Below are 98575 nucleotides of genomic sequence, written 5' to 3'. Positions count from 1 at the left end.
TCGCCCCCCCCCCCCGCGTGCGGGGGGCCTGGTCGCCCGCGGGGGTGGCGGGTGGGTTACCCCCCCCCCCCCCCCCCCCCCGCTGCCGCGTAAGCACCCCCGTCCGCTGCCGCGTAAGCACCCCTCGCCAGCGGAGTCATCGCCCGCCACCGACTGTCCTCAGTGGACTGTCGGTCAGTTTGTCAGCGCGGCGAGGACAGTGCTCAGGACGGCCACCGCGCCCGCCTTGTCCAGTGGCTCGTTTCCATTGCCGCACTTGGGAGACTGCACACACGAGGGGCAGCCCGCCGGGCACTCGCACGCGGCGATGGCGCGCCGGGTGGCGTTGAGCCAGGGCACCAGGGCCGCGTGGCCACGGTCGGCGAAACCCGCGCCACCCGGATGGCCGTCGTGGACGAAAACGGTGGGGCGGCCCGTGTCCGGGTGCAGCGCCGTCGAGACGCCGCCGATGTCCCAGCGGTCGCACGTGGCGAACAGCGGCAGCAGCCCGATGGCCGCGTGCTCGGCGGCGTGCAGTGCACCAGGCACCGCCGCCGGATGCAGTCCCGCCTGGCCGGAACCCATACCGGTCAACAGATTCTCGCTGACCGTGTACCAGACCGCGCGGGTGCGCAGCGTGTGCTCGGGCAGGTCGAGCGGAATCTGGTCCAGCACCTCACCCGAGGGCAGGCGGCGCAGGTAGCCGACGACCTGCGAGGTCACGGCGACCTCGCCGAGACACACGGTCACCTCGCCCCCGCGCGCCTGGTGCACCTGGCGGTCGATCGTGCCCAACACCGCGATGTCGACCACCTCGCGCGGCGAGGTCGACCAGTCCGGGTTCTCCGCGTGCACCAGCGCCAGCCCGGAGTCCAGGTCGAGCTCGTCCACCACATAGGACGTGCCCTGGTGCAGGTACACCGCGCCGCTGTGCACTGTCGCGCAGGCGCTTCCCGGGTTGACCGTGCCCAGCATGCGGCCGGAGTCGGCCTCCACCACCGCGATCTGGTCGCCGCCCGAGCCGCGAATGTCGACGTCGAAGTGCGGGCGTTGGTGGGAGGTCCAGTACCACCCGGCGGGGCGTTTGCGGAGCACCCCCTCGGCGACCAGGTCGTCCAACACGGCACGGGCGCCGTCGCCGAAGGCGGGCAGGCAGGCCGGGGTCAGCGGCAGCTCGGCGGCGGCGCACGCGAGCTGCGGCGCCAGCACGTACGGGTTGCCAGGGTCGGTGACGGTGGCCTCGATGGGCTTGTCCAGCACCGCCGACGGATGGTGCACCAGATAGGTGTCGAGCGGGTCGTCGCGGGCGACGAAGACCACCAGGGAGCCGTCGCCCGCGCGCCCCGCGCGCCCGGCCTGTTGCCAGAACGACGCCAAAGTTCCCGGGTACCCGGCCACCACGACCGCGTCGAGCCCGGCGATGTCGACGCCGAGTTCCAGCGCGTTGGTGCTGGCCACGCCGAGCAGCTCGCCGCTGGCCAGCGCGTTCTCCAGCGCGCGCCGCTCCTCGGGCAGGAAGCCCGCGCGGTAGGCGGCGACCCGGTCGGCCAGCCCACTGTCTACTTCGGACAGGACGCGGCGGGCGCCGAGCGCGGTCAGCTCAGCGCCGCGCCGGGAGCGGACGAACGCGAGCGTGCGCGCGCCCTCGATGACCAGGTCCGCGAGGATGCGCGCGGTCTCCGCGCCAGCCGAGCGGCGGACCGGCGCGCCGTTCTCGCCTGCCACGTCGTCGAGCAGCGGCGGCTCCCACAGGGCCACCGTGCGCGCCCCGCGCGGCGAGCAGTCCTCGGTGACCGCCGCACAGTCCACTCCAGACAGTCGGGTGGCCGAGGCGGCCGGGTCGGACACCGTCGCGGAGGCGAGTACGAACACCGGGTCGGCGCCGTACTTGCGGGCGACGCGGCGCAGTCGGCGCAGCAGCAGCGCCACGTGCGACCCGAACACGCCCCGGTAGGCGTGGCACTCGTCGACCACGACGTAGCGGAGGTTGCGGAAGAACGTGGCCCAGCGGCCGTGGGTGGGCAGCACGCCGCGGTGGAGCATGTCCGGGTTGGTGAACACCCACCGGGCGTACGCGCGCACCCAGTCGCGCTCGGCCATCGGGGTGTCGCCGTCGTAGCTCGCGGCCCGCAGCTCGGGCAGGTCGAGCGCGCGGACGGCGCGGAGTTGGTCGGCGCCCAGCGCCTTGGTGGGGGACAGGTAGAGCGAGGTGGCACGCGGGTCGTCGGTGAGCGCGGAGATCACCGGCAACTGGTAGGCGAGCGACTTGCCGGACGCGGTGCCGGTGGCGATCACCACACTGCGGCCTGCGTGCGCGTGCTCGGCCGCCGCGACCTGGTGAGCCCACGGCGACTCGACGCCGCCCCGGCCAAACGCGGCCCGCACCGGCTTGTCCGCCCACGACGGCCAGGCCGCCACCGTCGCCGCGCGCTCGGGGAGTTCTTCGACGTGGGTGAGCGGATTCTCGCCAGCGGGAACCCCCGCCAGTACCCGCTTGAGCAGCAGGCCGCCCCGCTCCACCGCCGCGTCCGCACCCACCCGTCGAGCTTCGCACACACCGCCGACGTTGTTGCCCACCAGGCGGATCCGACCCGCCACCCGTAGTCACGTTCCGCCATATCGGCTCACGGACAGTGCGGGGTGTGGGACGGCTCGCGTCCGTGATCCGCGTTACCAATAGACTCCGCCCGCATCCCACTGCTTGTGGTGGTGCCACACGCGGAGTCAGGGGTCGATACACGCCGCCGGTAATGGCGGGATGTCGGCCCCGAAACAGGCAGATCATCAGGAGGACGGATGTCCGGGCAGTTCCTCGCGGCAGATCTGACGCTCACCGGCGGCGATCGCGGTGTAGTCGTCGTGGTCGCCGTGATCGCCCTCGCCGCTCTTGCCGTCGGCTATGTCCTGCTCAAGGAGGTTCTGGCCGCGGGCCAGGGCACCGCCAAGATGCAGGAAATCGCCAAGGCGGTCCAAGAGGGTGCGGCGGCGTATCTCAAGCGGCAGCGAAACACGCTGCTGGTCTTCGGCAGCGCGGTATTCCTGTTGCTGTTCCTGCTACCCGCCGACAGCGCGGGGGAACGCATAGGCCGGTCGCTGTTCTTCTTGGTCGGTGCCGTCTTCTCGTTCACCATCGGCTACCTCGGCATGTGGCTGGCGACGCAGGCGAACCTGCGGGTCGCCGCCGCGGCCAATGAGGACGGCGGCCGGGAGAAGGCGACCAGGATCGCGTTCCGCACCGGTGGTGCGGTCGGCATGGCCACCGTGGGCCTCGGCCTCTTCGGTGCCGCGATTGTCGTGCTCGTCTACACCGGCACGGCTCCGAAGGTGTTGGAGGGCTTCGGCTTCGGCGCCGCGCTCATCGCGATGTTCATGCGCGTCGGCGGCGGCATCTTCACCAAGGCGGCCGACGTCGGCGCCGACCTGGTCGGCAAGGTCGAGAAGGGCATCCCCGAGGACGACCCCCGCAATGCCGCCACCATCGCCGACAACGTCGGCGACAACGTGGGTGACTGCGCGGGCATGGCGGCCGACCTGTTCGAGTCCTACGCGGTGACCCTGGTGGCCGCGCTGATCCTGGGCAGCACCGCGTTCGGTGTGCACGGCCTGCTCTTCCCGCTGATCGTCCCCGCGCTCGGCGTGATCACCGCGATGCTGGGCGTCTACATCACCAAGGCTCGCGCGGGCGAGAGCGGCCTGGCCGCCATCAACCGCTCGTTCTACATCTCGGCGCTGTTCTCCGCGGTCCTGTGCACGGCGGCGGCGTTCATCTACCTGCCGGGCTCGTTCTCGGAGCTGACCGGCTCGTCGGTGTCCAACATCTCGGGCAGCCCGGCGGTCATCGCGGCTGTCGCGGTGATCATCGGCATCGTGCTGGCCGGCGTGATCCTGTGGCTGACCGGCTACTACACCGGCACCGACTACAAGCCGGTCAAGGAGGTCGGCAAGACCTCGCTGACCGGCGCGGCGACCGTGATCCTGTCCGGTATCTCGGTGGGTTTCGAGTCGGCCGTCTACACCGCGCTGGTCATCGGCGCGGCCGTCTACGGTGCGTTCCTGCTGTCGGGTTCGGTGCTGGTCGCGCTGTTCGCGATCGCGCTGGCGGGCTGCGGTCTGCTCACCACCGTCGGCGTGATCGTCGCGATGGACACGTTCGGTCCGGTGTCCGACAACGCCCAGGGCATCGCGGAGATGTCGGGCGACGTGACCGCTGAGGGCGCGCAGATCCTCACCGAGTTGGACGCGGTCGGCAACACCACCAAGGCGATCACCAAGGGCATCGCGATCGCGACGGCCGTGCTCGCCGCGACAGCGTTGTTCGGCTCCTACACCGACGCGATCGGCAAGGCCCTGCAGGGCGTGGTCGAAGGCGCGCAGGACCAGATCGAGTCGCCCGGCGCCGCGTTCGAGTACGTCGTCTACAGCCCGAACGTGCTGGTCGGCATCCTGATCGGGGCCGCGGTCGTCTTCATGTTCTCCGGCCTCGCGGTCAACGCCGTGACCCGGGCGGCAGGCGCGATCGTGTTCGAGGTCCGCCGCCAGTTCCGGGAGATCCCCGGCATCATGGAGGGCACCGCCAAGCCGGAATACGGCAAGGTCGTCGACATCTGCACCCGTGACTCGCTGCGCGAGCTGGCCACGCCTGGTCTGCTCGCCGTGCTCGCCCCGATCGCGGTCGGCTTCGGCCTCGGCGTCGGCCCGCTGGCGGGTTACCTGGCCGGTGCTATCGCCACCGGCACGCTGATGGCGGTGTTCCTGGCCAACTCCGGTGGTGCCTGGGACAACGCCAAGAAGCTGGTCGAGGACGGCCACCACGGTGGCAAGGGCTCCGACGCCCACGCCGCCACGGTCATCGGCGACACCGTCGGCGACCCGTTCAAGGACACCGCCGGTCCCGCGATCAACCCGCTGATCAAGGTGATGAACCTGGTCTCGCTGCTGATCGCGCCCGCCATCGTCACGTTCTCGATCGGCGCGGACGCTTCGACCGGCCTGCGGGTCTCCATCGCGCTCGCGGCCGTCGTGCTCATCGTCACCGCGGTCGTGGTGTCCAAGCGGCGCGGTACCGCGATCGCCGACACCCCGGCGGAGACGCCGGCCAACGCCTGACAATCGGCGTGACCAACGACCGAGGCCGGTCCCCTTCGCGGGGGCCGGCCTCGGCCGTGTCCCCGCCCTGCGATGGACTCTCGACCGTGCGAATATCGCCAGGTAGCTACGTCCAAGGAGCGTTTCCCATGGTTCGTCGTCTTGCCGTCGTCGTCGCGGTGCTCTCGCTCGGCCTGGTCGGGTGCAGCGGTTCGAACGACTCCGGCGGCAGCAGGACCTCCGGCACCACCACCACCACCACGGCGGCAGCGGGCGGCGGCGACGCGGTCGCCTGGGCGGAGCAGGTCTGCGCGGTGGTCGCGCCCGAGTCGGCGGCGCTGAGCGCGGGCCCGGACATCGATCCGAGCGACCCGGCGAAGGCCAAGACGAACATGGTGGCCTACCTCGACACGCTGGTCTCCGCGCTCGACCGGATGATCGGCGGCGTGCGGGCGGCAGGCGCGCCTCCGGTGCCCGACGGCCAGGCCGCGGCCGACACGGCGATCAAGGCGCTCGACGGCGCCAGGACCACCGTCGGCACCGCGAAGACGAACTTCGAGAAGGCCGACGCGTCCACCGTGGCCGGTCTCCAGACCGGCTTGCTGCAGGTCAGCCAGGACCTCGGGAAGCTCGGCGACCTGGATGACCCGACCAAGGGCCTGCGCGGCAACCAGGAGCTGAACCGCGCGTTCGAGCAGGCGCCGAGCTGCAAGAAGCTCAGCGGTTCGACGCCGACGTCCTGAGCGGCCGATCGACTTCACCCGACCGGGTGATTTGGCGGCCGCGGTGCCAGTCCCGGTGCCCTGGGCGATTGAACCGGGCCTGCCGATCTTTACCGAGATCGAACTCTTGTTCTAACCTGTGGTCCGTGGTCGCGCAGTTGTCGTTCTACTCCGCCGAGGCGGCGCACCCTCGGGTCGCCGATCTCGCGGGGCTGCTGTGCGGGCACGGTCACACGGTCGTCTTCGCCAAGGCCACGGCCCGGCTCTCGATGGTCGTCGCGGCATCGTGGCGGGCGAAAGCACTGGTCAAGGCGTGCGCCGACCGCGGGGTGGCGGCGCAGGTGTGGCCGGGCGAGGACGGTGAGCCGCCGCAGCTCCGCACGGCGTTCCGGGCCGACCTGGCGCCCTTGGCGGCCCAGTGGACGCGCGGCCGGGCCAAGGTGGTCCCGGACTGTTTCGTGCCGGACGGCGCCGCGCTGCGGATGTGGGTGCTGGCGGCGGGCCGCTGGGTCGAGGGCAGCTACCTGCTTGCCCTCGACGCCGAGGCGCCTGAGACGCACGAGCCGCTGCTGGACGCGCTGGCCCGGACCGGTATCCCGGCGGCGAAGCACGTCGGCAAGGACGACGGACCAGGTCTGCGGGTCAGCGGCAGGCGCAGACTGGCGCGACTGTTGGAGCTGGTCGGACCACCCGCCTGCGCGGGCTGCGCCGAGTACTGGCCCGCGGTTTCTCGGATGCGCGTCGTGTCCTGATCGTGCTAGAGGTGGTAGAGGTCCATACTCTCGGTCGGCCGATCTTCCAGCCGCTAGAGCGACCTGGAATAGGGCATTTCCCGCGCAGCGTGCACACTGACTGGCTGACGCGGGCTTTGGTACGGACAGGTTCACAGAGAGCGGGACAGCGTGGCCGGATCGGCAGGGACGAAGAGAAGCGGCGGTGCGGACGGGACCGAGCCTCGTCGGCTGGTGATCGTCGAGTCACCCGCGAAGGCGCGCAAGATCGCGTCCTACCTTGGCCGCAACTTCGTCGTCGAGTCCTCCCGCGGCCACATCCGCGACCTGCCGCGCAAGGCCGCGGAGGTGCCGGAGCGCTACAAGGGCGAGTCCTGGTCCAACCTCGGCGTCAACGTCGACAACGGCTTCGAGCCCATCTACATCGTGACCCCCGACAAGAAGTCGACCGTCTCCGAGCTCAAGGGCCTGCTCAAGGACGTCGACGAGCTCTACCTGGCCACAGACGGCGACCGCGAGGGCGAAGCCATCGCCTGGCACCTGCTGGAGGCGCTCAAGCCCAAGGTGCCGGTCCGCCGCATGGTGTTCCACGAGATCACCGAGCCCGCCATCCTCGCCGCCGCGCAGAACACCCGCGAGCTGGACCGCGACCTGGTCGACGCCCAGGAGACCCGCCGCATCCTCGACCGGCTCTACGGCTACGAGGTCAGCCCGGTGCTGTGGAAGAAGGTCATGCCGCGGCTCTCGGCCGGCCGCGTGCAGTCCGTGGCGACCCGGATCGTGGTGCAGCGCGAGCGCGAGCGGATGGCGTTCGTGGCGGTGTCGTACTGGGACATCTCCGCGACGATGGAGATCAACACAGGCGCGGACCGGTCTGACAATGTGGCCGAGCCGTCGAAGTTCGGCGCTCGGCTGCTGTCGGTCGACGGCACCCGGCTGGCCACCGGCCGCGACTTCGGCCAGGACGGAAACCTGAAGGCGGGCACCGAGGTGCTGCTGCTGGAGGAGACCGAGGCGCGCAGGCTCACCGAGAGCCTCGCGGGCGCGGCGCTGACCGTGTCGAGCGTCGAGGAGAAGCCCTACACCCGCAAGCCGTACGCGCCGTTCATGACCTCGACGCTGCAGCAGGAGGCGGGCCGCAAGCTGCGGTTCTCCTCCGAGCGCACCATGCGCACCGCGCAGCGGCTGTACGAGAACGGCTACATCACCTACATGCGTACCGACTCCACGACCCTGTCGGAGACGGCGATCACGGCGGCGCGGGCGCAGGCCACCGACCTCTACGGCGCGCAGTACGTCTCGCCGCAGCCGCGGCAGTACACCCGCAAGGTCAAGAACGCCCAGGAGGCGCACGAGGCCATCCGGCCTGCCGGTGAGGTGTTCCGCACACCTGGCCAGGTGGCGAGCGAGTTGGAGACCGACGAGTTCCGGCTCTACGAGTTGGTCTGGCAGCGCACCATCGCCTCGCAGATGGCCGACGTGCGCGGTACCACGATGACCGTGCGCATCACGGGCGCGGCGTCGAGCGGCGAGGAGTGCGTGTTCACCTCGTCCGGCCGCACGATCACCTTCGCGGGCTTCCTGCGGGCCTACGTCGAGGCGGTCGACTCCGAGGTGGGCGGCGAGGCCGACGACGCGGAGCGCAGGCTGCCGCTGCTGGTCAAAGGCCAGCCGGTCACCGCGACCGAGTTGGCCGCGGACGGGCACAGCACCAGCCCGCCGCCGCGCTACTCCGAGCCCAGCCTGATCAAGGCGCTGGAGGAGTTGGGCATCGGCCGCCCGTCTACCTACACCTCGATCATCAACACCATCCAGGACCGCGGCTACGTGTGGAAGAAGGGGTCCGCGCTGGTCCCGTCCTGGATCGCGTTCTCCGTGATCGGGCTGCTGGAGCAGCACTTCGGGCGGCTGGTCGACTACGACTTCACCGCCGCGATGGAGGACGAGCTCGACGGGATCGCCGCGGGCACCCAGCAGCGCACCGACTGGCTCTCCGGTTTCTACTTCGGCGGCGCGGTCGGCCCCGAGGGCTCGGTGGGCCGCTCCGGCGGACTCAAGAAGCTGGTCGGCTCCGGGGTCGAGCACATCGACGCCAAGGTGGTGAACTCCATCCCGGTGTTCACCGACGACGAGGGCCGCCCCGTCGTGGTCCGCGTCGGCCGCTACGGGCCCTACCTGGAGCGCGAGGTCGACGCGGTCGCCCAGCGCGCGAACCTGCCGGAGGACCTGCCGCCGGACGAGCTGACCCGCGAGGTCGCCGAGAAGCTGTTCGCCACCCCGATGGAGGGGCGCACGCTCGGCACCGACCCGGTCACCGGGCACGAGATCGTGGCCAAGGAGGGCCGCTTCGGCCCGTACGTCACCGAGGTGCTGCCCGAGGTCGAGGAGGCGCCGGCGGTCGAGGGCGCGAAGAAGACCAGGAGCAAGGTTCCGGCGAAGCCCAAGCCGCGCACCGGTTCGCTGTTCAAGTCGATGTCACTGGACACGGTGACCCTCGATGACGCGCTCAAGCTGCTGTCGCTGCCCCGGGTTGTCGGCGCCGACCCGACCAGCGGCGAGGAGATCACCGCGCAGAACGGCCGCTACGGGCCGTACCTGAAGAAGGGCACCGACTCCCGCTCGCTGACCAGCGAGGACCAGCTCTTCGAGATCCAGCTCGACGAGGCGCTCAAGATCTACGCCGAGCCGAAGAAGCGCGGCAGGCAGGCCGCCGCGTCGGCGCCGCCGCTGCGCGAGCTGGGCAACGACCCGGTGTCCGGCAAGCCGATGGTGATCAAGGACGGCCGGTTCGGGCCGTACGTGACCGACGGCGAGACGAACGGATCGCTGCGCAAGGCCGACAACGTCGAGACGCTCACCGACGAGCGCGCCGCCGAACTGCTGGCCGAGAAGCGGGCCAAGGGGCCCGCCCCCAAGCGCGCTGCGCCCGTCCGGCGCAAGGCACCGGCGAAGAAGACACCCGCGAAGTCGAAGTCGTAACCGGATTGGCGGTAACCCTGCTGGTGGAGGTCCGCTAAGGGGGCGACACGGAGCGCGACGAGGACTAGCCTGGATGGGGAACCCGCACGAAGGGGGACCCCCAGATGGCTGAGCGCATCGGACGGGATGGCACCTTGGACCCGGAACCGGGTCCGTTGCTCCCGGACCCCTTGGCGGGCCTGGTCACCGGTGAACGGTTCGAGCCGCGCGAGACGTCGGTCCGCCTGACCGTCCCCGATCGCCCGGCCGACATCGTCGTCGCCCGCACCGACGAGCCGCGGCCCGCGCGGCCCGCCGCCCGGCCGCGCCGCGCGACTCCGATGCCCACCGGGATGATCCACTACCCGCCGCGGATCGGCTGGCCTGGTCCGGCGGCGTCGCGCCGGTCTCGCGGCGCCCCCCGGACGCGCGGCTCGGGCCTGAATCTCACCGTGACGCTCTCGGCCCTCATCGTGTTCCTGGTGATCGCGTACTTCATCGTGAGCAGCTTCGTCGCCATGCTCAACGGCTTCGCCGGTTAGCTCACCCAACGTCACCCGACGGTGTTCTCCGATTGTGGATAGCCTGACCGAGTCCGGCGGTTGCGCCGATCCGGTGGTCGGCGCGGGCGCTTGGTCGCACGGCGTTACCGAACCGCGGATGCGTTGTCGGCCACCCGGGACACCCGGCCGAACCTGCTCCCCGGCTACGCTGGTGGTGGCACGCGGTGTGGAGATGGGGTGGCGGGCATCAGCGGGGGCCTGAACGACAAGGTCGAGACCGGGGCGATGGCGACCGGCCCGGATGCGTCCATGGCGCACCGAGCGCGCAGTGTGCTGGCGATCCGACCGTTCCGCAGGCTGTGGGGGGTCACCTACCTGTGCAGTGTTGGTGACTGGCTGTCACTGCTCGCGCTCACCGGGCTCGCGGCCACCCTCACCGAGGACTACAAGGCGCAGAGCTTCGCCTTCGCGGGCGTCGTGCTCACCCAGTTGCTGCCCGGCCTGCTGTTCGCCCCGCTCGGCGGGTTGTTCGCCGACCGGTTCGACCGGCGCAAGGTCATGGTGCTCGCCGACATCGCGCGCTGCGGGCTGTTCCTCTCCATCGCCATCGTCGGCTCGCCGCTGTGGCTGTTCGTCGGCAACTTCCTGATCGGCTGCTGCGCGCTGCTGTGGATTCCCTCGAAGGACGCCGCGGTACCCAACCTGCTGCGCAGGCCCGACCAGGTGGAGACGGCCAACCAGCTCGGCATGGTGATGACCTACGGCATCGCCGTGATCAGCGGCGCGGGCCTCTACGCGCTCATCACCGGCATCAGCACCAACCTCAACCTGCAGCCCGACCCGGACGGCATCGGCATCGCCAAGATCATCCTGATGATCAACGGCCTGCTCTACCTGACCAGCGCGATCATCGTCGCCACCCGTATCCCGGAGTTGTCCCGCCGGGTCGTGAGCGAACCCAAGGCGGACGACAAACCCGCCAAGGCCGGCCTGGTCGCCATGATCAAGGACGCGGGCCGGTTCGTCCGCTCCACCCCGCTGGTGCGCGGCCTGCTGATCGGCATGATCGGCGCCTTCGCCGCCGCGGGCGCCCTCGTCGGCTCCGCCCAGCTCTACGCGAACAGCCTGCGCGGCGGCGAGTCCGCCTTCGGCCTGCTGTTCGTGGCGCTGTTCATCGGCCTGGCCACCGGCATGGCGGGCTCACCCAAGCTGGCCCGGCGTCTGCCGCACAACCGGCTGTTCGGCATCGCGATCGTCGCCGCGGGCCTGGTGCAGCTGCTCGTGGCGCTCTCCCCGCACCTGGCGGTCTCGCTGATCTCGGTCGCCATGCTCGGCGCGTGCGCGGGGGCGGCCTTCCTCACCGGCGTCACGATCATCGGCACCCAGGTCGAGGACGCCATCCGCGGCCGGATCAACGCGATCTACCAGTCCCTGATGAAGATCATCCTGGCGGCCGCGATGGCCGCGACGCCGGTGTTGGTCGGCCTGGTGCGACCGCACGACATCACCCTGTTCGGCAGGCAGATGGTGGTCGACGGCACCCGTCCGGTGCTGCTGGGCGCTGGCCTGATCGCCGCCGTCGTCGGCGTCATCGCCTATCGGCAGATGGACGACCGGCGCTCCGAGACGATCATGGCCGACCTGCTCGCCGCGATCCGCCGCAAGCCGCGCCGCGCCACCGGCCTGCTGATCGCGATCGAGGGCGACCTGCATCTCGACACCTCCACCCAGGCCCACCTGCTTGCCGACTGGCTGCGCAAGCCCGGCAAGAAGGAGGTCCTGCTCGCCACCGATCCGGCCCTGGACGACGGCCGCCTGCGCGCGGTGCTGGCAGGCGCGCACCTCTCCAGCCCGCGTGCGCACGCCCTTGTCGCCGCCGCGGTCCGCGCCGACCTGGTGGAACGCGAGATCCAGCCCGCCCTCGACCGGGGCGCGCTGGTGGTGATGGAGCGGTTCGTCGACAGCCCGCTCGCGCACCTGTCCGTCGCCGCTGGCCTCGACCCGGCCGAACTCGAAGGACTCGCCGACTGGGCCACCTCGCGGCTGCGCCCGGACGTCACCGTGCTGCTCGACCGCGACCCGGGCACCCTGCGTCCGGGCTCGGGCAGCAGCGAGCATCATTGGCACGTGCAGAGCGTGTTGGCCGACATGGCCGCCGCCGACCCCGACCGCTACGTGGTGGTCGACGGCGACGGCACCGCCGAAGACGTCGCCGAGCGGGTCCGGCTGGCCGTGCACACCACCCTGGCCGGGCGCAAACTGGCCGAACTCGTCCCCGGTGAGGGGCTGGCCTCGGTCGAGGCGGGCTGATGGGCGGGGTCTGGTCACAGCTCGTCGGCCAGCCCGAGGCCGTGGACACGCTCAGTACCGCGGCCATCGCCGCCGCCGGGCTGGTCGACGGCACCGGGACCGCGGCGGGCATGACGCACGCCTGGCTGTTCACCGGCCCGCCCGGCTCGGGCCGCTCGGTCGCCGCCCGCGCGTTCGCCGCCGCGCTGCAGTGCACCGCGGGCCAGGACGTGCCCGGCTGCGGGCAGTGTCAGGGCTGCCACACCAGCATGTCCGGCACGCACGCCGACGTGCGGCTCGTGGTTCCCGAGGGGCTGTCCATCTCGGTCGCGGAGATGCGCGCCCTGGTGCAGACCTCCGCGCGCAGGCCGACCGGCGGACGGTGGCAGGTCGTGATCATCACCGACGCCGACCGGCTCACCGAGGGCGCGGCGAACGCGCTGCTCAAGGTCGTCGAGGAGCCGCCCGCGCGCACCGTGTTCCTGCTCTGCGCACCCTCGGACCACCCGGACGACGTCTCGGTCACCATCCGCTCGCGCTGCCGGGCGATCGCGCTGCGCACGCCGTCGGCCCCGTCGATCGCCGAGGTGCTGCGGCTGCGCGACGGCATCGACGCCGACACCGCGGCGTGGGCGGCGTCGGTGTGCGGCGGGCACGTGGGCCGCGCCCGGCGCCTGGCCACCGACCCCGCCGCCCGCGATCGGCGCGCCAGGGTGCTGCGCATCCCGCTGCACCTGCGCAGGCTGTCCGACGTCTTCGACTGCGCGGACGACCTGGTCAAGGCCGCGGAGGCCGACGCGAGCGAGGTCAGCGGCACCCGCGACGAGGTGGAGAAGGACGCCCTCAAGATGGCCATGGGCCACGGCGGCACCGGCAAGGGCGCCGCGGCCGCGTCGAGGGGCAGCGCGGGGGCGATCAAGGAGTTGGAGCGCAGGCAGAAGTCCCGCGCCACCCGCACCCAGCGGGACACGCTGGATCTGGCGCTGGTCGACCTCGCGGGCTACTACCGCGATGTGCTGGTGGTCAGCGCGGGTTCGCCCGCCACGCTCAACCACCCGGACTACGCCGAGGGCACGCGTCAGGCGGCGTCGTCCTGGACGCCCGATTCGACGCTGCGCAGGCTGGAGGCCGTCCTCGCCTGCCGCGAGGCGCTGGAGCTGAACGTGAAGCCGCGGATCGCGGTCGAGGCCATGGTCACCGCCCTGTTCTTCGGCTGACGAGCGTGGACCCCGTCCGACTTGCGCCGGACGGGGTCCACTACCTCCTCGATCACTTCTGCGGTGTGATCTTTCCCTGTGGAGTTCGTGGCCTGCGCGCGGGCAGGGCGGCCACCAGGACGACGCCGACCAGCAGCAGCGCCGTGCCGGTCCAGAAGATCGGCACCGCCCGGTAGGCCGCGGTCGTGTAGGCCAGCGGCGGGGCCTTGCCCTGCGGCGCGGGCGCGGGCGGCGTCTCGGGCTGCTGCGCCGCGGTGCCGCAGACGACACCGCCCGCGGGTGCGAACGCCCGGGCCACCTGCTCGCCCAGCGAGACCTGCGCCAGCGCGGAGGGCAGGTTCGGCAGGCCCAGCGCGTCGGTCGGCAGGACCTGGAGGTCGAGCATCCGCGCCGTCGCACCGAGCTGGAAGCCCGTGAACGGCTGGGTCGACTCCTCGCTCTTCTGGTTCAGGCCCGCGACCGACAGCCGCAGCACACCCAGGTCGAGCTTCCGCAGGCCCTTGGCAAGCCCGTCCTGCAGGCCCTGGCCGTTGCCCAGCAGGCCGCCGATGATCGGCAGCTTGTCGATGCCGGGCAGCGCGCCGACGCCCGGCAGCGGGATGCCGATCGGGATGTCCAACTTCGGGTTCGCCGCGTCGAGCTTGCCCAGGCTCTTGCCGCCCTGGACGATCTCCAGCACCGGCGCGGTGTATGTCACCGTCGAGGTCGCCTTGTCGCCGGTCGAGGTCACCCGCAGGGTCGGCTGGCTGACCACGTTGATCGACACCTCGAACGGCGTCCCCGCGAGCAGCTTCACCGCGGCCACCTGCAGCGTCGAGGTGGACTGGACGGCCTTGTTGGCCGAGCCGGGGATGTCGACGAGCTGGACCACGGAGCGGGCGGACAGCGTGTTCGGCAGGCTCAGCAGCGAGCCCTTGCCGTCGGTGCTCGTGCTGCCCTGCCCGCTCAGCACACCGCCCAGGGTGCTGAGCGGGCCGGTCAGCCCCTTGATGCCGTTGATCACGGCCTGGTCGCCGCCCGCGTCGAGGTTGGGCGCGTCGAAGACGCCCGCGAGGTCGGTCACGCCCGGCAGCGTCGGGATGGCGTTGAGCGCGGACAGGCTCGCCAGCTCGGTGGACGCGTCCGCGATGGTCCCCACACACGGTCCGAGCGTGCCGCTCCACTGCGCCTGCACCCGGCCGTTGAGCGCCCCGGCCCTCACCAGCGTGTCCAGCGGCGACGACGGCGGGTTGAACCCCCCACTGCGCGGCTGCGTATTGCTCGGCGGCGCCGTCTGCGCCAACGCCCCCGGCGTCTGCGGAGCCGCCCCCTGCAACGCGAAACCCCCCGGCGACGCCTGCGCGATGGCCTTCTCGAAACTCAGGTACGCCTCGGAGTTCGCCTGCGCGCTCGCCAGCCCGAAGCCCATCTCCACCGCCGCCTGCTTGGGCAGCTTGTCCTCGGCGCCGGGAATGATCGACCGCGTCGGCGCCGAGTTCGGCAGCAGCCGGACCACCGCGAGCCCCGTGCCCGCGTCGCCGATCGCCCGACCCAGCGGCTGCGGCCCGATCGGCGCGGACGGCGGCGGGCCGCTCGGACTGGCGGGCGGCGGAACCGGCGTCGTCGGCACCTGTGCCGCCGCCGGGGCCGCGGTCAGGGCGAGCACCGCGGCCGTCACCGGCAACGCCAGCACAACGGGCAGACGTCGGGGCATCGTCTGGGTCCTCCTAGGGCAAGAACGGACGCCGGTCAGGGCAACCGGTGACATGAATTTAACGATGGTGGTCCGTGCGGGTGACGGGCGGGCACCCGGTATGCTGTCCGAGGTCACGCCGCCTTAGCTCAGTCGGCCAGAGCAATTCACTCGTAATGAATAGGTCAAGGGTTCGATTCCCTTAGGCGGCTCACGGATCGGGCCTGTCCACTGTGGAGTGGACAGGCCCGATTTTCGTTGGTGGCAGCTACTTGTCGCAGCCGATGCCGTCTCCGTCGCGGTCCAGATGTTTGCCGTAGCCGGGTTCGCCGCGGCGGATGGGGGCGGCGCCCGCGGCCTTCGCGGCGGTGCAGTTCTTGTAGTACACGGACGGCTCGGGTTCGGGCTCCGGCTGTTCAGTAGGCGGGTCGATCGTGGGGACCGGCACGGGCAGTGGCGCGGGCGGTGCCGGGATCGCGTCGGCGCCCGCGCAGGGTGCGCCCCAGAGGCCGAGTCCGGCCGACTTGGCGGCGGCCTGGGCGTCGGTGAGGGCGGCTGAGGCGCCGTCGAGGGGTTTGGCCATGCCGCGGCTGACGGCGAGGACGGCGAAGTCCGTGCCGTCGTAGAGGAGTACGGACGACGCGCCCGCCAGTTCCACTTCGGTGCCCACCAAGGTCTTCTTGGCGAAGTCGACGGCCGCCGCCTGCCAACAGTCGCCCGCGGGGGCGAGGCCCGCGACGACTACCTGTTTGCCCGCGGCGGTCAGCACGGTTCGGGCGTCGATGATCTCGGCGACCATGGTCTTCGGTGGCGTGGTCGTGGTGGTTGTCCGCTCAGTGGTGACGGTCGGGACGGCGGCCAGCGGCGCGGCTGTGGTGGTCTTCGACTTCTCCTCCCCGAAGAGGCCGCCGAGCAGGCCGAGGCCGACGAACACCGCGAGCACCATGACGGTGATCCGTTGCCAGCGCGGCGCGGACCGCCAGCGTTGCGGCAGGCTGGGCTGAGGTGTCGTCATCGGCACATCCCCTGATCGGAAAGTTGCAGTCGGGGAGTGCATCGACCTGGTGAATACCGTGCGTTACTTGACCATTCAGGTTGTCACCCGATCAGCCCACTGTCAGCCGCGCCGGGCGGACCACGCGGTCGCCAGGACGAAGCCGCTCGCCGCGATCGCGCCCACCGCCGCGCTGCCCAGCGCGTAGCCGATCGACGGTTCCCGGGTGGTCAGCACCGTCAGCAACAGCCACACGCCCGCGCCGAACAGGGCACCCAGCGGCAGTGCCGTGAACGGCGCGGACGGGCGGCGGTGGCCGCGGCGCAGGGTGCGCATGGTCGACTCCACCGACGCCAACGCGAACAAGCTGATCAACAGGCTGCCCGCGCCCATCACGCTGGCAATCGGGTTCTGGACGGACACCAGGGTGAACTGCTGCGGCTGACCGTCGTCGATCTGAACCTCGGCGGTGGTCGCGCCGCCCACCAGCCAGCGCCAGAACGCCCACGGTTTCGCGGTGGCCTGGAACGTCCCGTCGGGGTTGGCGACGACGTCCTCGATACGGACGTCGCCCAGCGGAACGCCAGCCGAACTCATCCGAAACGACACGACCATCGGCTCGGCGGACGCGGCGGTGCCGTTGATCACGATCGGCAGGCTCAGGTCGACGTTGACCGGCGCCGACACCGAGGTGCCGTTGACCGTGAAGGTCTGGTTCGCGTGCGGCAGCGTCGCGGGCGCGAGGAACGGCAAGATGGCCAGCACGATCAGCGCCACCCCCGCCACCAGGCCCGGCCACAGCGGCGACGGCCCGGTGCGCAGCAGCTCGCTCGCCGGGCGCAGCGCGTGGCCGCGTAGGTCGCCTGCGTCGATCGAGCGGGTGTGTTCCAGAACTGTGCCGCGCACGGGCGGGGTGATGATCGTCGGCGCGTCCGGCTGCCGGTTGACCTGCTGCGCGATCGAGCCCAGCACGCGCGGCGCGAGGTGGACCGGCGCGCCGGAGCGCTCCAGCCAGCCCGGTCCGAACACGACGGTCGCGGCGGCGCTGAGGTCGACCGCGAACGCCTCGGCGTCGCGGTAGCGGTGCAGCGGGTCGCGGGCGAGGCTGCGCATGACCACGGTGGCCAGCGGCTCGGGCACCCGCGGCAGCGGCTGCGGATCGTTGAAGATGCGCTGGCGCATCATGCTGACGGCGCCGCGGGTGCGGTCGTAGGGCAGGTCGCCGCAGAGCAGTTCGTAGAGGACGGTGCCCGCGGCGTAGATGTCGGCGGCCGGGGTCAGCGCGTTGCCCATGGCCTGCTCGGGCGCGATGTAGGCGGGCGTGCCGAGCACCTCGCCCGCGTGCGTCATCATCGTCGCGCCCTCGCTGACCACCTGCGCGATGCCGAAGTCGGCCACCTTCATCACCCCCGCCGAGGTGAACAGCAGGTTCTTCGGCTTGACGTCGAGGTGCAGCACCCCGGCCGCGTGCGCGGCGTGCAGCCCGCCCAGCATGGCCAGCGTGATCGCGCACGACTGCTCGCCGGTGAGGCCCGCGCCGTGGAAGCGGCTGTAGACCGTGCCGCCGTCGAGTTTCTCCATCACCAGCAGGTTGTCGCGGCCGGTCTGCACGTAGTCGTAGACCGGGACGATGTGCGGATGGTCGAGGCTGGCCAGCACCCGGGCCTCGCGGTCGAAGCGCGCGTTGACCTCCGGGTCGCCGATCAGCTCGCCGGGGAGCTGCTTGATCGCCACCTGCCTGCCGAGCGAGCGGTGCAGGCCCTCGAACACCACACCCATGCCGCCGGAGCCGATCTTGTTCCCGACGGAGTACTGCGGTAGTGCGGCCGCGAGCGCCGCGGGCGCGGTCATCCAGGCCACCGCTGGGTGTTCTGCTGGGTGCTCTGGTCGATGTACTGCGTCGTCATGCCCACGGTCGGGCCGTCCACCGGGTCGTGCTGGGCGGGCGGGGCCTCGGGCGCGGGATGCGGGGTGAGGAAGCCGAGCACCATCGCGATCACCGCGGCGCCCAGCACGATCGGGATCTCCACCACCGGCTCCGGCGGCACCAGCCGCAGCACGGACAGCGTCACCACGGCGACCAGCCCGGTGCCGATGCCCGCCGGGAGGAACCGCAGGGCGCGGCGGAACCGGTTGGGGGACAAACGGTTCCGCGCCAGGGCGACCAGCGCGGTCACCCAGGTGAGCGCGGTCAGGCCGAACATCGCGATGCCGAAGACGCCGTAGACCGACCAGATCGAGCCACGCACGTCGGCCACCGTGCTGACGCCGCCGAGCACCGCGCGGTCGTCGTCGAGGAGTTCGACCGAGGTGGGCAGCAGGCCGATCGCCTGGCCCTGCAGGTCGCGCACGTCGAGCGGGAAGGTCCGGGTGGTGCGTCCGCGCGCGGGCACCTCGAAGGGCAGGGTGGTGTCGTAGGCGAAGAACGTGAGCGCCAGCGCGACCCCGGACACGCGCACCAGGCGGACCTGCTGCGGCTTCGAGCCGTTGTTCACCGCCGTGATCGACAACTCGGCGGGCTTGCCCGGATCGAGCGCGACGGTACGGCCGGTGATGTCCTGACCGTCGAGCGTGACGGTCACTCTGAGGGGGTCGTCGGCCTCCTGCGCGGCGGCGGGCGAGGCACCGAACACCAATGCGACCGTCACGAAGGCAACCGCGGCGGCGATAAGACGTCCCATGGGAAAACCCCCGGTTGAACGGGCCCGATTGAGCCGGAATGCTACAGCGGGCCGGTGCCTGCCGGAGCGTTCCATCGGACGAGAGAAGTGGCTGTGCGCACTGTAAGACGCATTGTGAGCATCGTCGTTGCGGGCTTCGCCGTAATGCTCGTGCTGGTACCTGTGACGCCCGCCGCCGCCCAGGTGCCGATGGCGGTCTCGGTCTCGCCGACCAGTGGCCCGGCGGGCGGCACGTTCACGCTCAACTGGACCGTCTACGTGAGCACCGGCTGCGAGGTGATCACCTTCAGTTGGCCGCCCGGCCCGATTCCCTCGGCGTTCCCGCCCAAACCGCCGCGCCGGGGCGCGGCCAGCGGGTCGGTCACCGTGAGCGTGCCCAACGGCACCAAAGAAGGCACGTACCCGATCTCCGCGACCTGCTCCACCGCGAAGGCGGGCACCCGGTTCACCGTCAAGGGAACGGTGCCGCCGACCACCACCACGACAACCCCGCCGCCGGTCACCACCACGACGACGCGCCCGCCCACCATCACGACCAGGCCGCCAGTCACGACCACCACCACCCGGCCTCCGGTGACCACCACGACAACCACAACCACCACAACGACAACGACCACCGACACGCCACCGTCCACAACGGACACCCCGACCACTGCGACCACCAGCGCGCCTGAGTCCGACGGCGACCTCGACTTCGACCGCGACAGCATCCAGCCCGGCGACTCCGTGTCTGCCAAAGGCAAGGGTTGCGATCCTGGGAGCATGGTCCTGCTCACCTCCGGCGGCGAGAAGGTCGGCGCGAGCGTGGCCGACAGCAGGGGCGAGTTCACCGCGCGGATCGAGTTCAGCCGGGTGGAGCCCGGGCGCCACCTCGTCACCGCCGAGTGCGGCATCCTGCTGACCGGCGCGGTGGATCAGCTCGTGACCAGCTCGACCGGTGGCAGCTCCAGCACGCTCGTCGTGCTCGTGTTCTTCGTGTTGGCCGGGGCCGCGCTGATCCGGTTCACCTAGACCGCAGGGCCTCGAACACCGGCGCCCACCGCGCCGGGTCGGGGGCGTGGGCGGCCGTCAAGGTCATCCGGTAGGCGACGTCGCCGTAGCGCCGGGTGATCTCGTCGGCCACCCGCGCGGGGTCGCCGACGACGGCGAACGCGGTCAGCACGTCGTCGTCGATCAGCCCGGCCATCTCGTCCCACCTGCCCCGCTTGGACAGCGCGTTCAGCTCGTCCTGCAGCTCGCCCCAGCCGTGCAGGTCGAGCACGGCGCGGTAGGCGGGGGTCGAGCCGTAGAAGGCGATCTGCTTGCGCACGGCAGCCACCGACTCCTCGACCTCCGCGTCGGACGCGCCGGTGGCGACGAACGACGGACCGCTGATCTCGAAGCCCGCCAACGGTTTCCCGGCCTTCGCCCGACCTCGCTCCAGCGCGGGCAGGGTGACCTCCCGCAGGTAGCGCTCGGTGCAGAAGCTGTGGCACAGCAGTCCGTCGGCGACCTCGCCCGCCACCTCGGTCATCCGCTCGCCGACGGCGGCGAGGTAGACCTTGGGGTTGCCGTGCGGGTTCGGCCCCGGGTTGAAGAACGGCGTCAGCAGGGTGTGGGTGTAGAACTCGCCGGTGAAGCCGAGCCGCTCGCCGGTCTCGAACGCGTGCCAGATCGCGCGCACGGCGAGCACGAACTCCCGCATCCGCGCCGCCGGGCTCGACCACGGCATGCCGAACCGCTTGGTGATGTGCGGCCTGATCTGCGACCCGAGCCCGAGCACGAACCGGCCGCCGGAGAGCAACTGCAGGTCGTTGGCCTGCACCGCCACCGTCATCGGGTTGCGCGCGAAGGCCACGGCGATGCCGGTGACCAGCTCGATCCGCTCGGTCATCGGGGCGGCGACGGCCAGCGCGAGGAACGGGTCGTGCTGGGTCTCGGCGACCCACGCGCCGTCGTAGCCCGCCCGCTCGGCCGCCGCGATGGCGGCTGCCGCCTGGGCCACGGTCACGGCGTACCCGCCGGAGTCCAGCTTCATCGTGCGGACATTACTGTGGCCCGGTGCCGATGTTCTCGTTCGAAGGCAAGCACCCGAAGATCCACCCGCAGGCGTGGATCGCGCCGACGGCGACGCTGATCGGCGACGTGACGGTCGAGGCGCACGCGTCGGTCTGGTACGGCGTGGTCATCCGGGCCGACTTCGGCCCGGTGGTGATCCGCGAGGGCGCCAACGTGCAGGACAACTCCGTGGTCCACGTCAGCGAGCGGGGCTGCGTGATCGGGCCGGGCGCCACCGTCGGCCATCTCTGCGTGATCCACGACTGCACGATCGGCGCGCACGCGCTCGTCGGCAACGGCGCCACCATCCAGGACGACGCGGTCATCGGCGAGCGGGCGCTGATCGCGGCGGGCGCGGTCGTCGGCCCGGGCGTCGAGATCCCGGCGGAGGTGGTGGCCATGGGGGTGCCCGCCAAGCGGCAGGAGCCGTTGATCGGCACGTCGAAGACCTGGGTCGACCACAACGCGGCGATCTACCGGGAACTGGCCCGCAGGCATGCCGAGGGCATCGAGGAACTGTGAGGCGCGGGCCCCGGCACCGGCCGGGACCCGCGCCCCTCTTACTCAGCAGGCACCGAGGTCACGCCAGTAGGCGTACGGTCCGCTGCCCGGCGCCTGCGCCCGGTTGTACCAGGTCGACTCCCAGCGGCGGCCGCTGTAGGACACCCGGTCGCCGGGGTAGTAGAGGACCGACGCGTTCCAGGCGGGCACGCCGGTGCAGTTGCCCGGCGGCGGCGGGGTGGTGCCGCCCCCGGTGACCTGGTTGATCCAGGTCTTGTACGCCGGGACGTTCATGTAGATCGCGGGCGCCTGGCCGCAGGTGGCCTGACCCTGCCCCGCGCGGCTGGTGGCGCCGGTCAGCTCCCAGCGGCCGCCGACCGACCGGACGGCCGGACCGCCGGAGTCGCCGTAGCAGGCGCCGGTGCCCTGCCGGTCGCCCAGACAGAGTTCCTTGGACGGGTCGAAGCCGTCGGTGCAGCCCGAGCTGAGCACCTTGACGTCGATCTGCTGCAGGTTGGTCGGCGCGCCGCCGCAGCCGCGGGTCGGGCAGGTCTGGCCCCAGCCGATGAGCCGGGTGGCGGTGCCGGTGGCGCCAGCGTCGGCCGCGATCGCGATCGGCGTCTGCTGCACCGGCTGCGCCAGCTTGACCAGCGCGATGTCGCGTCCGCCCGGGTCGGTGTTGTTCTGGGAGGCGATGCCGACCAGGGTGCCGCCGGAGTTCCAGGTCGTGGTGCCGATTCGGGCCCTGGACAGGCTGCCCACGCAGTGCTTGGCCGTGACGACCCACTGCGGGGTGATGAGCGAGCCGCCGCAGGCGTGGCCTGCGGAGGTCTGCAGGGACACCATGAACGAGTAGGTCTCGGTGGCGTTGCCGCCGCCGATGATCAGGGGCGCGACGGTGCCGCCGTCCGAGGGCGGCGGGGGAGCGGCAGACGCCGAGGGAGTGCCGATGGCCAATGCCACGGCGGCGAGCCCGATGCCCGCGCCGATGGCGAACTTCTTGAACCGCATGGGATTCCTTCCCGACTCACCGGGCCTGGCCCGGCCGGATGCGGCCGTCCGGGCCAGGCACCGGCGGATCGTGTGCAGGGGATGAAGTTGTCCGAACTGGGTGCGCGCTCCCATGCCTCGCGTACCGGTTTTTCCGTACCGGTTCCAGGAATATTGCGGCCAACGGCTAGCCGAGACTCATCCGAAAGGGGTATCAAGTCCCCTTATGGCTGAACTCGAACTGCGCCACTTGCGCGCGATCTGCGCCATCGCCGAGGAAGGCAGCGTGTCCAAGGCGGCGATCCGGCTGGGCGTCACGCAGCCCGCGCTCACCGCGCAGCTCCGGTCGATCGAGCGGCTCATCGGGGGCGAGCTGTTCCAGCGCTCGCCGCACGGCAGCGTGCCGACCGAGTTGGGCCGCACCGTGGTGCGATCCGCGCGGGTCGTGCTGGAGGACATGGCCGCCCTGCTCGCGACCGCCCGCACCCAAGGGCGCGAACCGGGGGACGCGCCGCTGGTGCTCGCGGCGACCTACATGCTGTTCACCACCGCGCTGATCGCCGAATTCAAAGCCTGGGTGCGCTGTTCCGAACTCCGCACGGAGATCGACTCCTCGGGCCCGGCGCTGCTCGACCTGATCGTCGCGAAGCGGGCCGACCTGGCGGTGTTCGAGCGGTTCGAGGGCATGGAGCACCGCACGCTGCACGACGTCGAGGTCCGCACCATCGTCGAGGAGCCGCAGTTCGTCGCCATCAGTTCGGCGAACCCGCTGGCCGAGCAGGAGGAGATCGACCTCGCCGACCTGGCGGACCTGGACTGGGTCGTGCCGCCGCCCGACCAGGACACCATGCGGCTGCGGTTTCGCAAGACGTGCGAGGCGGTCGGGTTCACCCCACGCATCACCCACCACGTCACCGAGGGCCGGACCGCGATGGCGCTCGCCGCGGCGGGCGCGGTCTGCCTTGCACAGCCCGCGTCGGTCAGTGGGGACGGGTTCGTCATCAGGCCGCTGCGCGGGTCCGCGCTGACCCTGCCGGTGGTGCTGGTCGTCCGGCTCGACGGGCCGCTGGGCGCGCGCAAGCACGAGGTGTTCGCGTGTGTCGCGCACGCCTACCGGTCGATTGTCGACCGCAACCCGACCTACGCCAAGTGGTGGGCGCAGCACCCCGAGGCGCATGTTGACGTCGACGCCGCGCTTGCCCTGCCCCGCCCGAGCAGGCCCACCTAGCCGCGGTTGGGCCGCAGTGTCCAGACCACGGTCATCTCGGCGGTGGTGACGCCGTCGCCGTTGCGGATCGTGCAGGCCACGGCGAACTCCGGGCGGGTGCCCGCGTCGAGTTCGGCGACCACGTCGGCGGCGGGCCGGGTGAGCACCGCCTCGGCTGTCAGCGGGCCCTTGGCCAGCTTCTTGTAGCGGATCTCCGAGCTGACCACCAGCGGCGTCGCGCGCTCCATCTGCTGGGCGAACGACGCCAGGCCGACGGCGCCGGACGCGGTCTCGGCCAGCCCGAACATGACCGCGGCGTGCGGCCCGCCGACGTGGTTGCGCTGGTGCTCCAGGTCGGGCAGCGCGCACACCACGCGGTCGGCCGCGACCTCGGTGAACTCCACGCCCGCCGTGCTCACCCAGGGGACGGTCTGCTTCATCGCGTCCGCGACCCAGCCGTAGTCGATGCTCATGCGCGCCACATTACTCATCGGTAACTTGAGTTGGCCAGCTGTTGGCCGCGCCGATGCCGGGTTGGGTCTGACGCGACGCCGGTCACACCAGAATTCGGTTGCCGATGCCAACAAAAAAGTGCATGCTTGTATCGACCATCTAATTGGATGATGCAAGCAACGTAAGGAGCCGTCGTGGCCGCGCACCAGACCGATGCCTCGGCAGTCGACCTCACCGAGCGGGACCTCACCGAGCGGGACCTCACCGAGCGGGACATCGCCAACGGGCAGCGGCTCGCGGGCGTGCTCTTCGCCTTCGGCAAACAGCAGGCGACGGTCGCGGCCCGGTTGAGCAAGGGCGGGGTCGACCGGTCCTCGATTGTGCTGCTCAAGGCGCTCGCCGCGCTCGGCCCGAGCCGCTCCAGCGTGCTCGCCGAAGCGGTCCACTCCGACCCGTCGACGGTGAGCCGTCAGGTGGCCGGTCTGGTCAAGGACGGGCTCATCGAGCGCCGCGCCGACCCGGGCGACGGCCGCGCCAGCCTGCTCGCCGTCACCGACGACGGGCTGGCCCGCCTCCAGGCGCAGCGCGCCCGCTTCGCGCTGTCGCTCGCCAGGATGGTCAGCCACTGGGACCCCGCCGACATCGACCGGTTCGTCGAGCTGTTCGAGCGCTTCCTGGCCGACCACGAGAACTACCTACCGACGCTGATCATCGAATGCGCCAATCAGGCGCGTTCCGAAGGGGGAAAGTGATGTCCGCTCCGGTTTCGGAGGCCCCACCGGGGCAGCTGAGCCACCGGCAGATCCTCACGGTCATGTCCGGCCTGATGCTCGGCATGCTGCTCGCCGCGCTGGACCAGACGATCATGGCCTCGGCCATGAAGACCATCGCCGACCAGCTCAACGGCCAGACCATCCAGGCGTGGGCGACCACCGCCTACCTCATCACCGCGACGATCTCCACCCCGCTCTACGGCAAGCTGTCGGACATCTTCGGCCGCAAGCCGATGTACCTGACCGCGATCACGTTCTTCCTGCTCGGCTCCGTGCTGTCGGGCCTCGCGAACTCGATGTACGAACTGGCCGCGTACCGCGCGGTGCAGGGTCTCGGCGCGGGCGGCCTGATGTCGCTGGCGCTGGCGATCATCGCCGACATGGTGCCGCCGCGGGAGCGCAGCAAGTACCAGGGCTACTTCATGGCCGTCTGGGGACTGTCCAGTGTGGCCGGTCCGGTCGTCGGCGGGTTCTTCGCAGGCCTGGACGAATTCGCGGGCATCGAGGGCTGGCGTTGGGTGTTCCTGCTCAACCTGCCGATCGCGCTGGTCGCGCTCGTGGTTGTCGCGCGCTACCTGAACGTCCCGCACCGCCGGATCCCGCAGAAGGTCGACTACTGGGGCGCCATCGCGCTCACCGTCGGCCTGGTGCCGCTGCTGATCATCGCCGAGCAGGGCCGCACCTGGGGCTGGGACTCCGCCCGCGCGATCGCGATGTACGCGATCGGCGCCGTCGGCCTGGCCGCGTTCCTCTCGATCGAGCGACGGATGGGCGACGCGGCGCTGCTGCCGCTGCGGCTGTTCCGCAGGCCCGTGTTCGCGCTGGCCAACTTCGTCAACTTCATCATGGGGATCGGCATGTTCGGCATGCTGATGTCGCTGCCGCTGTACTTGCAGATCGTCAAGGGCGCCTCGCCGACCGAGTCCGGCCTGATGACGCTGCCGCTCACCTTCGGCATCCTGGCCGCGGCCATCGGCAGCGGGCAGTTGATCTCCCGGACCGGCCGCTACCGGATCTACCCGATCATCGGCCTCGGCGCGATCTCGGCGTCGCTGTTCCTGTTCGCGCAGGTCGGCGTCGACACCCCGCTGTGGGCGACGATGCTGGTCATGGTGCTCGCGGGCATCGGCTTGGGGCTGTGCATGCAGACCCTGATCCTGGCGATCCAGAACGACGTGCCGGTAAAGGACATGGGTGTGGCGACCTCGTCGGCCACCTTCTTCCGGTCCATCGGCGGCACCGTCGGCACGGCGGTGTTCCTGTCCATCCTGTTCACCGTCGTCGGCGACCGGATCACCGACGCGTTCGGGTCGGTCCGCACCGACCCGGCGTTCCTCGCCGCGCTCCAGCAGAACCCGCAGTTCGCGGGCAGCCTGCAGGGTGGCGGCGGGATCGACCTGAACAACACCGCGTTCCTCAACGAGATCGACCCGGTGCTGGCCCGGCCGATCCTGACCGGCTTCTCCAGCTCGCTCGACACGGTGTTCCTGGTCGGCGGGTTCGTGGTGCTGGTCGCGTTCGCGTTGATCTGGTTCCTCAAGGAGTCGCCGCTGTCGGACAAGTCCGGCATCGAGCGCGCCGCCGACGAGGAGGCGGCCGCGGCCGCCGGGCACGCCCCGGCGCCCGTCTCGATCTGACCGCGGACGAACGGCCCCGGTGCGGGGCCGTTCGTCAGGTCTGGACGACGAGCGAGGCGGTGTAGCCCGCGGTCGTGTCGCCTGTGACAGCCGCGAGCTGGCTGTCGTGCCCGTCCCGGAAGACGTTGTCGGACTCCAGTGAGGTCCGGGCCAGGTTGCGCACGCTCTGGGCGTAGCCGTCGGTCGCATAGACCCGGGTGCAGACGTCCTGGGGAAGCGCGAGCTGTGAGGTGACGATCGGGTCGCCCGCCTTCGTGGCCTCGGCCAGGCTCGGGTAGACCTCGAAGTGGATGTGCGGCCAGCGGCCCGCGTACGCCGCCGGGAAGATGCTGGTGAACCTGACCTTGCCCTGCGCGTCGGTCTCCTGGACACCGCGCAGGTAGTTCTCGTTCGCGAGGCCCCGCCCGTACATCGAGTAGCTCCCGTCGATGTCGCAGTGCCACAGGTAGACCGCCGCCCCGGGGAGCACGGCGCAGCCCTTGGCGGCGTCGACCACGGTCAGCTCGATCGCCAGCGGGAGGCCCTTGGCGGTGGTCGTCGAGGAACCGAAGCTGGACCGGATGTCGCCGCGGACGATCCCGCTCTCGGTCAGCACGTTCGGGCCGTTGGTCCCGTCGGCCGGATACGGGCCCGCCGTCTCCTCGGGGATGGCCTCCGCGCACGCGACGCCGGTACCGGTCGGCTGGGTCTGGGTCGTGGTCTGGGTCTGGGTCTCGGTCGGGTTGCCCGCGCAGCCCGCGAGGGCCAGGCCCGCGCCGCCCAGCAGCGTCAGCAGGCGGCGGCGGCCCAGCGTGGCGAGGTCGAAGGCGAGGCCCCGGTCGTGGTCTGCGATCTCGGTCATGACCCCAGGGTCGCGCCCGCCGGTCTGGATCGGCTGAGAATCCGCTGTGCGCTCGCTGTGAACGCGGACGGTCAGTGGGGGAGACCGCCCGCGGTCTTGAGGCGCTCGTAGGACCGCATGATCTCGGCCTCGGCCTCGGTGCGGCCGACCCAGCTCGCGCCCTCGACGCTCTTGCCCGGCTCCAGGTCCTTGTAGACCTCGAAGAAGTGCTGGATCTCCAGCCGGTGGAACTCGGCGAGGTGGTGGATGTCGCGCAGGTGCTCGGTGCGCGGGTCGTGCGCGGGCACGCAGAGCACCTTGTCGTCGCCACCCTTCTCGTCGGTCATCCTGAACATGCCGATCGCGCGGGCGTGGATCAGGCAGCCGGGGAACGTCGGCTCCTGCACCAGGACCAGCGCGTCCAGCGGGTCGCCGTCCTCACCGAGGGTGTTGTCCACGAAGCCGTAGTCGGCCGGGTACTGCGTGGCGGTGAACAGGGTCCGGTCGAGCTTGATCCGGCCGGTCTCGTGGTCCATCTCGTACTTGTTGCGATTCCCCTTGGGGATCTCGATCGTGACGTCGAACTCCACGCGGTCCTCGCTCGTCTCGGCTGTCCTCGTTACGCCACTAGTGTGGACCACGGCATCCCGGTGGCCTGCACCGATCCGGTCCGGCCCAGGTGTGACGTTCGACCGTGGTCAGGGGAGGAAGACGCATGCCCGAGCAACGCCAGTCCGGCGGCCCGCAGCCCGGCGAGTCCTCCGCGCACCCCGCTGACCAGCACGAAAGCCCCGCGCCCGGGTTCGACAGCGGACCGGCGTGGCCCGCCGACGAAGACGCCCTGTGGCCCTCCCTGGACGACGACGACGTTCCGGCCGCCGCCGACGAGACGGTGGAGGCGCCGACGCCGAGCGCGTTACGTGACGAGACCCACGTGGTTCCCGAGGTCGAAGCGACCACCCGAGTGAGTGAATCTGACTCCCCGCACACGGTCGACTGGCCCGCGTCCGACACCCCCGTCGAGGGCGGGGCCGAGTCGGGTGACACCGCTGAGGTGCCGGTCCCGGACGGGGGAACAACGGTTCCCCGCCTCCCGATCCGAACCCCCGGCAGTTCCACGCGGTCCCGCGCCGAAGCCACCCGCGTCTTCCGGCCCACGCCCGATCAACCCCGCCGCGACGAGAAGACCCAGATCATCCCGGTCGGAGCGCTGTCCCGGGAACCCATTCCCGGCCGGCCCGCCCCGGATTCCAGTGGCACACGATCCGAGCCCCCCGGTGAGCCGGACTCGTCGGGTCCGGGTGGTGAGTCTGGGTCGGGGCTGTTCGGCGGCGGTGAGCAGGAGGCGGGTCGGCGGGAGCCGGGGATTCCTGGCCACTCGGTGCCTCCCCGTCCGGGTGGTGAACCAGGGGCAGGTCGATCAGGGTTGCCCCCCAGTCCGGGTGCCGGGCCGGGGCGCCCGAGGCCCGTTGTCGGTGAGCGCGGGTCGGACCGGCACGAGCCGGGTGTGCCCGGGCGGCCGGGACCGCCGTCCGGTCTCAGCGGTGAGGCGGGGGCGGGTCGCCCGGGGGCGCCGAGGTCTGGTGCGGGTCGGCCTGGCCCGGTTTGGCCTGGTGAGCGGCCGTTCGTCCGGGCCCGTGAGTCGGGTCTGCCGGTTCCCGGTGCCGGTCGGCCGCCCGACCTGCCCACCCGCGCCGTTGACCCGAGTCGGAACCGGCCAGCCCAGCCGGCAGGCGACGAGCCGCCGCGGGCTATGCCGGTTCGGGTTGGCACTGAACCAGAGAACACGACAGAGGTTCCCGCCAAGCGCGGGCGCCGAGTCCTGATCCTCGCCGTCGCCATAGTCGGTGTGTTGGCGGTGGTGGCGGGGGTGATCTTCGCCGTGCCCGGGTTGGCCAACCGACTCGGTCTGGTCGCGGAGCCCGAGGTCGCCATCGCGCCCCCGCCCCCGCTCGTCCAGTTCTCGGCCACGCTGCGGGCCCCTGGCGCCGACATCCCGGCGCCCACGGCCGCGGGACTGCGCGGCGCGCTCGCGGGCCCGGCCGCCGATCCCGCGCTGGGCACCCTCACCGGCACCGTGATCGATCCGGCGTCCGGCGAGATCCTCTACGCCCAGAACGCGGCCACCCCGCTCGTCCCCGCGTCCACCGCCAAGCTGCTCACCTCGGCCGCCGCGCTGCTCGCCCTGCCGTTGGCCGAACAGTTGACCACCCGCGTCGTCGCGGGGGACAAGCCGGGCACGGTGATCATCGTCGGCGGCGGCGACCCGACGCTGTCCTCCCTCGCCGCGGACAAGGACTCCGTCTACCCCGGCGCGGCGCACCTCGACGACCTGGTCGCGCAGGTCAAGGCGACCGGCCCGGTCGACACCGTGCTGCTCGACCTCGACCGCTACACGGGCGACAGCCTCGCGCAGGGCTGGGACAACCGCGACGTCGCGGGCGGGTTCATCGCGCCGATCGTGCCCGCCATGCTCGACGGCGGCCGCGCGGACCCGACCAAGGCGGTGTCCCCGCGCTCGGCGAACCCGGCCCGCGGCCTCGCCGAGGAGTTCGCCAAGCGGATCGGGGCGGCCGTGCCCGCGAAGGCCACGGTCACCGCGCCGCAGGGTGCCAAGGTGCTCGGCGAGGTCAAGTCCGCGCCCATCGTGGAGCTGGTCGACACCGTGCTCCAGCGCTCCGACAACGTGCTCGCCGAGGCCCTCGCCCGCGAGGTCGCGAAGGCCACCGGGGCCGAGGCGTCGTTCACCGGGGCCACCAAGGCAATCGCGGACACGTTGCGCACCAACGGATTCACCGTGTCCACGCTCGCGCTGAGCGACGGCAGTGGACTGTCCACGGCGAACCAGGTCACCGCCGCACTGCTGGCCGACGTGCTCAAGGTGGCGGCGGCGCCGGACGGCTCCGACCCGCGCACCGCCAAGCTGCGGCCACTGCTCGGCGGCCTGCCCGTCGCGGGTGGCAGCGGCACCCTGGCCGAGCGCTACCAAGGCCCCGGCGCCGCGGGCGGCAAGGGCTGGGTGCGGGCCAAGACCGGCACCCTGTCCACCGTCAACGCGCTCGCGGGCGTCGTCCTCGACAAGGACGGCAGGGTGCTGGTGTTCGCGATGATGACCAACGGCTCGCAGCCGGGCGCGGCTCAGCCCGCCCTCGACGTGCTGGCGGCGACGTTGCGCCAATGCGGCTGCCGGTGAGGCGGGCCGCGCTCCGGTAGCGTCGCCAGTGTGAACGCGGCGACCAGTGCGGACCTGACCGAGTCGGCAGGCGGGGGTTCGCCGGTCGACTGGGGCCTCGCGATCTCGACCGCGCAGCGGCTGGTGCGGCCCGGTCCCGTGGTCCCGCGCGAGGAGGCCGACCGCACCGTCGGCCAGTTGCGCGAGGTCACCGCGGTGGCCGAGGGCCACGTCCGCGAGCTGACCGGCCTCGGCGCCGGACTGCCCCTGCGCGGCGGTGACGTGGTCGACCGCGCGGCCTGGGTCGAGGCGGCCGTGCACAGCATCGCGGCGCTCACCGACGGCGCACTCCCACCGCGCCCCGGCAAGGTCGTCGGCAGCGTCCTCGCGGGCAGCGCGGGCGTCCAGGCAGGCATGGTGCTGGCCTACCTCGGCAGCCGCGTGCTCGGCCAGTACGACCCGTTCGGCGCCCCCGACGGCGCGGGCAGGCTGCTGCTCGTCGCGCCCAACATCGTGGCCGCGCAGCAGGCCCTGGACGTGCCGCCGGACGACTTCGCCATGTGGGTGTGCCTGCACGAGTGCACCCACCGGCTGCAGTTCACCGCCGTGCCGTGGCTGCGCGAGTACTTCCACGGCCAGGTCGCGGCGTTCATCGCCGGACTGGACGACAGTGCCAACACCGCGGTGAGCAGGCTGCCCGACCTGCTCAAAGCCGCCCGCGCGCGGCCCGACCCGACGGCGTCCAGCGGTCCGATGGGCATGATGGAGCTGCTCCAGTCGCCCGGTCAGCGCGAGGTGTTCGACCGGCTCATCGCGCTGTCCACGCTGTTGGAAGGTCACGCGGACCACGTGATGGACGCGGTCGGCCCGATCGTGGTGCCGAGTGTGGCGACCATCCGGCAGCGGTTCACCGTGCGGCGGCGCGGCGGCGGCCTGCTCGACCGCGTGCTGCGCACCCTGTTCGGTGTCGACGCGAAGATGAAGCAGTACGCGGTCGGCGCCAAGTTCACCGGCCACGTGGTCGACGCGGTGGGCATGGCCGGGTTCAACCGCGTGTGGGACTCGCCGGAGACGCTGCCGCTGCGGGCCGAGCTGACCGACCCCGACGCCTGGCTGCGGCGCGTAGCCAGGCCGTGAGCGGGCTGGCGAGCGAACCAGTGGCACAGGGCGTCCGTGAGCGGCGGCCCGGCGCCTGCGAGGGGTCGTCGTGAGCGCCAAGCCGCACCCGGCGGTCGCCGAGGTCCGGGTGGCGGTCCGCAGGCTGCTCGCGTCGGCAGGCGACCCGGACCGGGTGGCCGTCGCGGTGTCCGGCGGGGCCGATTCCCTCGCGCTGGCCGCCGCGACCCGGCATGTCGGCGACCGCGCCGGGCCGCGGGTTGCCGGACTGATCGTCGACCACGGCCTGCAGGCGGGCTCGGCAGCCGTCGCCGCCCGGGCCGCCGACCAGCTCGCCGAACTCGGCCTTGACGACGTGCGGGTGCTCACCGTGGTCGTGACTGGCGCAGGCGGCCCGGAGGCCGCCGCCCGCCGGGCTCGCTACGCCGCACTGCGCGAGGCCGCCGCGGGCGCGCTCGTCCTGCTCGGCCACACCCGCGACGACCAGGCCGAGACAGTGCTGCTCGGCCTGGGCCGCGGCTCCGGTCCGCGCTCCATCGCGGGCATGCGCGCACTGGACCCGCCGTGGGCGCGTCCCCTGCTCGACGTGCCGCGCGCCACCACGGCGGCCGCCTGCGCCGCGCTGGGGCTGACGCCCTGGGAGGACCCGCACAACCGCGACCCCCGCTTCGCCCGCGTCCGGCTCCGGCACGAGGTGCTGCCGCTGCTCGAAGACGTCCTGCGGGGCGGTGTCGCCCCGGCGCTTGCCCGCACCGCCGCCCAGCTCCGCGACGACCTCGCCGCGCTCGACCAACTCGCCGCCGAGCTGATCGTCCGCGCCCGCGCGGGCGCCGACCTGTGCGTGACCGAACTCACCGCCGCGCCCCCCGCGCTGCGCAGGCGCGCGCTGCGGACCTGGCTCACCGAGGCGGGCGCACCCGAGCTGACCGACGCCCACCTGCGCGCGGCGGACGCCCTCGTCGGCGACTGGCGCGGTCAGGGCGGCGTGGCCCTGCCGGGCGGCTTGGTGGCTCGCCGCGCGCATGGCAGGCTGACCTGCGACCGGGCTGAATGTTGAGAGGGGAACCGTGTACGACGGCGACATCGCCTCCGTGTTGATCACCCAGCAGCAGATCGACGAGAAGATCACGGAGCTGGCCAAGCAGGTCGCGCACGACTACCCGCAGGGCGACACCGACCTGGTGCTCGTCGGGGTGCTCAAGGGCGCGGTCATGTTCATGACGGACTTCGCCCGAGCGCTGTCCGTCCCCGTGCAGATGGAGTTCATGGCCGTCAGCTCCTACGGCTCGGCGACGTCGTCCTCCGGCGTCGTGCGGATCCTCAAGGACCTCGACCGCGACATCGCGGGCCGCGACGTGCTCATCATCGAGGACATCATCGACTCCGGGCTCACCCTGTCGTGGCTGCTCAAGAACCTCGCCTCGCGCAACCCGAAGACCCTTGAGGTGTGCACGCTGCTGCGCAAGCCGGACGCGATCAAGGTCGAGGTGCCGGTGCGGTACATCGGCTTCGACATCCCCAACGAGTTCGTGGTCGGCTACGGCCTCGACTTCGCCGAGCGCTACCGCGACCTGCCCTACATCGGCACCCTCGACCCCAAGGTCTACGCCTCGTGACACCGGAGTTCCTGTCGCCGCTGGCGCTGGATCTCCTCTGGGAGTCGCTCGACCTCGGCGAACTCCCGTACCCGCTCGAAGTCCGCTCGCACGGCGAGACCGCCGACGAACGCGCCGACCTGCGCGACCAGGTCTTCAGCGACCTCCGCGCCCAGGGCACGGCCGACGACCCGCGCTGGGCGGACTGGCTGTCCCTGCTCGCCCGGGCCGACCGCAGCGTCGACTCGGTGTTCCTGCCGCGCGCCGACGGCCCCGCCGTGCGCGCGCTCGCGGTCGGCACCGACTCCGCCGCCCTGCTCGCCACCCAGGACGAGAGCGGCCTCTGGTTGCGCCCGCTGCCCGTCGGCGCGCTCGTGTCCGCCATCGTCGACCTGCTCCCGCCCGCCGCGCGGGGCACGGAGACCTCGCTCACCACGCCCGTCGACCCGGCCGCCGCCAGCTCGGTCCGCGACCGCATCGACCTCGACCGCCGCGCGCTTGTCCGGCTGTTCGACCAGCCCAGACTCCGCGTGGGCCAGTTCGCCGCCAACACCCGCGACCGGCTCGGCGGCCGCCGCCGATCCACCGCCATGTCCTGGTTCGACACCGAGTCCGGCCGCTACCTCACCTACGCCAAAGGCGGCTGGGCCACCATCGCCCCCGCCGACACGGCCACCCTCCGCCACCGCCTCGGCGAACTGCTCGCGTCGATCACCTGATTCCCCCGATAGAGCTAATCGGGGTGCGATAACCTCGATTCGAGGTCACGTGCCGCGACCGGGGCGGTGCGGCCGGTCACGGGGGAGTAGTCGTGCACGATGCTGGGGGAATGGGCTCGATCGGCAGCGCCATCGGCGCCTTCGCGGGCGCGGCCGCCAGCGGCGCGGTGTCGATCAACCCGGACGAAGCGCAGGTCGCGCTCGCCGAGATCGGCAACGTCAAACACGAGATCCAGGACCTGCTCGCAAGTGCGAGTGTGGACGGCGTCGAGGTCTCGCTCGGCGCGAATCCGGTCGGCGAGGCGATGGCGCGCAAGTCGATGGACCGCTTCAGCGGTCAAGGCGACTCGTTCCTCGCGGTGCTCGACCAACTGTTCACCCAGACAGAGCGGGCCGAGCAGGCGCTCAGGCAGGCGATCGCGAACTACCAGGACACCGACTACGGCAACGCCACCAGGTATCGGGGGTAGGTGCACGTGCCCAGATGGGTTCGAGGGGCCGTGCTGTTCGCGTCGGCGGGTCTTGTCGGCGCGGCGGGTGCCGGATGCGGTCAGCAAGTGGCGGGTCAACCCTCTTCGGCAGCCACAACCCACTCTGCGTCGAGCACGGCGCCGACGACCGCGCCAAGTTCCAGCCAGACGACTTCCGGCACACGGGAGTGGAGCGGCCCGCAGATGTGTGACCTCGTCACCGCGGCGGAGGCGCAGCAACTGGGTGGTAGCCCGGCTGGCAGGGCCTCGTTCAGCACCGCTACCGCGGATCCGCAATGTAGCTGGAGCAAGGACACGGTGCTGATCCTCGACTACGGCAAGGGATTCCAGTCGAAGAACGCCAAGACGGGGGCTGGTATCACGCTGACCCCGATGTCGGTCGCGGGTCTCAGCGCGGTCCAGTCGCTGAAGAAGAGTTCGATCACGCTCTGTCAGGTGATAGTCGATATCAGCGACAGCTCGACCATGTCGTTCGCCGTGTCGGTGCACGACTCTGGTGAAGGCAAGTACGAGCCGTGTGATGTTGCCACGCGGTTGGCGAACATCGTGATTCCGAAGATCAAGGGCTGAAGGGGAGACGTGGCACCGAACGGGGATCAGCGGTACCGCACCCAGGAATACGCGGGCGACCAGGCCGTCGACGTGCAGCGGGGCCAGCGGAACATGCCGCAGGAGGACCGGTCCACGCACGCCGAGATCGAGCGGCACATCGCCCACGGGCAGGTGGCGGCGCTCGCGCCGCAGGTGGCGATGGGCAGCGACCGGGTCATCAACGACCGGCCGAACTGGGACAGCTTCACCAGCACTGTCTTGTACACCCAGGCCACCGAGGCCAACAGCCCGACGACGGCGGACGCGCTCGGGCGCGGGTTCAACGAGGGCGGCAACCGGCTCGCCGAGGCGGCCAACCGGCTCTTCGATACCGTCACCAGGCTCGAATCGGCGTGGCAGGGCGAGGCCGCCGACGCGGCGCGGGGTGCGCTGGCCCCGCTCGCCACGTCGACCGGCAACGCGGGTGTCACCGCGCAGTACATGGGCGCGGCCATGTCACAGCAGGCCGCCGCCGCGACCGAGGTCAAGCGGCTGCCGCCGCCGCAGGAGTTCGACGCCGGGACCGAACTGACCAGAGCCCTGGCCAATCCGAACCCGATCGCCGGGCTCGCCGACATGGCGGCCAAGTCGGCGGAAGCCAAGGCGGTCAAGCAGGAGCAGGTCGCCTACCTCGCCACCTACACCGGCACGCTGGCCGCGATCGACGCGTCCACCCCGAGCTTCGTGCCGCCCCCGCCAGGCATCACCGGAGACGACGGCGACGGCGGGTTCCGGGACAGCGGCGGAGTCGACTACCGAGGCGGCGGCCACGACTTGGTCCCGCGCGGCGGTCCCGGCGTCACCGACCCGGCGGGCCTGCGGCCCGGCGGGCCGACCGGGCCCGGTACCGGGTCGGTTTCCCCGGTGGGCGGCGGCTCGACCGGGGTGGCAGGGTTCGTGCCCGGCTCGACACCCACACCTGGCGGGTTCACCCCGCCCGGCGGTGGACTCGGCGGCGGCGGCACCCCGTCCGGCCCAGGCGCGGGTATGCCGGGCTTTGGCGGCCTCCCCGGGACGGGCGGCATCCCGGCAGGAGGTCGCGGTGGCTCAGCGTCCGGGGGACGCGGTGGCGTAGGCGGGTTCGATGGTCGAGGCGGCGTCGGGACCGGAGGTCCCGGCGGTGCCGACAGCGGACGAGGTGGCCCGGGCTCCCGCGCGGGTGTCGGCGGCGGCATGGGACCGGGCGACGATGGACTCGGGCGCGGCAGGCAGGGCGCGGGCGCCGGTGCAGGCGGCCGTGGCGGCATGGGCGCGGGCGGCGGCATGGGCGGCGGCGCGCCGGGCGAGGAGGATCTCGAACACCAGCGGCCCGCGTACCTGATCGAACCCGACCCGGAGGACACCTTCGGCACCGACCAGATCACCGCGCCCCCCGTGATCGGCGGGTGACGGTGCCCGACGCGGATGCCCTGAGCCCGCTCGCCATGGACTTCCTGTGGGAAGCGCTCGACGCGGGTGAGCTTCCGTACCCGTTCGAAACCCGTTCGCACGGCGCCACCATGGCCGAGCGCGCCTTGCTGCGCACGCGGGCGCACGACGAACTCCGCGCCAAGGGCCTGCTCGGCCGGACCGGCAGGGTCGAGCCGGACATCGAGAACCGGCTCCTGCCGCTCGCCCGGCCGGACATCGCCATCGACTCGGTCTTCCTGCCGGAACTCGGCGCCGAACCGGTCGCCGTGCTCGCCGCGCTGTCCGGCAGCACGGCGGTCGTCGCGGTCCAGACCGGCGCCGGGCTGCGGCTGACGCCGGTCCGTCCCGGCGCTCTCGTCGCCGAGGTGGTGGCCCTGCTGCCGCTCGCGCCGCGCGGTACCGAGCCGTCCATCTCGCTGCCTGCCGAGGACTTCGCCGCCGCGCCGCGCCAAGCAGGCAGGGTGACACACGGCAACCCGTCGAGCGGACGTCAGCCCGACGCCGTCGGCCGGTCCACGACAGGCGAGACCAGGCAGGCGTTGGCCCGACTTGTCGCGACGCCGAATGTCCGTGGTGGTCAACTTGCTGTCACCGGGCGCGACCGGATGGGGGTGCGCAAGCGCGGGCCTGTGCTGTCGTGGTTCGACAAGCCCACCGGCCGCTACCTGACCACGATGCGCCGGGGCCGCGACGGCCGCGACTGGGTCACCGTCGCCCCGGCCGACGCGACGACCTTCCGCCACCGCGTGGCCGAGCTCGTTGCCGAGGTCACGCCACGCTGACCGCCGGGAACCCAACCCGGCGGGTCGGCGTTGACATCGATGGGCACCCGGCCCGGCACTTCGGTCGGTGGGTGCCTAAGCGGGCGGTACGCTGGTGAGACCGGCGTGCCCGTCCGGTCGGGTAATGGGTCGTCATTGCCCTCGCACGCAAGTCAGGGAGGGGCGAGGCCGACCGTCGGCCGTAAGTGAATGGACCGCAAGCGCCTGCTTCGCAACCCGCTGGTATGGATCTTGGCGGTGTTGCTGCTCTATTTCGCCTTCAGCATGCTGTTCGACGACACCCGTGGCTACACGTCTGTGTCCACGTCGAGGGCCGTCGCGCAGATCCAAGCAGGCAACGTCAAGGTTGCCGAACTCGGCGACAAGGAACAGCAGCTCAAGCTGACCCTTACCGCCCCGATCGAGCAGGACGGGCAGCAGGTCACCCAGATCCTCGCCCAGTACCCCGCCGGGGCCACCTCGCAGATCTACGACTCCCTGATCGGCAAGACCGGGACCGAGTTCAAGACCACGGTCAGCCAGGACTCGTTCCTGACCCAGATCCTGATCTTCCTCATCCCGCTCGGCCTGCTCCTGCTGCTGCTCATGTGGATGATGAACAACGTCCAGGGCGGCGGCAACCGGGTTCTCAACTTCGGCAAGTCCAAGGCCAAGCAGTTGCCCAAGGACATGCCGAAGACCACGTTCTCCGATGTTGCGGGCGCGGACGAAGCGGTCGAAGAGCTCTACGAGATCAAGGACTTCCTGGAGAGCCCCGCCCGCTACCAGGCGCTCGGCGCCAAGATCCCCAAGGGCGTGCTGCTCTACGGGCCGCCGGGAACCGGCAAGACGCTGCTCGCCAGGGCGGTCGCCGGTGAGGCAGGCGTGCCGTTCTACTCGATCTCCGGTTCCGACTTCGTCGAGATGTTCGTCGGCGTCGGCGCCTCCCGGGTGCGCGACCTGTTCGAGCAGGCCAAGCAGAACTCGCCCTGCATCATCTTCGTCGACGAGATCGACGCGGTCGGCCGCCAGCGCGGCGCGGGCCTCGGCGGCGGCCACGACGAGCGGGAACAGACCCTCAACCAGCTCCTGGTCGAGATGGACGGCTTCGACGCCCGTGGCGGGATCATCCTCATCGCGGCGACCAACCGCCCGGACATCCTCGACCCGGCGCTGCTGCGGCCGGGCCGGTTCGACCGGCAGATCCCGGTGTCCGTGCCCGACCTGATGGGCCGCAAGAAGATCCTGGAAGTGCACTCCAAGGGCAAGCCGATGGCCGCGGACGCGGACCTGCTCAGCCTGGCCAAGCGCACCGTGGGCATGTCCGGCGCCGACCTGGCGAACGTGCTCAACGAGGCGGCGCTGCTCACCGCCCGGCAGAACGGCTCGCTGATCGACGGCGCCGCTCTGGAGGAGTCGGTCGACCGTGTCATCGGCGGCCCGGCGCGGCGGAGCCGGATCATCTCCGACAAGGAGAAGAAGATCACGGCCTACCACGAGGGCGGGCACGCGCTCGCCGCGTGGGCCATGCCCGACCTGGAGCCGGTCTACAAGCTGACCATCCTGCCGCGCGGTCGTACCGGCGGCCACGCGCTGGTCGTCCCCGAGGACGACAAGCAGCTCATGACCCGCTCGGAGATGATCGCCCGGCTGGTGTTCGCGCTCGGCGGCCGCTCCGCGGAGGAGTTGGTCTTCCACGAGCCGACCACGGGCGCGTCGAGTGACATCGAGCAGGCCACCAAGATCGCCAAGGCGATGGTCACCGAGTACGGCATGAGTGCCCGGCTCGGCGCGGTGAAGTACGGCCAGGACCAGGGCGACCCGTTCCTGGGCCGGTCCATGGGCCACGCGCCGGACTACTCGCTGGAGGTCGCGCACGAGATCGACGAGGAGGTGCGCAAGCTCATCGAGGCCGCGCACACCGAGGCGTGGGACGTGCTCAACACCTACCGCGACGTGCTCGACGAGCTGGTGGTGGAGCTGCTCGAAAAGGAGACGCTGACCCGCAAGGACCTGGAGCGGATCTTCTCCAACGTGGAGAAGCGGCCCCGGATCACCGCGTTCAACGACTTCGGCGAGCGCACCCCGTCCGACAAGCCGCCGATCAAGACCCCGCGCGAACTCGCGAAGGAACGCGGCGAGCCGTGGCCCGAGGATGAGCGCAAGCCGGAGCCCACGCCGGTCGGCGCCATCCCGGGTGCAGGCGAGCTGCCCGGCGGTCCGCCGCGGTCGAACCCGGAACTGCCCGGCAACGGCGCGGGTCCCAACGGCGTCCCGCCTTCCTACGCCCAGCCCGGCCCGTACGGCTCGCAGCCCCCGCCCTACGGCCAGCCGCCGCAGCCGACCGGCAGGCACGCCGGTCCGCCGCACTACGGCGCGCCGCCTGGGTGGACCCCGGCCACGACCCCGTCCGGCTCCCCGAACCAGGGTGGCCCGCATCAGTCGTGGCAGCCGTCCTGGGGCGAGCGGCAGAACGAGGCCAACCAGCACGGCGACCGCAAGAGCGGCCGGGATCAGGATTCCGACGGGCGTCCCAACGGTTCCTGACGGCACGCGAGTCCCGACGGTGGCCGCCGAGTTCGGTTCGGCGGCCACCGTCGTGACATGCGCGCGGCGGCGTCCTACTCTCAGCGGGCTCCGCGCCGATCTCGGAGGTGCCGATGACCAGTAAAGACACCGGGAACGGGGCCGTTGGCCTGGTCCCCGGTTTCGACCAGCAGCGGGCCGAGCGCGCGGTGCGTGAACTCCTGCTCGCCTGCGGTGAGGACCCGGACCGCGACGGCCTGCGGGAGACCCCGGCCCGTGTGGCGCGTGCGTACGCCGAGCTGTTCGCGGGGTTGTTCACCGAGCCGGACGCCGTTCTGGACAAGACCTTCGACGAGAGCCACGACGAACTCGTCCTGGTCACCGACATCCCGATGTACTCGACCTGCGTGCCGGGGAAGCAGACCGTGGACGCGGTCGACGGCCGGAAGCGGGCCGCCGATGTGCGGGTCGGCGACCGGCTGTGGACCCTGGTCGAGGGCACCGTCGAGCCGACCTCCGTGGTCAGGATCAGCTCGCGCGACACCAGGCAACTGGTCGAAGTCGTGACCGCGGGCGGCTCGTTCGTCGTCACCCCGGACCATCCGCTGGCCACATCGGAAGGCTGGCGGGAAGCGAAGGACGTCGCCGGATCGGTTGTCGAGTGGACGCACGTGCGGAAGGCGCGCCGCGCGCCGAAGGTGGCGACTCGGGCCCTGGTGCCCGCCGCCGCGGACGCCTGGACCCTCCGGCACGGGTTCGCCCAGGACGCGCATCGCACGGACCTGGTCGAGTCGGAGTGGGTGCAGGTCGAGTCGGTGCGCACCATTGAGGCGACCAGCACCGTCTACAGCTTCACCTGTGATCCACATCCGACTTTTCTGATCGCCGGACATTTGACGCACAACTGCGAACACCATTTAGTGGCATTTCATGGTGTCGCCCACGTGGGTTATATTCCGAATGAGCAGGGCCGGGTGACCGGGCTGTCCAAACTGGCCAGGCTGGTCGACCTCTACGCCCGCCGCCCGCAGGTCCAGGAGCGGCTGACCTCGCAGATCGCCGACGCGATGATGCGCAAGCTGGAGCCGCGCGGCGCCATCGTGGTCATCGAGGCCGAGCACCTCTGCATGGCTATGCGCGGCATTCGCAAGCCCGGCGCGCGCACCACGACGTCCGCGTTGCGCGGCATTCTCAAGAGTTCGCCGTCGTCGCGGGCGGAGGCAATTCAACTGATCAACGGGCGCAGCCGGTGAGTGTGCCCGATCCCGGCCGGTGCGCGGTCATGGGTGTGCTCAACGTGACGCCGGACTCGTTTTCCGACGGTGGCCGCTATCTGCACGCCGACGACGCCATCGCGCACGGCGTGGCCATGTGGACCCGCGGCGCCGACCTGGTCGACGTCGGCGGCGAGTCCACACGGCCGGGCGCGGAGCGGGTCGACGCGGCCACGGAGTCCGCCCGGATCATCCCGGTCATCACCGAACTGACGGCGGCCGGTGTCGCGGTCAGCGTCGACACCACGCGCGCGGCGGTCGCGGCGGCCGCCGTGGCCGCGGGTGCCCGCGTGATCAACGACGTGTCCGGCGGCCTGGCCGACCCGGACATGGCGCGGGTCGCGGTCGACACCGGGGTGCCGTGGATCCTGATGCACTGGCGCGGGCACAGCCGCGGCATGGACTCCCTGGCCGAGTACGCCGACGTGGTGTCCGAGGTCCGCGACGAGCTGCTGGCCCGGGCCGACGCCGCGCTGGCCGTCGGGGTCGCGGAGAGCGCTGTCGTGCTCGACCCAGGTCTCGGGTTCGCGAAGAACGCCGAGCACAACTGGGCTCTGCTGCGTCGCCTGGACGTCTTGCTCGACCTCGGTTTCCCGGTGCTGGTCGGCGCGTCCCGCAAGCGTTTCCTCGGCAGCCTGCTGGCCGCGCCGGACGGCAGCCCCCGGCCGCCGGACGGCCGCGAGGAGGCCACCGCCGCCATCACGGCGCTGGTGGCGACCGCGGGTGCCTGGGGTGTCCGGGTGCACGACGTCGACCGATCACTGGACGCGGTGGCTGTCGCCGCCGCGATGACGGGAGTCCGCCGATGACCGACCGGATCACGTTGACCGGGCTGCGCGTGCGCGGAAACCACGGTGTGTTCGACCACGAGAAGCGCGACGGCCAGGAGTTCGTCATCGACATCACGCTGTGGATCGATCTGCACCACGCCGCCGCCACCGACGACCTGCGGCACACCGTGCACTACGGCGAACTGGCCGAGCGCGCGGCGAAGGTCGTCGCGGGCCCGCCGCGCGACCTGGTCGAGTCGGTCGCCGCGGAGATCGCCGACGGCGAGATGGCCGACGAGCGGGTGCACGCCGTCGAGGTGACGGTGCACAAGCCGAGCGCGCCGATCCCGCTGGCCTTCGCCGATGTCGCGGTCACCGTCCGCCGCTCGCGCCGGACGCGGGGGAGCCGGTGACCCGGGCGGTGCTGTCCATCGGCTCGAACCTCGGCGACCGGCAGGCCAATCTGCGCGTCGCCGTCGACGGGTTCGCCGACGTCCTGGTCGCGGTGTCGCCGGTCTACGAGACAGCCGCCTGGGGCGTCACCGACCAACCCGACTTCCTCAACGCGGTGCTGGTTGTCCGCGACGACCACACCGACGAGTGGGGCTGGCTGCGCCGCGGCCAGGAGTTGGAGGACCGCGCGGGCCGGGTGCGCGCCGTGCGCTGGGGCCCGCGGACGCTCGACGTGGACGTGGTCACCGTCGACGGCGTCCGCAGCGACCACCCCGACCTCGTACTGCCCCATCCGGGCACCCATGAGCGCGCCACCGTGCTGGTGCCGTGGCTCGACGTGGAGCCCGACGCCGAGGTACCCGGTCGGGGCCGGGTACGCGATCTATTATCCACAGTGGACACAACGGGGGTGCGCAGGTGCGCCGACCTGAACCTGCGGGGGGCGCGGTGAGGTTCACCAAGGCGCGCGACCTGGTGCCCGCGGGCGCGGTCACCGCGGTTGCCGTGTACCTGGGTATCCGGCTGCTCTACGGCGAACTCCCGCCGCTGCCGACCTTGGCGGGCAGCACGCTGCTCGTGCTCGCTGTGGTGGAGTTCGCGTTCGGCCACGCCCTGCGCGGTCGCATCCGGCGTACCTCGCCCGGCAAGCCCGTCCAGCCGTTGACCGCCGCCCGCGCGCTCGCGCTCGCCAAGGCGTCGTCACTGCTCGGCGTGATCATGCTCGGCGCCTGGCTCGCCGTGCTGGCTTACGTCCTGCCGGAGAGCACCCAGGTCGAGGCGGCCAAAGCGGACGTTCCCAGCGCGGTGATCGGGGCCGTGAGCGCGGCGCTGCTGATCGGTGCCGCACTCTGGCTGGAGTCGAGCTGCAAGACCCCGGACGACCCCGCTGACCAGCACCGCGACGGAGCGCGGCGGACCAGGTGACCGCCGTTTGGTCTCGCGGAGATAACGGACCGGTACGGTAGTGCGCATGACGGGCCGGACCGACTCCTCCGCGGAGCAGGACGCGAGTTCACGTGGTGGGCGCATCCTGCTCGTCGCTGCCCTGGTGCTGGCCCTCGGTTCGACCGCCGTCCTCGTGCTGAGCGACTCGGTGCGGTGGATGCGGCTCGGGATCGTCGCGGCGCTGTGGGCGGCGCTCGCGGGCGCGTTCCTGGCCGCGCGATACCGCCGCCAGATCGCCGACCGCGCCGAGGAAGCCGTCGAGCTGCAGCAGGTCTACGAGCTGGAGTTGGAACGCGAGGTCGCGGCCCGCCGCGAGTACGAGCTGGAAGTCGAGGCCGAGGCCAAACGCAAGGCCGAGGAGCAGGCCCGCGACGACCTCGCCGAACTGCGCGACGAACTGCGGGCCATGCGGGAGAACCTGGAACTGCTGCTCGGCGGCGAGGTGCTGGTCGAGCGGTTCGCGCTGCACGCCGAGGCCACCCGGATGCGTGGTGGCCTGGCCGAGGATCGCGCGGTCGGGCAGCGGGCGAACGGCCAGGTCCGCCGGATCGCCGCCGCCATCCCCGGCGAGGCGGACACGGAGCTGATCGAGCGGGTCCGCGCCGAGCAGGCGCAGGCCGCCCGCGCGAGCCAGCGCCGCGACTTCACCCCGCACCCCGCGGAGATGTCCGACCGGTGGTTCGCGGGCACCCCGAACGCGGAGCGCATCGACCCGGACTGGACCCCGTCCTGGGAGACCGGTGAGCAGCCGCTGACCGCCGGCCCGCGACCCGCTCGGCCCGCGGATGCCGCAGGCCGCCCGGCGGGCAGGCCCGATTCGACGGGTTCGCAGCCCGTGCTGGGCGCCGCCGCCCGCTCCCGTCGCCCGGACCACAACGGGTCCCAGCGCCTCGACCGCGTCACCACGGAACACAGCCAGTCGATGCCCGCCGCCCAGCGTCGGGCCGCTGAACCGGGCAGGCGGGTGGAGTCGAGCCAGAGCATGCCCGCACCCGAGCGCCCGGCGGCCCGGGTCCCCGCGCGAGCGGCGGATCGGCCCGAGTCGAGCAGGGGGATGGCGGCACCACAGCGTGGCGTGCCTGGTCGCGTCGATCAGCCTGAGTCGAGCGTTGCGATGGCGGCGCCACAGCGTGGGGTGCCTGGTCGTGATCGGCCTGAATCTAGTGTGGGGATGGCGGCGCCACAGCGTGGGCCTGGTCGGGGTGACCCGCCTGAGTCGGGTGTGGGGATGGCGGCGCCGGAGCGGCGGGTGGCCGAGCCGGGCCAGCGGCTGCCTGAGCGGGCGGTGGATCGGGGGATGCCACCCGAGCGGCGGGTCGCGGCCGAAACGAGCCAGCGCATGGCCGTTCCGCCTCGGTCCGGCGTGCCTGCCGCGCGGGTCGACCGCGCGGCGCATCCGCAGCGCGGCGGTGCGGAGTCGACCCAGGGGGTGCCGCACCCGCTGTCCCGGCGCAGCGAACAGACCGCTGTCCACGCCCCGGTGAGCCGTGCGGACCAGGCCGAACGGACCGCGACCCAGCTCACCCCGGTCGACCGCCCCGCGCCACAGGTCGCCGAACCCACGGGCAGGCAGCTCCCGCAGCGCACCCCGCTGCCGCAGCGCGGCGAGCAGCAGGCCAGGCCGCTGCCCGCCCGCCGCCCGGTCGAGGAGGACCCGATCGCCGATGGCGGCCGGCGCCACGCGCCGACGGGCACCTTTCCGGCGGCGGCCGCCGCCGCGTTCCAGGGCAGGCGCGCCGCCGAGGCGTCCGTGGCCGCCCCGGAGATCAAGAGCAGGCGGGACGTCGCCGCCGAGGAATCCACCCGCTACGGCGTGACGCCCGCCCAGCCCGAGCCCACCGGCCGCCGCGCCGCCCCGGAGTCGCAGGGTCGTCGTGCGGTGGTGGAGGCACCACAGCCGTCTGGGGCCTATCCAGATCCGCAGGGTCGTCGCGCTGTCGCGGAGCCTGGTCAGGTGTCTGGGGTCTACCCGGACCAGCAGGGCCGTCGTGCGGTTGCGGAGCCGGAGGCTTATCCGTACCCGCCGGGTCGTCGCGCGGTGGTGGAGCCGCAGGTTTCGGGGACCTATCCAGTCGAACCCCGTCGTTCGGAGCAGGTGCGGGACTCGGTGGCCTACCGATCTGATGCGGTCGGCAGGCGCGGGGATTCCGGCGCCTACCACTCGGCCGCCGCGTCCTTCCCCGACACGGCAGGGCATCGGCATGCCGAGCCGGAGTCGACCGGGCGCCGGGCGGCGCCCGAGACCGGCGGGCGGCGGGCCAAGCCGGACGAGGACGACGGGGGTGGGCGCAGGCGCCGGGCCGAGGGCGCGCCGTCCTGGCACGACGCGATGGCCGAGGAACCCGCGGGCTCGCACACCGCGGGCAAGTCCGTGTCCGAGTTGCTCGCGGCGCACGGCGGAGCGGCCACGCCTCCGCGGCGCAGGCGTCGTCGGGAAGAGGACTGAAGGTCGGCGTTCCGCACCCATTGACGCAAGATCGCCGTAAGATCACATTCTGTGTCTGAACGGGACTTGCGGCGGCATCCGCCGCGTCGGCTGACGGTTCTGCTGCCCGTCGTCGCGCTCGTGGTGCTCGCCGGGTGCGGCCTCACGCTGCTGGCGGTCAGCACCGCCAGGGTGGGTCTGGTGGCCGAGCTCGTCGGTGTGGGTGGGGCGTTGTTGCCGGTCGGGCCGGTGGTGGCGGCGTTTCTGTGGATGGACCGCTGGGAACCCGAACCGGCGCGGCTGCTCTGGCTGGCGTTCGGCTGGGGCGCGTGTGTCGCCACGATCACCGCGCTGCTGATCAACAACACCGCCGAGGCCGTCGGCGACCTGCTGCTCGGCAAGGGCAACGGCGACAAGATCAGCGCGATGGTGTCGGCGCCGCTGTTCGAAGAGGCCGCCAAGGGCGCGTTCGTGCTGGGCATCTACCTGTTCCTGCGGCACGAGTTCGACGGCGTGGTCGACGGCATCGTCTACGCGGGGTTCGTCGCGGCGGGCTTCGCCTTCACCGAGAACATCTACTACTTCGGCCGCGCGTTCGACGAGTTCGGCTTCGGCGACAGCACCTCGCCGGGCGTGGTGGCCGCGTTCATCCTGCGCGGGGTGCTGGCCCCGTTCACCCACCCGCTGTTCACCGTGATGATCGGCATCGGGATCGGGGTGGCGGCCCGCTCCACCTCCAGCCGGACGCGCCTGCTCGCGCCCGTGTTGGGCTACCTCACCGCCGTCGTCCTGCACGCGCTGTGGAACGGCGCGGCGACGCTGGGCAGCGCGACGACCTTCCTCAGCGTGTACTTCCTGGTCATGGTTCCGCTGTTCGCCGCCGTCGTGCTGTTCATCCACCGGCACCGCAAGCGCGAGCAGTCGATCGTGGCCACCGCGCTGCCCGCGATGGTGACGGCCAACTGGATCGTCGTCTCGGAGGTCGACCTGCTGGCGAGCCTGTCCGGCAGGCGCACGTGGCGCAAACAGGTCCGCGCGGCGGCTGGTCGGCCCGCGGCGCGCGCGGTCGGCGAGTACCAGGCCGCGGTCAGCGAACTCGCGTTCCTGTGGCACTCGATGGAGCGCGGCACTGCGGGGCCCGACGCGGCCGCGCAGGAGGTCAAGCTCATCGAGCTGGTCCAGGTCACGCGGGCCAACGCGGTGCGGGCCGCCGAAGCCGAGCCCGCGCGGTGAAGCTGGTCACCCGAACGCCACCCCGCGGTAGCCGGAGAGCTACTCTCGCGCCGTCGTCCGGTACCCGCACCGTCGCGGGACTGGAACGAGGTTAGGGAGCCGTCCGCTATGCGCTCGAACGGGTTTACGTCGTGACCCGGCCCGCTCGGCTGGCCATCGGGGTCGTGTCGGCCGGTCGCGTGGGGGCCGTTCTGGGTGCCGCCCTCGCTCGCGCCGGACACACCGTCATCGGCGCGGCCGCGGTCTCCCGGGCCTCCCTCGCGCGCGCCGAGGTGCTGCTGCCCGGCGTCGCGATCCGTCCGCCCGACGAGGTCGCCGCCCTGGCCGACCTGGTGCTGCTGGCCCTGCCCGACGACGCGCTGCCGGGCATGGTCCGCGGGCTCGCCGCCGCTGGCGCGCTGCGGCCCGGCCAGATCGTCGTGCACACCTCCGGCGCACACGGCGTCGACGTGCTCGCCCCCGCCGCCGAACTCGACGCGCTCGCCCTCGCGCTGCACCCCGTGATGACCTTCACCGGCCGCGCCGAGGACCTGGAGCGGGTGGCCGCGTGCTCGTTCGGGGTCACCGCGGCCGATGGCGAGGAGGCGGCCTGGAGCGTCGCGGAGGCGTTGGTCGTCGAGATGGGCGCGGAGCCCGTCCGGGTGCCGGAGGCGTCGCGCCCGCTCTACCACACCGCCCTCGCGCACGGGGCGAACCACCTGGTCACCCTGGTCGGCGAGGCCGCGTCGCTGCTGGCCGCCGCCGGGGTCGGCTCGCCGGAGCGGCTGCTCGGTCCGCTGCTGTCCGCCGCGCTGGACAACGCGCTGCGCCACGGCGACCGCGCGCTCACCGGCCCGGTCGCCCGCGGCGACGCGGGCACGGTCCGCAAGCACGTCGCGGTGCTCGCCGAGCACGCGCCGGACATGCTGCCCGCGTACCGCGCTCTCGCGGCTCGCACCGCGTACCGGGCCCGCGAGTGTGGGCTGTTGCGCGCCGACCTGGTCGCGGACGTCGCGGCTGCCATCGACAGCGGGGAGGAGAACCGGTGACCCGCTTCACCGCAGGGACCCTGAACGTCCACAGTGGACCAGACGAGTTGGCCAGGGTCACCCGCGCGCTGCGCTCGACCGGCCGCAAGATCGCCTTCGTACCCACCATGGGCGCGCTGCACGACGGCCACCGCGAGCTGCTCGCCCGTGCCCGCCGCATCCCGAACACGGTGCTGGTGGCCTCGATCTTCGTCAACCCGCTGCAGTTCGCTCCCGGCGAGGATTTCGAGCGCTACCCGCGGCCGCTGGCCGCCGATCTGGCGGTCTGCGAACAAGAGCGGGTCGAGTTGGTGTTCACCCCGCCGCGCGAGGCGCTGTATCCGCCGGGCGCGCAGGTGACCGTCCACCCCGGACCGATCGGCGACGAGTTGGAGGGCGCGTCGCGGGCCGGGCACTTCGCGGGCGTGCTCACCGTGGTGGCCAAGCTGTTCAACATCGTCCGCCCCGACTTCGCGCTGTTCGGCGAGAAGGATTTCCAGCAGCTCGTGCTGATCAAGAAGATGGCGCGCGACCTGGACATGGAGGTGCACGTCGTCGGCGTGCCGACCGTGCGCGAGTCCGACGGGCTGGCCCTGTCCTCGCGCAACGCCTACCTCGACCCGGACCAGCGCGTCGCCGCCGTCACGCTGTCGGCGGCGCTGGCCGCGGGGGCGCACGTCAGCGCGCAGGGCGGGCAGGCGGTGCTCGACACGGCGCGCGCGGTCCTCGACGCCACGCCCGAGCTGAAGGTCGACTACCTGGCGCTGCGTGACCTCGACCTCGGCCCCGCGCCCGAACGCGGCGACGCCCGGCTCCTGGTGGCCGCCAAGCTCGGCGCCACCCGCCTGATCGACAACGTCCCGGTGCTGCTCGGCACACCGGACCTGGCCCAGCACCTCTAGAGAAAGCCCCCCGATGCTGCGCACGATGCTGAAATCCAAGATCCACCGCGCCACGGTCACCCAGGCCGACCTGAACTACGTCGGCTCCGTGACGGTCGACCCGGTCCTGCTGGCGGCCGCCGACCTGCTGCCCGGTGAGCAGGTCGCGATCGTCGACGTCACCAACGGCGCCCGCCTGGAGACCTACGTCATCGAGGGCGAGCCTGGCAGCGGCGTCATCGGCATCAACGGTGCCGCCGCCCACCTGGTGCACCCCGGCGACCTGGTCATCCTGATCTCCTACGGCCTGATGGACGCCGCCGAGGCCGCCGCGCACCAGCCGAAGATCGTCTTTGTGGACGCCGACAACCGGATCGCGCACACGGGCGCCGACGCCGCGCACGCCCCGGCGGACTCCGGCCTGCGCAGCGGAGCCGTCACCGAGCCGCCCGGGGAGACGGTCGACGCGGCCCGGCTCGACGCCCTGCTCGCGCACGAGAGCTGAGCCCGGCGTGCTGCTCACCATCGATGTCGGCAACACCAACATCGCGCTCGGACTGCACACCGGCGATGGTGAGCTGGTGCGCGACTGGCGGATGCGCACCGACGCCCGGATCACCGCCGACGAGTTGGCGCTGACCATGCGCGGCTTGCTGGCCGGGCACGTGGACGAGGTCACCGGCGTCTCGGCGCTGTCCACCGTTCCCGCCGTGCTGCGCGAGCTGAGGGTGATGCTCGGCCGCTACTACGCCGACGTGCCGCGGGTGATCGTGGAGCCGGGCATCCGCACCGGGGTGCCGCTGCTGGTCGACAATCCCAAGGAGGTGGGCGCCGACCGGGTGATCAACACGCTGGCGGCGCACCACCTGTTCAGCACCGCGTGCGTGGTGGTCGACTTCGGCACGTCCACCAACATCGACGTCATCTCCGCCAAGGGCGAGTTCCTCGGCGGCGTGTTCATGCCCGGCATCGAGATCTCGGTCGACGCGCTGGCCGCCCGCGCCGCCGCGCTGCGCAAGGTCGAGATGGTGCGGCCGCGGTCGGTGATCGGCAAGAACACCGTGGAGTGTCTGCAGTCCGGCATCATGTTCGGCTTCGCCGGCCAGGTCGACGGCCTGGTCTCGCGGATCACCCGCGAGCTGGCGCGCACCGGGCACCCGGGCCCGGTCACCGTGATCGCGACCGGCGGCCTCGCGCCCCTGGTCGTCGACGAGGCCGAGTCGATCGGCCACCACCGCCCCGACCTGACCCTGCTGGGCCTGCGGCTGGTGTTCGAGCGCAACACCCGTTAGCGGCGCACCGCCCGCACGGCCATGGTGAGCAGCGGCCGGTCGAACGTGCCCGCCACCGTCTCGGGCCGCGAGTACAGGTAGTCGCGCACGCGGGTGTCCAACTCCTTGCGCTCGACCTCGGGGAGCACCGCCACCTGCGAGTGCGTGCCGATCGTGGCCAGCAGCGACTCGACCGTGCGCCGCTGGACGTGCGGCACCTCGATCTCCTCGTAGGGCAGCAGCAGCTCGTGCTCGGGTAGCTGCCTGCCGTCCGTCGACGCGGCCATCATGCTGTTCGCGGCCACCTTGACCAGCCCGGCCACCCAGGGCACCCGGTCGTCGTCGCGGTTCCACAGTGCGCCGAACACGCCGCCAGGGCGCAGCACGCGGGTGATCTCGGCCAGCGCCCCGGGGGTGGCGAACCAGTGGAACGCCTGCCCGGCGACCACGGCGTCCACCGAGGCGTCGGCGAGCGGGATGTGGTCGGCGGTGCCGTTGAGCGCGGGCACGTCCGGGTAGCGCCGGGTCAACTCCGCCAGCATCGCGGCGTCCGGCTCGACCGCGGCGACCTCCAGGCCGAGCGCCAGCAGGCCGCCGGTGAGCTTCCCGGTGCCCGCGCCGAGGTCGAGCACCCGCGTCCGGTCGCCCACGATCCACTCGATCGCCGCCGCCGGATAGTCCGGCCGGTGCTCGGCGTAGGCCGTCGCATTCGCGCCGAAAGAACTCGCCCGTCGAGCGAACATGTCCACCTCGTCCATGAATGAACCGTATCCCTGCCGGTGTGCGATACCGGTTGGCCCCTGGCCTGGACTTCTCCGTACCCTGCACGCGTGAACGAAGCGCCTCCAGACTCCCCGACCGCGGACGACTTGTCCGAGCAGATGCGGATCCGGCGGGACAAGCGGGAGCGGCTGCTGGCCGCGGGTGTCGACCCTTACCCGGTCGAACTTCCGCGCACGCATACGCTCGCCGAGGTTAGGCAATCCTATTCCGATCTGCCGGTGGACTCCGCGACCGGAGACAACGTCGGGGTGACCGGTCGGGTGATGTTCCTGCGCAACACCGGGAAGCTCTGCTTCGCGACGCTGCGCGAAGGCGACGGAACCGAACTGCAGGCGATGCTGAGTCTCAACAGCCTCGGCGCGGAGTCGCTTTCCGCCTGGAAGTCCGATGTCGATCTTGGCGATCACGTATTCGTCGCGGGCGAAGTCATCACCTCCCGCCGCGGCGAGTTGTCGGTTCTTGCCAATGATTGGCGGTTGGCCGCCAAGTCGCTGCGTCCGCTGCCCGTGGCGCACAAGGCGCTCAGCGAGGAAACGCGCATTCGGCAGCGCTATGTCGATCTGATCCTGCGCCCGCAGGCCGGCGAGACGGTGCGCAAGCGCGCGGGTGTCGTGCGTTCCCTGCGGGAGAGTTTTCACCGCCGCGGATACATCGAGGTCGAGACCCCGATGTTGCAGACCCTGCATGGCGGCGCCGCGGCGCGCCCGTTCGTGACGCACTCGAACGCCATGGACATGGATCTGTTCCTGCGCATCGCGCCGGAGCTGTATCTCAAGCGGTGTGTGGTCGGCGGCCTGGAGAAGGTCTTCGAGATCAACCGCAACTTCCGCAACGAGGGCAGCGATTCCTCGCATTCGCCGGAGTTCGCGATGCTGGAGTACTACGAGGCATACGCCACCTACGACTCCATGGCCGCGCTCACCCGCGGACTCGTCCAGGAGGCGGCGGACGCCGCATTCGGCTCCCAGGTCGTCACGCTGCAGGACGGCACCGAGTACGACCTGTCCGGCGAGTGGACCGCGCTGACCATGTACGGGTCGCTGTCGGACGCCCTTGGCGCCGAAATCACCCCGCAGACCCCGGTCGACCTGCTGCGCAAGCACGCCGAGGCGCTCGACCTGGCTGTGGACCCCAAGTTCGGGCACGGCAAGCTGGTCGAGGAACTGTGGGAGCACCTGGTGGGCGACCACCTGCACGCGCCGACATTCGTCCGGGATTTCCCGATCGAGACCTCCCCGCTCACCCGCCAGCACCGCGACGACCCCGGCCTGGCCGAAAAGTGGGATCTCTACGTCCGCGGATTCGAGCTGGCCACCGGATACTCCGAACTGGTCGATCCGGTGGTGGAACGGCAGCGGTTGGCGGATCAGGCCCGACTCGGCGCCGCGGGTGACGACGAGGCCATGGTTGTCGATGACGACTTTCTGCGTGCGCTAGAGTACGGAATGCCACCGAGTGGCGGCGTGGGAATGGGCATCGATCGCCTGTTGATGGCGCTCACCGGTCTCGGCATCCGGGAGACGATCCTCTTCCCGCTGGTCCGCCCGGAATGACGCGCCACCGATCGGGGTACTAACGCAATCCGCTTGATTTGCGCTAACCTCCCCCCAGGAGTATTTCTACCAGTGGCCGAGATGCTCATTGAGCCGGCACATTCAAGCCTGAGGAGGCCCATATGGCGCAGAAGGTCACGGTTTCGCTGGTCGACGACCTCGATGGTTCAACGGCCGAGGAGACCGTCGAGTTCGGTCTGGACGGCGCCGCCTACCAGATCGATCTGTCGTCGGACAATGCGGAGCGGCTGCGCGACGCACTCGCCGACTTCGTCGACCACGCCCGCCGTTCCGGTGGACGCAAGCGTGCCGCGGTGAAGGTAACCGCGGGCCGCGCTCCGCGTACCGCATCCGCCGACCGCGAGCAGAACCAGGCAATTCGCGAGTGGGCCCGCAAGCAGGGCATGAAGGTGTCCGACCGGGGTCGAATCCCGTCCGAGGTTCTGGACGCTTACAACGAGCAGGCCTGACGCTGTCGCAAAGGGGCTGCCGACCCTCCGGGCGGCAGCCCCTTGCGGATTCACGCGGTATTTGTTAGCTGCGTCACCCGGTCGGCGCGGGGTGCGGGTAATCCGCCGTACTTTGTCCGCCGGGCGCAATTGGTATCGACCATTGCCCGCAATCAGTCCTTGCGGCTGAGCCGCGGACAGGTCGCGCACGGGCCCTGGCCGTTCTCCAGCAGGTAGTGGAAGCAGCAGCTCTCCCGCCTGCGCGTCCACCGGGTCGGTCCGGTCTCGTCGGTCACCGGCCGCAGGGTCGACCCTGACGTGAACGGCGCGGAGGTGAACGGCGCCCCGCCCGCGCCGAGGACCAGCGCGGCGTCGAGGACGCCCGCTCCCTCGTCGCCGCCGTAGCGACCCGCGAGCCACAGCGCGTTGTCCAGCACGTCGGTCGCGGCGGCCCACAGCATGTGCTTGCCCAGGCGCACCTGCGGGGCGTACACGGCGATGAACCGGGCGGCGTGCGCGGTGAACCGGCCGCGCAGCACGGCGGCGAGCGCCTGCTCGTCGGCGACGACGGTGGCCGACCGGGTGCCCGCGGCCGGGTCGCTGGGCAGGCAGGCGAACCTGGGGGAGAGCACCGCGATGGCGGCCGGGTGCGGGCGCGGCTCGGCCGTTCGGAACGCGAGGTCGGCAGGCCGCAGCGACGGCACCCGGCGCTCATGGTGGAACAGCAGCCCCGCGACGTAGCCGGGGATCGTCAGATACCAGGTCATCAGGTAGCTGGCGGTCGTCTGATCGGGTGAATCTGCGTACTTGTCGCGCAGCCAGCCCGCGAGGCCCGCGCGCCAGTGGGCGATGGCGCCCGGAGTCCCGAGGACGTCGGCGCAGGTGGCCCAGCGGCCGGCCGCCGCGGGCAGACCGAACCGCAGTTCCGCGCGGGTCTGCAAGGAATTCACCCGGTCGAGCGAAGCCGCCAGATACGCCTGGCCGTCGCGGGCCTCTGTTGCGAGGCTGTACCCGGCGGTCATCGCCACGCTGCGTCGGTATCGGACGGGCGCACGCTGCTCCACATGGGTGGCCCCTCCTTCCCCGGCAGTATTAGTGAGGCTTGCCTTACCTTACCTTCAGGCGCTGACACGCGCCTGTCGGCTCAGGGAGTGGGAAGAGCACGAACGCGACTGGCGGCGTCGTGTTCGCGCTGAGCGGACAACCAACCCATTGCGGAATCCGACCCGGTCACCGCACGTTGGTAGGACGAAGGGACCGTCGGGAAAGCAAGCGGTACCGGGTTCGGTCGGAAGTGGCACTGAGAGCCGCGGCCGGGCCTACTACAGTGGTCCCACGGTGCTGAATCCACTAGAAGGAAGTGGAGAAGGGCCGCCGGCGCAGCAGTCAGGGAGTGCGAATGTTCGAGAGGTTCACCGACCGCGCGAGGCGGGTGGTCGTCCTGGCCCAAGAAGAGGCCAGGATGCTCAACCACAACTACATCGGCACCGAGCACATCCTCCTGGGCTTGATCCACGAGGGTGAGGGTGTCGCCGCAAAGGCGCTTGAGTCGTTGGGGATCGCCCTGGAAGGCGTGCGGCAGCAGGTCGAGGAGATCATCGGCCAGGGCCAGCACGCCCCGAGCGGGCACATCCCCTTCACCCCGAGGGCGAAGAAGGTCCTGGAGCTGTCACTGCGCGAGGCGCTGCAGCTCGGCCACAACTACATCGGCACGGAGCACATCCTGCTCGGCCTGATCCGTGAGGGCGAGGGCGTCGCCGCCCAGGTGCTGGTCAAGCTCGGCGCCGACCTCAACCGGGTCCGCCAGCAGGTGCTGCAGCTCCTGTCCGGTTACCAGGGCGGCAAGGAGTCGACCGAGACCGGCGGGCGCGGCGAGGGCACGCCGTCGTCGTCGCTGGTGCTCGACCAGTTCGGCCGCAACCTGACCTCGTCGGCCCGCGAGGGCAAGCTCGACCCGGTCATCGGCCGCTCCAAGGAGATCGAGCGGGTCATGCAGGTGCTGTCGCGGCGCACCAAGAACAACCCGGTGCTCATCGGCGAGCCCGGCGTCGGCAAGACCGCCGTGGTCGAGGGGCTGGCCCAGATGGTCGTCAAGGGCGAGGTGCCCGAGACGCTCAAGGACAAGCAGCTCTACACCCTCGACCTCGGTTCGCTGGTCGCCGGTTCGCGCTACCGCGGCGACTTCGAGGAGCGCCTCAAGAAGGTGCTCAAGGAGATCAAGACCCGCGGCGACATCATCCTGTTCATCGACGAGATCCACACCCTCGTCGGCGCGGGTGCCGCTGAGGGCGCGATCGACGCCGCGTCGATCCTCAAGCCGATGCTGGCCCGCGGTGAGCTGCAGACGATCGGCGCCACCACCCTCGACGAGTACCGCAAGTACGTCGAGAAGGACCCGGCCCTGGAGCGCCGCTTCCAGCCGATCCAGGTGGGCGAGCCGTCGCTGGAGCACACCATCGAGATCCTCAAGGGCCTGCGCGACCGCTACGAGGCGCACCACCGCGTCACCATCACCGACGCCGCGCTGGTCGCCGCCGCCACCCTGGCCGACCGGTACATCAACGACCGGTTCCTGCCGGACAAGGCGATCGACCTCATCGACGAGGCGGGCGCGCGGATGCGCATCCGCCGGATGACCGCGCCGCCGGACCTGCGCGAGTTCGACGAGAAGATCGCCGACGTGCGCCGGGAGAAGGAGTCGGCGATAGACGCCCAGGACTTCGAGCGGGCCGCGAAGCTGCGCGACACCGAGAAGCAGCTCCTCGGGCAGAAGTCCGAGCGGGAGAAGCAGTGGAAGGACGGCGACCTCGACGTCGTCGCCGAGGTGGACGACGAGCAGATCGCGGAGGTGCTGGCCAACTGGACCGGCATCCCGGTGTTCAAGCTCACCGAGGAGGAGACCACCCGGCTGCTCCGCATGGAAGACGAGGTGCACAAGCGGATCATCGGCCAGGAGGACGCCGTCCGGGCTGTCTCCCAGGCGATCCGCCGCACCCGGGCGGGTCTGAAGGACCCGAAGCGCCCGTCCGGCTCGTTCATCTTCGCCGGCCCGTCCGGTGTCGGCAAGACCGAGCTGTCCAAGGCGCTGGCGAACTTCCTGTTCGGCGACGACGACGCGCTCATCCAGATCGACATGGGCGAGTTCCACGACCGCTACACCGCCTCGCGGCTCTTCGGTGCGCCCCCGGGCTACGTCGGCTACGAGGAGGGCGGCCAGCTCACCGAGAAGGTGCGGCGCAAGCCGTTCTCGGTGGTGCTGTTCGACGAGATCGAGAAGGCGCACCAGGAGGTCTACAACACCCTCCTGCAGGTGCTGGAGGACGGCCGCCTGACCGACGGTCAGGGCCGCACGGTGGACTTCAAGAACACCGTGATCATCTTCACCTCCAACCTGGGCACCCAGGACATCTCGAAGGCGGTCGGCCTCGGCTTCACCAGCGGCAACGACCAGGGCTCGAACTACGAGCGGATGAAGAACAAGGTCAACGACGAGCTCAAGAAGCACTTCCGGCCGGAGTTCCTCAACCGTATCGACGACATCATCGTGTTCCACCAGCTCACCAGGGACCAGATCATCATGATGGTCGACCTGATGATCACCCGGGTGGAGAAGCAGCTCAAGAACAAGGACATGGCCTTGGAGCTGACCGACAAGGCCAAGGCGCTGCTCGCGCTGCGCGGCTTCGACCCGGTGCTGGGCGCGCGGCCGCTGCGGCGCACGATCCAGCGCGAGATCGAGGACCAGCTCTCGGAGAAGATCCTGTTCGGGGAGATCAAGCCCGGCCAGATCATCATCACCGACGTCGACGAGTGGGACGGCGAGGAGTCGACCGCGGACAAGGCGAAGTTCACCTTCCGCGGCGAGCCCAAGCCGACCAAGGTGCCCGACGTGCCGCCGGTCGAACTGACCGCCTCCGGTGGCAGCTCCGACCCGGGCGAGAGCCCGGAGGCTGTCGGCGAGTGACCTGACGCGACGACCGACGGCGGCGGCCCTTCTCCGGAAGGCCGCCGCCGTCGTGTGTGGGCCAGCGGGTCAGGTCAGGAAGTGGCTGGGGGCACCGGAGTACGACACGTGCAGTGCGTCGCGGGCTCGGGTGCACGCGACAAACAGCAGGCAGCGCTCCCGTTGGGTGTCCTGCTCGTATGCTGTCGGGTCTTCGGCGCGCGGTGTGATCGCCGCCGTCGCCGGGACCGAGCCCGCGTCGATGCCCGCGACGGCGACACAGCGGAACTCCATGCCTTTCATCCCGTGCATGGTGCCGACCTGCACCGCGTCCGCGTTCGAGCGCGTGGCGTTGGCGATCGCGGCGGCGTCGAGGGCCGCGCGGATGTCCTTGACCCGCGTGCTGGTCCGGGCGGTGACGCCGATGGCGTGCGCTTCGACGCCCGCGGCTAGCCAGGTGCGCACCTGCTCGACGATCGCGGCCAGTTCGGTCGCCCAGTCCGGGAACCCGCGGATCACCGGTCTGCCACCGTGCATCGGAGAGCGGTATCCGTCGAGCGCGTCGGCGGTGTCATCGAGTCCCTCAGCGGGTTTGCCGCCCAGCATCCGCACTGACCACGCGAGGATCTCCTGGGTGGTGCGGTAGCTGACGGTCAGCCTGCTGCTGCGGCCCCGCACCTCGATGCCCAGGGCGGCGAGGGACACCCGGTTGTCGTAGATCCGCTGGTGTGGGTCGCTGACGACGAACAGGTCGTCGGGACCGCTCGCGACGGCGCGGCGCAGGAGCCGCCACTGCGCCGGGTGTAGGTCTTGGCCCTCGTCGACCAGGACGTGTCGGTACCGGGCGCGGGCGCCCTCGGCAAGGATGTCGGCGGCGTCGTTCGCGACCTGAAGGTGGGTGCGCTGCCCCGATTGCCGCAGGTTGTCGAGCACCGCGGAGATCGCGGTCCACGCCTGCCCCCGGGTCACGGCGTTGATCGGGCGGCCCCGGCCCTTGCGTTCGCAGGCCAGGTAGGCGTCGCGGTCGGGCAGCGCCTGCGCGAGGATCACCTGCTCCCACTCGCGCTGGAGGAACGACGGGGTGAGGGTGCCGCCGACCGATGCGCTCGCCGACTGCCAGAGCCCCGTGTACCGGCTGGCGGCGACGATCTCGGGGTTGGTCCCGGTGGCGGTGCTGACCACTTGGTAGGCCAGCCGGTCCACGTTGACGACCTCGATGCGGGCGCGGACCGCGTCGTCGGCGACCAGCACCCGGAGTTGGTCGGCCAAGGCGTCGGCGAGGTTGCGGGTGAACGTGGTGAGCAGGATGCCGGCGCCCGTGCCCACCGGCAGGCGTTGGGCGAGGAACGCCGCCCGGTGCAGCGCGGCGACGGTCTTGCCGGTGCCCGCGCCGCCGCTGACCAGCACCGGTCCGCGATGCGACGCCCGATACGCGACGCGGCGTTGGCGCGGGTGCAGGAACGTCCGCCACGCGGCGAACGGGTGGGCGAGGATCTCGGCGAGTTCGTCCGGTCCAGACACCGTGGCGTACCGGTCCGGGGTGCGCTCGATCGCGGTAGCCAGGTCGTCCGGGTCGATCTCGGCCGGGGCTTCGGCGTCGGCAAGGTAGGCGCTGATCTCCTGCCAGGCTTCCTCGGGAGTCATCCCCATGGCCAGCGCGAGCAGCGCGTTGTACTGCGGTTCGGGCAGTAGTGTGGCCAGCGCGGTGAGGTGGTTCTCGGCGGTGAGCAGCCGGACCAGCGGCAGGACTTCGCGATCGATTCCGAGTCGAATCAGGTCGGTGTCGTTGACCGCGTCGAACAGTCGGGTCTCGGTCGCGTCCGCGACCTGCCTTAGGGCCGGTCCGAAGCTGTCCAGCGCGTCTTGGTCCCGGACCTCCAGCACGCCGATCGCCATGTTCACCGAGAATTTCCTGCTCACCGCGTAGGCATTGGCCTTGTCGTGCGGCAGCACCGTCACCAGCAGATAGTCTTCGCCGTTGCCCTGGGCGAGAACGACGCCGCGCCAGAATTCGGTGATGCGGATGGTGCGGATGCGCGAGTCTTTGGGGTTGCGCAGCTTCTCCAGGTGCAGGCCGGCATGGGTGTGTTCGGCGAACTTGCCGAGCGCGTCGAGCACCGCCTTCTGCACGGATTTTTCAAGTTTCGTGTAACCAGGCAGGAAGTCTTTGGCGATAGACAGCCGTGGCACCGCGCTGGTCCTCCCCGCTGTGTCGGCGACTGGCGAGCTCACCCATGGTATTCAAGTAGTCGAGTGCGTGTGACGAAACGAGGGGAATGGTGTTGACCAGCGTCGTCGGTGCGGACAGGGACCCGGACACGAATGTGGGTGCGGGTGTCGAGGACGTGGTGGTGCCCGCGCAGGGCCAGCTTGTCACGGTTCGCAACCGCCAGTGGATCACCTCGGAGGTCGTGCGGAGCGAGATCGCCAGCAGTGACCCGGGGGTTCTCACCGCGCTGCCCACCCACCTCGTGCGCCTGATGAGCATCGAGGACGACGCCCGGGACGAGGAGCTGCGGGTGGTGTGGGAGCTGGAGATCGGTGCCGTCGTGCACGAGTCGACCGTCCTGCCCGGCCCGGACTACGGCTTCGACGAGCCCGCCGAGCTCGACGCGTTCCTCGATGCCGTGCGGTGGGGGGCGATCGCCTCGGCGGACACCAGCGCGTTGCAGGCGCCGTTCCGCTCGGGCATCCAGATCGAGGACTACCAGCTCGACCCGGTGGTGCGGGCGTTGTCCATGCCACGCACGAACCTGCTGATCGCCGACGACGTCGGGATGGGCAAGACCATCGAGGCCGGTTTGGTCATGCAGGAACTCGCGCTGCGCCACCGCGCCAGGACGATGCTGATTGTCTGCCCGGCCGGGCTCACCTTGCAGTGGCGCGACGAGATGCGCGACAAGTTCGGTCTGGAGTTCCGCATTGTCGACGCCGATCTGTTGCGCCAGTTGCGCCGCTCACGTGGCCCGCACACCAACCCGTGGAGCCATTACCCCCGGCTGATCGTCAGTGTCGACTGGCTCAAGCGTGACCGGCCGCTGCGCCTGCTGCGGGAGCTGCTGCCCGTGGCCCCGACGTATCCGCGAAAGTTCGATCTGCTCGTGGTGGACGAGGTGCACACGTGCGCGCCGTCCGGTCGGGGCCGCTACGCGGTCGATTCGCGGCGCACCACGGCGATCCGCACGTTGGCGCCGCACTGCGAGCACCGGCTGTTCCTGTCCGCCACCCCGCACAACGGCTACCTGGAGTCGTTCACCGCGCTGCTGGAGCTCCTCGACGACCAGCGGTTCGCGCGCGGGGTGAAGCCGACCGAGGACCAGCTCAAGCGCGCCATGGTGCGCAGGCTCAAGAGCGAGCTGCCGCCCCGCTGGGACGGCACGCCGTACTTCGGCACCCGCGAACTGTCCTATTTGGAGGTTGAGCATTCCGACGACGAGCGCCGCGCGCACGACCTGCTGCGCTCCTACGCCAAGAGCCGCCGGGACACAGCGGGTGGGTCCGGCGGGCGGGCGGCGGCCGACTTCGTCACGACGCTGCTCAAGCGCCGGTTGTTCTCCTCGCCCAAGGCGTTCGCCGAGACCGTAGACGTGCACCTGGCCACCATGTCGAACAAGCCCACGGCGAAGTCCACGCCCGCCGCGCTGCCGGTGTTGATCGAGCGGGTGGACGAGGCTGCCGAGGAGGACGACGCCGATGGTGTCCACTACCGGCAAGCCGAGAGCGACGCGCTGAGTGTGGCGCGCGGGCACGCCGAACCGCTGTCCGCGCACGAGAAGGCGACCCTGGAGAAGCTGCGCGACTGGGCGCGCGGCGCGCAGGATCGCCCGGATCGCAAGTTCGCCGCGCTGCTGGCCCACCTGGCGCCGATCATCGCCCCGGACGGCGAGTCCGACGAGCGGATCATCGTGTTCACCGAGTACCGCGACACCCATCGGTGGCTGCACGAGCGGCTGCTGGTCGCGGGCTACCCGCCTGAGCGGATCGCCCTGCTCTACGGCGGGCAGGACCGCGACGAGCGGGAGCGGATCAAGAACGTTTTCACCGAGCACCCGTCGCTCGACCCGGTGCGCATTCTGCTCGCCACCGACGCCGCCAGCGAGGGCATCAACCTGCAGCGGCACTGCCACCGGGTGCTGCACTGGGAGATCCCGTGGAACCCGAACCGGTTGGAGCAGCGCAACGGCCGGGTCGATCGGCACGGCCAGCCCGCGCCGGTCGTCGAGGTGCACCATTTCGTGCCATCGGGTTGGCAGGACGTGAGTTTCGCCGAGGGGTCGCTGGAGGACGAACTGTCCTTTTTGGAGGTCGCGGTCCGCAAGGTGCACCAGATCCGGGAAGACCTGGGCAGCGCGGGCGAGGTTGTCGCGGCGCAGATCGAGCAGAAGATGACCGGCGAACGCACCGACTGGCAGACCGCCGACGTGGAGATCGCCCAGCGCGGCAAGCGGGCGCGACTCAAGGTCGACCGCGACCTGGCCAGGGATCTGCAGAAGCTCACCGACGAACTCGCGGGCAGCCGGGCCAAGCTGAACCTGCACCCGCACACGGTGTGCAGGGTCGTGGCGACGGCGCTGAAGCTGGCCCACCGCCAGGAGTTGCGCGCGGCGGCACCCCCGGCCGGGTTCACCGGCGAGGTCTACCGGCTGCCGCAGTTGCCCGGCGCGTGGGCGTCGGCGCGCAACGACGGCCTGCACCACCCGGTCACCGGGGTGGAGCGGCCGGTGAGTTTCGACCAGGAGGCCGTCGGCGACCGCACCGATGTGGTGTTGCTGCACCTCGGGCACCGGCTGGTGCAGATGTGCATGCGGCTGTTGCGCGCCGAGTTGTGGGCGCAGTCCCGAGTCCAGGGTGGGGCCACGGTGGCGAAGCTGCGCCGGATCACCGCCCGCGTGGTGCCCGGCGACGAGCTGCGGGTGCCCGCCGTCATCGCGCACGGCCGGGTGGTCGTCACCGGCGCGGACGGCACCCGCCTGCACGAGGAGATCGTGTCGGCGGGCGGGTTGATCGAGGCGGGTCGGTTTTCCGCGCTGCGCAAGGTGGACGACGTCACCGCGCTGCTGAGCGCCGCGTCGGATGCGCCGGCGGCGGCGATGCGAGAGAAGCTGACCGAGCTGTGGCCCGCGCTGTCCGGCCCGCTGGCCAGGTCGCTCAACACCCGTGCCGATCAGCGGTTGCGGTCGATGCGGGCGCTGCTGCGGGATCGCTGCGAGGAGGAGATCACGGCAGTCACCAAGGTCTTGGCCGAGTTGGAGAGCTCGATTGTGACCGCGTTGGGTGAGGTGGACCGCTGGCGGCAGCCGAGTCTGTTCGAGATCGATGAGGGGGAGCGCAGCCAGTTGCGCACCGACCATGACGCGCTGCGGGCCCGGTTGACCGCGATTCCGCAGCAGCGCGACGACGAGATCCGCGCGCTGCGCAACCGCTACGCCGATCCGACCACCCGCTGGTTCCCGGTCGCGGTCACCCTGTTGGTCCCCGCCGCCATCGCCCGGCAGGCCGAGCGGGACCTCGCGCAGCGCGGAGGCGCCCGATGACCGCGCCCACCAATGCCCGGACCGCCAAGTCCCACAACAAGAACAAGGGCCCTTTCGCAGGCAAGCCCAAGCCGCCGAGCGTGCCCGAGCAGCACGCCGAGTGGCTGGCCCTGCTCGCCGCGACCGGCCCGTTCCTGACGCTGCCCGTGTTGACCGAGGTGTTCCCGACCGGTCTGGAGACCGTCGCGCAGCCGATGCGCGAGCGGATTCGGCAGGCGTGGGGCGAGTTCGACGCGGACCCGGCGACCCTGGCGACGGCCTGGCAGGACTTGGTGCTGGGTGAGCTGCTCCGCTACTCGCCCGCGATCCTGCACGACACGGGGAAGACGAGCCTCACATTCGGTGCGCTTCGGCCGGACCAGGTCGCGTTCGGCCCCGACCCCGACGGCAGCCGGGCGATCCGCCTGCACCTCTACCGCCGCCCGCCGGGTACCCGGCTCTCCGGGCTGGCCGAGGACGCCGCCAGGGTGTGCCGCGACAGCGCGGTTCCGTTGGCGTTGTTGACCGATGGCCGGTTCTGGGTGCTGGTGCACGCGGTGCGCGGCGGCCCGACCAGTGTCGCGGAGTTCGACGCCGACCTGTGGCAGGAGGAGCCGATCCTGCTGCGTGCCTTCGCCACCCTGCTCGGTTCGACCAGGGTGTTGCGCGCGCCGAAGCGGGTTGACGGCACGGTCACCGACAGTCTCGCGGCGTTGTTCGCGCGCACGGCCGACGCCCAGTCGGAGATCACCACCACGCTCGGTGGCCAGGTGCGCCAGGCCGTGGAGCTGTTCGTGGCCGAACTGGCGCGGCTCGACCGGGAGTCCGGCGGCGCGGTCCTGGGCGGGGTCAGCGACCGCGACCTGTACCGGGGTTCGCTGACCACGTTGATGCGCCTGGTGTTCCTGCTCTACGCCGAGCAGCGCGAGTTGCTGCCCATCAAGGACCCGGTGTACGCCGACGGCTACGCCGTGACCACGTTGTACCGGCAACTCGCCGAGGCCCGCGATCTTTTCGGCGACGAGTTGGGCGATCGGCGCAGCGCCGCGTGGCCGCGCCTGCTCGCCACGTTCGCCGCCGTGCACGGTGGTTGCGAGCACCCGGATCTGCGTATCCCGGCGCACGGCGGCTCGCTGTTCGATCCGAAGGCGCACCCGTGGCTCGCGCGCGCGGCGGTGACCGACCGGGTGGTGCACGAGATCCTGGACGCGCTGCTGTTGTTGCGGCACCGGACGAAGGCCGCCGAGCGGCTGAGCTACACGGGTCTCGATGTCGAGCAGATCGGGCACGTGTACGAGGGCCTGCTGGAGTTCTCCTGCCTGCGGGTCACCGAGCCGTACCTGGGGTTGGGCGGCAAGCTGGAGCCGGAGCTTTCCCTTGCCCAGTGCGAAGAACAGGCCACCCAGGCCGACGACAAGTGGCGCGCGTGGCTCAAGTCCGAATGCGACCTGACGGTGAAGCAGGTGGACAAGGCGCTCGCCGCCCGCCCCACCCCGGCGCAGTCGGCGGCGCTGCATGCCGCCTGCGACAACGACAGTGCGCTGGCCGACCGGGTTCGCCCGTTCTGGGGCCTGCTGCGCGCGGACCTGCGCAAGCAGCCCACGGTGTACCCGGCGGGTTCGGTGTTGTTCACCCAGGTCGGCGACCGCCGGTCGACCGGTACCCACTACACGCCGCGCCTGTTGGCGATGGAGGTTGTCGAACACACCCTGGCGCCGTTGGTCTACCTCCGCGAAGCGCCTGGCGTGTTCCGGCTCCGCACGGCGGCGGAGTTGTTGTCCCTCAAGGTCTGCGACCCGACGATGGGTTCCGGCGCGTTCCTGGTCGCGGCCTGCCGGTACCTGGCGGACCGGTTGGTGCAGGCGTGGGAGCGCGACGGCACACCGGATGACGTGGTGGGCACGGTCGAGGACGTGAAGTTGGCCGCCCTGCGCAAGATCGCCGCCCGATGCATCTACGGTGTCGATCGGGACGACATGGCGGTGGACCTGGCGAAGCTGTCGATGTGGCTGGTCACCCTGGCCAGGAACAAGCCGTTCGGCTTCCTGGATCACGCCCTACGCTGCGGCGATTCCCTGATCGGCGTCCTCACCGAACGCCAGGTCGAGATGTTCCACCTCAACCCGGACGAAGGCGGCCGGGACTCGGCGATCCGCACGGCGGGCCACATCGGCGATTTCCTCGGCCCGGCCTTGGCGGAGGCAACCGAACTGCGCCAACGGATCGAGGCCAGCACCGCCGACGACCTGACCCAGATCAACGACAAGACGGCGTTGTTGGACCGCGCGGACCAGGCGACCGCCCGGCTGCGGCTGATCGCCGATGGCGTGGTCGCCGCCGCGTTGAGCACGGCCGGTCAGGGCGAGGACCGCTACCGGGACAGGTTGAGCGGCATCGCCGAGGAGGCAGGCTTCTACGCCCGCCCGAACCCGGACCCGGGCGTTGAAGAACACCTCAAGGAGAACATCGGAAAGTGGCTGACCGGCCACCGATCCCAAGCGGTGCGCCCATTCCACTGGCCTCTGGAGTTCCCCGAGGTCATGCGGGACAACGGTTTCGACGCCGTAGTAGGCAACCCACCCTTCATCGGCGGCCAGCGGCTCACCGGCTCCATCGGCCAGGACGTGCGCGAGTACCTGGTGGACCGGCTCGCGAACGGCAAGCGCGGCAGCGCCGACCTGTGCTCCTACTTCCTGCTGCGCGACCTGGAAATCGCCCGACACGGCCGGGTCGGCATCATCGCCACCAACACCATCGCTCAGGGCGACACCCGCGAGATCGGCCTCGACCAGGCGGTGGGCATCGGATGGCGGATCTACCGAGCGGTGAAATCCCAGCCCTGGCCAGGGACGGCGTCGCTGGAGGTTTCCCTGCTCTGGGTCGGGCACCCGCATGACGACGAACCGTTCCATTTGGACGGCAGACAGGTCCAAGGCATCACCCCATCCCTGGACCAGCAGTCCCGAGTCTCTGGCAACCCCCACCGCCTGGCCCGAAACAGCGGCAAGTCATTTCAGGGCAGCATCGTGCTCGGGAGCGGTTTCGTACTTGAACCAGCGCAGGCGCGTGATCTCATCGATCGCGATCCGCGCAACCGGGAGGTGCTGTTCCCCTACCTCAACGGCGAAGACCTGAACTCCCAGCATGACGGATCGCCCACCCGATGGGTGATCAACTTCCACGACTGGACCGAACCGCGAGCCGCCGAGTACCCCGATTGCTTCGCGATCGTGGAGCGGGATGTGAAGCCAATCCGGGCACAGAACAGTCGCAAGGTTCGGCGTGAACGATGGTGGCAGTTCGCCGAGCGCGCTACTGGCCTTTACAAGGCCATTGCCGGGCTTGAGCGGGTGTTGGTGATCGCGTTGGTCAGCAAGACTGGTTTGCCCGTGTGGGTGCCTACCGGGCAGGTCTTCTCGCATGCGCTTGGTGTGTTCGCGACGGAGCGGGATGGGTATTTGAGTTTGTTGTCGAGCAGTGTGCATTTCACGTGGTGGACCACCAAGGGGGAGTCGACCCTGCGGACCGATGCTCGGTATACGCCGTCTGATGGGTTTGAGACGTTTCCGCAGCCGGAACTGACGGAGTGGATGGATCGGGTGGGGGAGGAGCTGCATACGTTTCGGCGGGGGGTGATGCTGGGGCAGGAGTTGGGGTTGACGAAGCTCTACAACCTGGTGCACGACGAGACACAGAGCGGGGAGGATGTGCGGCGGTTGCGGGAGATTCACACCGAGGTGGACAACTCGGTGGCCGCCGCCTACGGGTGGACTGATCTCGATCTCGGGCACGGGTTCCACGACACCCGGCAGGGGCGGCGGTTCACCATCGAGCCGGGGGTGCGGACCGAGATCCTGGACCGGTTGCTGGAACTGAATTTCGAGCGTTACGACCAGGAAGTGCGCGATGGTCTGCACACCAAGGGCAGGCGCAAGGTCGTTTCGGCCGCCGACGGGGAACTGTTGCTCGACGGCGGGTTGTTCAAGCCGGACGGCGCGCTGTTCTAAGGCCCGGACGCCGAGTCGCCCTGGGGTGGGCGACTCGGCGGTGGGTGCAGGTGTGGATCAGTGGCCTGCGGTCAGCTCGCGCAGCAGCGCTGTCATGCCGGTGCCGGACACCTGGAGGGTGGCGGCGTCGGGGTTCTTGCTGTCGCGCAGGGCGAATCGGTCGCGGTCGAGCCGAGCCGCCTCCACACAGTCGCCGCCGCCCGTGCCGCCACTCCCAGAGAAGCTGCTCTTGCGCCAGGCCACGCTGTCCTCAGCCGTCATCGAATGCTCCTCTCGGTGGGGATCATTCGTAAGTCTTACCAGTGCTCCTGATCAGGGCCAGCGAGTCGGCGGGCGAGTATGCCCGGCCGGTGAGGATGCCCCAGCGCTCCAGACACATCCCGACTTCGATGCGGTCCTCGATGTAGACCGCGCCACCTGGGCCTTCCGTGTATCCGACCTCCGGGATCGGCTCCGGCAGGGTCAGAATCGAGTACGACCCGTCGACCGCCGGGCTTGCGCCCGTTGCCTTCGGCAAGACCTGGATAGTGGTGTGTTCGGCCTCGGCGGCGTCGACCAGCCTGCTGAGTTGGCCACGCATCACGGCCGGGGTGCCGATGGGGCGTTCCAGCACCGTCTCGTCGAGGATCACGTGATAGCGCAACGGGTCCGGGCGGGTGAGCACCCGCTGCCGGGCGGCGCGGGCCAGTACTCGCCGCTCGATCACCTCGTACGCCATGCCGGGGTTCGCGCCGGTGATCAGGGCTCGGGTGTAGTCGGCGGTTTGCAGCAGGCCGGGGACGACCATGGTTTCCAGTTGGCGGCGGGCGAGTAGGGCCGCTTCGACGTTGAGCAGGCCGTGGAAGTCCTCGGGCAGGTCCTTGCGGATCGCCAGCCAGTAGCCGCGTTCGTCGGCCCGCGCGGCGAGCCCGTGCACCCAGTCGCGCACTCCGGCGTCGGACACGCCGTAGACGTCGAGCAGCCGTTCGACGTCGTAGTCCTTCACGCCCTGCTCGCGGTTCTCGATCCGGCTGATCTTCGAGCGCGACCACTTGCCGCCGAGCGCCTGGAGCCGCTCCACGGCCTGGTCCATGGTGAGGTCGTTCTTCTCGCGCAACGTCCGCAGCGTCTCGGTGAGCTGCCACCGCCGCACGGTCGCGTTGACCGACCCACCAGCGTCGACTGTCCCATTGTCGGTGACAGCCTCACTGTCGACGGCAGTCCCGTTCTCGACGGCCGCTCCGCCACCACCGACCGGCCCGTCACCACCGACCGCCGCGCTCTCGTCCTGACTCACGATTTGCCTCCAAATGGGTGAAGTGTGGGAGTTCCACTTTCGTACTAGCCGCTTTCGGTCCACTCTAGCGCTAACAGCCGGTGATCGCATCGGCACCAAGTGTGGAGGCGCGCATGATTGCCACAGCAGGTCAGCCGCTCGCGGACGACGAGACCGAGTTCGCCGCCGAGCTGAGCGAGCTGGTCGCCGAGGGGGCCCCGCGCGTGTTCGCCGTGGTCCAGGAGAAGGGCGACCGGGAGGAGATCTGGATCGCCGCCTGGGGGATGGCCTTCGCGAGCCACGTCGAGGTGATCACCATCGGTGACAACATTCGGATGTCGCTGCGCACACCCGAGCGTGCCTGTCGCCTGCTGGCCGACGACGACGTCACCGCCTGGCTCGTCTGGCTCACCGACGAGTCCGACGAGTCCGACGAGTCCGACGAGTCCGACGAAACCGAGTGACCGACCTGCGCGGGTGGGCTACGCCGCTCTGGCGTGGATCGTGTTGCGCAGCGGCGTCCTGGTCGGGTCGAGATAGGCCGGGGGCGTGAACTCGGGCAATCCGGCCACGATCGCGACCTTCCACTCGCTGTTGTGCACCAGCCGGTGGTGGCGGTCGCACAGAAGTACGAGGTTGTCCAGCCCGGTACGCCCGCCGAGGGCCCACTCCCGGATGTGGTGGCCGTGGCAGGACCGGGGCCTGCGGTCGCATCCCGGATGGGCACAGCCCTGATCACGCAGGATCAGGGCGCGGCGCAGGTGACTGGGGATGGTGTAGCGCAGCCGCCCGACGTCGAGCGGGCGGGACGCACCGCCCATGACATACGGGATGACGGCGCAGTCGCAGGCCTTGATCCGCAACTCGGCGGCCGACACGGCGACACCGTTGTCGAGCAGGGCCTGCCCGGTCTGCCGGCGCAGCGTGTCGACGCTGGCGGTGAGGTGCAGGTGCGGGCGGTCCCCGGCCTCGCTGGGCAGGTCGTGGCAGCCCAAAGCCAGCAGGCAGACCTCGGCGAAGGCGTCGCCGTTGCGCTCCGCCCGACTTCGCTCGTCCCGGTGCCCCGGATTCGGGCCGTTCGCGCCCGGACGGCCCTCGTACGCGCCGATCTGGCTCGCGCTGTTTCGGTTGGCGCTGTTTAGGTCGGCGCGGTTCTGGTTGGCGCTGTTTAGGTAGGCGCTGTGGTGGTTGGCGCTGTTGTGATTCGGGCTGTTCTGGTTCACGGCGTGCTGGTTCGGGCGGTGTCGGTCAGGTTCGGCCTGGCCGGATTCGCCACCAGCCACCGCGTCCTGCCTGGGGTCGCCCACCGACCGCCGGGGTGCGGCCAGGACCTCCATCAGCGTCTCGAAGGTCGCGCCGTCGACCGGACGGAGCTCGAACCGGCCGTGCACGCGGCCGTCGCGGCGCCGCGCCCAGGACAGCGTGTTGCCGCGCTCCGGCCTGGCGCGATGATCGGGCTCCGGGCCGTCCTGGTCGAGGACGGCGAGCATCCGCTCCGCCCCCGCGCGCAGTTCGGCCGGGTCGGCGGTTCGGGACCGCTCGGCGAGGGCGTGTTCGAACTCGACGCGGGCGGGTGCGTCGACCCAGTCGGGGATCTCGGACATGGCCTTGGCGATGACGTCGACATGGTCTCCGTCGATCACACCGGCCACCAGCGCCGCCCTGGTCGCAGGCAAGGGCGCCGGAGCGCTGTGCCCGGTCGGGGTGCGGGTTTCGCGCACCTGCTCGGCCTGGCCGATCAGCCGTTTCGCCTGACGCGGACTCACCCGGACCAGCGCGGTGAGAAAGTGCGCCTGCGACCCATAGCCCGCGAGCCGGTGAATGCCCTCGGCGCCCAGTTCACTGACGAGGTCGAGCACTTCGGCGTTCAGTGCCCGAATCCGGCCCACCGTCGTGACCAGGGCGTCCGCGAGTTCCGGGCCACGCGACGACCAGAACCTGCCCGGGTCGTTGTGGTGGATCTCGTATTCCGACATGCCTCCAGTGTCGACCACCCCACCGACAATTCCGGCCCCCGAGAACACGGTTGGCAGCGATCGATCAATGGTTGCGATAAACGGTCGATCCGGTGAGACGAAAGGAACCAGTGCGGTGATCAGGCGGGGAAACGTCGGGCCCGCCGGAGGTATCGCGCAGGCCACCGTCAGCGTGTCGGTTGGCGAGTTCTGGCGCCGGTCAACCGAGTGATCGTCCGCTCGGGCGGTCGCGGTCCGGGCCGCTGTCGGTGGTGCCCACTACCGTGTGTGCCATGACTGAACTGCCCGTGCTTGCCGCCCCCGACCCCCGGACCGTCCGGGACGAGTTGCGGCGGCTCGTGCTGGCCGATCTGCTCGGCCCGCTCGGCGGCGAGCACGAGGAGTTCCCGCGTGAGGATCCGCTGGACCGGTATCCGCTGGGCAGGTTGGCCCCGCGCGGCGTCGTGGTCGACCCGGACACCCAGGACGAACTGGCCGCGGCCGAGGCGGGCGAGTTGAGCGAGGGCGACCGCGAACCCAGCGCGCCCAACATGGCGAGCCTCGCGCTGTCGTCGGTCGGGTTCACCACCACGGTGTCGTCCGCCGCGACCGAGCTCACGGTGACCGCGCAGTGGGGGCGGTACGAACGGGTCGCCGCGGAGACCGAGGGGCCGGGGCCGGACCGGGTGTGGCGTCGGATCCCGATGGGTGGCACGGTCACCGTGAAGCTGGCCGAGGGCGTGCTGCCCGAGCAGTCGCCCGACGTTGAGCAGCAGGATGTCGTGGTTCGCGGCCGGGTGCGCGGACACGACGGGCACTGGCTGGTGTCGCTGTTCCTGGAGAACCAGCAGGCGCAGCCGCAGAGTCGGGCGGCGGGCAGTTGGATCTTCCAAGTGGAGTTGGCCGCGACCGCGCCCGATCAGGCCGAGGTGTTCCTGGCCAGGCCGGAGCTGCCCTCCGGCGGCGACGAGTCCGACCGGGCCGAGCAGCGCCGCCTCGCGATGCTCTACCGGTTCGCCCCGGAGTTCGCCGTGGGGCACGGCGCGGCCGTCCACGCCGAACGCCGCACGGAGACCTCGATGGCGGCGGTCCGGCTGAGCACCAGGACGGTGCCGGAACACGAGCTGCCCGCCACCGACGTGCCCAGCGCCGACACCGACCCCGACCTGCCGGAGTTGGCCGACGTCGAACTGGACATGGCGGCACTCGGGGGGCTGGCCGCCGGGCCGCCGGAACCGCTGCTCGCGGCGTTGCGCCCGCTCGTCGTGGGCTATCGCAACTGGATCGAGGCGCGGACCGAGGACGCACTGTCTCTTGTGGACTATCGCGTGCAGGCGGCGGAGTCGCTGGCCGCCGCCCGCCGCGCGGCCGACCGCATCGCGGCGGGTATCGACCTGCTGGAGACCGACGCGGAAGCGCGGCGTGCCTTCGGCTTCGCCAACAAGGCGATGGCAGACCAGCGGATCCACACCCTGGTCGCGGCGGCCAGACGCCGAGAACCCAACCGGATGCTCGACGAGGCCATCGTCGAGTGGAACCAGCCGAAAAACCGCCGGTGGCGGCCGTTCCAGCTCGCGTTCGTCCTGCTCAACCTGCCGTCGCTCGCCGACCCCCGCCACCCCGACCGCGCCGACGACCCGGACCGCGCCGTCGCGGACCTGCTGTGGTTCCCGACCGGTGGCGGCAAGACCGAGGCATACCTCGGGCTCACCGCGTTCACCGTGGCCGTGCGCAGGCGGCAGCCGCGACACGGTGGGCTGCGGACCGATCTCGGCCTCGCTGTGCTGATGCGCTACACCCTGCGGCTGCTGACCATCCAGCAGTTCGAACGCGCCGCCACCCTCATCTGCGCCGCCGAGATGCTGCGTCGTGCCGACGAGCAGACCTGGGGCACCGTGCCGTTCCGGCTCGGACTCTGGGTGGGCGGCCGGGTCACCCCCAACCGCACCGGGGACTGCGCGGACTGGCTCAAGGAGGTGCGTCGGTCCACCGGACGGCCCTCCCGCGGCCAGGGGTCACCGCACCAGCTCACCAGTTGCCCCTGGTGCGGAACGGTTATCGAGCCGGGCCGCGACATCGAGGTCGACCTCAAGGTCTACCGGCGCACGTTCGTGATCTGCCCCGACGCGTTCTGCCCGTTCGGTGTCGTCGCGGGGCCGGACCACGGTGACGCCAAGGGACTCCCGGTCCTCGTCGTGGACGAGGAAATCTACCGGCACCCGCCCGCGCTGCTCATCGCGACGGTGGACAAGTTCGCCCAACTGCCGTGGAAGGGCGAGACAGCGGCGTTGTTCGGCCGCGTGAGCGCCCGATGCGAGCGGCACGGTTTCCTCACCGAGGATCTGGAGAAGGCCGACTGGGAGCGCGCCAAGCACCCGGCCGAAGCGGGTGCGCCCGCCGCGCGGATCGTCGCCACCCAGCCTGCCCGGCCGCCCGACCTGATCATCCAGGACGAACTGCACCTGATCTCCGGCCCGCTGGGCTCCCTCGTCGGCCTCTACGAGACGGCCGTCGACCGGCTCGCGTCCTGGGAGCTGACCGACGGCCGGTTCGTCCGGCCGAAGATCGTCGCCTCGACCGCCACCGTGCGCCGCGCGAACCGGCAGATCCGCGCGCTGTTCCACCGCCGGACCGAGGTCTTCCCGCCACCCGGCCTGCTCGTCGACGACAACTTCTTCGCCCGCCAACGCTCCACAGTGGACCAACCGGGCCGGCGCTACATCGGCATCTGCGCGCACGGCATCCGGATCAAGTCCACCCTGATCCGGGTGTACGTCTCCGTGCTCGGCGCGGCGCAGAAGCTGCACGACAAGTACGGCCGCAACGAGATCACCGATCCGTACATGACCCTCGTCGGCTACTTCAACAGCCTGCGCGACCTCGGCGGTATGCGCAGACTCGTCGAGGACGACGTGTCCACCCGCCTGACCAGGGCAGACTCCCGCGGCCTCGCCCGCAGGTACGACCCCAAGCTGGCGGAGCTGACCTCGCGGCGGTCCTCCGACGAGATCCGCCCGCTGCTCGACCAGCTCGCGCTCACCTTCACCGGCACCCGGCCGCGCGGCAAGCCGCCCATCGACGTGCTGCTGGCCACGAACATGATCGCGGTCGGGGTGGACGTCTCCCGCCTGGGCGTGATGGTGGTGGCCAACCAGCCCAAGTCCACCGCCGAGTACATCCAGGCCACCAGCCGGGTCGGGCGCCAGGCCCCCGGCCTGGTGTTCACCGTGCTCAACTGGGCCCGCCCGCGCGACCTGTCGCACTACGAGCGGTTCGAGCACTTCCACGCCACGGTCTACCGCAACGTCGAGGCGCTGTCGGTGACCCCGTTCGCGGACCGGGCTATCGACCGCGGCCTCACTGGTGTCCTGGTCTCCCTGGTCCGTGGGCTGACCGTGGTAGGGGGATCAGCAGCCGGGGGATCAGCCGATCCGGGTTCTTCGGCCGAGCGGTCCTACAACGGCAACCTCCGTGCCCAGGACTTCGACCGCAACTCGCAACTGGCCGACCACGTCGTCAGGTTCCTCACCCGACGAGCAGGTGTCGACGGCGAACGGCAGGTCCAGCGCCGGATCGAGGACGAGTTGGACAGCCGACTCGACATCTGGCACCGGGAGCGGTTCATCGCGGGCCGTCGCCTGGCCTACGACCGGCCCCGCAACACCGACGACATCGCGGGTCTGCTGCGCCGACCGGAGGAGGGGCGCTGGGGTCCGCGGACCTGCCCGACCTCGCTGCGCGACGTGGAGCCGGGCGTGCAACTGCTGCTCCTGCCCGGCGCCGACCTGCCCGGCGCCGGGCCGCCGTTTCGCGCCCCCGCCGAGGAGCCCGTACCCACCACGTCAGGGAGTGCCGGGTGAGCGCGCCCGACGAGCGCAAAATCCACCGGGTCGGCGCGTTGCGCCCCAACCAGCTCCTGCACACCTACGGCGTGGGTTCGGTGGCCGACCTGCCGAACCTGTCGGTCGTGATGATGGGCCTGGACTACTGGGAACTCCAACACGCGACCCCGATCGTGGAGGACCGGTTGCTCGCGGCCGTGCGCGCCAGGCTGGGCCACCAGGTGCAGGCGCTGCGGCAGCCGCCCACCCTCCCCGAGACCTCGGACGTCTTCGCCGAATGGGCCAAGACCGGTGTGCCGGTCGGCGTCTTTCCCGGCTGGCTGCGCTGTTCGGACACCAGGTGCAACCGGCTGGCCAGGGCCGACTCGGACCTGTTCGCCTTGCTGGGGCACGCTTTCCAGCCCGACAAGGTGCGCTACGTGCACACCTGCCGGGGCAACGGTGCGAACCGGCCGACCGCCGTGCCCGCCCGGTTCGTCCTCGCCTGCGACAACGGGCACCTCGACGACTTCCCGTGGCAGTACTTCGTGCACGGCGGCTTCGAACCGACCGAAGGCCACTCGCTGACGCTGACCGAGTCGGGCACCACCGGCGAGGCGGCCAGTGTCTTCGTCCAGTGCGAGTGCAAACAGCGCCGCGCGATGTCGGACGCGTTCGGCAAGGCGGGGGAGGTGAACCTGCCCCTGTGCCGCGGTCGGCACCCGCATCTCGGCCGGTTCGAGCCGTGCGACAACCCCACCCGCACCCTCGCCCTCGGCGCGACCAACAGTTGGTTCGCCATGCAGTTGCGGGCGTTCAGCCTGCCCCGCGCGAGCGACCCCGTCGGCCAGGTGGTCGCCGACTTCTGGGGCCAACTCGACCTGCTCGCCACGCTGCCGGAAGCCGTGGCCAAGACGTTGATGCGCACCCAGACCTGTTGGTCCGAACTTGAACCGTACGGGGTCGACGCGGTCTGGCAGGCGATCCGGGACCGCGCCGACGCGCTCGGCGCGGGCGAGGACGCCGACGGGCCGGACGACGAACTCGACCTGCTGCGCCCGGAATGGGACACCTTCTCCGGTGGCGTCGAGGTCGACCTGCCCGACTTCACCACCCGCCGCGAGCAGCGCCCGGCGGGTACGCAGAGCTGGTTGGACCAGGTCGTACTCGTCACCCGGCTGCGCGAGGTGTCCGCGTTGTACGGCTTCACCCGGATCGACGCCCCCGAGTGGGGGGAGATCGCGGGCGCCGACCCGCGCTGCGCCAGACTGTCCGATGAGGATCCGACCTGGGTGCCGTGCGCGGAGATGCGGGGCGAGGGCGTCTTCCTCCAGTTCGCCGAGGCCCGGCTCGCGCAGTGGGAACGCAACGCCGTCGCCCGCGCCAGGGAACAGCGCCTGCTGATTCCCGCACACGAGACATGGCGCGAACAGCGACGTCTTCCGCCGGGCAACTGGCCCGGGCTGCGGTATGTCCTGCTGCATACGTTCGCGCACCTGCTGATCCGCGAGCTCGCGCTCGAATCCGGTTACAGCGCCTCGGGAATCGGGGAGCGCGTCTACGCGGGCACGGGAGCGCGGCCGATGGCGGGCGTGCTGCTCTACACCGCCGCGCCGGACAGTGAGGGGACGCTCGGCGGTCTGGTCTCACTCGGCCGCAAGGACCGGCTCGGTGCCCTCGTCGACCGGGCGCTGGACGCCGCGCGGCTGTGCGGCAGCGACCCGCTGTGCGCCGAACACGATCCCAGGGTGCACGGCAGGCTCTACGGTGCCGCCTGCCACGCCTGCCTTTTCGCCGCCGAGACCTCGTGTGAACGCGGCAACCAGTACCTCGACCGGACCCTGCTGGTGGACACGCTGTCCGTGTCCGGCTGCGGGTTCTTCGCGGCATGACCGACAGCCTCGCCGTCGAGTTGTCCGCCGTGGCGGGGCGGTTGTCCACCGCCCAGGTGCGGGCGTGGCGCGGGATACTCGACGGTGCGGCGGGCCCGGCCGGGGCGGTCGAGGCGGCGTTGATCGACGTCCAGGCGGGACTCGGCCTCACCGGAGTGGCGAGGCACCTCGTCTCGGTCTGGCGAACGCATGCACCGACGTTGCCGGGAAACGCGGTGGCGCTGGCTCTCGCGGCGGCGGCGGTGGCGCACGAAGAGGCGCAACGCAGGCGGCCGAGGCTGGTCGTCAGCGGACCGACCAGTGCTGCCGTGGCCGTGCGGCTGACCAGTTCAGTGGTGACCGAGGTGATCCGCGCCGCGGTCGATCGCGTGCTGGTGGTGAGTTTCGCGGCCTACGGGGTGGCCGAGGTCGTGCGCGAACTGGCGGGTGCGGCCGACCGCGGCGTCCGCGTCGACCTGGTGCTGGAGAGCACCGTGGAGCAGGGCGGAGCGCTGCGCGCCGGTTCGGGGTCCGGCGCGTTCGACATCCTCGCCGACCGTGCGACCTTCTGGCACTGGCCCGCAGAGCACCGTCGGTCCGCCGGTCGTGCTGCGCTGCACGCCAAGGTGGTTGTCGCCGACGGCGGGCATGCCCTGTTGAGCAGCGCCAATCTCACCGACCGGGGGTTGGCCGACAACATCGAGGTCGGCTTTCTGGTCCATGATCAGGACACGGCGGGTCGTCTGGAGCGGCATTTCCGTGCCCTGATGCGGGCCGAGGCACGCTGTCTGTGCCCCGTTCGGCGACCCGGCGCGTGAGTAGCGCAGGCACGGCCGCCTGCCGCCGCTGGTCACGCCGTGTCAGGTGCGGACGAGGGTGAGGTAGGCGAAGCCGAGGGTGTCGCGCCAGCCGCGCAGCCAGGCTGTGCGGTGGGTGTCCGCCTTGGCCCGGATGTCGGCGGCGTGCGGGGAGTCCGGGTTGGCGAGCAGCCAGGTCTCCCAGCCCAGGCCGTGTCGGGATTCGAAGTCGTCCCACTCGGTCAGGCTCGCCTGGCTCAGCGCGAGCAGGCGGAAGCCGTGGGCCTGCGCGAGGTCGACCAGGTCCGCCAACGACCAGTATTCTTCGCGGGCCATGGGCATGACGGCCAGCTCGGCCTCGGTCGGTGGGCGCTGCCAGAAGCCCTCGCCGAACAGCAGCAGGCCGCCCGGGCGCAAGTGGGCGTGCAGGGCCTTGAGCGCGGTCACCGTGCGCGCGTGCGGTTCGCCGCCCCACACGTGGCAGGCGCCGTTGTTGATCAGTACGTCGACCGGGTCGCCGGACCAGTCCGCCGCGTCGCCCGCGATCAGCTCGACGCGGTCGGCGAGGCCGCGGGCGGTGGCGTTGCGGCGGCCGTGGTTGATGGCCGCGCTGTCGCGGTCGACGCCGATGCCGGTTGCCGTGGGTTCGGTGGTCAGCGTGCGCAGGAGCAACTCCGCCCAGCCGCAGCCGAGGTCGACCACCCGCCGGTCGGTCAGCGGGCCCAGCGTGGTGATCAGCCCGCGGGCGTGTTCGTCGGACAGCGGAGCGTTGAAGTCGACGTCGTTGTGCAGTGGGGGAATCTCGGGCGTGGACACGGTCGGCAGGTTTCCCGACCGGCCGGGGCACGTCCAGCGGATTTCCGGCGCGGTGTTCGGGCATGCTGGTCCTATGGGGCGGCGGCAACCACGGGTGCGGGACGGCATGACTGAGCCGACCGAGGCCCAGGACCACGAGCAGTGGCCGGAAGAGGTACCGCCGCGGCGGCGGCGCAGGCGCGGGGTCACCGTGTTCCTCGCGCTGCTGGTGTTGGTCCTGCTTGGCCTAACCGTGCTGCGGCTGGGCGGGTTCGACGGCAACCGCTTCTCCGTCGCCGCGCTCGCCGTCACGCCCTACATCGCCGGGTTCGGCGTGGTCGTCGCCCTGTTGGCGCTGGTGTTGCGGCGCAGGCTGCTGGCGTTGATCGCGCTGGTACTGGCGCTGTCGCTGGGTGTTCTCCTCGTGCCGCGCTACCTCGACGACGGTGAGCCCGCGCCGGACGGGCAGCGGGTGCGGGTGATGTCGGCCAATCTGTTCCTCGGTCGCGCGGACGCGGCCACCGTGGTCCGATTTGTCCGAGACGCCCGGGTCGACGTGCTCGTGCTGCAGGAGCTGACCCCGAAGGCGGTGGCCGCGCTGGACGCCGCGGGGCTGGCCGACCTGCTGCCCTACCGCGTGCTGCGCGCGGAGCCGGGCGCGTCGGGCGGTGGGATCCTCGCCCGGGTGCCGCTGCGCCAGATCGTGCTGGTCCAGCGGGAAAGTTCGTTCCAGCAGCCCGGCGCGGTGCTGGACCTGTCCGGGCCGACCGACCTGGAGATCGTGTCCGTGCACACCGTGCCGCCGGTGTCGAGCGAGTACTCGCGGCAGCAGTGGCAGGCCGAACTCGCCGCCCTGCCGTCCACCGACTCCAGTGGCAGGCCGCGGGTGCTCGCGGGCGACTTCAACGCCACCCTCGACCACCGCGCGCTCAACGCCGTGCTCGACCGCGGCTACTTCGACGGCGCCGAGCTGGCAGGCGAGGGGATGCGGCCGACCTGGTCGCAGTACCCGTTCGGGCCGCCGGTCACCATCGACCACATCCTGGTCGACCGCCGCGTCGGCGTCCCGATGGCGGCGGTCTACGACCTGCCCGGCAGCGACCACAACGCGGTGCTCGCCGAGCTGGCGCTACCCCGGCCGTAGGCGAGCGTCGATGTCGGTGGTGCTACCCCGGCGGTAGGCGGGCGTCGATCTCGGCCAGCGCTTCGGCGGCGCCCATCGGCAGGGACACGCCGCGTCCGTGCCGGACCTCGGGCTCGCGCGGGTTGATCCTGATCAGCGCGCCGGTGGTGGCGCTGGCCAGTTCGGCCTGCCTGCGCACGGTCGGGACGGCGTTGCCCGCGCCGATCTCCACCACGACCAGCTTCGCCCCGCGCAGCCCGCGCCGCCACGATGCCAGCTCGTCGAGGGCGGTCTGGCTGCGGTCGGGTACCCAGTCGTAGTCGCCGAACATCAGGATGTTGGGCCGCGCCAGGTTCCCGCAGTCGGGACACGCGGGCAGCGGGCCGACCGCGCGCATCGTCTCGGGGTCGATCTCGATGTCCACTTCGGACGCGTCCCACACCCGCTGTCGACAGGGCAGCAGGCATTGCAGGTGGTGGATCGACCCATGCACCTCGGCAACGGCGGTGAACCCGGCGCGCTGGAACTGACCGTCCACATTGGACGTAAAGACGCGCGCGCCCCAGCGGGCCAGCACCGCGAACCCGCTGTGCGGCACCGTCGACCGGTACAGCGCGAGCCGGTGGCCGTAGAACCCCCAGGCCAGCTCCGGGTCCTGGGCGAAGTGCACCGGGTCGGCCAGCTCCACGAAGCTCAGGCCCAGCCGCGCGTAGGGCGGGTACGCCTGCCAGAACCCCTCGTCGCCGCGGAAGTCGGGCAGCCCCGAGTCGACGCCCATCCCGGCGCCCGCGCACACCAGCACCGCCTCGGCGTCGGCGACCAGCTCGGCCGCGCGGTCGAGGGTGGGGCTCATTCGGCCGCGCGGGGACCGGCGCTCTGCACGACCTCGAACTCCAGCACGCTCGACCCGGTGCCGACCGATTTGCAATTGACCGCACCCAGTCGCTGTTCCAGCTTCGGTCCCGACTCGACGGGAGCCTCCATCGCGTTGATCTTCACGACTGCCATGGGGGTGAGCCTAGTGTCCTGCCGCGCGCGATCACTTCTGTGTACCTGTGATGTCTGCCAGGTGTGCGAGTCGGCGAAGTTCGGTGATGAACTCGTCTCGCTCGGCCATGTTCCCAGGCAGGCGAGTTTCGGCATCGGACACGAGCTGATCCCGGATCACCGATATGAGGTCGACACGTGCGGGTGACGGGAAGTCTTCGGCACAGACAAGGCCGAGGTTGTTGTCTCGGATCTCTTCGAGCCCCGCCACTGTCGCGGGGTCGTCAAGGTGGTCGATGAGGAAGTCGAGCACCCAGTGGTAGAGCGAGCTGTTCGCCGCCCAACGTGTTTCCCTGGTGATCCAAATGTCGCCTGCCATCACATTCCCACTATGAAGACTCGGGGGCCGAGTGGCCCGATGAACTCTTTCACCCACGCGGCCTGCTCGGGTGTGAACTGCGATACGTCTACCGGCACATAGTCAGCCTTTCGCAGGTGGTCCACGATCCGCACCCGGAGTTGGCCCCACTGCCGGTCGAAATACTTGGCAGGGAAGTTGCCCACCGCATCGTAGGTCGTGCCGTCGGGGCCGACCCAGTCTGGGCCGGAAGGTTTTGGTGACCGCATCAACTCGATGCGTCTCGCGTCCTCGATGCGCCGCGCGGTCTGCGCTTCAGCGGGTCGAAACCGGCCGGTTGCCGGGTCTTGGCCGAGTCGTCGCTCCCGCTCGCTATATCCATCCTGCTCTCTCCTCCTGTCGGGTGTCGGGGCTTGTTGGCTGGCGGTGGGGCGGGTTGAGGTCATTGTTCCCGGTGCGCCGCCGATCAGACCAACGTAGGTATCGATGCTGGCTTGAGATTCCGCAAGCAACAGATACGCGTCGGTGATAGCCTCCCTGGCTATCTGCAAAGCGTTGAACGCTGCATGTGCATACGGATTGCGGCTCCCGTAGGTCACTTTGCTCGAACAAGGCTTGCGCTTGTTCGAGCTGACCAGCCGCAACGGTAAGTTCCCCGCGCAGAGCATCTGCCTGCGCCGCCACCGCGCGCAGGCTTGCGACTAGATCATCGACTGAAACCATCGTATTCTATTGGCTTGCCGAGAACTGTGTGGCAGCTCGCACGGCTGCGCCTGCCGCTTCGTGCGCGTTACTTACAGATGCGGCTGCCTGCTGAAGTGTTGCTCGCGCGGCATTGGCTTCGGTCCGAGTCGATGAGTCGAGCGCGATCGCCAATACGGCTACCGCCTCCTCAAGTTGCAGTGCCACAGTGTCCATGCCGCCAATCGCTTCACCAATGAGCCGCTTCACCTCTTCGACGGCGCCGCGCAGATCGTGAACGCTCATCGTTCTTCGGCCGCGCGGTCGAGGGCGGGGCTCATTCGGCCGCGCGGGGACCGGCGCTCTGCACGACCTCGAACTCCAGCACGCTCGACCCGGTGCCGACCGGCTTGGCTCGTGGTCCGGCGTGTGCTTCCTTTGCCGAGCCGGTCATCCATGCCTGGAAGTGCTCTTCGCTCTCCCAGCGGGTGTAGACGAAGTAGCGGGTCTCGCCCGCGACGGGCCGCAGCAGTTCGAACCCGAGGAACCCGGGCTCGCCCTCGACTGCGCCCAGCCGCGCGGCGAAGCGCTGCTCCAGCTCCGGCCCCGAACCGTCGGGAACCTCGATCGCGTTGATCTTCACGACTGCCATGCCGTCAGCCTACTTGCGCAGCGAGCCCGGGTAGAGGAACTCGTCCGCGGGCTTGGCGGCCTGGTGGAACCAGGCGTCGAAGAACGGGCGCAGGTCCTGGCCTGCGACGGTGGCGGCCAGCTCCTCGAACTCCAGCCAGGACGCGTTGCCGTCCTGGTGGGCGGCGATCCAGTCCTTGAGCAGCTTGTCGAACGCGGGGTCGCCGATCTGCCTGCGCAGGGCGTGCAGCGCGAGCTGGCCCTTGTCGTACACCGCCGTGAACTCGTTGCCCGCGCCCATGTCGTAGAGCTTGCGGTTCCAGAACCGGTCCCGCTGGGCGTTGCGGGCGACCTGGGTGCGGTAGCGGTTGTCGAGGTCTTCGCCCTGTACGGCCTCGGCCCACTGCCACTGCGCGTAGGAGGCGAAGCACTCGTTGAGGCAGATGTCGGCCCAGTTCTTCACCGACACGGTGTTGCCGAACCACTGGTGGGCCAGTTCGTGCACGACGACGTCCAGGTCGGCCCACTTGGCGTAGATCGGTCTGCCCTGGATCTCCAGGGAGAACCCGATGTTCTCGTTGAGGTAGATGCCGCCCGCCGCGCTCTGCGGGTACGGGCCGTACTTGCCGCTGAGGAAGGCGAGGATCTCCGGCATCCGCGCCTGCACGCCCTTCTTGTCCTCCGCGCCCGGCGCGTAGGCGTTGACCACGGGCGTGCCGTCGGCGAGCCGGGATCGCTCGAAGATCCACTTGTCGATGCCGACGGTGGTCAGGTAGGTGGCGATGCGGTTCGGCTCGACCCAGGTGTAGGTGGTCCAGCCGCCCGCCGACACCGGGGGCTCCTCGCGGCCGTTGGAGATCACGCTCCAGCCGTCCGGGACCCGCGCGGACAGCCGGAAGGTCGCCTTGTCGCGCGGGTGGTCGTTCACCGGGAACCAGCTACTCGCCGAGTGCGGCTCGCCCGCGGCGAAGGCGCCGCCGGAGCGGGTGTACTGCCAGCCGCCCGCGCCGAGGGCGGTGTCCTCGCTCACCTCCGGCACGCCCGCGTAGCGCACCCGGGTCTCGAACTTCGCGCCCTCGGCCAGCGGTGCCGCCGGGGTGATGACCAGCTCGTGCTCGCCTTCGCGGGCCAGCGTCGCGGGTTTGCCGTCGACCTCGACCGACGCCACGTCGTAGCCGGTGAGGTCGAGGTTGAACCTGCTCAGCGCGGCCGTGGCGGTCGCGGTGACCAGCGTGTCGCCCTCCAGCCGCTTGGTCGGCGGGTCGTAGCTGATGGTCACGGCGTACGCGGTGACGTCGTAGCCGCCGTTGCCGTCGTCGGGGTAGTACGGGTCGCCGAGGCCGTCGGCGCCGACGCCGCCGGACGCGCCCGGTCCCGGTTCGGGGGCCTGCGTCGGTCGGGGGGTCGGCTGAGTCGACTGCTCGGCGGAGTTCGTGCACGCGCTGAACGCCACTGCGGTGAGCAGCACGCAGGCGACGCGGACGGGGGCGACCCGGGACATCGAGGCAACTCCAAGCTGGTCGGGAGACCCCATCATGACCTCCGTCCTGTGTTGTGGGAGTTGTGTCGGGCAAACTCGCCCGTATGCGGCGCGACGTGGTCGAGTTCGGCGGCGAGGGGCCGACGATCCTGCTCCTGCACGCGCTGATGGGCCGGGCGAGCACCTGGTGGTCGGTCGCTCGCTGGCTGACCACCTACGGCCGTGTCGTCGGCCTCGACGCGCGCAGCCACGGCCGCAGCCCGCACCGCGGCGGTCAGTGGCGCACACCGGACTTCGTCGCCGACGCGGCGGAACTGGTCGCCGGGCTGGGTTCGCCCGCGGTCGTGATCGGACACTCCATGGGCGGGCTGCACGCGATCGGGCTGGCCGCCGAGCACCCTGAACTGGTGCGCGGGCTCGTGGTCGAGGACGTCGGCGTCGACCTGCACGGCCGCACGGTCGACGGCTGGCGCGAGCTGTTCGAGGCGTGGCCGGTGCCGTTCCCCTCGCTCGCGCACGTGCGCGAGTTCTTCGGCCGGGCGGGCCCGTACTTCGCCGAGTGCGTCGAGGAGCGGGCCGACGGCTACCACCTGATCGCCGAGATCGACGACCTGTTCGAGATCGCGGGTGAATGGGGCACGCGGGACTACTGGCCGCTGGTCGAGCGCGTGCGGTGTCCGGTGCTGGCGATCGAGGCGGAGCACACGGTGATGCCGCCGGGCCAGCAGGCGCAGGTTCCGGTGCGGGCGCCCGGCGGCGGCCACCACCTGGTGGTCGCGGGCAGCGGCCACCTGGTGCACGACTCCGTGCCCGCGGTCTACCGGGGCGCGGTGGAGGCGTTCCTGTCGGCGGTCCTGGGGCGCTGACTCACAGCTCGACCAGCACCTCGATCTCCTCGGTCACCGTGTCGAGCACGACCACGCGCCGGGCCCGCGCGCGGATCGGTTCGACCGGGAAGACCACGCCGAAGCCCGCCACCAGTTCGGCGTCGGTGACGCCGTGGACGAGCGTGCAGTGCGGAATCCACGAGCCCGGCAGGTAGTAGGCGTTCGGGTTGCGGACCTTGCCCGCGAGCACGTCGTGCACCGCGGAGTGCACGGCGAGCAGTTCGCTGTCGGTGACCGCGGCGAGCATGAGGACGTTCTCGCTGGTGGCGAAGGTCGACAGGCCCGCGAGCCAGATGCCGGGCATGGTCAGCCTGGCGAGGTCGGCCCGCAGCGCCGCCCGGGTCCTGCGGGGGATGTCGGACGCCATCGCGAAGGTGAGGTGCGGCGGGAACTTCCGGGTGCCCGGCAGGCCCGCCCGGTCGAGGCGCGCCCACAGCCCACGGATCGCCGTCTCGGCCTGCTCGTCGAACGTGATCATGATTGCGTGGGCCATGGGCAAGAGCCTGCCGGCTCCGGCGCGCCTCAGGAACTGAGCAGAGTCCGCCAATCGCGGGCCTGCACCACACCGCCGGTGCGGCCCTTGAGCAGCGCTCGGGCGGCTCGGGCGGCGTCGCTGCCGTCGGCGGCGTCGACCGTGCGGATCAGCGCGGGCCAGGCCCCGGCGCCGATCAGGCCGCTCTCGTCGGCGACGCGGCTGGCGTAGCAGGGGTCGTAGCGCACGCCCGCGGTCGCGCCGAACCGGCGCATGGCGGCGAACGTCGAGGCGCCGAAGACGCCGTCGGTCGGCACGTCGCGGATGCCGCGGTCGCGCAGCAGGTACTGCGCGGCCAGGACTCGCGGGCCCGCGTCGCCGGGGCTCAGCAGTGGCCAGGTCTCGGGTTCGACGAGCGGCTGGTTCAGCCTGGTCGCGACGGCCGCGCGGAGTTCGGGGAGGCGGCCGTAGAGCACGCCGCCGGGGCACTCGGTGCTGTTGAAGTCGCGGTGGCCGCGGATCTGGGCGGGCGCGATCCCGTACTGCCGGGCGATGTAGGCGACCAGGTCCACCAGCGAGTTCCAGAGCTGCGTGGTGACGTTGACGCTGGTGTAGAGGCCCTCGTTCTCGATGCCGATGACCTCGCTGTTGTGGTTGCCCACGTTGGCGCCCAGCACGTGTTTGGTGCGGCCGCGCAGCACCTCGACGCTGCGGTGGCGGCCCTCGGTGATGTGGCCGCCGCGGCTGTTGGTGAGCTGTTGGCCGCTGTCGATCCAGCCTCGGCCGTCCATGTGGAAGTTCTGGATGGACCGCGAGATCGCGAACGCGTGCGCCCGGGACAGGTCGTTGCTGTTCGGGCCCGCAGTGTGGTGCACGACGATGTAGGTGGGCTTGCGGCTGAGCACCTCGACGGGTGCGTTCGGCGGCCGCGCGCCCCATTCGGCGGTGCCCGCGATGATCGGCGGGGCGGCGGCTTGGGCGGTGGTGCTCAGGGCGGGCAGGGCGGCGCTCGCCAGGCCGACGGTGACGCCGGTCTGGATCAGGGCGCGACGGGTCAAGGCCATCTCGATCTCCCTCGACAACGGGGGCAGGAGCCCCAGATCGGTGCGTGGCATTGCCGACCGTAGTGATCCGGTCACCGATCTGGCAATAGTTGTCGAACTATCGGCCTAACTCGTCAATGCTCGCCAGGCAGGGCGAAGAGACCCGCGGTGGTCTGCTCGACCAGACCGTCCACCAGCAGCGAGTCCAGGCACCGATCGCGCTGGCCCGCGTCGTGCCACACCACGTCCAGCCGCGCTCTCGACGCGGGCTCGCTGGTGTCGCGCAGAACGTCGAGCAGCAGCCCGCGCACCTGCCGGTCGGTGCCCGCGAACCGCTGCACCGCCTTCACCGGGCCGTCGTAGGCCGGACGCCCGGCCCGCTGCCACGCGCACGACGCCACGACCGGGCACACCGCGCACCGCGGCGACCTGGCCGTGCACACGACGGCGCCCAACTCCATCAGCGCGGCCGACGCGCGTGCGGCGGTGGCGTCGTCGGCGGGCAGGAGTTTGTCCACATCGGCCAGGTCACGCGTGGTCGACGGCGGACCCGCGTCGCCCGCGCCGTGCACCGCGCGGGCGACCACGCGCCGGACGTTCGTGTCGACCACGGGACAGCGCTTGCCGTAACCGAAGGCGGCCACCGCGCGGGCGGTGTAGGCGCCGATGCCGGGCAGCGCCAGCAGAGTGTCCACATCGGACGGAACGACGTCGCCGTGCTCGGCAGCGAGCACGCCTGCCGCCGCGTGCAACCGCAGCGCCCGGCGCGGGTAGCCGAGCTTGCCCCACGCCCGCACGACCTCGCCCTGGCTCACCGCGGCCAGCGCGGACGGCACCGGCCAGCGCGCCAGCCAGTCCAGCCAGATCGGCTCGACCCGGGCGACCGGGGTCTGCTGGAGCATGATCTCGCTGACGAGCACGCCCCAACCGGTGGTGCCCGGCGCGCGCCAGGCGAGGTCGCGGGCGTTCGCGTCGAACCAGTCGACGACGTCCAGCACATCCAGGCTCATTGCCCGGAGAGTCTAGTTAATGCACCTCGGTGAGCGCCGCGGTCTGCACGTCGTAGACGAAGCCGCGGACGTTGCCGATGAACGGCACGAACGGGCTGCGCCGCACCCGCTCCACCGACTGCCGCACGCTGTCCTTGACCTCGCGGAACGCCTCCACCGCCCACGGCGGCCGCAGCCCGGTGTCCTGCTCAAGGGCGTCGCGGAAGGCGTCGTCGGTGATCATCGACAGGCCGCACAGGGTGTGCTGCATCACGATCACCTCGCGCGTCTTGAGCTGGCGCTGGCTGATCGACAGCGAGCGGATGACGTCGTCGGTGACGATGCCGCCCGCGTTGCGCAGGATGTGCGCCTCGCCGTGCTTGAGGCCGAACACGTCGAACACCTTGATCCGGGCATCCATGCAGGTCACCACCGTCAGGTGCAGCGAGGGGACCGGGGTCGGGATCTCGGGTGCCCCGTGGTCGGGTCCGTCGATGTGGCGTTGGAGCAGGTCATCGATTGCCGTCACGGCCCACCTCCTGGCTGTCTCTGGCCCTGTGACCAGCAATTGGAACGCCTATCCCACCCGTCGGACAAGTGTCTTTGAGCAAGCTCACTCATCGTGGCACGGACCGCTGACGACACCCCCCGATCGAGCGACGTCAGTTGCGCCGCTCGCCGGATTCGCGCCGTTACCGTTTTCGGGTGATCGATCCATCCGGTCCTCTGTCCCGAGGCGTCTACCTGCGCAGGCGCGCGATCGCCGTCGCGGGGTCGGTGCTCGGCGTCGTCGTCCTCGTCTGGATCATCGGTGCCCTCGTCGGCACCGACGATGGCCAACCGGTCCGCGGGACGTCCGCCCAGGTCGGCACCAGCTCCCCGCCCGCGACCACGTCGGCGCCCGCGGCCTCGTCCAGCGCCGCCGCCACGTCCGCCGCCCCGGCGCCGCCGCCGCCGACGACCACACCCCCGCCCGACCCGAACCTGCCCTGCCCGGACGCGGTGGTCGGCGTCGCCGCCGAGTCCGACGCACCCGCCTACCGGGTCGGCAGGCGGCCGGTGCTGCGGCTCGTGGTCACCAACGCCGGACCCGTGCCTTGCACCCGCGACATCGGCCACGAGCTGCGCGAACTGCTCGTGACCAGCCCGGACGGCGCCACCCGGGTCTGGTCGAGCAACGACTGCTACGCGCCGAAGGGGCAGCGGAGCCAGATCCTGCAACCCGGCGAGCGGCAGGTGTTCGAGGTGACCTGGGCAGGCCGCACCTCCGCGCCCGGCTGCCCGGTCAAGCGCACCGCGGTCGCGCCGGGCGCCTACCTGCTCACGCCGAAGCTGGGCACCCTGGTCGGCGCGCCGATCCCGCTCGCCTTCACGCCTTAGGGGCCGAACCAGCGTTCCTCGGTGCTGCGCGGCGGCGCGGAGGTCGAGCCCAGCACCAGGTCGGTGTCCAGGGTGATCTCCCGCGGCCGGGTCGGGTCGGCTGCGCTGAGCAGCAGCTTGCCCGCCGCCCGGCCCTTCTCCAGCACCGGCTGCCGGACCGTGGTGAGGCCCACCCGGTCGGCGTCGGTGATGCCGTCGAACCCGGTGACGGTCAGGTCCTGCGGCACCCGCAGGCCGCGCCGCTTGGCCTCGGTGAGCGCGCCGAGCGCGAGGATGTCGGAGGTGCAGATGACCGCGGTGACGCCCGGGTCGGCGTCGAGGAGTTGGGCGGTGGCCGACGCGCCGTTGGCGGTGCTGTGGTCGAACCGCTCGACAACCGGTACGCGCGCCCAGTCGACGCCGACGGTGCCGAACGCGTCGGCCAGGCCGGCGAGCCTGCCGCGCTGCACGTGAAAGTGCGCGCCACGCTGGCGTTCGACGGGAGCGAAGCCGTCGTTGCGGTCGCGGGCGAGGCGCATGCAGACCACCCCGACCCTGCGGTGGCCGAGCGAGATCAGCCGCTGGGCCAGCACCACCATCGCGGCGCGGTCATCGATGCCGACACGGTCGATGCCCGGCACGGACGGCTGGTCGGCGACCACGGTCGGCACGGGCCGCGACAGCACCGCGGCCAGGTGCGGGTCGTCGTCGGGCACGGAGTACACGACGAACCCGTCGACGCCCGCGCGGTGCACCGCGGCGACGTCCTCGCGCTCCGGGTTCACCGGCACCAGGTGCAGGCCCTGGCCCGCGACCTCGCAGGCCAGCGCCAGGCCCTCCAGGAAGCCCAGCGCGGCCGGGTCGCGGAAGGCGTAGGACAGGTTCTCGGTGAGCAGCAGGCCGACCGCGCCCGCCTTGCGGGTGCGCAGCGATCGCGCCACCGGGTCGGGGCCGGGGTAGCCGAGCCGCCGGGCGGTCTCCAGCACCCGTCGCCGCAGCTCCGGGGAGAGCTGGTCGGGACGGTTGTAGGCGTTGGAAACCGTGGTCCGGGAGACCCCGAGTTCCGCAGCCAGCGACGCGAGCGTCGCCGGTCGTCGCACATGCATAGACCGCGCCATGGGCTGACCGTAACGGTTCAGAACCAATTGCAGAAGGCCGGCCACGTTCACTCGCACGAGCCGTGTCACCCGGTCGGGTTAACACGCCCGGACCGGGTGTCGTAGAGTTGAAAGCGACAACGGTTTCCATTGTCGCCCGAGGGGCGATACCGGCCCGCCAGGAGTGCCCATGAGCTCGCGTCCCACCCGTTCCGTCCTCGCCATGGCCGGACTCGCCGCCCTCGCGCTCGGCGGCACCGCGGCGTGTGCCGGGGCGCCGAGCACACCCGCCGCGGCCGACGGCAAGATCGTGGTCATCGCCTCCACCAACGTGTGGGCGAGCGTGGCGCGGGCGGTCGGCCGCGACGCCGTGACGGTGACCGCGATCCTGAGCGACCCGGGTGCCGACCCGCACGGCTACGAGGCCAAGCCCGCCGACGCGACCGCCTTCGCGGGCGCGAAGCTCACGCTGTCCAACGGCGGCGGCTACGACGAGTTCTTCACCGGCCTCGCCGACACCGCGGGCAAGGACGCCAAGAAGATCGTCGCCTTCGACCTGGCGGGCAAGGGCAACTCCGGTGCCGTGGGCGTCAACGAGCATGTCTGGTACGACCTGGAGACCGTGCGCAAGGTCGCCGACAAGGTCGCCGACGAACTGTCCGCGGTCGCCCCCGACCGCAAGGACACCTTCCGCGCCAACGCCACCAGCTTCGGCGGCAAGCTCGACGAACTGGCCAACAAGGCCGCCGCAATCGGCGCGGCCAAGCCGGACGCGAAGGTGATCGCCACCGAGCCAGTCGCGGAGTACCTGCTGGTGACCGCAGGTCTGACGGATATCACCCCGTCCGAGTTCGCCGAGGCCATCGAGGAAGAGACCGACCCGTCGGCGGAGGCCGTCGCGGAGACCGACGCGCTGGTCACCGGCAAGCAGGTCGCGGCGGTCGTCTACAACGAACAGACCGAGACGTCCGTGACCAAGGCGCTCAAGGACAAGGCGACCGCGGCGGGCGTGCCCATCGTCGGTGTGACCGAGACCCTGCCTGCGGGTGTCACCGACTACCTTGACTGGATGACCAAGCAGGTCGACGCACTCGCGGGAGCCCTGGCGACGACATGACCGAACGTCCCACCTTGATCGACCACAGCGCGCGGCCAGCCGCGCTGTCCACAGCGGACAGTGTCGTCGCGCTGTCCGGTGCCAGGCTCGCGTACGGCGACCGGGTGCTCTGGGACGGCCTCGACCTCGACGTCCGCGCGGGGGAGTTCGTCGCCGTGCTCGGCCCGAACGGCTCCGGCAAGACCAGCCTGCTGCGCGTCCTGCTGGGATTGCAGAAGCTGTCGGCGGGCACGGTCCGGGTGGCGGGCGCGACTCCCGGCCGGGGCAACCGCGGCCTGGGCTACATCCCGCAGCAGCGCGCGCTCGAGCCGACACTGGCCCTGCGCGGGCGCGACCTGGTCGGCCTCGGCCTCGACGGACACCGCTGGGGCATCGGTTTCACCGGCATCCGCGAACGCAGGCGCCAGGTCGACGAGGCGCTGGCGGCGGTCGGCGCGTCCGGGTTCGCCGACCGCCCGGTCGGCCTGCTCTCCGGCGGCGAGCAGCAGCGGCTGCGGGTCGCGCAGGCGCTGATCAGCGACCCGCGGGTGCTGCTGTGCGACGAGCCACTGCTGTCGCTCGACCTGGCTCACCAGAGCGCCGTCAGCGCGTTGATCGACTCCCGCAGGCACGCAGCGGGCACGGCGGTGCTGTTCGTCACCCACGAGATCAACCCGGTACTGCCGCTGGTCGACCGGGTCCTGTATCTGGTCGACGGGCGGTTCCGGGTCGGCACGCCCACCGAGGTCATGACCTCGCGCACGCTCTCGGACCTCTACCGCACCGACGTGCAGGTCGTCCGGGTCGGCGGCCAGATCCACGTCGTCGGCGCGCACAGCTCCATCTGCGAGGACAACCCGCACCACGGGGAGCACTGAGGTGGACAAGCTCTTCGACTTCGAGCTGACCGCGCAGCTCCTGCGGCTCGACTTCGTCTGGGCGGCGCTGCTCGCGGCGGCCGTGCTCGGGCTGCTGGCGGGCGTGCTGGGGCCGCTGATCGTCAGCCGGAACATGGCGTTCTCCGTGCACGGCACCAGCGAGCTGGCGTTCACCGGCGGCGCCGCGGCGCTGCTGCTCGGCTGGGACATCGGCAACGGCGCGCTCGCGGGCGCGATCGTGGCGGCTCTCGTGTTGGGTCTGCTCTCGCGACGCAGCTCCGAGTACGACTCGGTGATCGGCGTCGTGCTGGCGTTCGGGCTCGGCCTGGGCGTGCTGATGCTGTGGCTCTACAAGGGCCGCGCGTCGAACAAGTTCGGCCTGCTCACCGGGCAGATCGTCGGTCAGGACTTCGCCAGCCTCGCGCTGCTCGTCGGGTGCGCGGTCGGGGTGCTGGGTGTGCTCGCGGTGATCTACCGGCCGCTGTTGTTCGCCAGCGTCGACCCCGAGGTCGCCCGCGCGCGCGGGGTGCCGACGACGGCGTTGGCGCTGGTCTTCGCGGTGCTGGTCGGCGTGGCGACGGCGCTGGGTGTGCGGACCGTCGGGTCGCTGCTGGTGCTGGCGCTGATGGTCACCCCCGCCGCCGCCGCGTGCCGGGTGACGGCCAGTCCGGTGCGGGCCACGCTGCTGGCGGTGGTGTTCGCGCTGGTCTCGGCGGTGGGTGGGATCGTGCTGTCGCTCGCGCCCGGCGCGCCGGTGAGCGCGTTCGTCACCGCGATCTCGTTCCTGATCTACGTGGTGTGCTGGGGGATCAGCCGAGTGCGCCGGACCGTGCCCGTCTAGGACGCGCCCAGGATCGACGTGACGAGCCACTTCGTCACCGGTCAGGTCGTCCTGCCGACCGACCGCGCCGTGCGTCCGGTCCGCAACTGACTGTCCACTCAGGACAACAGCAGGAGTGCCTGGAGGTGGCCGACCAGGGCGCCGATCACCGCGCCGACGGCGATCAGCTTCCACTCGTCCTGGCGGAAGGCGGGTCGCAGCAGGCCCTCGTACTCCACGCGGCTGAGCTGGTTCATCTTGGTGGCGATGGTGTTGCCGATGTCCAACGCTTGGTGCGCATAGGGTTCCGCGTGCCGGGCGGTGTCGCTGAGGTAGACCATCGCCCGGTCGGCCGCGGCGGCCTTCATCTCCTGGAACCGGCGCGTGCCCACGGCGACGGCGACGAACGGCTTGGCGATGCTCGCCTGTTCGTCGACCGTCTGCCGCACGATCCGCTGGATCGTGGTCAGCAGCCGGTCGGACTTGGGGCCGCGCAGGATGCCGTCGATGATGTTGGGCACGGTCATCACCTCGCGCGCCACGATGTCGCCGTACTGCCGGGCGACCTCGGCGCGGCGGCGCTGGAAGACGCCCTGGAACGGGATCAGGCCGAGGATCTTGGTCTGCTCGCGCGGGAAGAACACCAGCTTGATGGCCAGCCAGTCGGTGAACCAGCCGATGGCGGCGCCGAAGATCGGCAGCACCAGCGGCTCGCGGGTCAGCGCCCACACGACGGTCTGCACGAGGCCGAGCGCGAAGCCGAAGTAGATGCCGCAGCGGGCGATGAACGCCATCTCCGGGCGGGAGATGTCGCGGATCAGCCGGACCAGCAGTTCCTTGTCGCGCTCCAGCGCGGTGACCGCGACCTGCTGCACGTCGAGCACGTCGCCGATGTTCGTGCTGATCTCGTGCATGATCTTGCGGACCATCGCGGGCGAGCCCGCCTGCACCTGTTTGACGATCATGTCCTGGGCGAGCACCGGCAGCATTTCCCAGAGCTGCGGGTGATAGCGCGCCATGACCTCGCGCGCGATCTCGTCGATCGTCAGCAGCAGCGGGCCCTGGATTCGGCGCGCCACCTCGTCCGGGTCGAGCCGGTCGGTGATCTCCTTCGGGTCGATCAGCCTGCTGGTGATCAGCTCCGCGGACACCCGGACCATCCGCGCCGAATTCCGCGGAACCACGCCCTGCCAGCCGAGGTAGGGCTCCGCGAGGCCGACGAAGCGCAGCGGCCGAAACATCATCTCGACGGCGACGCGCTTGGTCACGTACCCGATGACGGCGGCGATGAACGGCATGGAGACGTAGATCGGCCAGTTCAGCGCGACGTCGTCGAGGATGCGGTCGACGTCCAACCAGCCCTCCTCGACTTGACTGGCTAGTAGGTTAGCTCAGTGCAGGACCAGCAGGACCTGTAGCTCGCCCACCAGGAAGCCGATGATCGCGCCCACGGCGATGAGCTTCCACTCGTCCTGTTTGAACGCGGGCCGCAGCAGGCCCTCGTACTGCAGCGGGGTGAGCTGCTGGATCTGCCGCACGATCGTGTTGCGGATGTCGAGCGCGCCGGTCGCGTAGCCCTCGACATGCCGGATGGTCTCCGGGATGCGCTCGATCGCCTTGCGCGCGGCGGCCTGTTTCATCTCCTGGTACCGACGCGTCCCGACCGCGGCCACCACGAACGGCTTCGCCAGGCTCGCCTGGGCGTCGATGGCGCGCTGCACCTCGCGCTGGATCATCGCGTACAACCGGTCCGACTTCGGCCCGGTCAGCACGGCGTCCATGACGTTCTTGACGGTGAGGATCTCCTTGGCGATCAGGTCGCCGTAGTCGCGCGCGACCTCCATCCGGCGCTTCTGGAACATCCCCTGCCAGGTGACCAGCCCGAGGAATCGTTTCGGCCGCCGGGGGAAGAAGATCATTTTCAGCGCGAGCCAGTCGGTCAGCCAGCCGGTGAGCCCGCCGAAGATCGGCATCACCCACGGGTTTTTCGTCAACGCCCACGTGACGAGCTGGACCAGGCCGATCGTGAAGCCGAAGTAGATGCCGGACTGGGCGATGAACCGCATCTCCGGCCGCGCGGTGTCCCGGATGAGCCGGTTGAGCATGGCCTTGTCGCGCACCAGGTTGCGCACCGCCATGTCCTTGACGTCGAGGATGTCCTCGATGTTCTCGGCCAGCTCCCGCATCAGCCGCTCGACGATCCGCGGGGCCTCGGCCCGCACGCGGACCAGGATGCGCCGCTGCGCCTGCTCGGGCATCAACTCCCAGAGATTCGGCTGGTAGTGCGCGAGCAGTTCGCGGGTGATCTCGTCCACGGCCCGCTCGATCGGCTCCCGCAGCTCCTCGGCGACGTTCTTCGGGTCGAGTCGGGCGAAGATCGCCTTCGGCTCGATCAGATTCGTGGTCATCAACTCCATGGCCACACTCGCCATCCGGTGCGCGTTGCGGGGGATCACCCCCTGCCACCCGACGAGCCCGACCCCGACGAACTCCACCGGCCGGAACATCATCTCGATCGCCGCCCGCTTGGTGACGTACCCGATCACCGCCGCGATGAACGGCATCGACAAATACACCGGCCAGTGCGCCGCGAAGTCGTCCATGATCGCCCGCCAGTCCACACCTGAGCATCCCACGCGACCCCGCCGCCACCGATCGGGTGACGGCCGGGTTCACCGGGACGTCGACTCGCGCAATCGGTCCGCCCGCTTGCGGAAGTGGTTCGCCAACCACCGAGCCGACTCCGTGTCGTAGATCAGGTTTCGGCTTCGACGGCCCCGTCGAAGGCGCGGATGACCTCCGCGACGTAGACCACCTGTTGCTCTCGCGGCAGTTGGTCTCGTGGCCAGTCCCGCAACAGCTTGTACACGTAGTCACCGGATACCGGCCCGTGATCGCCACGGCCCGCCGGTTTCGACTGAGCACTCATCGTCCGCCTCCTGTCATGACCGTCTTCACTGGTCATCGCCAACCATCCGTGCCACTGTACCGATGATTCTACGTACATATGTCTAGAGTTCCATCCGTCGATTGGGTGACTCGGTTGCGGGCTGGTCGGTCACTGGGTGCAGACTTGGCGCCGGCGACAGTCACAGGAGGTAGGACAGGTGTCAGACCGCGACGACCCTTCAGCGGTGCGTTGGCTGGTGGGGGTGGAATTGACCAGGTTCCGCGACCGCGCGGGCAAGAAGATCGGCGACGCGGCCAAGGCCATCGGGTGTTCGCTCGGCAAGATCGGCCACATGGAGAGCGGCCGGAACCAGCAGCAGCCGGGCGAGGTCCGCGACCTGATGCGCTTCTACCGCGCCGACCAAGCCGACATCGACCGCCTCGCGTCCCTGGCGGGCAGCGCCGGGCAACAGACTTGGTGGGCGCCGTGGACCGATGTGGTGCCCGACTGGTTGAAGACCTTCGTCGGGCTGGAAGGTCTGGCCGAGCAGTCGTCGATCTATGCGCCGCTGGCATTGCCCGCCTTGCTTCAGACCGAGGCGTACGCGCTTGGTGTGACAGCGGGCAATATCCGGGTCCGGCCCGACCACAACGAGCGCACCGTCAGCCTGCGCATGGAACGCCAACGTCGCCTGTCTGCCGCAGATCAACCGCTCAAGCTCATGGTGATGCTTGAGGAAGCCGTGCTCAACCGGCCGATCGGTGGGCCGGACGTCATGCGCGCCCAGTTCCGCCACCTGCTCGACCTCGCCGAGCGCGAGAACGTCGAGCTGCGCGTGCTGCCGACCGCGATCGGTCCCCATGACGCACTGGTCGGCCCGTTCACGGTGCTGGACTTCCGCCAAGCGCAGAGCATCGCCTATGTCGAGCTGTTGAACGGTGCGTTCTACGTGCAGGATCAAGATCAGGTGGACGGGTACACTCGAACCGTCAACCGGCTCCGTGAGGTCGCGTTGCCGTCGGCAGACTCGGTGGACCTGATCCACTCGCGCCTCACCGCCTGAATCATGGAGGAAGCCATGTCCACCCATGAGCGCCGCGACGGGTGGCGCAAGTCGTCGTTCTCGGACACCGGCAACGGCTGTGTCGAGATCGCCCACACCTTGGCAGCCATCCGGGACTCCAAGAACCTCGCCGGACCAACCTTGACGGTGCGCGTAAACCGCCTCGTCCGCGCCGTCAAGACAGGCACCCTCGACGCCTGAGACACCTGCTCTGCGTGCACGTTCGGATTGATTCCGCCAGGTGAACTCCAAGCCGAACTCCAAGTTGCGCCAAGTTGCTCCAAATTTTGGAGTTGGCGGTCGACGCCGGTCAGAACTGGTAGTAGAGGAACGGGCTGAAGGTGCCGGTGGCCACCAGGATGGCGGCCCAGAGCAGGCCCGGTCCCATCACCGCGACCCGTAGCACCGACGCCGTGCGGCTGCGGGACGACTCCAGCATGGGGCCGGTCACCGGGCCCACGGGCATGAACAGGATGGCCATGGCCACCACCAGGACGACCGTGACCTGGTTGCCGAACGCCGCGGCCACCTGGTCGGTCAGGCCGTTGAAGTCGGGCAGCAGCATATGGCCGATCATCACCAGCGCCTGCCCGAGGTCACCCGCGCGGAAGAACACCCAGCCGAACACCACCAGGATGACCGTCAGCGCTCGGCGGCCGTAGCGGCGCAGGGGGTCGGTCGGGGTGACGTCGAGGCCGAAGCCGCGTTCGATGATCAGCAGGGCGCCGTGGAACATGCCCCAGACCAGGAAGGTCCAGTCCGCGCCGTGCCAGAGGCCGGTCAGGATGAACACGACGCACAGGTTGCGGTAGGTGCGGGCGGCGCCGTCGCGGTTGCCGCCGAGAGGGATGTAGACGTAGTCGCGGAACCAGCGGGACAGGGACATGTGCCAGCGGCGCCAGAACTCGGTCACCGTCACCGACGAGTACGGGCGCGCGAAATTCTCCGGCAGCCGGAAGCCGAGCATCCGGCCGAGGCCGATGGCCATGTCGGAGTAGCCGGAGAAGTCGAAGTAGAGCTGCAGGGTGTACGCGATGGCGCCGAGCCAGGCCACGGCGAAGGTCATCTGGTCGGCGGGGGTGTTGAAGCACTCCTTGACCAGCGGGTTCAGCGAATCGGCGATGATGACCTTTTTGCACAGGCCCAGCGCGAACCGGGGGAACCCCGAGGCGACGTCGTCGAGGCGGTGGGTGCGTTCCTGCGGAAGCTGGTCGGCGATCTCCCGGTAGCGCACGATCGGACCGGCCACGAGCTGCGGGAACATCGCGATATAGGTCACGAACGACACCGGCTTGCGCAGCGCGGGCCGTTCGCCGCGATAGATGTCGACGACGTACGAGATGTGGTGGAACGTGTAGAACGAGATGCCGATCGGCAGCAGCAGGTCGACCACGGGGAAATCGCCGCCGAGCAGCCGGGCGAACCCGGCGAGCTGTTCGGTGGCGAATCCGGCGTACTTCCAGATCACCAGCACGGCCACGTCGAACCCGACCACGCCGATCAGCACCCGGCGCCTGCGCTGCCGATTGATGTCCCATTCGTCGGGTTCCAGGTAGGGGCCTGCGAGGAAGTTGACGACCATGCAGGTGAGGAGCAGCAGGGTGCTGGGGCCCGCGCCCGCGGCGTAGAACAGCAGGCTGGCGGCGGCGATGATGCCGTTGCGCCAGTGGCGGGGGGCCGCGAGGACGGCCAGCAGGACGATGGGGGTGAAGAACCAGAGGAACAACGGACTGGCGAACGACATCCGTGCTCCCCTTCCCCGACCGGCGGTCAGCTTAGGGCCTTCGCACCTCCGAATGAGGCCGAACGACGCTACCGAGCGGTGGTGGGGTCAGATCCTTCCGGCGGCGCGGCGGCGGCGGGCTACTTCGGCCAGCACCACGCCTGCGGCGACCGAGGCGTTGAGTGATTCGACGCCCGCGGACATGGGAATCGACACCGTGGCGTCGCACGCCTCGCGGACCAGGCGGGACAGGCCCCGGCCTTCGGAGCCGACCACGACCACCAGCGGCGATGTCGCCAACTCCAGGTTGTCCAACCCCACCGTGCCGTCGGCGTCCAGGCCGACGATCATCAGGCCCTCGGCGGCGAACGCGCGCAACTGGCGGGTCAGGTTGGTGGCGATGGCGATGGGCAGTTTCGCGGCCGTGCCCGCGCTCGTGCGCCACGCGATGGCGGTCATGCTGGCACTGCGGCGCTGGGGCAGCAGGACGCCGTTGGCGCCGAAGGCGGCGGCCGAGCGGATGACAGCGCCGAGGTTGCGGGGGTCGGTGACGCCGTCGAGGGCGACCAGCAGGGGCGGTTCGCCGGTGGCGCCGACGGCGTCCAGCAGGTCGTCGGGGTGGGCGTAGTCGAACGGTGGGACCTGCAGGGACAGGCCCTGGTGCATCGCGGCGCCGGTCAGGCGGTCGAGTTCGGGGCGCGAGACCTCCAGGACGGAGATGCCCCGGTCGGCCGCCAACCGCACGGCCTCGGCGACGCGGTCGTCGGGCTCGATGCCGATGGCGACATACAACGCGGTCGCCGGGACCTGGGCGCGCAGGCATTCGACCACCGGGTTGCGGCCCGCGACCAACTCGTTGGCCTGGCGGTCCTTGCTCGCGGTGCGCGCCCGCTTGGCCGTCGCGTTGGATTGGCGGTGGGCCTTGTGGCCGGGGCGGTCCTCGGCCTTGGGCGTCGGTCCCTTGCCCTCCAACGCTTTGCGTCGTTGTCCGCCGGAGCCGACTACGGCACCCTTCTTGGAGCCCGGCTTGCGCATCGCGCCCTGGCGCCTGGAATTCCCTGCCACGTCAACTGTCCTTCAATGTCCACAAGGGACCGTCGGGGGTGTCCTCGACGGTGACGCCCGCGGTCAGCAGGCGGTCTCGAATCGCGTCGGCCAGGGCGAAGTCGCGCTCCGCTCGGGCCCGCTTGCGTTCTTGGAGCAGGTCTTCGACCAGCGCGTCCAACGCATGATGCAGTCCACTGTCCATAGTGGAGGTACTGGACCACTTGGGCGACAACGGGTCCAGGCCGAGCACGCCGGTCATGGCGCGCACGGCCGAGGCGGCCGCGCGGGCGGCAGCGTCGTCGCCCGAGTCGAGGGCGGTGTTGCCCGCGCGCACCGCGTTGTGTACGGCGGCGAGCGCGGACGGTGTCGCCAGGTCGTCGTCCATCGCGGCGGCGAACTCCGGTGTCGGGTCGCCCGTGGGCACCGCGCCCGTGCGCTGCGCGACCTTGTGCACGAACGACTCGACGCGCTGGTAGGCGCGCACCGACTCGGCGAGCGCCGCCTCCGAGTACTCGATGGTCGACCGGTAGTGCGGCCCGACCAGGTAGTAGCGCAACTCCTGGGCGCGGACCCGGTTGAGCATCTCCGGGATCGACACCACATTGCCCAGCGACTTCGACATCTTCTCGCCGCTGAGGGTGACCCAGGCGTTGTGCATCCAGTACCTGGCGAAACCGTCGCCCACCGCGCGGGACTGGGCCTGCTCGTTCTCGTGGTGCGGGAACACCAGGTCGATGCCGCCGCCGTGGATGTCGAACTCGGGCCCGAGGTACATCGCGGCCATCGCCGAGCACTCCAGGTGCCAGCCCGGACGCCCCTCGCCCCACGGGGTGGGCCAGGACGGCTCACCGGGCTTGGCCGCCTTCCACAGCGTGAAGTCGCGCGGGTCGCGCTTGTCCTCGCCGCACCAGCCCTCGCCCTGCTGGACCTCGTCGGGCTTCTGCCCCGACAGTTCGCCGTACGCCGGGTAGGAGGTGACCGAGAAGTACACGTCGCCGCCCGCGGCGTAGGCGTGTCCGGCGTCGATGAGCCGGTGCATCAGCTCGACCATCTGGGTGACGTGCCCGGTGGCCCGCGGCGCCACCGACGGGGGCAGGCAGCCGAGGTCGTCGTACGCCGCCTCGAACGCGCGCTCGTGCGTTGCCGCCCACTCCCACCACGGCCTGCCCGCCTCGGCGGCCTTGGCGATGATCTTGTCGTCGATGTCGGTGACGTTGCGGACCAGCCGGACGTCGTGGCCGCGGTGGGTCAGCCAGCGGCGCAGGACGTCGAAGTTCAGCCCGCTGCGCACGTGCCCGATGTGCGGCACACCCTGCACCGT

Annotated in this window: 85 protein-coding genes, 1 tRNA gene and 1 pseudogene (1 of these 87 running past the window's edge); 52 read left to right on the top strand and 35 right to left on the bottom strand. The window is 70.9% G+C overall.

The annotated features are described in order from the left end of the window. Positions 1-174 precede the first annotated feature (174 nt). Positions 175-2517, bottom strand: a complete 2343-nt coding sequence (locus ACT4N7_RS01310; protein WP_444826674.1) for a DEAD/DEAH box helicase — start codon at positions 2515-2517, stop codon at positions 175-177. A gap of 258 nt (positions 2518-2775) precedes the next feature. On the opposite strand from ACT4N7_RS01310, the gene ACT4N7_RS01305 reads away from it, so the two are divergent. The 7 genes from ACT4N7_RS01305 to ACT4N7_RS01275 all read left to right on the top strand — a co-directional run bounded on the left by ACT4N7_RS01305 (position 2776) and on the right by ACT4N7_RS01275 (position 13484). Further along, positions 2776-5085 (top strand): sodium-translocating pyrophosphatase, encoded by a 2310-nt coding sequence (locus ACT4N7_RS01305; RefSeq protein WP_444826662.1) that lies wholly within the window; start codon positions 2776-2778, stop codon positions 5083-5085. A 128-nt stretch (positions 5086-5213) separates the two neighbouring features. Continuing rightward, positions 5214-5807, top strand: coding sequence for a hypothetical protein (locus ACT4N7_RS01300; protein WP_444826661.1), 594 nt, complete (start codon positions 5214-5216; stop codon positions 5805-5807). Positions 5808-5932: 125 nt separating this feature from the next. Next, positions 5933-6538, top strand: coding sequence for a hypothetical protein (locus ACT4N7_RS01295; RefSeq protein WP_444826660.1), 606 nt, complete (start codon positions 5933-5935; stop codon positions 6536-6538). A 150-nt stretch (positions 6539-6688) separates the two neighbouring features. Further along, positions 6689-9496 (top strand): type I DNA topoisomerase, encoded by a 2808-nt coding sequence (gene topA, locus ACT4N7_RS01290; protein WP_444826659.1) that lies wholly within the window; start codon positions 6689-6691, stop codon positions 9494-9496. Positions 9497-9600: 104 nt separating this feature from the next. Continuing rightward, positions 9601-10017: a hypothetical protein gene (locus tag ACT4N7_RS01285; protein WP_444826658.1), complete on the top strand. Its 417-nt coding sequence runs from the start codon at positions 9601-9603 to the stop codon at positions 10015-10017. 246 nt (positions 10018-10263) lie between these two features. Then, positions 10264-12288, top strand: a complete 2025-nt coding sequence (locus tag ACT4N7_RS01280; RefSeq protein ID WP_444826673.1) for a bifunctional MFS transporter/dTMP kinase — start codon at positions 10264-10266, stop codon at positions 12286-12288. After that, positions 12288-13484 (top strand): DNA polymerase III subunit delta', encoded by a 1197-nt coding sequence (locus ACT4N7_RS01275; RefSeq protein WP_444826657.1) that lies wholly within the window; start codon positions 12288-12290, stop codon positions 13482-13484. Before ACT4N7_RS01280 ends, ACT4N7_RS01275 begins: the two co-directional genes overlap by 1 nt. A gap of 52 nt (positions 13485-13536) precedes the next feature. Here ACT4N7_RS01275 and ACT4N7_RS01270 read toward each other — a convergent pair whose 3' ends face one another. Further along, positions 13537-15177 (bottom strand): hypothetical protein, encoded by a 1641-nt coding sequence (locus ACT4N7_RS01270; protein ID WP_444826656.1) that lies wholly within the window; start codon positions 15175-15177, stop codon positions 13537-13539. Positions 15178-15294: 117 nt separating this feature from the next. Between ACT4N7_RS01270 and ACT4N7_RS01265 the strand changes: the two genes are divergently transcribed. Further along, a tRNA-Thr gene (locus tag ACT4N7_RS01265) sits at positions 15295-15368 on the top strand. A gap of 56 nt (positions 15369-15424) precedes the next feature. Here ACT4N7_RS01265 and ACT4N7_RS01260 read toward each other — a convergent pair. From ACT4N7_RS01260 to ACT4N7_RS01250, 3 genes are all read right to left on the bottom strand, one after another. Then, positions 15425-16171: an excalibur calcium-binding domain-containing protein gene (locus ACT4N7_RS01260; RefSeq protein WP_444826655.1), complete on the bottom strand. Its 747-nt coding sequence runs from the start codon at positions 16169-16171 to the stop codon at positions 15425-15427. A 102-nt stretch (positions 16172-16273) separates the two neighbouring features. Then, complete coding sequence (locus tag ACT4N7_RS01255; RefSeq protein WP_444826654.1) at positions 16274-18001, bottom strand: serine/threonine-protein kinase; 1728 nt, start codon at positions 17999-18001, stop codon at positions 16274-16276. Next, positions 17998-18831 carry a hypothetical protein gene (locus tag ACT4N7_RS01250; RefSeq protein WP_444826653.1) on the bottom strand — a complete coding sequence of 278 codons (834 nt, stop codon included), beginning with the start codon at positions 18829-18831 and terminating at the stop codon, positions 17998-18000. Before ACT4N7_RS01250 ends, ACT4N7_RS01255 begins: the two co-directional genes overlap by 4 nt. Positions 18832-18945: 114 nt before the next feature. On the opposite strand from ACT4N7_RS01250, the gene ACT4N7_RS01245 reads away from it, so the two are divergent. After that, positions 18946-19842: a hypothetical protein gene (locus ACT4N7_RS01245; protein ID WP_444826652.1), complete on the top strand. Its 897-nt coding sequence runs from the start codon at positions 18946-18948 to the stop codon at positions 19840-19842. Here ACT4N7_RS01245 and ACT4N7_RS01240 read toward each other — a convergent pair. After that, complete coding sequence (locus tag ACT4N7_RS01240) at positions 19835-20848, bottom strand: LLM class F420-dependent oxidoreductase (RefSeq protein ID WP_444826651.1); 1014 nt, start codon at positions 20846-20848, stop codon at positions 19835-19837. The two genes, ACT4N7_RS01245 and ACT4N7_RS01240, sit on opposite strands and share 8 nt — an antisense overlap. Before the next feature lie 23 nt (positions 20849-20871). Here ACT4N7_RS01240 and ACT4N7_RS01235 point away from each other — a divergent pair, with 23 nt between their 5' ends. Further along, positions 20872-21390 carry a gamma carbonic anhydrase family protein gene (locus tag ACT4N7_RS01235; RefSeq protein ID WP_444826650.1) on the top strand — a complete coding sequence of 173 codons (519 nt, stop codon included), beginning with the start codon at positions 20872-20874 and terminating at the stop codon, positions 21388-21390. A gap of 42 nt (positions 21391-21432) precedes the next feature. Here the strand turns inward: ACT4N7_RS01235 and ACT4N7_RS01230 are convergent, their stop codons facing one another. After that, positions 21433-22380 (bottom strand): trypsin-like serine protease, encoded by a 948-nt coding sequence (locus ACT4N7_RS01230; protein WP_444826649.1) that lies wholly within the window; start codon positions 22378-22380, stop codon positions 21433-21435. 205 nt (positions 22381-22585) lie between these two features. Between ACT4N7_RS01230 and ACT4N7_RS01225 the strand changes: the two genes are divergently transcribed. Further along, on the top strand, positions 22586-23587 hold the full coding sequence (locus tag ACT4N7_RS01225) for a LysR family transcriptional regulator (RefSeq protein ID WP_444826648.1): 1002 nt from the start codon (positions 22586-22588) through the stop codon (positions 23585-23587). Here the strand turns inward: ACT4N7_RS01225 and ACT4N7_RS01220 are convergent. Further along, on the bottom strand, positions 23584-24039 hold the full coding sequence (locus ACT4N7_RS01220; protein ID WP_444826647.1) for a DUF4442 domain-containing protein: 456 nt from the start codon (positions 24037-24039) through the stop codon (positions 23584-23586). The two genes, ACT4N7_RS01225 and ACT4N7_RS01220, sit on opposite strands and share 4 nt — an antisense overlap. Positions 24040-24213: 174 nt before the next feature. Between ACT4N7_RS01220 and ACT4N7_RS01215 the strand changes: the two genes are divergently transcribed. Continuing rightward, positions 24214-24771 carry a MarR family winged helix-turn-helix transcriptional regulator gene (locus tag ACT4N7_RS01215; protein ID WP_444826646.1) on the top strand — a complete coding sequence of 186 codons (558 nt, stop codon included), beginning with the start codon at positions 24214-24216 and terminating at the stop codon, positions 24769-24771. Next, positions 24771-26429 (top strand): MDR family MFS transporter, encoded by a 1659-nt coding sequence (locus ACT4N7_RS01210; RefSeq protein WP_444826645.1) that lies wholly within the window; start codon positions 24771-24773, stop codon positions 26427-26429. The genes ACT4N7_RS01215 and ACT4N7_RS01210 overlap by 1 nt, the downstream gene beginning before the upstream one ends. A gap of 34 nt (positions 26430-26463) precedes the next feature. On the opposite strand, the gene ACT4N7_RS01205 is transcribed toward ACT4N7_RS01210, so the two are convergent. Beyond that, the gene (locus tag ACT4N7_RS01205) at positions 26464-27270 is read right to left on the bottom strand and encodes an intradiol ring-cleavage dioxygenase (protein WP_444826644.1); all 807 of its coding nucleotides are present in this window, start codon (positions 27268-27270) and stop codon (positions 26464-26466) included. Positions 27271-27341: 71 nt separating this feature from the next. Further along, on the bottom strand, positions 27342-27839 hold the full coding sequence (locus tag ACT4N7_RS01200; RefSeq protein WP_444826643.1) for an inorganic diphosphatase: 498 nt from the start codon (positions 27837-27839) through the stop codon (positions 27342-27344). Between the two features lie 1163 nt (positions 27840-29002). Here ACT4N7_RS01200 and dacB point away from each other — a divergent pair. The 22 genes and pseudogenes from dacB to ACT4N7_RS01090 all read left to right on the top strand — a co-directional run bounded on the left by dacB (position 29003) and on the right by ACT4N7_RS01090 (position 49910). Then, positions 29003-30442 (top strand): D-alanyl-D-alanine carboxypeptidase/D-alanyl-D-alanine endopeptidase, encoded by a 1440-nt coding sequence (gene dacB, locus ACT4N7_RS01195; RefSeq protein WP_444826642.1) that lies wholly within the window; start codon positions 29003-29005, stop codon positions 30440-30442. 30 nt (positions 30443-30472) lie between these two features. After that, on the top strand, positions 30473-31558 hold the full coding sequence (locus ACT4N7_RS01190; protein ID WP_444826641.1) for a zinc-dependent metalloprotease: 1086 nt from the start codon (positions 30473-30475) through the stop codon (positions 31556-31558). 70 nt (positions 31559-31628) lie between these two features. Then, the gene (gene tilS, locus ACT4N7_RS01185; protein ID WP_444826640.1) at positions 31629-32594 is read left to right on the top strand and encodes a tRNA lysidine(34) synthetase TilS; all 966 of its coding nucleotides are present in this window, start codon (positions 31629-31631) and stop codon (positions 32592-32594) included. A 10-nt stretch (positions 32595-32604) separates the two neighbouring features. Beyond that, complete coding sequence (gene hpt, locus ACT4N7_RS01180) at positions 32605-33153, top strand: hypoxanthine phosphoribosyltransferase (RefSeq protein WP_444826639.1); 549 nt, start codon at positions 32605-32607, stop codon at positions 33151-33153. Beyond that, positions 33150-33851 carry an ESX secretion-associated protein EspG gene (locus ACT4N7_RS01175; RefSeq protein ID WP_444826638.1) on the top strand — a complete coding sequence of 234 codons (702 nt, stop codon included), beginning with the start codon at positions 33150-33152 and terminating at the stop codon, positions 33849-33851. The genes hpt and ACT4N7_RS01175 overlap by 4 nt, the downstream gene beginning before the upstream one ends. A gap of 92 nt (positions 33852-33943) precedes the next feature. Further along, positions 33944-34321 (top strand): PE domain-containing protein, encoded by a 378-nt coding sequence (locus tag ACT4N7_RS01170; protein WP_444826637.1) that lies wholly within the window; start codon positions 33944-33946, stop codon positions 34319-34321. A gap of 30 nt (positions 34322-34351) precedes the next feature. Then, positions 34352-34912, top strand: coding sequence for a DUF3558 domain-containing protein (locus ACT4N7_RS01165; protein WP_444826636.1), 561 nt, complete (start codon positions 34352-34354; stop codon positions 34910-34912). Positions 34913-34921: 9 nt separating this feature from the next. After that, complete coding sequence (locus ACT4N7_RS01160; RefSeq protein WP_444826635.1) at positions 34922-36322, top strand: hypothetical protein; 1401 nt, start codon at positions 34922-34924, stop codon at positions 36320-36322. Next, complete coding sequence (locus ACT4N7_RS01155) at positions 36319-37125, top strand: ESX secretion-associated protein EspG (protein ID WP_444826634.1); 807 nt, start codon at positions 36319-36321, stop codon at positions 37123-37125. Before ACT4N7_RS01160 ends, ACT4N7_RS01155 begins: the two co-directional genes overlap by 4 nt. 189 nt (positions 37126-37314) lie before the next feature. Then, entirely contained in the window at positions 37315-39651 is a 2337-nt protein-coding gene (gene ftsH, locus ACT4N7_RS01150; protein WP_444826633.1) for an ATP-dependent zinc metalloprotease FtsH, read from the top strand. Positions 39652-39764: 113 nt separating this feature from the next. Beyond that, a pseudogene (locus ACT4N7_RS01145) lies at positions 39765-40037 on the top strand (GTP cyclohydrolase I); the annotation flags it as partial. A gap of 156 nt (positions 40038-40193) precedes the next feature. Further along, positions 40194-40883, top strand: coding sequence for a GTP cyclohydrolase I FolE (gene folE / locus ACT4N7_RS01140; RefSeq protein WP_444826672.1), 690 nt, complete (start codon positions 40194-40196; stop codon positions 40881-40883). Positions 40884-40912: 29 nt separating this feature from the next. Continuing rightward, a complete protein-coding gene (folP, locus tag ACT4N7_RS01135; RefSeq protein WP_444826671.1) occupies positions 40913-41713 on the top strand; it encodes a dihydropteroate synthase in 801 nt (266 codons plus the stop codon). Continuing rightward, positions 41710-42087 carry a dihydroneopterin aldolase gene (folB, locus tag ACT4N7_RS01130; RefSeq protein ID WP_444826632.1) on the top strand — a complete coding sequence of 126 codons (378 nt, stop codon included), beginning with the start codon at positions 41710-41712 and terminating at the stop codon, positions 42085-42087. The genes folP and folB overlap by 4 nt, the downstream gene beginning before the upstream one ends. Then, a complete protein-coding gene (gene folK, locus ACT4N7_RS01125) occupies positions 42084-42578 on the top strand; it encodes a 2-amino-4-hydroxy-6-hydroxymethyldihydropteridine diphosphokinase (RefSeq protein WP_444826631.1) in 495 nt (164 codons plus the stop codon). The genes folB and folK overlap by 4 nt, the downstream gene beginning before the upstream one ends. After that, the gene (locus ACT4N7_RS01120) at positions 42575-43051 is read left to right on the top strand and encodes a DUF3180 domain-containing protein (protein WP_444826630.1); all 477 of its coding nucleotides are present in this window, start codon (positions 42575-42577) and stop codon (positions 43049-43051) included. The genes folK and ACT4N7_RS01120 overlap by 4 nt, the downstream gene beginning before the upstream one ends. Before the next feature lie 46 nt (positions 43052-43097). After that, positions 43098-45518 carry a DUF6779 domain-containing protein gene (locus tag ACT4N7_RS01115; RefSeq protein ID WP_444826629.1) on the top strand — a complete coding sequence of 807 codons (2421 nt, stop codon included), beginning with the start codon at positions 43098-43100 and terminating at the stop codon, positions 45516-45518. A gap of 51 nt (positions 45519-45569) precedes the next feature. Continuing rightward, positions 45570-46730, top strand: coding sequence for a PrsW family intramembrane metalloprotease (locus tag ACT4N7_RS01110; protein ID WP_444826628.1), 1161 nt, complete (start codon positions 45570-45572; stop codon positions 46728-46730). 131 nt (positions 46731-46861) lie between these two features. Then, positions 46862-47758 carry a Rossmann-like and DUF2520 domain-containing protein gene (locus ACT4N7_RS01105; RefSeq protein WP_444826627.1) on the top strand — a complete coding sequence of 299 codons (897 nt, stop codon included), beginning with the start codon at positions 46862-46864 and terminating at the stop codon, positions 47756-47758. Further along, positions 47755-48639 (top strand): pantoate--beta-alanine ligase, encoded by an 885-nt coding sequence (gene panC, locus ACT4N7_RS01100; protein WP_444826626.1) that lies wholly within the window; start codon positions 47755-47757, stop codon positions 48637-48639. The genes ACT4N7_RS01105 and panC overlap by 4 nt, the downstream gene beginning before the upstream one ends. Before the next feature lie 13 nt (positions 48640-48652). Next, on the top strand, positions 48653-49123 hold the full coding sequence (gene panD / locus ACT4N7_RS01095; RefSeq protein WP_444826625.1) for an aspartate 1-decarboxylase: 471 nt from the start codon (positions 48653-48655) through the stop codon (positions 49121-49123). 7 nt (positions 49124-49130) lie between these two features. Then, positions 49131-49910 (top strand): type III pantothenate kinase, encoded by a 780-nt coding sequence (locus tag ACT4N7_RS01090; protein ID WP_444826624.1) that lies wholly within the window; start codon positions 49131-49133, stop codon positions 49908-49910. Here ACT4N7_RS01090 and ACT4N7_RS01085 read toward each other — a convergent pair. After that, positions 49907-50647 carry a class I SAM-dependent methyltransferase gene (locus tag ACT4N7_RS01085; protein WP_444826623.1) on the bottom strand — a complete coding sequence of 247 codons (741 nt, stop codon included), beginning with the start codon at positions 50645-50647 and terminating at the stop codon, positions 49907-49909. The genes ACT4N7_RS01090 and ACT4N7_RS01085 overlap by 4 nt on opposite strands. Positions 50648-50770: 123 nt before the next feature. Between ACT4N7_RS01085 and lysS the strand changes: the two genes are divergently transcribed. Both lysS and ACT4N7_RS01075 read left to right on the top strand, forming a co-directional pair. Further along, complete coding sequence (lysS, locus tag ACT4N7_RS01080; protein ID WP_444826670.1) at positions 50771-52225, top strand: lysine--tRNA ligase; 1455 nt, start codon at positions 50771-50773, stop codon at positions 52223-52225. 122 nt (positions 52226-52347) lie between these two features. Next, on the top strand, positions 52348-52695 hold the full coding sequence (locus ACT4N7_RS01075; protein ID WP_444826622.1) for a histone-like nucleoid-structuring protein Lsr2: 348 nt from the start codon (positions 52348-52350) through the stop codon (positions 52693-52695). Positions 52696-52847: 152 nt separating this feature from the next. On the opposite strand, the gene ACT4N7_RS01070 is transcribed toward ACT4N7_RS01075, so the two are convergent. Further along, entirely contained in the window at positions 52848-53696 is an 849-nt protein-coding gene (locus ACT4N7_RS01070) for a (2Fe-2S)-binding protein (protein WP_444826669.1), read from the bottom strand. 377 nt (positions 53697-54073) lie between these two features. Here ACT4N7_RS01070 and ACT4N7_RS01065 point away from each other — a divergent pair, with 377 nt between their 5' ends. Further along, positions 54074-56638 (top strand): ATP-dependent Clp protease ATP-binding subunit, encoded by a 2565-nt coding sequence (locus ACT4N7_RS01065; protein WP_444826621.1) that lies wholly within the window; start codon positions 54074-54076, stop codon positions 56636-56638. A gap of 69 nt (positions 56639-56707) precedes the next feature. Here the strand turns inward: ACT4N7_RS01065 and ACT4N7_RS01060 are convergent, their stop codons facing one another. After that, the gene (locus tag ACT4N7_RS01060; RefSeq protein WP_444826620.1) at positions 56708-58807 is read right to left on the bottom strand and encodes a UvrD-helicase domain-containing protein; all 2100 of its coding nucleotides are present in this window, start codon (positions 58805-58807) and stop codon (positions 56708-56710) included. 86 nt (positions 58808-58893) lie between these two features. Between ACT4N7_RS01060 and drmD the strand changes: the two genes are divergently transcribed. Together drmD and ACT4N7_RS01050 are read left to right on the top strand one after the other, a co-directional pair. Next, entirely contained in the window at positions 58894-62151 is a 3258-nt protein-coding gene (gene drmD, locus ACT4N7_RS01055; RefSeq protein WP_444826619.1) for a DISARM system SNF2-like helicase DrmD, read from the top strand. Beyond that, positions 62148-66137, top strand: a complete 3990-nt coding sequence (locus ACT4N7_RS01050) for an Eco57I restriction-modification methylase domain-containing protein (RefSeq protein WP_444826618.1) — start codon at positions 62148-62150, stop codon at positions 66135-66137. Before drmD ends, ACT4N7_RS01050 begins: the two co-directional genes overlap by 4 nt. A 57-nt stretch (positions 66138-66194) precedes the next feature. Here ACT4N7_RS01050 and ACT4N7_RS01045 read toward each other — a convergent pair whose 3' ends face one another. Then, positions 66195-66398 (bottom strand): DUF397 domain-containing protein, encoded by a 204-nt coding sequence (locus ACT4N7_RS01045; protein ID WP_444826617.1) that lies wholly within the window; start codon positions 66396-66398, stop codon positions 66195-66197. Between the two features lie 22 nt (positions 66399-66420). After that, on the bottom strand, positions 66421-67413 hold the full coding sequence (locus ACT4N7_RS01040) for a helix-turn-helix domain-containing protein (protein ID WP_444826616.1): 993 nt from the start codon (positions 67411-67413) through the stop codon (positions 66421-66423). Between the two features lie 113 nt (positions 67414-67526). On the opposite strand from ACT4N7_RS01040, the gene ACT4N7_RS01035 reads away from it, so the two are divergent. Beyond that, positions 67527-67856 (top strand): hypothetical protein, encoded by a 330-nt coding sequence (locus tag ACT4N7_RS01035; RefSeq protein ID WP_444826615.1) that lies wholly within the window; start codon positions 67527-67529, stop codon positions 67854-67856. Between the two features lie 18 nt (positions 67857-67874). On the opposite strand, the gene ACT4N7_RS01030 is transcribed toward ACT4N7_RS01035, so the two are convergent. After that, positions 67875-69368, bottom strand: coding sequence for a DUF222 domain-containing protein (locus ACT4N7_RS01030; protein ID WP_444826614.1), 1494 nt, complete (start codon positions 69366-69368; stop codon positions 67875-67877). Positions 69369-69640: 272 nt separating this feature from the next. Between ACT4N7_RS01030 and drmA the strand changes: the two genes are divergently transcribed. The 3 genes from drmA to drmC are packed head-to-tail and all read left to right on the top strand — an operon-like array spanning position 69641 to position 75857. Further along, complete coding sequence (gene drmA / locus ACT4N7_RS01025; RefSeq protein WP_444826613.1) at positions 69641-73207, top strand: DISARM system helicase DrmA; 3567 nt, start codon at positions 69641-69643, stop codon at positions 73205-73207. After that, on the top strand, positions 73204-75060 hold the full coding sequence (drmB, locus tag ACT4N7_RS01020) for a DrmB family protein (protein WP_444826612.1): 1857 nt from the start codon (positions 73204-73206) through the stop codon (positions 75058-75060). Before drmA ends, drmB begins: the two co-directional genes overlap by 4 nt. Continuing rightward, the gene (gene drmC / locus ACT4N7_RS01015; RefSeq protein WP_444826611.1) at positions 75057-75857 is read left to right on the top strand and encodes a DISARM system phospholipase D-like protein DrmC; all 801 of its coding nucleotides are present in this window, start codon (positions 75057-75059) and stop codon (positions 75855-75857) included. The genes drmB and drmC overlap by 4 nt, the downstream gene beginning before the upstream one ends. Positions 75858-75899: 42 nt before the next feature. On the opposite strand, the gene ACT4N7_RS01010 is transcribed toward drmC, so the two are convergent. Then, positions 75900-76652, bottom strand: coding sequence for an SAM-dependent methyltransferase (locus tag ACT4N7_RS01010; protein ID WP_444826610.1), 753 nt, complete (start codon positions 76650-76652; stop codon positions 75900-75902). Between the two features lie 106 nt (positions 76653-76758). Between ACT4N7_RS01010 and ACT4N7_RS01005 the strand changes: the two genes are divergently transcribed. Next, positions 76759-77775 carry an endonuclease/exonuclease/phosphatase family protein gene (locus ACT4N7_RS01005; RefSeq protein WP_444826609.1) on the top strand — a complete coding sequence of 339 codons (1017 nt, stop codon included), beginning with the start codon at positions 76759-76761 and terminating at the stop codon, positions 77773-77775. Between the two features lie 22 nt (positions 77776-77797). Here the strand turns inward: ACT4N7_RS01005 and ACT4N7_RS01000 are convergent, their stop codons facing one another. From ACT4N7_RS01000 to ACT4N7_RS00970, 7 genes are all read right to left on the bottom strand, one after another. Beyond that, positions 77798-78607 carry an SIR2 family NAD-dependent protein deacylase gene (locus ACT4N7_RS01000; protein ID WP_444826608.1) on the bottom strand — a complete coding sequence of 270 codons (810 nt, stop codon included), beginning with the start codon at positions 78605-78607 and terminating at the stop codon, positions 77798-77800. Next, positions 78604-78762 (bottom strand): hypothetical protein, encoded by a 159-nt coding sequence (locus ACT4N7_RS00995; RefSeq protein WP_444826607.1) that lies wholly within the window; start codon positions 78760-78762, stop codon positions 78604-78606. Before ACT4N7_RS00995 ends, ACT4N7_RS01000 begins: the two co-directional genes overlap by 4 nt. 31 nt (positions 78763-78793) lie before the next feature. Continuing rightward, positions 78794-79123 (bottom strand): hypothetical protein, encoded by a 330-nt coding sequence (locus ACT4N7_RS00990; protein WP_444826606.1) that lies wholly within the window; start codon positions 79121-79123, stop codon positions 78794-78796. Continuing rightward, on the bottom strand, positions 79120-79743 hold the full coding sequence (locus ACT4N7_RS00985; RefSeq protein WP_444826605.1) for a hypothetical protein: 624 nt from the start codon (positions 79741-79743) through the stop codon (positions 79120-79122). Before ACT4N7_RS00985 ends, ACT4N7_RS00990 begins: the two co-directional genes overlap by 4 nt. An 85-nt stretch (positions 79744-79828) precedes the next feature. Beyond that, a complete protein-coding gene (locus tag ACT4N7_RS00980) occupies positions 79829-80086 on the bottom strand; it encodes a hypothetical protein (RefSeq protein ID WP_444826604.1) in 258 nt (85 codons plus the stop codon). 31 nt (positions 80087-80117) lie between these two features. Then, the gene (locus tag ACT4N7_RS00975) at positions 80118-80432 is read right to left on the bottom strand and encodes an antibiotic biosynthesis monooxygenase family protein (protein WP_444826603.1); all 315 of its coding nucleotides are present in this window, start codon (positions 80430-80432) and stop codon (positions 80118-80120) included. Positions 80433-80441: 9 nt separating this feature from the next. Next, positions 80442-81911, bottom strand: coding sequence for a M1 family metallopeptidase (locus tag ACT4N7_RS00970; RefSeq protein WP_444826602.1), 1470 nt, complete (start codon positions 81909-81911; stop codon positions 80442-80444). 83 nt (positions 81912-81994) lie between these two features. Between ACT4N7_RS00970 and ACT4N7_RS00965 the strand changes: the two genes are divergently transcribed. Then, positions 81995-82756 carry an alpha/beta fold hydrolase gene (locus ACT4N7_RS00965; RefSeq protein WP_444826601.1) on the top strand — a complete coding sequence of 254 codons (762 nt, stop codon included), beginning with the start codon at positions 81995-81997 and terminating at the stop codon, positions 82754-82756. A gap of 1 nt (position 82757) precedes the next feature. Here ACT4N7_RS00965 and ACT4N7_RS00960 read toward each other — a convergent pair whose 3' ends face one another. The 4 genes from ACT4N7_RS00960 to ACT4N7_RS00945 all read right to left on the bottom strand — a co-directional run bounded on the left by ACT4N7_RS00960 (position 82758) and on the right by ACT4N7_RS00945 (position 85810). Beyond that, entirely contained in the window at positions 82758-83270 is a 513-nt protein-coding gene (locus ACT4N7_RS00960) for a 2'-5' RNA ligase family protein (protein WP_444826600.1), read from the bottom strand. Between the two features lie 29 nt (positions 83271-83299). Beyond that, on the bottom strand, positions 83300-84313 hold the full coding sequence (locus tag ACT4N7_RS00955) for a peptidoglycan recognition protein family protein (RefSeq protein ID WP_444826599.1): 1014 nt from the start codon (positions 84311-84313) through the stop codon (positions 83300-83302). Positions 84314-84426: 113 nt separating this feature from the next. Further along, the gene (locus ACT4N7_RS00950; protein WP_444826598.1) at positions 84427-85302 is read right to left on the bottom strand and encodes an A/G-specific adenine glycosylase; all 876 of its coding nucleotides are present in this window, start codon (positions 85300-85302) and stop codon (positions 84427-84429) included. Positions 85303-85318: 16 nt separating this feature from the next. Next, entirely contained in the window at positions 85319-85810 is a 492-nt protein-coding gene (locus ACT4N7_RS00945) for a beta-class carbonic anhydrase (RefSeq protein WP_444826597.1), read from the bottom strand. A gap of 176 nt (positions 85811-85986) precedes the next feature. Here ACT4N7_RS00945 and ACT4N7_RS00940 point away from each other — a divergent pair, with 176 nt between their 5' ends. Then, complete coding sequence (locus ACT4N7_RS00940) at positions 85987-86661, top strand: hypothetical protein (RefSeq protein ID WP_444826596.1); 675 nt, start codon at positions 85987-85989, stop codon at positions 86659-86661. Here ACT4N7_RS00940 and ACT4N7_RS00935 read toward each other — a convergent pair. Further along, positions 86658-87758, bottom strand: coding sequence for a LacI family DNA-binding transcriptional regulator (locus ACT4N7_RS00935; protein ID WP_444826595.1), 1101 nt, complete (start codon positions 87756-87758; stop codon positions 86658-86660). The two genes, ACT4N7_RS00940 and ACT4N7_RS00935, sit on opposite strands and share 4 nt — an antisense overlap. A 169-nt stretch (positions 87759-87927) precedes the next feature. Here ACT4N7_RS00935 and ACT4N7_RS00930 point away from each other — a divergent pair, with 169 nt between their 5' ends. The 3 genes from ACT4N7_RS00930 to ACT4N7_RS00920 are packed head-to-tail and all read left to right on the top strand — an operon-like array spanning position 87928 to position 90552. Then, positions 87928-88854 carry a metal ABC transporter solute-binding protein, Zn/Mn family gene (locus ACT4N7_RS00930; RefSeq protein ID WP_444826594.1) on the top strand — a complete coding sequence of 309 codons (927 nt, stop codon included), beginning with the start codon at positions 87928-87930 and terminating at the stop codon, positions 88852-88854. Continuing rightward, positions 88851-89711, top strand: a complete 861-nt coding sequence (locus ACT4N7_RS00925) for a metal ABC transporter ATP-binding protein (protein ID WP_444826593.1) — start codon at positions 88851-88853, stop codon at positions 89709-89711. Before ACT4N7_RS00930 ends, ACT4N7_RS00925 begins: the two co-directional genes overlap by 4 nt. Position 89712: 1 nt before the next feature. Next, on the top strand, positions 89713-90552 hold the full coding sequence (locus tag ACT4N7_RS00920; protein WP_444826592.1) for a metal ABC transporter permease: 840 nt from the start codon (positions 89713-89715) through the stop codon (positions 90550-90552). Positions 90553-90650: 98 nt separating this feature from the next. Here the strand turns inward: ACT4N7_RS00920 and ACT4N7_RS00915 are convergent, their stop codons facing one another. The 3 genes from ACT4N7_RS00915 to ACT4N7_RS00905 all read right to left on the bottom strand — a co-directional run bounded on the left by ACT4N7_RS00915 (position 90651) and on the right by ACT4N7_RS00905 (position 93496). Next, entirely contained in the window at positions 90651-91886 is a 1236-nt protein-coding gene (locus ACT4N7_RS00915) for a DUF445 domain-containing protein (RefSeq protein ID WP_444826591.1), read from the bottom strand. Between the two features lie 36 nt (positions 91887-91922). Then, positions 91923-93152 (bottom strand): DUF445 domain-containing protein, encoded by a 1230-nt coding sequence (locus ACT4N7_RS00910; protein ID WP_444826590.1) that lies wholly within the window; start codon positions 93150-93152, stop codon positions 91923-91925. 134 nt (positions 93153-93286) lie between these two features. Continuing rightward, positions 93287-93496, bottom strand: a complete 210-nt coding sequence (locus tag ACT4N7_RS00905; RefSeq protein WP_444826589.1) for a hypothetical protein — start codon at positions 93494-93496, stop codon at positions 93287-93289. A gap of 142 nt (positions 93497-93638) precedes the next feature. On the opposite strand from ACT4N7_RS00905, the gene ACT4N7_RS00900 reads away from it, so the two are divergent. Further along, positions 93639-94484 (top strand): helix-turn-helix domain-containing protein, encoded by an 846-nt coding sequence (locus ACT4N7_RS00900; protein WP_444826588.1) that lies wholly within the window; start codon positions 93639-93641, stop codon positions 94482-94484. Between the two features lie 15 nt (positions 94485-94499). Continuing rightward, positions 94500-94685 carry a DUF397 domain-containing protein gene (locus ACT4N7_RS00895; RefSeq protein ID WP_444826587.1) on the top strand — a complete coding sequence of 62 codons (186 nt, stop codon included), beginning with the start codon at positions 94500-94502 and terminating at the stop codon, positions 94683-94685. A gap of 109 nt (positions 94686-94794) precedes the next feature. On the opposite strand, the gene ACT4N7_RS00890 is transcribed toward ACT4N7_RS00895, so the two are convergent. From ACT4N7_RS00890 to cysS, 3 genes are all read right to left on the bottom strand, one after another. Beyond that, complete coding sequence (locus ACT4N7_RS00890; RefSeq protein ID WP_444826586.1) at positions 94795-96228, bottom strand: MBOAT family O-acyltransferase; 1434 nt, start codon at positions 96226-96228, stop codon at positions 94795-94797. Positions 96229-96315: 87 nt separating this feature from the next. Further along, entirely contained in the window at positions 96316-97272 is a 957-nt protein-coding gene (gene rlmB / locus ACT4N7_RS00885) for a 23S rRNA (guanosine(2251)-2'-O)-methyltransferase RlmB (RefSeq protein ID WP_444826585.1), read from the bottom strand. Between the two features lies 1 nt (position 97273). Continuing rightward, positions 97274-98575 carry the 3' portion of a cysteine--tRNA ligase gene (cysS, locus tag ACT4N7_RS00880; protein WP_444826584.1) on the bottom strand. Its footprint extends 93 nt past the window's final position, so 1302 of the gene's 1395 nt are visible here — the last part of the coding sequence; its start codon lies off the right edge, out of view — the gene reads right to left on this strand; the stop codon is at positions 97274-97276.

This window comes from Actinokineospora sp., assembly GCF_052390155.1.
In the GTDB taxonomy this organism is placed as follows: domain Bacteria; phylum Actinomycetota; class Actinomycetes; order Mycobacteriales; family Pseudonocardiaceae; genus Actinokineospora.
This window is presented reverse-complemented; position numbering and strand designations above follow the sequence as displayed.

Bases quoted from the DNA above. Each gene is read 5' to 3' on its own strand.
- ACT4N7_RS01300 (WP_444826661.1), top strand. From the start codon at position 5,214: ATGGTTCGTCGTCTTGCCGTCGTCGTCGCGGTGCTCTCGCTCGGCCTG.
- ACT4N7_RS00995 (WP_444826607.1), bottom strand. From the start codon at position 78,762: ATGGCAGTCGTGAAGATCAACGCGATGGAGGCTCCCGTCGAGTCGGGA.
- ACT4N7_RS01030 (WP_444826614.1), bottom strand. From the start codon at position 69,368: ATGTCGGAATACGAGATCCACCACAACGACCCGGGCAGGTTCTGGTCG.
- drmD (WP_444826619.1), top strand. From the start codon at position 58,894: ATGGTGTTGACCAGCGTCGTCGGTGCGGACAGGGACCCGGACACGAAT.
- ACT4N7_RS01305 (WP_444826662.1), top strand. From the start codon at position 2,776: ATGTCCGGGCAGTTCCTCGCGGCAGATCTGACGCTCACCGGCGGCGAT.
- ftsH (WP_444826633.1), top strand. From the start codon at position 37,315: ATGGACCGCAAGCGCCTGCTTCGCAACCCGCTGGTATGGATCTTGGCG.
- ACT4N7_RS01050 (WP_444826618.1), top strand. From the start codon at position 62,148: ATGACCGCGCCCACCAATGCCCGGACCGCCAAGTCCCACAACAAGAAC.
- ACT4N7_RS00925 (WP_444826593.1), top strand. From the start codon at position 88,851: ATGACCGAACGTCCCACCTTGATCGACCACAGCGCGCGGCCAGCCGCG.
- folB (WP_444826632.1), top strand. From the start codon at position 41,710: ATGACCGACCGGATCACGTTGACCGGGCTGCGCGTGCGCGGAAACCAC.
- lysS (WP_444826670.1), top strand. From the start codon at position 50,771: ATGCGGATCCGGCGGGACAAGCGGGAGCGGCTGCTGGCCGCGGGTGTC.
- ACT4N7_RS00930 (WP_444826594.1), top strand. From the start codon at position 87,928: ATGAGCTCGCGTCCCACCCGTTCCGTCCTCGCCATGGCCGGACTCGCC.
- ACT4N7_RS01280 (WP_444826673.1), top strand. From the start codon at position 10,264: ATGGCGACCGGCCCGGATGCGTCCATGGCGCACCGAGCGCGCAGTGTG.
- ACT4N7_RS01220 (WP_444826647.1), bottom strand. From the start codon at position 24,039: ATGAGCATCGACTACGGCTGGGTCGCGGACGCGATGAAGCAGACCGTC.
- ACT4N7_RS01005 (WP_444826609.1), top strand. From the start codon at position 76,759: ATGACTGAGCCGACCGAGGCCCAGGACCACGAGCAGTGGCCGGAAGAG.
- ACT4N7_RS00890 (WP_444826586.1), bottom strand. From the start codon at position 96,228: ATGTCGTTCGCCAGTCCGTTGTTCCTCTGGTTCTTCACCCCCATCGTC.
- ACT4N7_RS00905 (WP_444826589.1), bottom strand. From the start codon at position 93,496: ATGACCAGTGAAGACGGTCATGACAGGAGGCGGACGATGAGTGCTCAG.
- ACT4N7_RS01000 (WP_444826608.1), bottom strand. From the start codon at position 78,607: ATGAGCCCCACCCTCGACCGCGCGGCCGAGCTGGTCGCCGACGCCGAG.
- folP (WP_444826671.1), top strand. From the start codon at position 40,913: ATGGGTGTGCTCAACGTGACGCCGGACTCGTTTTCCGACGGTGGCCGC.
- ACT4N7_RS01205 (WP_444826644.1), bottom strand. From the start codon at position 27,270: ATGACCGAGATCGCAGACCACGACCGGGGCCTCGCCTTCGACCTCGCC.
- ACT4N7_RS01230 (WP_444826649.1), bottom strand. From the start codon at position 22,380: ATGCGGTTCAAGAAGTTCGCCATCGGCGCGGGCATCGGGCTCGCCGCC.
- ACT4N7_RS01065 (WP_444826621.1), top strand. From the start codon at position 54,074: ATGTTCGAGAGGTTCACCGACCGCGCGAGGCGGGTGGTCGTCCTGGCC.
- ACT4N7_RS01285 (WP_444826658.1), top strand. From the start codon at position 9,601: ATGGCTGAGCGCATCGGACGGGATGGCACCTTGGACCCGGAACCGGGT.
- ACT4N7_RS01250 (WP_444826653.1), bottom strand. From the start codon at position 18,831: ATGGGACGTCTTATCGCCGCCGCGGTTGCCTTCGTGACGGTCGCATTG.
- ACT4N7_RS01070 (WP_444826669.1), bottom strand. From the start codon at position 53,696: ATGACCGCCGGGTACAGCCTCGCAACAGAGGCCCGCGACGGCCAGGCG.
- ACT4N7_RS01115 (WP_444826629.1), top strand. From the start codon at position 43,098: ATGACGGGCCGGACCGACTCCTCCGCGGAGCAGGACGCGAGTTCACGT.
- ACT4N7_RS00935 (WP_444826595.1), bottom strand. From the start codon at position 87,758: ATGGCGCGGTCTATGCATGTGCGACGACCGGCGACGCTCGCGTCGCTG.
- ACT4N7_RS01275 (WP_444826657.1), top strand. From the start codon at position 12,288: ATGGGCGGGGTCTGGTCACAGCTCGTCGGCCAGCCCGAGGCCGTGGAC.
- ACT4N7_RS01075 (WP_444826622.1), top strand. From the start codon at position 52,348: ATGGCGCAGAAGGTCACGGTTTCGCTGGTCGACGACCTCGATGGTTCA.
- ACT4N7_RS00965 (WP_444826601.1), top strand. From the start codon at position 81,995: ATGCGGCGCGACGTGGTCGAGTTCGGCGGCGAGGGGCCGACGATCCTG.
- ACT4N7_RS00895 (WP_444826587.1), top strand. From the start codon at position 94,500: ATGTCCACCCATGAGCGCCGCGACGGGTGGCGCAAGTCGTCGTTCTCG.
- ACT4N7_RS01240 (WP_444826651.1), bottom strand. From the start codon at position 20,848: ATGAAGCTGGACTCCGGCGGGTACGCCGTGACCGTGGCCCAGGCGGCA.
- drmA (WP_444826613.1), top strand. From the start codon at position 69,641: ATGACTGAACTGCCCGTGCTTGCCGCCCCCGACCCCCGGACCGTCCGG.
- ACT4N7_RS01260 (WP_444826655.1), bottom strand. From the start codon at position 16,171: ATGACGACACCTCAGCCCAGCCTGCCGCAACGCTGGCGGTCCGCGCCG.
- ACT4N7_RS01225 (WP_444826648.1), top strand. From the start codon at position 22,586: ATGGCTGAACTCGAACTGCGCCACTTGCGCGCGATCTGCGCCATCGCC.
- ACT4N7_RS01210 (WP_444826645.1), top strand. From the start codon at position 24,771: ATGTCCGCTCCGGTTTCGGAGGCCCCACCGGGGCAGCTGAGCCACCGG.
- ACT4N7_RS00960 (WP_444826600.1), bottom strand. From the start codon at position 83,270: ATGGCCCACGCAATCATGATCACGTTCGACGAGCAGGCCGAGACGGCG.
- panD (WP_444826625.1), top strand. From the start codon at position 48,653: ATGCTGCGCACGATGCTGAAATCCAAGATCCACCGCGCCACGGTCACC.
- ACT4N7_RS00980 (WP_444826604.1), bottom strand. From the start codon at position 80,086: ATGAGCGTTCACGATCTGCGCGGCGCCGTCGAAGAGGTGAAGCGGCTC.
- dacB (WP_444826642.1), top strand. From the start codon at position 29,003: ATGCCGGTTCGGGTTGGCACTGAACCAGAGAACACGACAGAGGTTCCC.
- ACT4N7_RS01035 (WP_444826615.1), top strand. From the start codon at position 67,527: ATGATTGCCACAGCAGGTCAGCCGCTCGCGGACGACGAGACCGAGTTC.
- ACT4N7_RS01255 (WP_444826654.1), bottom strand. From the start codon at position 18,001: ATGACCGCGCCCGCGGCGCTCGCGGCCGCACTACCGCAGTACTCCGTC.
- ACT4N7_RS01085 (WP_444826623.1), bottom strand. From the start codon at position 50,647: ATGGACGAGGTGGACATGTTCGCTCGACGGGCGAGTTCTTTCGGCGCG.
- ACT4N7_RS01270 (WP_444826656.1), bottom strand. From the start codon at position 15,177: ATGCCCCGACGTCTGCCCGTTGTGCTGGCGTTGCCGGTGACGGCCGCG.
- drmC (WP_444826611.1), top strand. From the start codon at position 75,057: ATGACCGACAGCCTCGCCGTCGAGTTGTCCGCCGTGGCGGGGCGGTTG.
- ACT4N7_RS00950 (WP_444826598.1), bottom strand. From the start codon at position 85,302: ATGAGCCTGGATGTGCTGGACGTCGTCGACTGGTTCGACGCGAACGCC.
- ACT4N7_RS00975 (WP_444826603.1), bottom strand. From the start codon at position 80,432: ATGGCAGTCGTGAAGATCAACGCGATCGAGGTTCCCGACGGTTCGGGG.
- ACT4N7_RS01045 (WP_444826617.1), bottom strand. From the start codon at position 66,398: ATGACGGCTGAGGACAGCGTGGCCTGGCGCAAGAGCAGCTTCTCTGGG.
- ACT4N7_RS00955 (WP_444826599.1), bottom strand. From the start codon at position 84,313: ATGGCCTTGACCCGTCGCGCCCTGATCCAGACCGGCGTCACCGTCGGC.
- ACT4N7_RS00970 (WP_444826602.1), bottom strand. From the start codon at position 81,911: ATGTCCCGGGTCGCCCCCGTCCGCGTCGCCTGCGTGCTGCTCACCGCA.